Below are 115,343 nucleotides of genomic sequence, written 5' to 3'. Positions count from 1 at the left end.
ATGCATGGTACAAGTCATCATATTGGTTTAGATACGCATGATTATGGTTTATTACACAAACCAATGGAAGCAAATATGGTGTTTACAGTAGAACCAGGAATTTACATTCCAGAAGAAGGTTTTGGTATTCGCTTAGAAGATGATGTCGTTGTTCAAGAAAAAGGAGAACCGTTTAATTTAATGGGAAATATACCTATTGAAGCAGATGAAATTGAAGATATAATGCAAGGTTAAGTCTTATACTTAATATAAAAAGCGAGTTTTACGACTCGCTTTTTTTATACTCTAAACTTTGTGTTATTGCCCAACAAATTCAGAATCACTTAATGTTGTTAGAAATGAAATAAGGTTCTCTTTTTCGTTTTCTGTAAGTGGAATTCTATTTCCATTATCTTTTAAAATTGGATCTAAATTATCGGTATCTAAAACACCATTGTCTAAATAATCTAAGACTTCTTTTAACGTAGCAAATTGACCAAAACTTCCATAAGGAGCAGTATATTCTATGTTACGTAAAGAAGGTACTCTAAAACGCATATAATCATCTATTTCTCCAGTAACTCTAGAGCGTCCGCCTTCTTCTGAATCAGGATTAATAGGGAAGCCAATGTTTCTAAAACTTTGGTCTGTAAACAATTCGGAACTATGGCAACTTGCACATTTGTCTTGAAAAGTTTGATATCCTTGTGCTTCTTCATCGGTATATTCTTCTCCCTCTTGTCTCTTTACTTTATCATATTTACTATTGGCAGAAATTAATGTATATTCAAACTGACCAATACTATTATAAATTCTATCGGCAGTAATTTCTTTATCACCAAAAGCATTGTAAAATAAATTTAGATATTCTTCATCATTTTCAATTTTGCCAATAACCTCTAAAATAGAAGAATCCATTTCTACGAAAGTAATAATAGGAACTAACGGTTGGTTTTCTAAAACCAGTTTATTGCCATCCCAATTATAAAATTGCATAAATGCCATATTTTGGATAGGAGGTGCGTTACGTAGCCCTATTCTACCTTCTATACCAATTCCTTTTTCGTTATGATCTGCAAAAGCATTTTCTTGCATATGACAACTAGAACAAGAAATTGTATTATCTGCACTTAACCTCTTTTCATTAAATAATTTTTTACCTAATTCAACTCCATATTTTGTAGGAACGTTGGCATAAAATGAAGTATTTAATTCTGGGAAATTTACCGGAATACTTATTTCTATTTCTGGGTTGTCAAAAATAAAAGGCTCATAAACATCTTCTTTAGTACAAGATGAAATTAGCTGTATGATAAAGAAACTCAGTAGTATTTTTTTCATTTTCAATATTTAAAAAGAGAAAATAGAGCTGTCGTAAGTAAAATTTAAGACAGCTCTATTTTTAGGTTTAGTTTTCTACACTTTCTACAGAGAACATTCCTTTAATGTCTGTACCTCCATTACCTCCAATATTATCTACAAATTTCATCATTTCTGTAGCTGTATGAGCACTTGGCGTAGCGTTGTTTGTAATATCTGCCGTAGAAACTAATGTTATAGTATTACTTTCTCCGCTTAAAAATTTATCAAAATCTGCTTTAATTTTAATTGTTGGTGCATTATTACCAACAACTGCAGATGTAGAAAGATCTAATGTAATATCTCTATAAGCATCAACACCTTGTGTGTAAGTGCTTTCTTCTCCGCTTGTACCTTCAACAGTACTTCCAGAGTGAAAAGATAATTCATTGTTTTCTGTACCATAATAACCTTCAATTTTTGTAAAACGGTAACCTGTTCCCCATTCCCAATGCATTTCTGTATCATTTGCTCCTGCTGCTGCATAAAAATTAGGGAATTGTTCTTCATTTAAAGTATTTAATTCAGATTTTACTCCTAATCCAAATTTTATCTGCGTGTATTCATCCGAAGGAATATCTGTTAAAACATATTGTAAAGTTGCTGTTTTAGATTGATCTATAATAGTTGCTCCTTCATCTAAATTATTTACGTTATAAGGAAACTCATTACCCTCTACATCTATAAGACGAATGTTGCTAATTACATATTTTAATTCCTCAAAATGATGAACCTGCTCTTCAACAGAAGTATTTACAGTTGCATCTGTAGAGGTTGCATCTCCTAAAACAATTGTTGTTGCTCCAAATGTATTGTTAAATTCTAATGTTACGTCGTTGGCTACAGGAATACTATCTTCACTACAAGAAATTATTGATAATGAGATTAATGATGCTAAAAGGTACTTTTTAAAATTTTTCATTGTTTTTTAAATTTGTGATTATTAATTGATTGTGTTTGTTTAAAAATTGATTTTTAAAGACGTAAAAATGTTACGTCCCATTCTGGGGATGTTTCCCCAATCTGCGTAGGTGCTGTAATATTCATTAAACAGGTTTTCCGCACCTACTTGAAAAACTGTTTTGTAATTATTAATGTAAAAAGTATAATCTGCAGAAATATTAAAATTTTTGTAAGATGGCGTTTCGTCTTCTCCGTATTCTGGACTGTAATTATTTTGTTTGAAATCACCATTTAGTGCTGTTCCAAAACCGAAATTTTTATGAGAAAAATGCAATGAAGTTTGGTAACTCAACGGACGGATAAAAGGTAAGTTATTTTGATTATCATCTAAACCTCTCGCATACGTCAGTGTTCCTTTCCAATGCAAGTTTTCCAAAATATTGTACTTGGTATTTAGTGAAAAATTGAACAATGTTGCATAATCTAAAGAGGTGTATCCTTTTACACCTACAGATTGATAATTCATTGGACTCCCCAAACTTAAAATTCTTCCTATAATATAATTTTGAATATAGAAATAGTTTACTTTGGCTTGCACACTCAATTTTTCATTTTTAAAACCAGCACTTGCATTGGTTTCATAAGAAATTTCATTTTTCAAATCCGGATTTCCGATGTAATCGTACCGATCAAAACTGTTATAAATATAATACCCATATGCTTCCGAAACCGAAGGTGCTCTGTGGCCATAACCACCACCAATAGAAAAATTAAAATCACCAACGTTTAAATTATAACTTGTATGTAAGTTTGGTAAAAACCTTGTTTTTTCTTGTGGTGTTCCTGGGTGAAAAATCCAATTGAATTCTACATATTTAGAATAATTGTAGTTGACACCTAGAGAGCCTCCAAAACTTAGTTGACTTGCATCAGAAATATCCCATAAATTATTCATAGAAAGTCCTGCATAAGTTGTGGTAACCCAAGGCCAACTATAAGCAAACATGGTTCTTTCGCTTCTGTCTTGCGGATACATTCGCATTTCTGCAATCGATAAATTATTGTAGGCATTTAATTGCACTTCAGATGATAAATTGTCTTTTTGAAGATTTATTTTAGATACCAAACCATACGTTGTACTCCAACCAGGCATATCCATATGAACCAAATTTTCTGGTCTTGTGGTGTCATCCATATAATGTTCTACAGCATTAAAATACACTTTGGTATCCCAAACTTTTACAATTCCTTTTTCAAAAAATTGCTTGTATGCAACCGATGTAATTAACGCTCTAGATAAAGATAAATCCATTGGTAATGCAGGGAAACCAACATTCTTAGCTCTATCAAAAATTGCATCTACCCTTAAAGATGATAAATCACTCGTTTTGTAGGCAACTCCTAAAGAAGCATTCAGTTTTTCGAACTGAGAATGCTGTACTTCGTCATTATTACCGTCAGTATAATTTTCTGCTTTTCTGTTAGAGATACTTCCATCTATTACTAAGTTTTCAGAAGAATAAGAGGCGTTTGCAAGGTAAAAAAACTGTTTGTTATTAAACTCGAATCCTGTTTGGTAGGCACCTTTGTAATTCTCCCCAATTGTAAATGCGGTACTTTTCCTTTTCAAATCGATGCTACCAGCTACTGTTGCTCCGTGCAAACTACCCTCTTGTCCTGATTTTATATCAATATCAGATAAATTATTACTTTCTACATAAGACGTTACCGGATCCATTTTATCGGTACAAGCGCCAAAAACGTGCATACCATCTATGGTAATTATAGAACGTTCTGTACTCATATTATTAAGTAGAGGTTCCCATGCATAGGCACCACGCTTAATAAAACTGATATTGTCTGAAGAAGCTAAAAATTCATCCACAGAAACTGCCATTTTCATGTCTGTTTCTATTTTCTTTTTTTTAGCCGCTATAATTATTACTTCATCTAAGATGCCTCCTAAACTATCTTTTTTTTTCTCAACAGTTTGTGCATTTGCCAAGGTTGCTAATAATAGGATGGCTATTGTTATTGCTTTCATATTTTTAAAATAAGATATCAATATAAAGTTCACCTCTTTCTCCTTCTACTCCAGGAGTAAATTCGGTAGAAACTTCGTTTCCTTTTATTATTTGTTTATTTTCATCTTTTAAAATGAAGTTTAACGTCCAGTTACCTGTCATGGTATAATTTACAACTCCATGGTACAAACCATCGCTTTCTTGGGATAAATCTTCATTATAAAGTGATGAATGATTTCCCATAGAAGGTTCTGGCATTCTTGGATCTAATAACAAGGTGTGATTTTCTACAGCTGAATACGAAAATTGCGTAACATCAGGAAATTCTCCTGCCGCATTAGCTGGCTTGTTGTATTTGTAAATACCAGCAACCAAATCGTTTTGTGCCACACGCGGACTTTGAGGTGCAACTAAAGCAATAAAATACTGCTCGTTATCATTGCCTGTAAAAGCCGTCATGTTTAGGTTCATATTTGTTTGCGCTTCTACAGTGATAACTTTATCGATAGATTGAGTTTCATTATTATCTGTAAAATCGATATACAACTGCCAATCTACTGTAGAGCTACTCTCATTTGTAAACACAACATATCCTTTGTAATACCCTTCCGTAGCATTGTATGTTAGATTATATTCGTGCGGACAAGAAGATTTGTTTCCATTTGCATCGGTCATAATTGGCAAAAAGGTAATTTGTGAACTCTCTATACTTTCACCGGTTTTTAAGCTGATGACTTTTAGATGAACTTCATTATAACCTTTATATAAAGTACCATTTAAAGCTTCTATGCTAATGTTATAATCTTCATTATTTATGGTAGTTACCTCTTCGAATTCAATATATTCTGTTGTTTCTACAATTAATTCTGCTTCGTAATCTGTTTTATCTAGCGTACAAGAAGTTATTACAATAGAAATTGCAATTACAATTATCTGTAAATGTTTCATTATTTTAGGACTGTTTTATTAAAAAACTGTTGAAAAAATAGTAGCAGCAAATAGGTGAACAATTATTCATTTTTAAGAAAGTATATTGCACATTAAGAGCTAAACACAATTGCTATAATTGCATTTTTACTACTAAAAAGAAATCGTTAGGAAACGCGCTTACCAAACACCGCGTAAAAAGCTTTTGTTAAAAAAAAAAACTTAACTGTGCGTTGTTTTTTACTATTAATTATTTCTAATTGATAGCACATAATTAGAAGCCTAATTAAATTAATTAAGCATCAATTATTTGGTCTATTACGTTTCTTAGTATGAAGAAATTAAACGAGTGGTGGGTGAAAAACAACATCCGTATAATGGAATTTATAGGTGTTATTATATGAAGTACTTATTTTAATATTTTCGTCTTTAGACAAAATAACAGAATCATTATGAGTTGTTTCTTGAAAATAAACGATAGAAATTTCTACTTTAAAAGATTGGTTTTTTTCATTACCATTTTCAGAATCTCCTGCCTTCACAATCTGTTTTGCTAAATGACATTTTCCGTTACACTGTAACTCTGGAGTTTCTATGTTTTCACAAAGTTCATTTTTAATATAATCGTAAAAAGCAGCATATTCCAATAATGGAAGCAAGGGCTTAGAAAGCAAGAATAACGATAAAAAGATTGCTGCTATTTTCACAATGCAAATATCTTGTTTTTTTATAAAACTTCCTAAGGTTAATAATCTTATAAAAAATGGGTTATATTTTTAGTTTTTTATCGCTGCAATCTACCTGTGGTGTTTCCTTCTAGAATACTCATTACTTCTTTTTCATTTGCGTAATTAATATCACCTAAATAGGTATGTTTAATGGCACAGGCTGCGCTACCAAACTCCATAGCTTTATAGTCATCAAATTTTTGTAAACCATGAATTATTCCGGCAGCAAAAGCATCACCAGTACCAATTCTGTCTACAATATGCGTAATGTCTAAATCTTGAGTTTCTTTAAATTCTTTACCATTCCACATCCTCGCTCTAATTTTATGCCAAGAAGAATTGATAGAAGTTCTTATTTTATCAAATACTTTTTCTATGGTAGGATACTTCTCCATTAACTGTTTACTCGCTTCAATAAAATCGTCGTTAGAATAAGAGAAATTAGTTTCTAAAAGTTCATTTATTTCATTTACACCACCAATAAAAACGGTAGAATAATTCACTAATTCAGATAGAACTTCTTTTGGAGTGCCTCCCCATTTCCATAAACCACTTCTGTAGGTAGGATCCACAGAAATTCCCATACCTTTTTTTTGGGCAAGGATTAATCCTTCTTTTAAAGTTTCATAACCACCTTTACAAAGTGCAGGAGTGATACCTGTCCAATGAAACCATTTTCCTTTTTTTAAAGATTTTTCCCAATCTACCATTTCTGGTTGAATTTCAGAAAAAGAAGAGTGAGATCTATTATAAGAAATAGAACTCGGTCTCATAACAGCACCAACTTCTAAAAAATAAACACCTAAAGGTCTGCTAGAGCGAACAATTGCAGAAGTACTAACGTCAAATTTTCTTAGAAAAGAAATAGCGGTATCACCTATAAAATCATCAGAAACACATGAAATATGTTTTACATCTTGTCCAAAATTGGCTACAGAAATACCAACATTTAATTCTGTACCACCAAAATAAAATTCTACTTGGTTAGATTGAATAAATTTTTTGTTTCCTGAAGGCGAAATTCGCATTAAAACCTCTCCAAATGTAATTATCTGATTCATAATAAAAATGTTTATAAGGTAAATATACCTCATAAAAATTTATTAAAAAAGTGTTTTACACGGAATTAAATGAATGAAATTATAAAGATGTAATAAAACGGATTGTTTGGTTGTTAAACATTTCTGGCTGTTCTACATTTACCACATGACCGCAATTTTCAATTACAAAAAGTGATGCTGTAACATGTTTAGAAACAATGTTTTTTATAGAAGGTAAAAACAAATGATCTTCGGCTCCCATTACATATAATGTAGGGATTTTAATATCTTTTGTTCTAAAAAAACGTAATAAAGGGTTTATTTCTGATGTTAATTTAAACCAACGTAAAAATTCTTTTTGATATAATTTTTTCGCTTCGTTTACAAATAGTAATCGAGAGTTTTTATGATTTTTCTTTGGCATAATAATAAAGGCAAAGAGCTTGTAAAGCATCATATAAGGTACTACAGATTTAAAGATATTACCGACTTTCATTAATACTTGAGAGCGGAAATTCATTTTTATAATAGCACCACCCATAATCATGCTTTTTACCATTTCTGGTCTTTTTTCTGCAAGATTTCTAATTAAAATAGTACCTAAAGAAATACCAATAAAATGAGATTTTTTAATTTTTAAATAATCAATCACTTCAACAATATCTGCCGTAATAGAATCGAAAGTATATTTTGCTTTAAACGTATCTTTTAGTTTTGGTTTGCTATCTCCATGACCACGTAAATCTAAGATTAAAACGTTAAAATGTTTTCTAAAATCTCTTACTTGTTTAAACCAAATAGAACTACTTCCTCCGGCTCCATGAACAAAAGTAACCCATTCTTTAGAGGTTGTATGCGGATATGAATAGTAGTTTAGCAAATAGTTGTTTTTGATATCTATTAAAAATTGAAGTGCAAAAATAAGACTTTTAATTTTGATGTAATTTTTAGTGCTTTTTTTAAGCGATATTATTTATAATTAATTTAAAATAGCACTACTAAAAATAAATGTATTTCATATTTTTTTGAATTTTCGTAGATTGCGTAGATGGATAAAGAAAAGAAGGTTAGCACTAAGAAAAAGAAATTTAATTACGACGAAGAATTAAAAATATTGCACACAGAATTGGTGCACATGCAAGAGTGGGTTAAAAGCCAAGGTTTAAAAGTAGTCGTTCTTTTTGAAGGAAGAGATGCTTCTGGTAAAGGAGGAACTATAAAACGTTTTACAGAGCCTTTAAACCCTAGAATTTGTAAAGTGGTTGCATTAGGTGTGCCTACAGAAAAAGAAAAATCGCAATGGTATTTTCAGCGTTATGTACAATATTTACCCGCAGCAGGAGAAATTGTGTTGTTTGATAGAAGTTGGTATAATAGGGCAGGAGTAGAAAAAGTAATGGGCTTTTGTACAAATGATGAATATGATGAGTTTTTACGTTCTTGTCCAGAATTTGAACGTATGTTAGTAAGATCTGGCATTATTGTTTTAAAATATTGGTTTTCTGTTAGTGATGAAGAGCAAGAAAGACGTTTTAAAAACCGTATTTCTAATCCTTTAAAACGTTGGAAATTTAGTCCGATGGATTTACAATCTCGTTCGCGTTGGTTAGAGTATTCTGAAGCAAAAGATAAAATGTTTGCCCATACAGATACAAAGCAAGTGCCTTGGTTTGTCGTAAATTCTGATAACAAAAAGAAAGCAAGACTAAATTGTATCAGCCATATGTTAAGTAAGATTCCTTATGAAAAAATGGATATAAAACCAATTGAACTTCCGCCTTTACCAGACAGTAAAGCCTATGTAAGACCACCAATGGATTACCAAACTTTTGTGCCAGAAAAATTTTAGTTTATAAATGCAAAAAAGGCGAGCATTTCTGCTCGCCAATCACTACTTGAATTAAGAAAATTATTCTACGATTAAAGTATATTGTGGTGTTGGGTTTAAAGGACAGAAATAAACATATTCACCTTTTTTAAGCGTTACTTCTTTAGAGCTTTCTTTGGTGTTGTTTTTTACTTGTGCAGTAACATAAGCGTTTTTAATGTGTGCTTTTACATCTGCTTTAGGTGCTAAAACAAAACCAACATTATGACCAACGTTGTTGTTTGCTACTTCAAAAACATAAGTTCCTTCAGATAATGTAAGTTGTTTCTGAGTAAACTCACCCTTGGTTTGTTCTAAAGAAACTGTTTTTACATCTTGTGCATTTGTATTAAATGCGAAACCTAAAATGATTACTAAAATTGCGATTACTTTTTTCATGATTGTTGTGTATTACTAATTATTATTAAAATTGATTATTTATTAAATTGTTGCTACTTCTAAAGTTTGTGCAACAGGAAAATCTACTGCAACATCTGTTGTTTTATGAAAGTAGTTGGTAATGGTAATTTCTCCTATTAAGATAATTGCATCTGCCAAGTTTCCTTTTGTATATCCTGCTGCGTATAAGTTTTCTATTGCTTCTGTTGTTGCAGCTCCTCTGTTTAGAGATACACTTCTAGAAAATTTTGCTAAAGCATCTAATTTTGCGTCAAAAGAAGCTTCACCAGCTCTTAATTCTAAAATTTGTGGTTCTGTAAAACCATTCATTTTACCAATTGCTGTGTGTGCAGATAAACAATACACACATTCGTTTACTTGACTTACTGCTAAGTTGATTACTTCTTTCTCTTTTGCAGAAAAACTTGTTTTTCCTTGCCCTATTGCTAAAAAGTTACCTAATGCAGTTTCACTGTGTGCAAATGCTGCGTATAAGTTTGGTACAAAACCCAATCCTTTTTCTAATTGGTTAAAAATTGCTTGGTTATTTTCTGATACTTCGTTTTTTGTTGGTACGTTAAATGTGCTCATAATTTTATTTTAAATTGTTTTATTATTAATATTTTGTTCTCCTTTTATATTATGCTTTGCATTCGCAAAGTTGTTGTGTTTGGTGTTGCTCGTCGTATGTTTGGTATCCCCAACAGTTTGGGCATTGTGCGTTTTCTATTGTTTTCATATTGTTGTTTTTTTAATTGTTACTGTTTGACTCTGCAAAGATGCAACCGATAGTAGCTTCAAAAATTGGACAAAAGTTCCTTTGCTTTGGACTCGTTAAAAAGTTGTCTATTTTTTGATGGTTGTAGTCCTTATTTTAAGTTGTCTATTTTACTTCTTAAACTACTTTCTGTAATTAAACCTGTATGTCTGTCAGCAGGTGATCCGTTTTTAAAGAAAATTAATGTTGGTATGTTTCTTACGCTATATTTTGCGGCTACTTCTGGGTAATCATCAACATTTACTTTTTTAATGGTAATGTTGTCCTGTAACTCGTCTGCTAATTTGTTGATGGTTGGTAATAAGGTTTGACAAGGTCCACACCAGTCTGCGTAAAAATCTAATAATACATTACTGTTGTTTTCTATAACATTGTTAAAGTCTGTTTTTTCTAATTGAATTTCCATTTTTCCTTATTTTTAATTGCTGCTAAAGCAGGATTTATATCTTGTTGTTGTGTTGTTATTGTTACACACTGCAAAGATGCAACCGAGATAGAGGTTTAAAAATGGACAAAAGTTCCTACTGTTTGGACAAGGTAAAAAAGTTGGCAAAAATGCACGCGTGAAGGATAGAGCAAGTTGTTTGAGCTCTTTTAAAGTTTGATAAAACTTTAAAAAGCGAGTTGCGAAAGCCAGACCTGATAAGGGCACGCCCAAGAAAATTAAAAAATGTTGAGTGAAGCTAGAGCATAAACCACAAGCTTGTCATTTCGACAATAGGAGAAACCTCATAACAGTGATAACACAACGTCAACCAAACTTTATGAGATTTTTTCCAAAATTTCGAAATGACAAAACTGAAAGAAAAAAACTAAATGAACCCTTTTAATCAGTCTTTAAGTGGGGGTTTATAGTGAAGTTGAGGTAAAATATAAACAGTTAATATTCCTTTTTAAATTGAAGTGGAGATTTTTCGACACCCTTTGTAAAAAAGCGCGTAAAATAGGCAGGATCGTTAAAACCAAGCTCGAAAGCAATTTCTTTTACTGTTTTATCGGTGTAAATTAATTGACGTTTTGCTTCTAATAAAATGCGGTTTTTAATAAAGTCTGAAGGCGTTTTTGCACCCAGTTTCTGAAAGTGTTTGCTAATAGATTTTGGCGAAAGTCCTAATCTGTTTGCATAGTCTGTTACAGTATGCATGGTTTTAAAATTCTGCTCTACCAATAAGCTAAAGTCTTTAAAAAGACGAGTTTCGGTGTCTTCTTTAATAACGTGGTTTTCTTTTTTTACACGAACAGAAGAAATGATAAATTGCTTTAAATAAGATTGCAACATATCGTACTGTGCGGTTTCGTTTTGCTGAAACTCTTCGATTAAACTTTCTAAAATAAAGTTGAGTTTTTGGGTGTCTTTTTTACAAGGTTTTACAAAGGGTGTTTCGTAAATATTGTTGAATAGAATTCCGTTACACGCCACTTCTGTATCGTGAGTTTGTATGCAGTAAAAATCTCTTACAAAGGTAAGTTTGTAGGCGGTTTTTATTTGTTCGGAATCTACTGTAAATACTTGTCCGGGTGATAAAAAGAACAACACATTGTCGTTAAATGTATAGCTTTCAAAATCGATATTGTATGTGCCGCTTCCTTCTTGAATCCAATAAATAGAATAGGCATTTTGTTGCACAGAATGATCTATAGTACAGGCTTTTTCGAATTGAACGGTACTTACAGAAAAGGTTTCTTTAAAGGAATATTTTACAATGTCTTGAACTGCCATATTTTATTGTTGTGGTTTGTTGGTCGTGTATTTAGTTGAAATCTTGCAATGAAGTTAGTTTGCTTTTAAATTTAATTTAAGCTACATTTAACTAACGTTGAATATAGGTTATTAAAACGATATGTATTCAGAGTAACATTAAATACAAGCATAAAAAAAAATGGACTATAGACCAATAAGAAATAAATTAAAAACTTTTACGCTTGAATCCATCACTACAGAAATCTTAAAACAATTACGCAAAACTGAAATCAATAAGAATTATCGTATTCCAATTTGGCACTTATTTTTATTATTAAAATGGAATTATGAATTTTATCCTAAAAAGCATAAAGCTAAAGTTGCTGATGGAAACGATTTAATAAAACTGATGAAGCAATTGGAAGCTCTTGAGATGTCAAATGATTTATTTAACTTGAGTAAATCATTAAATTTTCAAAAACCTTTGATAATGATGGCTCACCAACAATTCACTTATCAAAATCAAGTGCATTGGGATACTTTCACTCGACAATTAATCCTATTCCATGAGTTGAAGAACAAATATGATATAAGTAAATCCTTTAAAAATTTGACAAAAATTGATTTGAATATTTTTATTAATATTTCATTTGTAATTTGGATGTTTACTTTTAATAATTTGGAATCAGGATTCAATGGGAAAATAAATTTTTTGATTGGAGGGAATTTCTCTAGTGAAGATTATGATATCTTAATTAAAGTATTTAATGAGACTGATGTTAAAAACTACTTAAATCTTTTATGCTTCTCAGAAGATAAAATTGATGATATTTTAGAAAAAGACAAAGGGATAATAAAAAATTATAATTTACAAACTTTTGAGCAATCTGTTTTTACTAGAAAACCATTTCTTGATTTTCAAAATAGTTATATTGTTCCTCATAAAAATTTATTAAAACATAATTTTACTCATTTTATTTACGAATATTTAAAAAGTAATGATGATAAATTCACAACGGAATTTGGAGCTAGAATGGAAAAGTATGTAAAATTAGGATTGGATGAGGCAAACTTTAAGTATAGAACAGAAAAGGAGTTAGAAAAAATATTAGGTTTGAAGAATAACTTAGTTGATTTTGTTATTGATAATAATATCCTTTTAGAAGTTAAAGCTATCGAAATAAAACCTTATGCTCGTGCTAATCCTGATGATAAAATATTAGCAAATGAGTTTAGAAAAAATTTGGTTAAAGCCTACGCTAAACAAATGGTTAATGTAGCAGCTAAACTAAGTGAGTCTGAAATTTATTATGGTATTATTATTACATATAAAAAACTATTTTTAGGAAACTCAGAAGACATATGGGAGCAATTTCTTAAGGATGAAACTTTAAAAATTAGAAAAGAGGAAGAGCTTAAAATTATACCTTACGAGAATTTATTCTTTATAGATATTGTGAGTTGGGATATGTTAGTTCAAATTGTAAAAAACAATAAATTCAGTTTAATTGAAATTCTTGAAAAAATTAAAATAACTGATTTAAATCCTAAAACAAAAAAATTCAGTTTTTCTTTACATCTAGAGAGTAATTTTGATTTGATGAATTTTAATTTAAAATATTTATTAGATTCATATAAAAATATGGAATTAAAAAATATAGGTATGTAATAGCTTGTGTAAAGAAAAAGCTAGATTTATAATGAAAAATAAAAGTATAGTTATGCTTTTAATATCTATTTCTTCTTCAAATTCAACCCAACAAAGCAGGCAATACCCAACCTAAACTATGTCCTGTAAAAGGAATAATACTTTTAATTCCGGTTAAGTTAGTGAAAAGAGCAACAAAAAGTAAAATTCCACAACGTAAATATTAGCTTCTTTTGTTATCATTCTTTAGATTAAAATAAATGAATTTATTGACTTACATCAAATAGTTTTGCTTGAGACAGTCTTAATTTTACAGTCGAAAAAATAAATAGATTTTAAGATGGTACTTACAGAATTAGATACATTACAAAGGTTTGGTAAAGACAGTGAAGAACGTTTAGAAAAAGCATTATTACACCTTAAAAATGGAAATGGAATTATCTTAATGGATGATGAAGATAGAGAAAATGAAGGTGATTTAGTATTCTCTGCACATTATATGACAAATAATCAAATGGCATTGATGATTAGAAAATGTAGTGGTATTGTTTGTCTTTGTTTGCCGAATGAGAAAGCAGATACATTAGGGTTACCTTATATGGTAAAAGAAAATACAAGTAGCTACCAAACACCTTTTACAATTTCAATTGAGGCAAAAAAAGGCGTTACTACAGGAGTCTCAGCTAAAGATAGATTAACTACAATAAAAGCTGCGAGTAAAGAAAATGCGAATAGCAACGATTTAGCAAAACCTGGGCATATCTTTCCTTTAAGAGCCAAAGATAATGGGGTTTTGGATAGAAAAGGTCATACAGAAGGAAGCGTAGATTTAATGAAATTAGCAGGTTTAAAGCCAGAAGCAGTACTGTGTGAATTAATGAATGACGACGGAACAATGGCAAAAATTGACACGATTTCAGAATTTGCAATTGAACACAATTTGATGGTGTTAACAATACAAGATATTATTCATTATCGTAAATTTGTAAGAGACTACAAATAGATGATAAATAATATTGAACTGATTAACTTCATAAAAAAGAATATACATATTGATGATGAAGATTTAAAAATCGTGTTATCTTATTTTAAAATAATTAAAAAAAAGAAAAATGACATTTTACTTTCAAATGGTAAAAATAGTCAGGCTAGTTATTTCGTGAAAAAAGGGTGTTTAAGATTATTTTACATCAATGAAGAGGGGAAAGACGTAACACGTTATATTGCTTTTGAAAATCAGTTTGCGACAGAATTGGTTAGTTTTATAACCAAGGAACCTGCGCAAGAAACCATTCAGGTTATTGAAAATAGTGAACTTCTATACATCACGCACGATGATTTTAGGCATCTTATGACCATTGTTCCTAAATGGAAAGATTTTTATAGTATCTATTTAGAGAAGGCATATGTAAATAATTCTAAGAGATTGATCTCATTTACGACACTAGATGCATCAGAGCGATACAAGCAATTATTCAAGATAAATCCGAACATTGTTAAGCGTTTACCAAACAAAATTGTAGCTTCTTACATCAATATATCACAAGAAACATTGAGTAGAATAAAATCTAAAATTTGATTATAAAACACGATCAAAACATGAATTTATGATGCCTTGCATTGGCATATTTTGTTTTGTGATTAGTTGACTTTAAAAAGTAGACAACAATTAATGTCAGCAAATTGTTATAAAAACTCTCTTAAAATAAAAAGGGGTAAATGAATACATCATTTCCCCTTTTACAATTCATAGCAATTTTTAATTTCCCTTTTCAAAAGACTTAACTATAATAACAATAATATACTATGTAAAAAAAATAATTTTAAATAAAGAATACGCGATACTTTTGCGTATTCTTTATTCTAATAAAATTTATATCCCCCAATATAAATTTCATAATTATTTTTATTTTAAATAACTCTATCTTCTAAAAAACCAGTATTTAAATACCTTTAACTCTCATAAAAGTAACATGTACTTTTCCTTTTTCATTCATTGGATTAGAAAACATAGTACTAATTGAAACAGAAAAAGCATAACCAATATATTCGCTTTTCACATTCATAGAATGTTTAAATTTTAACGATTGGCATATGTAGATTTCAATCTTCAAAAATAGAGTTGTCAAAAAGACAAACAAAGTCTATTTGAGGAAAGTTAACAAAATCTAAAAAAAATTACTTGTAGTATTTTACAATAGATTGTAGGTGTTCTTTAAAATTATCTACCACAGATTTTGGTGAAATAATTTTAATCCATTGATTAAACTTTAGCATCTCCATGATAAACTCGTAATTTGGTTTGAGTTCAACTTCAATCGTTCCCCAAATATCAGGATCAGCGTAATCTAACGCCTCTGAATTCCATTTTACAGGTTCAACAACAAGACGTTGACTAGCATGTATTGGTTTGCTTATCAGATATTTTAAATGATGATTGGCTACTTGTAATGTGATTTTCTCTGCTTTTGTTTCATCATTTAAAATACCAACTGCATCTTTAAAATAAGTATTATGATCAAAAGGAATTGCTTCTAACATTTTTCTTTTAAAGATTCTAATTTCCTGTAAACGTTTATCTAAACAAAAAGATGTAATTTTAGCATCTATAGGGCAATACGCAAGCAAATACCAAGCTTTATCTTTTTCTTTTAAGTGTAAAGGTTGGAAGGCTTTTTTACTAATTTCTTCAAAACAATTATCATCATACCAACCTTTGTAACTTATATGAATTACATACTTGTTTTCTATGGCATTAATTAGCCCTAACAAATCTAACTTACTATTTAATGAAGATTTTTCTGTAGTTACACAAGAATGATTTTCAGATGCTTTTTTACTTATTAATAAGTGCTCGCATCTATTAAAAATATCTGTAATTTCTTCGGATACATTACCGCTTTTAACAAAATAGCCATAACCTCTTTTTAATGAAATATGAACGCCAAACTCATTTTTAATAAATTGGAAATCTCTATGAACCGTTTTTGGACTGTTAGAATTTAATTTACTTAAAAATTCATTTTCAATAAATTCTGATTGTTTATCCTGTAGTTTTTGTTGAAGTTCTTTATGCGTTACATATAAATCATTATCCACACCAAAAGCTTTTGGATTTGTAATAATTTTTAAGATATAGTAGCGCCTTAGAAATTCTGGAGACATTTTAATAATTTAGGCTACAAGATTACAAAAAAAGTTTAATCTTTATACATTCAATTCTATATTAGATACCTGTGCTTTTTAGTAAACAAGATTTTCTTAATACAAAGTGGTTTATTGCCGAAAAATTGATTCAGTTACTTGTTGGTATCTTTATTATTCCTAAAATTTTTAATTCACTTGGTGTTTTAAATATTGGCAAACTTAAGTTTGCTGAAACATTTATTGCTTTTTTTGCACCTGTATTATTTTTAGGATTATCTGCAATTTGTATTCGAGAGATCATTTTTAATCCGAAAAAAACAAAAGAAATTTTAGTAACTGCATTCTACTTGCGCCTTTTTAGCTGGATTTTATTTTTCCTTGGACTTTTAATTTACAATTACTTTTATAATAGTAACGAACTATTTTGGCTCTACTTTTTAATTGGTTTTAGCTATTTTATAAGGATTACAGATGTTTTTGAATATTATTTTTATGCTATTAAAAAAACGAATTATATTTTTATAAGTAAAATTTCAAGCTTATTTTGTATTGTTTTATTACAATATTATGGAGTTGAACATCAACTTGGAATTCAATATTTTGCATCACTTTTAATTATTGATTTCTTATTGCAAGGAATTATTTACGGCTTTATTTTTATTACTAAAACCTCCATCAAACTTAAAAATAAATATTTTTCTATATTGATGGCAAAATATTTATTAAAAAACTCTTATCCTTTAATACTTTCAAATTTATTAGTATCTCTCTATATTTCTATTGATGATTTTATTTTAAAATACTATTTTGGTGATGCTGCAATAGGTCTTTTTGCTACCATTGATTTTCTAGTCATTGCTCTTACCTGGAGTATTGGTTTTTCAATGATTAATGCATTATATCCTTCTTTGGCAGAATCTTATAAAACGGATATCAAAATATATCAGAAAAAAATAAGTGCTTTGTATAAATACATGCTATTATTAGGAGTTTTAATAGGATTATTTTATACATTTTTTGGAACCTCTATTTTAAGCACTTTTTTTAATGAAAGCTATATTTCTATCGCTACTCCTCTAAAGATATTTAGCTGGTCGCCAATATTCATTTTTCTAGGAATGGTTTTTGAAAAACACCTCATCAATAGTAATCAACTTAAAAAAAATGTATACCGATTTATTGTAGGCTGTTTTATAAATTTAACTTTAGGCCTTCTTTTAATTCCTTCTTACAGAATAATGGGAGCCGCAATTTCTATGCTTTTTAGTCATTTTATTACTAATTTAGGGTTTATAATTTTTGATGGTAAAAATAGAAACCATTTAAAATTTATTTTTCTTAAATAAGATTAAAACAAATCATAGTTTACTAAAAATAAACAATCTAACTAGTCTTCTAATAAATCAAAGCCGTTTCCAACAAGTATTAATTTATTCATTTGTTTTATTTGTAATTAAATTCAACAAAACAAAAACTACCAAAGCAGGCAACACCCAACCCAAACTGTGTTCTGCAAGCGGAATAAAACTTTTAATGCCGGTTAAGTTTTCTCTAGGAATGATAAAACCTAAGAAATCCGGAATACTAAAGATAAAAGTTACAATTACAACACCTCTAAAAACCAATTTAGAAGCATATTTTTCTGGTACCACATTTAGTAAAATCAGCATAATGGTTATTGGGTAGACAAACATTAACGCAGGCACGGCAACATCAATAATAAAACCAACATTGTAGCTTCCAACAATAATTCCAACAATGGAAGCAATTGCAGCCGTAATAACATATGCCGTTTTAGAATTGTTGCAAATTCCTTTTATATAATCTGCAGTTCCTGTAACAATACCAACTGCTGTTGTAAAACAAGCTAAAGCAACCAATACACTTAAAAAAGTAGTACCTAAATTACCTAAGGTTTTAGTACTTAAACCAGATAAAATTTCAATTCTGGTAGCATCTTCTGTAAACGTAGCACTGAATAAAGATCCGCTTAAAATTAAACCTCCGTAAATTAATAACAAACCAATCCCAGATATATACCCCGCTTTTCTAATTAATGTTCTTTTCTCTAAAAAAGTTGTGTGATTGCTGTAATCTAAAGAAATAATAATTACGGCTCCAACCACAACACCTGCAATGGCATCAAAAGTTTGATATCCTTCTAAAATTCCGTCTACAAAAGGGTTTTTAAAGGATGATGGATTTACGGTTCCTGGAGAAGTAAAAAAGGCAATCGAAATAATGACCAATAAAATTATTACAATAATTGGCGTTAAGAATTTACCAATTAAACTAATTATTTTAGAGCGATTTACCGCAAAAATAAACACTAAAACAAAGTAAACAATACTTGTTAAAATAGGAGGTGAATCAAAAAAAGGTTGAATTGCCATTTCATGAGTAACCGCAGCAGTTCTTGGTGATGGAATTGCCGCCGCTATAATGTAAATTAAAAAACAAAAAATAGTACTAAAAACAGGTGATACTTTCTTGCCAAAATCGTACAAAGTTCCTTGTAGCCTTGCGTGCGCAAAAATGGCAAAAATAGGAATAATGATGGCTGTTAAGATAAAACCTAAAACAACAATCCACCAATCTGATCCAGATTTAACACCTAAAGTTGGTGGTAAAATTAAATTTCCAGCCCCAAAAAAGAGTGAAAATAATGCAAAACCTGCAATCCAAATATCTCTTGTTTTGTTCAATTTAGTTTACTTTTTTAAAGTTTAAATGATTAAAGTCGAAACTGAAATCTGTAATTGGTGCAATAAATTTCATGGTTGCTCCTGTGGTATTTCCTTTTTCATCAAAAGAAAATTGTACAAAAACATCTGCATCATAACTTCTATTGTTCCATTTTGCAACGTAGGTTGTTTGGTTGTATGGCAATAATTCTCCAAATAAAGTAGCAGAGCGTTCACATTTTATACTGTAAGAATTTCCATCATTAGAAATGGTCATATTACCAAACCAAGCATCATTATAAGTACCTACAATTTGTGAAGGTCTTGGCAAGCTTTTATCTGCTTTCGCTACTGCAACTTTATTATAAACACTTGCTTTTATACTGTCGTTGTATTTTAAATACTTGGTATTATTAGTTCCTAGTTTTTCGATCCAGTTTCTGTTTTCATAACCTAAATAAGTGTCTTTTACCGTATTTGTAATGGTGTTAAAAGCACTTCCGTTCATTTGGTTTGTTAATACGATAATTGCCAAATCTAAATCTGGTATCATAGTAAACTGAGTAACGGTACCCAATAAACCACCAGTATGATACACTTGTTTGTGTCCGCCTTTAACATCGGTTACAAACCAACCCAAACCGTAGCCTCTAAAGTTAGAATTATAAGAATCATCTTTAGCAACTTTTAAAGGAGTTTGTAATTGCCAAAGTTCATGAAATTGAGTTTCACTTAGCAAGCGCTCTCCGTTTTTGGTAACTGCATCATTCATTAAAAAATTTGCCCAAGTTAACATGTCGTTTACGTTACTCATAATTCCACCAGCTGGGTTTGCAGTATCGCTCCAATCATGCGGAATTTGAATTACTTTTTCTTCTGTTCTTGTGTGTGCATCAATAATATTTGTTCTGTTAGTAACTCTATTGTAAGATGCTTTACTGTTGTTCATACCAACGGGTTTCATTATCTTAGTTTCAATAAACTCTTCCCAAGTAAGTCCGCTAACACGTTTTAAAACCTCTCCTGCAACAATAAACATATTGTTGTTATATTTAAAATCGGTTCTAAATTTACTCGATGGTTTTAAATATTTTACATTTTTAATGATGTCCTCTGTGGTAAAATTATTGTTTTCAGGAAAAAACATTAAATCTCCAGACCCTAAATCTAAACCACTTCTGTGTGTAACTAAATCTCGAACTGTAATATTTTGGCTAATCCAAGCATCGTACATTTCAAATTCCGGAATGTGTTTACGTACTTTATCATCCCAATTTAATTTTCCTGCATCTACCATCATTGCCAAAGCAAAACAAGTAAATCCCTTACTATTAGACGCAATACCAACCAAGGTGTTTTCATTCATGTCTTTTTTGTTGGTTAAAGAACGAACTCCGTGACCTTTTGCGTAGACTATTTTTCCATCTTTTAAAATTCCGACAGAAATACCAGGAACGTCAAAAGTTTTTAAGGTTTCTTCTATTAAATTATCGAGTTGTTTCTCGTTAATTTGTGCGTTTAAGGTTAATGAAATAAGGAAAAGAGAGAGTAGTATTGCTTTTTTAAGAAACATATAATAAAGTTGTTGAATTTACTCCAAATATAGTAAATAGTTTTACGATGTTTTAGATTTCTAAAAACGAATCAAACACTATATTTGTTTCTATGATTTTAGTCTACAAAAACGCTAATATTTTTTATACAGATCAAGGGAAAGGATCTGTTGTTGTTCTCATACATGGTTTTTTAGAGAATTCCACTATGTGGGATAAAATTGTACCTGAACTCACTAAAAGAAACAGAATAATTACCATTGATTTATTAGGGCATGGGAAGTCTGATTGTTTGGGTTATGTGCATTCTATGGAGTTGTTTTCAGAGACTATAGAAGCTGTTTTAAAACACTTGAAAATCAGGAAATTTATTTTGGTTGGCCATTCTCTTGGAGGCTATATTTCTTTGGTTATTTCCAAAATGAATCCTTCTAAAATAAAGGGCTTGTGCTTATTAAACTCGACTTCTGAAAAAGATTCTGAAGAGCGGATAAAAATAAGAACAAGAGCAAATAAAATGGTGCAGAATAATTTTGAAATCATGGTAAGAATGTCGATTTCAAATTTATTTAATCAAGAAAATTTATTAAAATTTAAAGAAGAAATAGAAGTGGTAAAAAAAGAAGCTATGCAGACTTCTTTACAAGGTTATGTTGCTGCGAATGAGGGAATGAAAAATCGCTTAAATACCAATGCTGTTTTAGCTGAAAATAATTTTAAAAAATTGATAATTGTTGGTGAGAAAGATCTTGTTTTAGATTTAGAAACTTCTAAAGTGGAGGCTAAAAAGACAAATACCGAACTTATTATTTTTCCTGACGGACATTTGAGTCATATTGAAAATACTCCAGAACTAATTATTACTTTAAAAAAATTCATAAAAGCCTGTATATCTTAATTTTTATTTGTAATTTCTCAAAAATTTCAGCGACTATGTAGAAAATACAATCGATGAAACACATAATTACACTTTTAGTTCTTATAATTTCCACTTCACTATATGCTCAAGATTACAATACCAAAAAAGGTTTTGTTGCAGAGGGGTATGATGTGGTTTCTTATTTTAACAACACCGCAGTAAAAGGAGATAAAAGATTTGTTGCAGATTACGATGGTGTGCAATTTAAGTTTTCATCAAAAGAGAATTTAGAAATTTTTAATACATCACCTAAAAAATACGTTCCTGCTTATGGAGGATATTGTGCATATGCAATTGGAGCAAAAGGAGAGAAGGTTTCTATAGATCCGGAAACATTTGAGATTAGAGATGGAAAATTATATCTATTCTACAATTCTTGGGGAATAAATACGTTAGAGTTATGGAAGGAAGAAGGTGCTGAAGATTTAAAAATAAAAGCAGACAAAAACTGGTTGAAAATTAATAAAAAATGATGATTGAAAGCAATGTCGGGGGATTTTGTGAATGTTGTAAAAAAAAGAGCTGATTCAATCAGCTCTTTTTTATATTTACCCTTTATGTCATTTCGAAACTTCTTTAGATTATTCATTATTAGTGCTTATATCTACTCTATATTAAAATAATTTTTAATCTCAGAAATATTCGAATGAGCTTTATAATTTACTCAACTACTAATAAATAATATGTTTTTTTACCACGTTGTAACAACACATATTTATTTGCAATTAGATCTTCTTTAGTAATAGAATAATCTTCTTTTACTTTTTCTTTATTTACCGAAATTGCATTTTCTTTTAAAGCTCTTCTTGCATCTCCATTAGATTTTAAGAAATTTGTTTTAGCAGCCAAAGCACCAATCATATCTAAACCTTCCTCAATATCAGTAGTAGATACTGTTGCTTGTGGTACTCCATCAAAGACATCTAAAAACGTCTGTTCATCTAAAGACTTTAAATCAGAAGCAGTAGATTTCCCGAATAAAATATTAGAAGCTTTTAAAGCATTTTCATAAGCTTCTTTACCATGTGTTAAAATAGTAACTTCTTCCCCTAATTTTTTCTGTAACAAACGTAAATGCGGATTTTCTTTGTGCTCAGCAATTAAGTTTTCTACAGTTTCTTTGTCTAAAAATGTAAACTTTTTAATAAAGTTCTCTGCATCTTCATCCGAAGAATTTAACCAATATTGGTAATATTTATAAGGTGAAGTTCTGTCTGTATTTAACCAAACATTTCCACCTTCTGTTTTACCAAATTTGGTTCCGTCTGCTTTTGTTACTAAAGGAACCGTAATTGCATACGCTTTTCCTTGTGCTTTTCTACGAATTAATTCTGTACCTGTGGTAATATTTCCCCACTGATCAGAACCACCCATTTGCAGTCTACAATTTTTTTCTTGGTATAAATGATAAAAATCGTATCCTTGAAATAATTGGTAGGTGAATTCTGTAAAACTCATACCAACTGAAGATTCAGAACTCAAACGTTTCTTTACAGAATCTTTAGCCATCATGTAGTTTACAGTAATATGTTTTCCTGTATCTCTTACAAAATCGATTAATGAAATATCTTTCATCCAATCGTAATTGTTAACCAATTCTGCTTTGTTTTCTGCGGTAGCATCAAAATCTAAAAAACGTTCTAGATTTTCTCTAACACCAGCAACATTTTTTGCCAAAGTAGCCTCATCTAACAAATTACGTTCTGCAGATTTTCCAGAAGGATCACCAACCATACCAGTAGCTCCACCAATTAAAGCAATAGGATTATGACCTGCATTTTGAAAGTGTTTCAAAATAAATATTTGCACCAAACTACCAATATGTAGAGAGTCTGCAGTTGGATCAAAACCAATATAACCAGCAGTTTTATTTTTTAATAAATAGTCTTCAGTGTCAGGCATAATATCATGCAATAATCCACGCCAGCGTAATTCTTCAACAAAATTTGTCATTATAAGTCTAAATTAATTCAATTCAAAATACGAATGCCAAATTCAGTTTGTTTAAGTTTTGTGTCTTGATTGTTTAAATAATCAATCTGGACAAGCTCAATTTGACATCTTAATAGCAATTATTTATTTGCTATTTTTCATTATGCAAAGATAAACTTATCAATGAAAATATCATAAATTCGCGTTATGATTTTAGTTACTGGAGGAACAGGTTTGGTTGGCGCACATTTATTGTATCATTTAGTTAAGAATGATGAAAAAATACGTGCTATTTACCGTTCTGAAGAAAGAATTAAAAAAGTAAAAGAAGTCTTTTCTTTTTATACGGATGATGTTGAGGACTTAATTTCTAAAATAGAATGGTTTAAAGCAGATATTACAGATGTTCCTGCTATGATTCCTGCTTTTATTGGAATTGAAAAAATATATCACTGCGCAGCATTTATTTCCTTTAATCCGAAAGATTATAGGGAAATGCGTAAAGTAAATATACATGGAACAGCGATTATTGTAAACCTTGCCATTGATGCAAATGTTCATAAAATTTGTTTTGTAGGTTCTATTGCTTCTGTGGGAGATTCTCTAAAAGGTGGTCTTATCACCGAAGAGAATGAATGGAATCCAGAATCTGATAATAGTGGATATTCGATAACGAAATTTGGGGGAGAAATGGAAATTTGGCGTGCAAGCCAAGAAGGAGTAGATGTAGTTATAGTAAACCCAGGTATTATTTTAGGGAGTGGTTTTTTTACAGCGGGTTCTGGTAAAATGTTTACACAGGTTTATAACGGTTTTAGCTATTATACAGAAGGAATTACTGGTTTTGTAGGTGTAAAAGATGTGGTTGCAGCAATGATTAAATTGATGAATTCTAGCATTAAAAATGAACGTTTTATTTTAGTTGCAGAGAATAAATCTTTTAAAGAAATTTTCTTTTCTATTGCAGATGCTTTCGGTAAAAAAAGACCAACAAAAAATATTCAGCCTTGGCAAACTGCTATTTTTTGGAGAGTTTCTTGGGTGTTGTCTCTATTTTCAAGAAAAGCACCATTGTTGAGTAAATATTCAGCAAGGAGTGTACATTCGGTATCTAAATACTCCTCAGAAAAAATTGAAAAAACAATACCTTTTCAATTTGAGAAAATTGATACTGTTATTAAAGAGGTATCTCAGAAATACGTTAAATCTTTATCTGAAATTCCTCCAAATTAGGATCTAAAATCTTTTCTTCCTTTCTTATAGAATCTAATTTTTTTAACTTTTTTCCAACTTTTTTAATAGAGTCTCTTCTAATAGAGTCTTTTCGTGAGCTTATTTTATTGTAAAAATCCTTTTTATCTTCTAAGTTTTTTTTAACATCGGTAATCATTTCCTCGTATAAATCTATTTTGGAGGTATAGTATAAGTTGCTATTTTGAAAACGTAGGCTATCAATTTTATACTTATCATATATAAAAGCCATGTAATTTACTTTCTTTTGCTCGTTTTTGTTTTGTATAAATTTTGCAGAAGAAGCAATCATCATATCCCCAAGTAATAAAGTCATTGTATCTCTAGGAATGAGGTCTTCTGGTTCTTTAAAAATAGTGTTACTTGTACAAGATGCCAAGAAAAGAAAAACAAAAAAATAACTTAAATTTTTCATATTAACGATTAAAAGTCAGGCGTTTTCCTTTAATATTATCATTAAAGACACCATTATTATAAATTAAATTTCCGTTTACAAAAGTATGTGTAATGGTTGATGAAAACGTAGTGCCTTCAAAAGGAGACCAACCACATTTGTATAAAATATTGTCTTTAGAAACAGTTTGTGGTTTGTTGGTATCAATTAAAACGATATCTGCAAAATACCCTTCTTTTATAAAGCCTCGTTTTTCAATTTGAAATAATTTTGCCGGATTATGGCTCATTTTTTCAACTAATTTTTCAATAGGAATTACTCCTTCTTTTACTTTTTCTAAAAGCGCAATAACTGCATGTTGCACTAAAGGTCCACCACTTGGTGCTTTCGTATACACATTTGTTTTTTCTTCTAAAGTATGCGGAGCGTGGTCTGTAGCTAAAACATCAATTCTATCATCTAACAAGGCTTCCCATAAACCAAGTCTGTCTTTTTCTGTTTTTACTGCCGGATTCCATTTAATATGGGTTCCTTTTTCTTCATAATCTTTATCTGAAAACCATAAGTGATGCACACAAACTTCTGCAGTAATTTGTTTTTCTTCCAAAGGAATATCGTTTCTAAAAAGTTCAGTTTCTTTAGCGGTTGAAACATGAAAAATATGCAATCTTGCACCCGTTTTCTTAGCCAACTCAATAGCTTTAGAAGATGATAAATAACAAGCTTCTTCACTTCTAATAATCGGATGGTATTTTACCGGAATATCTTCTCCGTATTTATCAACAAACTCTTGTGTATTTTTTCTGATAGTTGCTTCATCTTCACAATGCACAGAAATAATCATTTTTGTTGATGAGAAAATTTTCTCTAGAATTTCTTCATTATCAACCAACATATTTCCAGTAGAAGAACCTAAGAATAATTTAATTCCGGCTACTTTTTTAGGATCTGTTTTTAATAATTCGTCTAAATTATCGTTTGTTCCACCAAACATAAAAGAATAATTAGCGTAAGAATCGTTTGCTGCTATTATAAATTTATCTTCTAATAAATCTTGTGTTGTAGCTTGTGGTACCGTGTTTGGCATTTCTATAAAAGTAGTAATTCCGCCAGCAACGGCAGCTCTACTTTCTGTAGCAATATTTGCTTTATGTGTTAAACCAGGTTCTCTAAAATGTACTTGATCATCTATAAAACCAGGAATTAAAAACTTCTCTTCTGCATCAATAACTTCAAGATCTCCAGTTGTTTTTATGTCTGATGAAATTTCTTTTATAATTCCGTTTTCAATGAGAACATCCCCTAAGAAAGTTTTGTTTTCATTTACGATTCTTGCGTTTTTTATTAAAGTCGATTTCGCCATTTTTTATAATTGTTTTTACTGAAAATACTTTGCTGATTTTTGCAAAGTTAGTAAAGTTTTTAATTGTTTTTTTTACTATTCCTATCTATTAAATACTCATTTTCATGTTCACTAAGATTTTTGTAAAACCAAAGCGTTCATAAGATTTTATTGCTGCAGAATTATTGCTATAAACATCCAATCTTAATTCTTTTAAATCTTTTTTTACTGCCCAATTTTTTAAAGACTCTAAAATTAAATTACTAATCTTGTTTCCTCTAAAAGCTGGTTTTACAAATATAAAACCAATATAACCATGTTTTGGGTTTTTGTGATAATGTTTAGAGTTTTCTATTCTTAGGTAACCAGAAGCAACTAATTGATTGTTAGAAGTAGCAACAATAAAATAAATGTCTTCATTAGTAATTAATTCGGGTATATTATAATAAGACAATTTACCATCACCTAAAAAAGGATCTAAAGGTCTTTCTGCAGTAACAACACCTTGTTCAAACTCCAGTAATGTCTCTAAATCTTTTAAATTCGCAGTTCTAATAGAAATTTTATTCATAAACTTTTTTTGGTAATCCTTTTAATCTCATTTTTATCACACCAAACAAAGCTTCAGAAATAATGTTTCCACTCATTTTAGAAGTTCCTAATGTTCTATCAGTAAAAACTACAGATACTTCTTTTATATTAAAACCGTGTTTCCATGCTTTAAATTTCATTTCTATTTGAAAAGCGTAGCCAATAAATTTTATTTTGTCTAATGCTATGGTTTCGAGTACATTTCTTTTCCAACAAACAAAACCTGCTGTAGTGTCGCAAACCGGAATTCTAGTAATAAAGCGGACGTATTTAGAAGCAAAATAAGAAAGTAAAACCCGCTTCATAGGCCAGTTCACAACATTTACACCTTGTGAATATCTAGAGCCAATAGAAACATCTGCCCCCTTTTTTTTACAAGCTTTATACAAGTGAATTAAATCTTTTGGATTGTGAGAAAAGTCGGCATCCATTTCAATAATATAGTCATATTTTTTAGCAATGGCCCATTTAAAACCATGTATATAAGCAGTACCTAAACCACTTTTGCCGATTCTTCTTTCTAAAAAAAGCTGATTTGGGAATTCTAAAATTAAGTTTTCTACTATTTCTGAGGTTCCATCAGGAGAATTGTCGTCTACAACTAAAATATGAAATTCTTGCTTTTGATTAAAAGTGGCTCTAATAATAGCTTCTATATTTTCTTTTTCGTTATAAGTAGGTATTATGACTAACGCATCTGACATAAATAAAATTTCATGTGGTAAGTAGACAAATATACATTATTTAATTACTAATTTTGTGTTAATCTTACCAAAACAAAAATAGGTGCAAGCAATAGAAAGAGTAGTAATAGATAACAGTTGGATTACCATATTATTGGTATGCTTGTTTGCCTGTGTTTTCCTTTTAAGAGGGGTGAGTGTTGTAAGGTTAAGAGGTACTGTATCTTCTTTGTTTAATGAAAGTTTTATCGAATCTGAAATAGAAGAAAATACTTCTTTTTTTAACCCTTTTAAAAATGTCATTTTTATTTTTTCGATTACAGTTCTTGCTTTATTAACCTATAAAATCTATTTGTATTATAATTCTTCTGCAGAACAAGGTTTTTATATTTTTCTGCAGATTTTTGGAGTTGTTTTTTCATATTTAACGATTAAAAGGCTATTAGAATTCTTGCTTTCTGTAGTTTTTAAGATTGATAAAAAGCTAGATTTCTTTTTAGTTTCTAAGTCAGTCTATTTATATTCTGTTTCTTTTTTTCTACTTATAGCTATTGTTTTAGTGGAATACTCACAGTTAGACACCCCTTTTTTAGTCTATTTTTCGGCACTTTTATTTTCTATTCGATTTATATTTCATGCGGTAATTAATAAAAAGCTGGTTTTTAGCGAGTTGTTTTATTTTATTTTGTACCTTTGCGCGGTCGAAATAGCACCGCTATTTGTACTGTTTAGATTGCTGTTTTAACTAGAAAAAAGAAGCATATGAAAGTGAAAACGATCTTAGTATCGCAACCAGAACCAAAGACTGAAACTTCCCCTTATTTTGACTTGTCTGATAAACAAAAAGTAAAGATAGATTTTAGACCATTTATTCATGTAGAAGGTATATCTGTCAAAGAAGTGAGAGGAGAAAAAGTTGATTTACATAATTTTACAGCTATTATTTTAACAAGTAGAAATGCCGTAGATCATTTTTTTAGAATTGCAGAAGAAATGCGCTTTAAAGTGCCAGATTCAATGAAGTACTTTTGTCAGTCGGAGGCAGTAGCTTATTACTTACAGAAATATGTGGTATATAGAAAGCGTAAAATTTATGTTGGTCCTAGATCATTTCTAGAATTAACAAAATTAATTAAGAAACATAAGACGGAAAAGTTTTTATTGCCAAGTTCAGATAAATTAAAACCTTTAATTCCAGAAGAATTAGATAAATTAGGAATAAACTGGAAACGATTAGATTTATATAGAACAGTCGTTAGTGATTTGTCTGATTTAGAAGATGTATTTTATGATGTTTTGGTGTTCTTTAGCCCATCAGGAATAGAATCTCTTTTAAAGAATTTCCCTAATTTTCAGCAAAAAGAAACAAGAATTGCTGCTTTTGGTAATTCTACAGTAAAAGCTGTAACAGATGCTGGTTTTAAGTGTGATATCACGGCACCGTCACCAGAAACACCTTCTATGACAATGGCTTTAGATAAATACATAAAATTAGCAAATAAGAAGTAATATTTCTTATAGCTCTATAAATTACATAAAAAAAAACCAAGCATAATTGCTTGGTTTTTTTTATGATTCTTTTTTAGTTATAAATTTAATTATTTTTTTAAAGTAACTGTTCTATCAACACTATTAAAAGGTCCAGGAATTAAATTTCCTTCTGCATCTATTAATTCTAATTTTATAGAAACTTTTCCTTTTGGTAAACCTTTAATTACCTGTGGTGCCCATTCTGTGATTATAAATTCTTTCTCATTAATAGTTGCACGAACTTTAGTACCATTTTCTGAAAGTTGTGTATTTAATACGAAAAAATCTAGTAATAGATTCTCTGTATCTTTTCCAGAATATTCTCCTTTTGGGCGACTATAAATAAGTGTTGGTGCATTTATATCTAAATTGTTATCGTCTTTAGTGTCTTCTCCGACAATTAATTTTTTAACAACTACAGCACTTTCGTTTTTAACAGATTCATGATAAGATCTACTTAAAAAAGCCACTAAATGATGCACTCCATTAGGCATGTCTTTTTTAAATGTTGGTTCGTAATGTGCAGAATATGGCTCGTTATTCAAAATAAAATGAATATGTTGTCCTTTTCCTGAATTTGCTAATAGCGCAGTGTCTTTACTTTGCGTTAATGCACCTAATTCGTAATTATTTACTTCAAAATTAAAAGCAGTTTCACCAACAGTTTTTATTATCGTATCATTTGGTGTTGTCATTTTAAGCGAAGCTGTAACGTATTCCGGTGAGTTTTCTAATTTTTCTAAGGTAATTTCTGTAATTTTTTCTGGAGTATCGTTCACTTTTTCCTTTTTAGTCTCTTTACAGCCTACAAGTGTTATTAAAGTTAAACAGATAATACTTAATATTCTTAATTTCGTCTTTCTTAATTTCATCTTTGTTGTTTTAAGTTAATGACATTTAGTTATAAAGTCCAAATATCAAACCTTTTTAAGGTTAATAATATAACAATAGCATTATATATGAACTCAATCCATAAAAGAAATGATTTTTCATTTTAGAAGCTATTTCCTGCTTTCACTACTCGCTTTTTTTGTAAAAAAAAACAAAAAAGAGCTCAAACATACCGTTCAATCAGGGCTAAACTTGTTTGCTTTCTTTTAGATTAATAGGTGTTTTTTCCTTTTTTAAAATTAGAAAAAACACCTAATTTATTAAATATACACTTGCCTAAAAGAAGAGGTGTTACTTCAACTAGCATTTTTATATCGGAATAATGCTAAATAATTAATAACTATAAGTAGAAAACCTAGAGCAACAATAACTCCTGAATGCATTAAATTTATAATAATTAAATTTTTACTAGATCCTGATAGTATAGAATACCAAAGTAGGGGACAGAATATCCCAATCAATATAATATCTCGTCCTGTTTTTATCCCTTTCTTTAATGTTTCAATTTTGGTGTTATTTTTCTTTTTATCTTTTTTTTTACCTTGTAGAGTTTCAATACATTTTTTCCCCATTATTGAATAAGGACATGCTTTTATTATTTTTTTTATAAATTTTATCATAACTAAAAGAAGAAATAAAATATAAAACCACCTACTACAGCCATTGTCATCACAGACAAAACAAAGGCTATTATGGCTTTCGTTTTTAACATAGAAGAAATTATTGCTATTTCTGGTAAACTAGCTCCTGTTCCTCCTATAATTAATGCCATTGCAGCTCCCATACTCATTCCTTTAACAATAAGAGCATTTAAAATAGGTATAGCCATTTCAATTCTTAAGTATAGAGGAATACCAACAGTTGCTGCTATAGGAATGGCTAGTGGACTATCATTTCCTAAATACTTTTCTACCCATGCGTCTGGTACAAAAACAGCAGAAACAGCACTAATAAGCGCACCAACTAAAACATAAGGAAAGATTCGTTTAAATAATGCCCACGCAAAAGTAAGGGCTTCTTTTAATTTAGGGTTGGTTGTATTTGTTTGGTTGCAAGAAGTCTTTGAATACGTTTCTGATTGATTGTTAGAATTGCAGTCTTGTGTATTTATAGGTTGAGGAGTACAAGTTGAAGAGAGGGTAGAAGGGGTTAAGTTAATTCTTTTTACCTCGTTTTTTAATGATGTTTTACCAGCAAGTGTTCCAATTAAAACAGCTCCAATAAAAACAATTAAAAAGTATACCAAAGCAACTTCCCACCCAAAAACACCAAAAATAAAACCAACTACAACAAAATTAGCCAATGGTGCGGCGAGTAAAAATGAAAAAACCATTGAAAAAGGAGCTCCCATTTCTATCATTCCCATAGATACCGGAACCATTGATGCGCTACAAAATGGAGTTGGAATGCCTATTAAAGCTCCCATTAAACCGCCATATTTTCCTGTTTTAGATAGTTTCTTTTGAAGTTTTTCTTGAGGGATAAATGCTCTTATTAAGCCAGTAAATATAGATACTAAGGCAATAATAAATATTAAGACCACACCTACGTGTATAAATTCTTCTAGAGCTAAATTAAATTTTTCATTCATGATATTTGTTTTATTAAAATTAATTATATGTGAAAAAACACATATGTTGTTATAAAAAAAGGTTAAGTATTATTTGTTGTTTTCTATTTTTCGCGTTTATCTAGTAGTGTTTTACATTTAGTTAATTCTTTTTTCATATCTTTTTCTGGTATTGCGCTAATTGTTTTTTGCATTAAAAGTCTAAATTCATTATTGGTTGAAGTTAAATAGTAAAACACCCATTTTCCTTCTTTTACCTCTTCTATTAGTTGGGCGTCTTTTAATATTCTTAAGTGGCGAGATATATTGTATTGACGCTCTTCTAAGACTTCTACAATTTCTGAAACGCAAATTTTTTCATCAATATTAGTAAGCAACCAAACAATTTTTAATCTTGTCTCATCCGACAAAGCTTTTAGTATTTTGGTGTATTTATCCATGCTTTTATTTTTTATATATGTGTAAAAACACATATGATTGACGGATGCAAATGTATATTATTTTTTCAAATATTAAAACTTATTTTTTTTATTAAAAAATAATGGCAAATTAGAGTAAGGAGTAAAATTATATTTTTGTAAAAAGCATCTACATTTTAAAATTTAAATAGAATTCACATGCTATAAGTAGTTTAACTTTAAGTGAATTTATTTTAATAATTTATTACCTACAATTCTTAAAATATAGAATTTATTCTATGCAAACAAAGTAGCAAAAGCTTCTTCAATCTTACCAACCAAAACCAACCTAATACCATGATTTTTAGAAGAAATCTTATTGTATTTAGAAGCTACAAGAGTTTTATAGCCTAATTTTTCTGCTTCTGTAATTCTTTGGTCAATTTTAGAAACAGGTCTTATTTCTCCTGCCAAACCAACTTCTGCAGCAAAACATACATTTGGGTTAATTGCAACATCTTGGTTAGATGATAAAATGGCGGCTACAACGGCTAAGTCAATTGCAGGATCATCTACATTTATTCCTCCTGTAATATTTAAAAAGACATCTTTTGCACCTAATTTAAAGCCAGCTCTTTTTTCTAGAACCGCTAAAATCATATTTAATCTTTTTAAATTATAACCAGTTGTAGAACGTTGTGGAGTTCCGTAAACAGCTGTAGAAACCAAGGCTTGAATTTCTATCATTAAAGGTCTAATCCCTTCTAAAGTACTTGCAATTGCAGTTCCGCTTAAGTCTGCATCTTTTTTAGAAATTAAAATTTCAGACGGATTAGAGATTTCTCTCAATCCGTTAGAAAGCATTTCATAAATTCCTAACTCTGATGTAGAACCAAATCTGTTTTTCTGACTTCTTAAAATTCTGTAGGTATGATTTCTGTCGCCTTCAAATTGTAAAACAACATCTACCATGTGCTCTAAAATTTTTGGTCCCGCAATGTTTCCGTCTTTGTTTATGTGCCCAATTAATAAAACTGGAGTCGCAGTTTCTTTGGCGTATTTTATGAGTTCTGCAGCAGTTTCTCTAATTTGAGAAATGCTACCAGGAGAAGCTTCTATAGAGCTTGTATGTAATGTTTGTATAGAGTCTATGACCAAAACATCTGGCATTGTTTCTTCTATGTTTTTAAAGATGTTTTGGGTGTTGGTTTCCGTTAAAATTAAACAGTTAGAATTATTTGCTTCTAATCTTTCTGCTCTCATTTTTATTTGAGACTGACTTTCTTCACCAGAAACATACAGTACTTTCTGACTAATATTTAAGGCAACTTGCAATAATAAGGTCGATTTTCCAATTCCAGGTTCACCACCTAAAAGTGTTACAGAGCCTTTTACCAATCCGCCTCCTAAAACCGTGTCTAATTCGTTGTTATTGGTAACAATTCTTTCTTCTGGATTTAGTTGAATGTCTGCAACTTTTAAAGGTTTGTTTACGGTTTGTTTTGCAGTTGTAGATTGTTTCCAAACGCGTTTTTCTTCCTTCTGTATTACTTCTTCTACAATGGTATTCCATTCTTTACAAGCACCACATTGTCCTACCCACTTTGCGTGTTGGGTTCCACAGTTCTGACAGAAAAAAGTAGTTTTGGTTTTAGCCATTTGAAAAAAGTTTACAATTTTTTTGAGGAACAAAGTTACAAAGTTTATAAGCTTATTGGTTTTAAAAAAAATAATAAAAAAAGAAATATCAAAAAGCTAACAAACAGTTGCGTTAGTGATTGAACGACTTGTTTGAGCTCTTTTTCTTTTGCTGTTTTTTTAGCAAAAGAAAAAAGCGAGTAGTGAAAGCGCGACCTTTTTTAGGGGACGCCCAAAAATAATGTAGACTAAAGAATCGTTTAAAGTTACGTTAAAAATTAGTTCTTACAAGGGATATTTCTTATGTTGCCGTCTTTCATTTACAACAAATAAAAAAGTGAATTATGTTTAAAAAACTTATAGGAATAGAGCCTTTAGAGTTAATTGAGTCGGTTAATATAAAATTAGAGTCTTTAACAGAAAACCTACTATTATACACAGACAGACCAACAACAGACGATGAGATTGTAGCGCGTATTGGTGATGCAGATGGTGTTTTATTAAGTTATACTACTACATTAACAAAAGAAATTTTAGAGCGTTGTCCGAACATAAAATATATAGGTATGTGCTGTTCGTTGTATGCGCCAGAAAGTGCTAATGTAGATATTAACTATGCAAATTCTCGTGGTATTACCGTTACTGGTGTGCGTGATTATGGAGATGAGGGAGTTGTAGAATATGTAATTAGTGAGTTGGTAAGATGTTTACATGGTTTTGGAACTACTTCTGATGGTAAACCAAGAAATGCTTGGGGTGGAATTCCAAGAGAGATTACAGGACTAAAAGTAGGGATTGTAGGTTTGGGTAAATCTGGCGGTATGGTTGCGGATGCACTTCATTTTTTAGGTGCAGAAATCACTTATTTTGCTAGAAGCGAAAAACAAGATGCTAAAGCAAAAGGCTATGAGTTTTTACCATTAGAAGAACTAATGAAAACAAATGAAGTTGTGATTGCTTGTTTAAATAAAAACATAGTTTTATTGCATGAAAACGAGTTTATTAAATTTGGAAATCATAAAATATTATTCAATACAGGATTATCACCTGCTTGGGATGCTGAGCCTTTTAATAAGTGGCTAGCAGCAGGTGACAATGCCGTATACTGTGATACTCTTGGCGCTTTAGGTGATAAAGAGCTTTTAAATAATCCTAAAGTTAATTGCTTAGAAGTTTCTACGGGTAGAACACAACAAGCGTTTGTTAGATTAAGTGAAAAGGTATTAGCTAACTTAATAGCTTATTTTAAAAAGCAATAGGCGAAGTAATATTTCGCAATGTATTAACAATACTCCAGCCAGCAATTTTTGCCGTTTGACTATAAATGTTTAAAACGGCATGAATTTCCTGGCTTTTTATTTCTATACGATGATTATCTCCAACAAATTCTGGGGTAGTTTTAATAGAAACTTTTACGTTTTCTGGCCCAGTTGATGCTAATGCAGCTGCTACAGAAACGTTTACTTGTCTTGGGAAAAGTGCGATGGCTTCTACGGCAGTACCTTTAAAAGATGTATGTTCTTGCGTTTCTATAACAGGATTATAAACGGGGCTATTTCTCATGGCTCTTGGCGATTTTGTAGACTCGAAAGTCACTTCGCTTTCCTCCATTAAAGAGACGGTTCTTAGTACGTCGAATCCTCCAACGGCTCCTGATGCAATATGAACTCGTGTACCATGTTCTGAAGCTGTTTTTTTAACCTCTTCGTAAAAATCGGTATCTGCAAGACCTCCTATGGAGATTGTTACTATTGATGTTCCGTTTTTTAAGGTTGGCAAAGCTAATTCTTTTAAAGAGTCTGGAGAAGATGCTTCAATAAGATAGTCTGGTTTTAGCATTAATAATTCTTCTAGAGAATGACATGCAGTACAGGTATATCCTCTATCTATATTGTTAATATGATTTGAAAAAACCTCGGCCTTATTGAATGTTCTAGAGTATGTACCGATAATTTGAAAATCTGGCAACAAGCCTTTATCTAAAGCTTGTACAACGATGCTTGCAAGTCCGCCGCAACCTACAATTGCTAATGTTTTTTTTCCCATAACGGCAAACATATTCCTTTTTTACAGTATAGGCAATTATAAAAAGTTATTCAAAAGTTAAATGAAAAGGGTCTTGTAAATAGCTATTTACAAGACCCTTTTTTCTAAATTTTTTACGTTAGCGATTGAATATTTTAACAAGCTCAAGGCAGGCTCATTGTTTGATTTTTTTTCTTTTGCTGATTTTTTAGCAAAAGAAAAAAGCGAGTAGTGAAAGCGTAACCTTTTTAGGAATGCTTAAAAGTTATTTATTCTTATTGTAAATTGGTAATGCAAAAAATGCTAAACCTCCAAAAATGATAATCATTGCTGTTTGTGCGGTCCACATAATCCAACCAAAAGCGGTTGCAGGTTCTGTAGGTACATCAAACAACGCCAAGGCACCAGCTACAGCAATTGGGTATAATCCAATTCCGCCATTTGTTGCCGCAATGGAGAAACCACCGGCAATAAATCCTATTAATATTCCGCCAAACGGAACGTGTAATCCTTCAATTGCAGGAATTGTTGCCCAAAACATGGCAACGTACATTACCCAAATAAATACGGTATGAAAAATAAATGCCCATTTATTTTTCATTTTAAAAATACTAGTAACACCTTCTAACAAACCAGCAACAAAGGTTTTAATTTTTAGTAAAAACCCAGATTTTGCTTTCTTTATAAATGATGTTAAAATGTAAAAACCAAGAATAAGAACCGTTAAGCCAATAATGATTTTTGTAGGATTAAAGTTTTTAGTTAAGAGGTCGTAGATAAAATCGAATTGAACAAAAAGTGTTATTGCAACGATAGAAAGCATCATGATTAAATCTGCAATACGTTCGGCTACAATAGTTCCAAATCCTTTTTCGAAAGGAATTTTCTCGTAGTTTGCCATTACAGTTGCTCTAGAAATTTCTCCAGCTCTTGGTATGGCTAAGTTTACTAAATAACCTACTAAAACAGCTAAAACACTATTTGTGTATTTGGGGTTAAAACCCAAAGGTTCTAACATGAATTTCCATCTATAAGCTCTAGAAAGGTGACTCAAAATTCCGAAAAATAGACCAAGGACAATCCAACCATATTTTGCGTCTTTAAAATATCCTATTAGAACATCTAAAGAGATTTTAGAGAGAGAGTACCATACTAAAAAACCTCCCAAAACGAGAGGTAGTATAGTTTTTAATATTTTTTTGATATTCAAACCTATGTAAGTGTATTGTCTTTTTCGTTAGGGAAAACTAAAGATGGCTTAAAGCTTTTTGCCTCTTCAAAATCCATGAATCCGTAAACGATTAGAATTAAAACGTCATTAACAGCAACTTTTCTTGCTGCGGCTCCGTTTAAGGTGATTTCTCCACTTCCACGAGGTCCAGGAATAGCGTATGTTTCTAAACGCTCGCCATTATTATTGTTTACAATTTGAACGCGTTCGCCTTCAATAATGTTGGCCGCATCCATTAAATCTTCATCAATGGTAATGCTTCCTATATAATTTAAATCTGCACCTGTAACTTTTACACGGTGGATTTTTGATTTTACAACTTGTACTAACATGGGGCAAAAATACTATTTTTTTTGATTACTACTATTTTAATCGAATGTTGTCTATCAATCGTATTTCTCCTGCATAAACTGCAATAAAAGCACGGTTTTTATTGTTAGATTCTTTGTTTTTTATGGTTTCTAATGATTTTTCATCAGCAATTGTAAAATACTCTAATTCTAATAAAGGGTGTTCTTTAAATTGATTTTCTACCCACTCAGTTACGGTTACAGCATTTTCTATGCCAAATTTATTTTTAACTTTTTTAAGAGTTTTGTATATAAAAGGTGCTGCCTCTCTATGTTCTTTAGATAATCTAGCGTTTCTAGAACTCATTGCCAAACCATCTGCTTCTCTAAAAATGGGGCATCCTTTTATTTTTACAGGAAGTCTGTTTTTTCTAACCATTTTTTTGATAATCTGTAACTGCTGAAAATCCTTTTGACCAAAATAAGCTCTATTAGGTGTTACAATTTCGAAAAGGGTTTTTACGATGGTACCAACACCATCAAAATGCCCTGTTCTAAACTTGCCTTCCATTTGGTGTTCTAGTCCGTCAAAATCAAATTTTTCTGAGGCTATGTTTTCTGCATAGATTTCTTCTACAGAAGGCAAAAATAATACATCACAAGAAACACTTTCTAGTAATTTAGTATCGTTTTCTATGGTTTTTGGGTATTTAATTAAGTCTTCTTGGTTATCAAACTGGGTTGGATTTACAAAAATACTTACTACAACTAGATCGTTTTTTTCGATTGCTTTTTTAATTAAAGATAAATGACCTTCGTGTAATGCGCCCATTGTTGGCACAAAACCTATGGTTTTATTACCCTCTTTTTTAGAGGTTAAATATGTATTTATTTCTTGTTTAGTGTTAAAAATTTTCATCTTCAAAAATTAAGTAGAGTCTGCAAACTTACCAATTTAACACGATATTAGCATAAAAATTTGTATTTTTGCGCTTCTTATAAAAGAGTTTGATTTAATGAAGGACAAGAGAATATTATTTGTTTCATCTGAAGTAGTTCCATACTTACCCGAAACAGAGTTATCATCTACAGCCTTTAATGTTGCAAAAAACGCACATTCTAAAGGAGTACAAACAAGAATTTTCATGCCAAGATATGGCGTAATTAACGAGCGAAGACATCAGCTACACGAAGTAATTCGTTTATCTGGTATGAATCTAGTAGTTAATGATATGGATATGCCATTAATTATAAAAGTTGCTTCTATTCCTAAAGAAAGAATGCAAGTATATTTTATAGATAATGAAGAATATTTTAAACGAAAAGCCGTTTTTACAGATGAAGATGATGATTTGTTTGAGGATAATGATGAGCGCGCTATTTTCTTTGCAAAAGGAGTTATAGAAACTGTGAAAAAATTAAACTGGGCACCAGATATTATCCATGTTCATGGATGGATGGCTTCTCTTTTACCTCTTTATTTAAAAGAGTTTTATAAAGAAGAACCTTTGTTTACCGAAAGTAAAATTATAACGTCTTTATATAACAACCCTTTTGAGGGAACGTTAGATGAATCTTTAGCTGATAAAGTGAAATTTGATAATATTTGTGACGAGAAAATTGCTACAATTAAAACACCAAACTTTACAAACATATTAAAAAGTGCGATAGAAAATTCTGACGCAATTATACATGGTAGTGAAGATATTTCAGAAGAATTGACTTCTTTTATAGAAGGTAAAGATATTCCAGTTTTAGAATATCAATCTGAAGATTTAAAGGAAAGTTATTTAAATTTTTATGCTGATTTAATTTCAGCTAATTAATTATTTTATAAAGTGAGGAGATTTTTTGAGAAGAGCACATTTATTGTAGCTTTAGTATTCGTATTTACAGCTGTTATTTCTTGTGAAAAAGATTTTACAGATATTAAGTCTAGTATTATTAGTAATACAAAGTTTGATACAGATACCTTAACTGTTAAAGGAATTGTTATAGAAAATAGCCCTATTACAAGTGTTACTTCTGATAATATTTCTGCAGAGCCAGGTTTATATCTACTAGGTGTTCATACTGGTGCAAATGGTGATTACGAAAAAATAGAAGCTTCTATAGTTTCTCAACTAGCTTTAAGTACAGGTTTACAAGTAATAGATGATGCCAATATTTACGGTTCTGATACTATTGTGGTTACTACAATAGATACTGCATTTGTAAAATTACCATATCAAGTAACTTTTAATAATGATGGTACAGCGTATGAGTTAGATTCAATTATAGGGGATCAAACTAAAGCGTTTAATTTAAATGTTTATGAAACCAGTACTTATTTAAGTATATTAAATCCTACAGAGCCTTCAAAATTGAATAGTTATCAATCTAATGATGTGTTTGATAAAAAAGTAACTGAGTTGAATGCTACTTCAGATTTTAAATTTTTACCGAACTTAACAGACTCAATTGTAGTTAAAAGATGGTTAAGTGATGAAACAGTAGCTAAGCAAGATACTATAAAATATTTTAATTCTACATCTGCTACAATACCAGTACCTTTTGCAGCGATCCCTTTAAAAGAAGATAAAATTAAAGAATTATTCCTAGATAAATATGAATCATCAGATTTTGATTCTCAGGCTGCGTTTAATGACTATTTTAGAGGACTTATTCTAGAAGCTACAGGAGACGAAGGATCTTTAGTTTCTTTTAATTTTAATGCTACGGTTAAGCCATCACTAGAAGTTTATTATACAAACACAGTTGTTGCTGGAGGAGTTATTATAGATACAATTTACAAAAATGATAGTTTTTTACTATCTGGTGTAAGAGCAAGTACTTATAAGATGGATGATAAAGTATATCCTTCAGATAAAATTGTATTACAAGGAGCTGCAGGAAGTGAAGCTAAAATAAACCTTTTTGGAGCAGATACAGATGGTAATGGAGTTGCTGATAAAATAGAAGAATTAAGAGCTAGAAATCTGTTGATAAATGATGCTTCTTTAACCTTTTATATTAATCAATCTATAGATACAACAGCTGTTCCTTATCAGTTATTTTTGTACAAGAGTGATGAAAATGTACCGCCTGTTTACAGTCAAATAAAAGATGTTTATTCTGAGGGAGCCGCTGTTTTTGGAGGTTTGTTACAAAGAGACTCTAATGGAAAGAAAGAGAAGTACACTTTTAGAATTACAGATTATATTTCAGACTTATTAAGTGGTGAAACAAATTATTCTCCAACACTAAGGCTTAAAGTAATTAACGCTACAGACTTACTAACAGTTACAGATACTATATTTAAGAATTATAATTGGAATCCGAAGGCAGTAACTCTTTATAATCATGAAGCTATAAATGAAGATAAAAAGGTAGAGTTAAAGATTTCATATTCAGAGAAAAAGGATTAAAAAAAACTAACTAAAAGAAAATTTTATGTGTGGAATTACTGGCTATATTGGCTTTAGGGATGCTTACCCGATAGTTGTAAATGGACTTAAAAGATTAGAGTACAGAGGGTATGATAGTTCTGGGATAATGATGTATGATGGAAAAGAGATACATCTTTCTAAAACCAAAGGAAAAGTTTCTGATTTAGAAGCTATAACTGATAATGACGAAAAAAGAAAAAAAGGAAATATAGGAATTGGCCATACACGTTGGGCTACTCATGGGGTGCCAAATGATGTAAATTCTCATCCACATGTTTCTCAGTCTGGTGAATTAGTTATTGTACATAACGGTATTATTGAAAATTATGACACTTTAAAAAAAGAACTAATTTCTAGAGGTTATGTTTTTAAGAGTGACACAGATACAGAAGTTTTAGTAAATCTTATAGAAGAAGTAAAAAAGAAAGAAGGTTGTAAATTGGGGCAAGCAGTTCAATTAGCACTAACAAGTGTTGTAGGTGCTTATGCAATTGCTGTTTTTGATAAAACAAAACCAAATGAGTTAGTTATTGCTCGTTTAGGAAGTCCTATTGCAATTGGGGTAGGAAAAAATAATAGTGAATTTTTTGTTGCTTCTGATGCATCTCCTTTTATAGAATATACTAAGGATGCTATTTATTTAGAGGATGAAGAATTAGCAGTTGTTAAAATTGGTAAAGACATTAAAGTTCGTAAGATTAAAGACGACTCTATGGTTGATACTAATATTCAGAAATTAAAACTGAGCTTAGATCAAATTGAAAAAGGTGGTTATGAGCATTTCATGTTAAAAGAAATTCATGAGCAACCTAAAGCTATCATAGATACTTATAGAGGTAGAATGTTACCTAATGAAGGACTTATTAAAATGTCTGGAATAGATGACAATTTAAATAAGTTTTTAAATGCTGATAGAATTATAATTATTGCGTGTGGTACTTCTTGGCATGCTGGTTTAGTTGGTGAGTATTTAATAGAAGATATGGCGCGTATACCTGTTGAGGTTGAATACGCATCAGAGTTTAGATACAGAAACCCTATAATTACACCAAATGATGTGGTTATTGCAATTTCTCAATCTGGAGAAACTGCAGATACCTTAGCAGCTATTAAATTAGCAAAATCTAAAGGAGCTTTTGTATTTGGTATTTGTAATGTAGTAGGTTCTTCTATTGCAAGAGAAACACACGCAGGAGCTTATACGCATGCTGGTCCAGAAATTGGAGTAGCTTCAACAAAAGCATTTACAACTCAAATTACGGTACTTACATTAATTTCTTTAAAGTTAGCAAAGGCAAAAGGAACAATGTCAGACTCTGCTTTTAGAATGTATTTGCAGAAAATGGAATTAATTCCGGCTAAAATAGAGGCTCTTTTAAAGATTGATGAAAAGGTAAAAGAAATAGCTGATGTTTATAAAGATGCAAAAAACTGTTTGTATTTAGGTAGAGGTTTTAACTTTCCGGTAGCATTAGAAGGCGCTTTAAAATTAAAAGAAATTTCTTATATACATGCAGAAGGATATCCTGCAGCAGAAATGAAACATGGTCCAATTGCTTTAATTGATGAGAACATGCCAATTTTTGTTATTGCAACCAATAAAGGTCATTACGAAAAAGTAGTGAGTAATATTCAAGAAATTAAATCGAGGTCTGGTAAAATTATTGCAATTGTAACAGAAGGAGATACACAGGTTAGAGATATAGCAGATCATGTTATAGAAATTCCTGAAACAGAAGAAGCATTAACACCGTTATTAACTACAATTCCTTTTCAATTATTATCTTATCACGTTGCAGTGATGTTAGGTAAGAATGTAGATCAACCAAGAAATTTAGCAAAATCGGTTACGGTAGAGTAATTTCTCTTATATTTTATAAAATTAAACCCAGCTTATAGCTGGGTTTTTTCATTTTATAAGATCAATATATTACACTTAAATTTTGTGATTAGTTAAATATCAACATTGTATATTGATATGTAAAAAAAAAATATACTTACCTTAGTCCTTAAAATATTTAATGTAGTATATAAAATAGAAAAGATTTTCATTTTATTATGTCTATATAATTATCCCTATAACTATGAATTATAGTCAAATAGCCCATTTGTTTATGCAGGGCACTTTAGTTGCTTTGGTAATTCTTTTTTTATTTCACCTTAGAAAGCAGTTGGGTATTGGAGTCATGTTTGCATGCCTGGGATTATTTCAATTTGTACAATTATTTTTATATAATACGGTTTCTGTTTCAATTACAGATAATTTCTTTGTTTCTCCAGGCTCTGTTGTTTATTTTACGGCATCTCTCTTTGTAATACTTATGGTATATATAAAAGAAGATGCTAGTGAAACAAAAAAACTAATTTATGCGCTGTTTATAGTAAATATAGTAATGACAATTCTTGTACAAGCATTAAACTTAAATTTTAACAATACATCAATACAAGGAACTTTTAATGCATCTGTAAACCTTTTCGATATAAGTTTAAGAGAATTATTTATTGGTACAGTGGTATTGTTTTTAGATGCTTTTTTAATTATACTTTTATTCGAATATATATCTAAAAGAGTAGAATGTTTATTCTTACGCATTTGTATTACCATGTTAATTGTTGTAAGTTTTGATACATTATTCTTTGTAACCCTTAATTTTTGGGGAATAGATAATTTAAAGTCAATTATCATATCAGGACTTATATCTAAAGGAATTTTTACAGTCTTTTATAGTGCACTTCTTTATCTTTATTTAAGGTTTTTTGATTTAAACAAGCAGTTAACAGGTGTTTTTAAAATAAAAGACGTCTTTGAACCTCTAACTTACAAGCAGAAATTTGAATCTGCAGAAAAAGTAATTGAAGAAACTACAGAGATGTATCGTATACTAACTGATCACTCAAATGATTTAATCTTTTTACAAGAACCAGATGGTGCTTTTAAATATATTAGCCCCTCTATAAAAAATATATTAGGCTATGAACAATTAGATTTAGTAGGTAAAAAAGTTTTTAGTATTGTTCATAAAGAAGATCTTAAGTTTTTAAACGAAGTAGTATCAAACAAGTTGATTAGTAAAGGTGTTATTTCTGAAGCTGTTCCTGTTAGAGTTCATCATAAAGAAGGTCATTTTGTTTGGTTAGAGTTTTTGTCATCTGCTGTTTATGAAGGAGGTGAAATTAGTTACTTTGTTACCTCTGCTAGAGATATTACGCAGAGAGTGTTATCAAAGAAGAAACTTCAAGATTCTTTAGAAGAATTAGAAAAAAAGGAACACTCTTTAGAGGGAGCGAGTAAAGTTGCTAAAATAGGATATTGGGAATATGATATTAAAACAGATACTTTTACTTGGTCTGATTATATGTATACTATTTATGGAATGGATCCCGTAAATGGAATTCCTTCTAAAAAAGAACTGCTCTCTCTATACGATGACGAATCACAAGAAAAAATACTACAGGCTCTAAAAGATGTTGCTGTAAAAGGAGTTTCTTGTGATGTAGAGTTAAGGTTTGTCAACAAACAAAATGAAGTTGTTTGGGAGCGCACTGTAGCTCAATCTATTTACAATCAACAAAATGAAGTTGTAGGTAGAATAGGTATTATGCAGGATATTACAGCCTTTAAAAAAGCCCAATTTGAAGAAAAACTTTCAAAAGAAAAGATTCAATCTTCTCTAGAGCTTTTAGAGAAAAAGGATTATGCCTTGAATGAAGTTAGTAGAATGGCGAAAATTGGTTATTGGGAGTATAATAACGAGCAGGTTAATATTGTCTGGTCTGATTATCATTATGAAATTTTTGGATTTGATCCTAAAAAAGGAATTCCTCCACGAGAAAAAATTGTAGCACTTTTTGATGAAGAATCTCAAAGAAAGATTGTGCAAGTAAATTTAGAGTTGAATTCAAGTGGAACGCCTTATGATATTGAATTAAAGTTAACTAATAAAAAAAAGGAAGAAATTTGGGTACGCAATATAGTGCAACCTGTATTCGATAAACAAAATAAAGTTATTGGAAGAAGGGGGCTTTTACAGAATATTACAACTTCTAAAAAAGCCCAATTAGCCTTAGAGCTTTCTAATGAAAAGATTCAAATTTCTTTAGAGTTACTAGAAAAAAAGGACTACTCCTTAAATGAGTCTAGTAATTTGGCAAAAATAGGGTATTGGGATTATATTGCAGCAACAGATACATATACATGGTCCGATTATATTTATCATATTTATGGATTAGACCCTAATGAAGGAATTCCACCATATGAAGAAGTAGTAAAGGTTTGTGATAAAGAGTCGATAGATAAATTATTAGCAGCCACTGTAGAACTGAATACACATGGTACACCTTATAATCTTGTTTTAAAATTAATTAATAAAAATAAAGAAGAAGTTTGGGTAAGAAATGTTGCTAAGCCTATATATAATAAACAAAATGAAATTATTGGCAGAAGAGGTGTGTCGCAAAATATCTCTGAATGGAAAAAAGCACAAGCTGAATTAGAATTGTCTAAGGAAAAGATACAATCTTCGTTACATCTTTTAGAAAAGAGAGATCACTCTTTAACTGAGTCAAGCAGGATTGCTAAAATAGGACATTGGGAGTATGATATAGCAACTGATGCTTTTGTTTGGTCTGATTATGTGTATGAAATTTATGGTTTAGACCCAAGTGAAAGTATTCCGTCTCGTAAGGATATGGTTGCTTTCTACGATAAAGATTCTCAGTTAAAATTAGCAAAATCTACTGTAGACCTTAGTTTAAAAGGCACTCTTTATGATATTGAATTGAAATTAATTAATAAAAAAAATAAAGAGTTATGGGTAAGACAAGTGGTTCATCTTATTTATAACGATAAAAATGAAATTATTGGAAGAAGAGGTGTAGTACATAATATTACAGCCGCTAAAAATGCTCAAATAGAATTAGAAATTTCTAAAGATGAGATTCAGAGGTCTTTAGAGTTGTTGGAAAGTAGTGAGTTCTCTAAGAATGAAGCTAGTAAAATGGCTAAAATAGGGTATATAGAGTATGACATTGCAACTGAAACTTTTTCTTGGTCGGAATATACATATCATATTTTTGGAATTGATATAAAACAACCAGTACCCTCACGTAGAGAAATAGCAGAATTTTTTGACAAGGAATCTAATGAAAAAATGAGGGATGCTAGCTTAAAACTCGATACTGAGGGCATTTCTTTTGATATTGAGTTGAAGTTGACAAACCTAAGAAAGGAAGAAGTTTGGATTAGAATTGCAGTTGAACCGGTTTACAATCAACAAAATAAAATTATTAAAAGAAGAGGTGTTTTACAAGATATTACAGCTTCTAAAAATGTTCAACTAGAACTAGAAATTTCTAAAGAAAATGTTCAGAATTCCCTAGAACTGTCAAGAAAAAGTAAGTTTGCTATGGGGGAGGCTAGTAAAGTGGCTAAAATAGGGTATTGGGAGCATGACCTGTTAACAGATATTGTTGTGTGGTCTGAATACGTGTATCATATTTTTGGATTAAATCCAAAAAATGGAATTCCATCAAAGGTAGAGTTTTTAGAAAGTATGACTATAGAATCGCAAGAAAAGTTTGTACAAGCAACTACAGCACTTACTACTAAAGGTGTTTCTTACGATCTAGAGTTGAAATTTAATAATATAAAAGACGAAGTGGTTTGGTTAAGGAATGTAGCGCAACCTGTTTATAATGAAAAGAATGAAATTGTTGGTAAAAGAGGTGTTTTGCAGAATATTACAGGTTCTAAGGAAGCGCAACAGGAATTAGAACTATCTAAAGAAAAGATAGAAAATGCTCTAAAACTTTTAGAGAAAAAGGAATATTCCTTGAGAAAAGCAAGTGAAATAGCTAAAATAGGCTACCAAGAATATGATAATGCAACGGATACTTTTATGTGGTCTGATTATGTTTATGATATTTTAAGGTTTGATATAAAAAAAGGGATTCCATCACGTGAAGATGTTATTGCAATTTTTGATGATGAATCTGTCGAGAAATATACGAAAGCAACTCAAGAACTAATTAAAAATGGGACTCCTTTAGATTGTGAGTTGAGGCTTGTTACCAATGATAAAGAAGAAGTTTGGGTAAGAAATTTTGGTCAGCCTGTTTATAATAAACATAATGAAATAATAGGAAGAAGGGGAGTTTTACAAGATATTACTGCGTCTAAAAAAGCACAGTTTGAGTTAGAGGTTTCTAAGAAAAATATTCAAACCTCTTTAGAATTGTTAGAAAAAAGTGAGTATTCTAAGAACGAGGCTAGTAATTTGGCTAAAATAGGGTATTTGGAATATGATAATGCTACGGGGACTTTTGTTTGGTCTGAGTTTCTATTTCATATTTTTGGATTGGATTCAAAAGACCCAGTGCCTCCATTAAAAGAGATTATTAATTTTTTAGATAAAGAGTCGCAAAAAAAGATGAAACAAGTGACTTTAGATCTTGAGCAGCATGGTATTCCTTATGATATTGAACTTAGGTTAATTAATAAAAAGAAAGAAGAGGTTTGGGGTAGAATGATAGTTCAGCCTTTATTTAATGAGCAAAAAGAGGTTATTGGTAGAAGAGGTGTTTTTCAAGATATTACCGAGAGAAAACAAATAGAACACGAAAATTTAATAATAACCGAAAGGTATAGAAATCTCTTTGATAACGCTACGATTTCCGTTTGGAATGGAGATTTATCTGGAGTGATAAAACAATTAGAAGAACTTAAAAAGCTTAAAATTCTTGATTTTAGAGTTTATTTAGAGCTGCATCCAGAGGTTTTTGTTTCGATACTTAAAAAAGTAGTCATAAACAAAGTGAATAAAGCTACTGTAAAACTTTTTAAAGCAAAAAGTGAAAAAGAGTTTTTAGATGGAAAAATGGAAAACACATTTGGTACAGGTGCGCATAAAGTGTTTGCCGAATTTATAATTTCAATATGGAATAAGGAGAAAACATTTACATCCGAAGTAAATTATAAAACTTTTAAAGGGGATGAGTTTGCGGCCCTAATTTCAATTCCAATTCCTCTAAATTTGGAACAGCAAAAAACGGTTCCTGTTAGTATACAGAGTATACAAAATATAAAAGATGCTGAATCTGAAAAAAGAGAATCTTTAAATAGGTTAAAAGAAGCACAAGAGTTAGCACAAGTTGGTAGTTGGTCGTTTGACTTTTCAACAAAAAAATCAGAATGGTCTGATGAAACGTTTCGTATTTGGGGTTTTGATTTAAATAAACCAACACCAGAGCAAGTAGATATCTTAAATAGAATTCATAAAGATGATCTTGATTATTTTGAAAATGCAGCATCTTTAGTTTACACTAAAGGAATACCTTATGATATTGAGTTTAGAATTTGTTTACCAAATAATGTAGAAAAAACTATAAGGTCTATATGTAAGCCTATATTCGGAGAAAATAAGGAGGTAGTTAGTTTAAAAGGAACCAATCAAGATATTACAGCTCAAAAAGAGGCAAGAAGTGAAATCGAGAAAGCAGAAGAGATGTACCGTATATTAACGGATAATTCTAATGATTTAATCTGTTTGCATGAAGTTGATAGTAGCTTTAAATATATTAGTCCTTCTATACATAACTTATTAGGTTATGAGCAATCAGAGCTTTTAGGGAGAAAAGTGTTTGGCATTGTTCATAAAGAAGATATTGAGCCTTTATTAAAAGTAATGTCTGAAAGAACATCTAGTAATATGTATACTGATGCATTTAGTTGTAGAGTGTTGCATAAAGAAGGTCATTACGTTTGGTTAGAGTTTTTATCCTCTCCAGTTTATAAAGATAATATGATTAATTCCTATATTTCATCAGCAAGAGATATTACGCAATGGGTACTGGCGAAGCAAGAGATAGAAGTATACCAATCATCACTTCAGAAATTAACAACAGAAATGACGTTAATAGAAGAAAAACAGAAAAAAGAAATTGCAACAAACATACATGATCATCTAAGTCAGTCTTTAGTAATCTCAAAAATGAAAATTAATGAGTTGAAAAAAAGACCTCAATTAAAATTGATTGACGAGGATTTAAAATTTATTGAAACTCATATTTCTGAAGCTTTAGAAAATAGTCGAAAAATTACGTATGAACTTTCTCCTCCGGTATTATATCAATTAGGTATTATTGAAGCGCTAAGTTGGTTGTTTGATAATGTAGAGACTACGCATAAGATTGCTTGTGTAGTTAATACTAATGTAGATAATATTAATCTAGATGAAGTAAAATCTATTTTACTGTATAGAAGCATACAAGAAGTGTTAACCAATGCTATAAAATATGCAGATGCATCTTTGATAACTTTAGACCTTGATAAGAATGAGTTAGGGTTAGATATTTTTATTACAGATAATGGTGTTGGTTTTAATACAGCAATATTGAGTAGTCTTCACAATCATTCAGGTTCAGGTTTTGGTTTGTTTACGGTTCAGGAACGAATTAAAAATATTCAAGGGAAATTTACAATAAAATCAAAAATAAATATGGGTACAACTGTTAAAATTTTTATACCTTTATCTAAATGAGTTATTTAAAAGATATTAAAATTGTATTAGTAGATGATCATAAGCTATTAAGAGATGGTTTAAGAAACATTATAGAGCAGAGGTCTAATATGCACATAATTGGTGAAGCTTCCGATGGTAGAGAGGCTATAAAAATATGTCCAAAACTTTTGCCAAACGTTGTTGTTATGGATGTTGCTATGCCTGGTTTAAATGGTATAGAGGCAACAAGGCAGATTCATAAAAACAATCCAGAAATAAAGATAATTGGTCTTTCTATGCATTCTAGCAAGCAGTTTATACAGAGTATGTTTAAAGCTGGTGCCTTTGCTTACTTGTTAAAAGATGGAGATTCAGATGAATTGATTACAGCAATATGCACTGTAATGCAAAATAAAAAATATCTTTCAAATGATATTAATCAAGAGTTTCTTTTGGTATTAAAAGAGCCTAAAGGAATAGAAAAGACACAATTAAGCTCTAGGGAGAAAGAAGTATTACAGTTAATTGCAGAAGGGCGTTCTTCTAAAGAAATAGGAGAAATCTTATTTTTAAGTCCTAAAACGGTTGATGTACATCGAAATAACATTATGAAAAAATTAGATTTATTCACTATTCCTGAATTAACAAAATATGCCATTCAAGAAGGATTAACTTCATTGGGAATTTAATAGATCTATACTTTTTCATATAGCTGTTAAATTAAAATGATAAGCACTTTGCTTATGAAAATATCTGTAAAAACTATTTACCTTGCCTTTTAATTAAGATACCCAACCTTATATTGAAAGCAGCATTTCATAATTTACTGATAGTGGAAGACAACCCTTTTATAGGTAGAAATATTTTTGATGCCGCTAAGCAAATTGATAGTATAAGAGATATTTGCTTGACAAAATCTTTACATGAAGCAATTTCTATTTTTAACAAAACTAATTTTGATGTAATAATACTCGATTTGAAGTTGCCTGATGGTAATGGGATAGAGTTGTTAAGAATGCTTCAGAAAGATAAAAAGGATACTAAAGTCTTTGTTTTTTCTATAAGTACAGAGCTAAGAAAAACGTGTTTTAAATACGGAGCGTTTGCCTTTTTTGATAAAGCCAAAGATTTTGATGAATTAGTTGAGGCAATAAAGATAGCATAACTATTAAGCTGCTAATCTTTAAGAAATTTAATTCCAAAAAAAAGATATTATTGATTTTACAAAGTTTTTATAATAACAAAAAGCTAAACTTTAAGGGGGTTGTTTAGCTTTTTTATTAATATAATTGGGGGACTAATATATTAATGAATTATTAAAATAGTGGGGGAAGATATTTTAATAAAATATTTTTTTAGTAAGATTTAATTTGTTTGATTATCAACCATGTACTTGTTTTTATACTACAAATATATATAACATTGTAAGGTTGTTCAATAGGTGAATTTCTTATTTTTTATAATTAGGTATAAAAAAGCAGGTTTTGGTGATATACAAATCATAAGAGATTGCTTATAAATCTTATAGGTTGCTGCTACTGTGTCGATTTTGAGTAAAAAAAGAAAACCCAACTTTAAAGTTGGGTTTTCTTTTTATTTATGTTCTAACTTCAAATGTTATTGGTATGCTGTAGCTAACACCTACAGGGTTACCTCTTTGTTTACCTGGAGTCATTGTAGGTAAAGCATTAATAATTTCTACTACTTCTTTTTCTAATCGAGGGTGTGGTCCTCTCGCTTTAACATTTGCTATTTTCCCTTTTTTATTAATTGTAAAAATTACAAACAATTTCTTTTTACCTGGGTCTAAGCCTAATTCAGATGCTAAATTAATATCAAATCTTTTACCAAAAAATTCTGTAACTTTTTTTGTAAAACAGTCTTTTAGTGCTTTATTGTTTCCTTTACAACCAGGGTAAACTGGCACGTTTTCTATTAATACAAAAGGAATGTCTTCTACCACTTCTTCTACCTCTTCAATTTCAACAATATCATCGGTATTTACAACTACACCTACTGTTTCGTCTGTTTCTGTAGATTCAATTACTGTTTCTTCAATTTCCTTTTCATCTTCTACTACTGTAATTTGCTCTACAATAGGTGGAGGTGTGTTTTTTGGTGGAGGTATTACTTCTTGCATTTCAATGATAGGAATATCTTCTTTCATATCATCAATCATGTTTGCTTGTCCTAAGCTTTTTAGGTCATTCCTTTCATAAGTTTTGTGCTCAATTAAAGTATAAGTAATAAATAAGGCTAATACTAACCCTATTTGTAAGAAAATTTTACTGTAATTTTCTAACTGTTGTTTTGGGTTTTTTTTAATGTCCATTTTGAAATCCTTTAAAAATGTATAATTTTAACTTCGTTATTTAAAAATAGCTTTCTAGATTATCAAATTCTTTTAAATTCGATTTTCTATTGTAAAATTAATAATTTAAAGGGCTTTAAAATATGATTTCCATCATACTTTGTCATGTACTTTGGTGGGTGTATTATTGTTCCAAATTGTAAGAATATCTGTAGCAACACTTGCGCCACTTCCTGCAGCAATTGCAAATTGACTTCTGCAACCAGAGATGGTGCCACAACAGTATAAACCGTCTTTTATAAGGTGATTTTTATTTTTAAGTTGAATTCTATCTTTTACTGGATTAGCTCTTTGATGAGGTTCTATAAAAGAGTCTAGCCCTTCTATTGTAAAAGGTTTAGAGTAATTTAAAGCAAGAATTGCAACCTTAGTAAAATGGATAGTATAATTGGTTGTTATTTGATATCCATTTTCTGCAGTTAAAATAGAGATAACTTTTTCACTTTCTATTTGTTGTACATGAGGGTATAAGGTAGAAAGCTGTTTTTTACCTTCAAGTAATATGTCTTTCCCTAAAGTTTTAGCAGGTATGCCTAATACATTATTAAATAAGGCATCTTGCAGGTGAGAAGCTCTCTGATGGCTGATAATTCCAATAGTTTTACCAGCTGCAAAAGCTTTGTCTTTTGCAGAACCTAATACCAATGCACACTGCAGTGCAGAAGCTCCACCACCAATAATTAAAACATCAAAATTCATTTATACAAATAGAACTTTAATATTTGCTGCAAATAATTTTACAGAAATAGCTAATAAAATTACACCAAATATTTTTCTAATTATTTGAATTCCAATAGGGCCAATCATGCGCTCTATTCTAGAAGAGGTTTTTAAGACAATGTAAATTAAAATAATATTTGCTAATACTGCAATTATAATATTTTCTAAAAAAAACTCAGATCTTAAAGAAAGTAAGGTTGTTAAACTTCCTGGACCAGCAATTAAAGGAAAAGCTAATGGAAATACAGAAGCTGTAATTGCATTTACATCATCTTCATTGTCTTTGTAAAGCGTAATTCCTAAAATCATTTCTAAAGCAATAAAAAAAAGTATAAAAGCACCTGCAACGGCAAATGAATGTACGTCAATACCAATGAGTTTTAGTAAACTTTGTCCTAAAAACAAAAAAACAATCATAATTACACCTGCAATAATAGCTGCTTTTTCTGATTGGATATGGCCTGCTTTCTTTCTTAAATCTATAATAATAGGGATGTTACCAATAACATCTATAACTGCAAACAAAACCATAAAGGCTGTAAAAGCTTCTTTAAAATTAAAATTCATAATTTTTTATATTTTTTTGTAAAATTAGATAACTTAGTTTAGGAAAACGCAAAGTTATAGAAAAAAATAACACTATTTTTGCGATATGTTTCAACTTGGAAAAACTATAGTTTCAGAAGATATTATCGAAAAAGATTTTGTTTGCAATTTATCTGCTTGTAAAGGCGCCTGCTGTGTAGATGGTGACGCCGGAGCTCCTTTAGATGAGGAAGAAACCAAAATTTTAGAAAGAATATATCCTAAAGTAAAACCTTTTTTAAGAAAAGAAGGAATTGCTGTTATTGAAGAACAAGGTACTTGGGTTACCAGTGAGTGGGGAGAATTAGAAACTCCTTTAATTAATGGTGCAGATTGTGCTTATGTTATTTTTGATGAAAAAAAGACAGCACTTTGTGCAATAGAAGAAGCGTATAACCAAGGAGAAATAGATTGGAAAAAACCAGTTTCTTGTCATTTATATCCTATCAGAATAAAAGAATACAGTGAGTTTTCTGCTGTAAATTATGATAAATGGGAAATTTGTGATGATGCCTGTTCTTTAGGAAAAGAATTACAAGTACCTATTTACAAGTTTGTGAAACAAGCCTTGATAAGGAAATTTGGACAGGATTGGTATGATGAATTAGAGGTTATAGCCGCAAAACATTTAGAAAAATAAGTAAATTTTTATATCACGTATAAATAGAAGTAAAAAGCATCAAAGAAATTTGATGCTTTTTTTATGGCACGTTAATTGTTTTAACAAAGTTTTAACATTTAAAAACTTTTGAATTATGAGAAACACCAAAAAATTACCAAGAAAACAATTAGAGAAATTCTCTAATATTTTTACACAGTTAGGGTTGGTATTAGTGCTCTTTATTATCTTTATAACGTTAGAGCACCAAACCGAAGAGAAAATAGTTGCAGATTTTGAAACTACTAAAAGAGAAGTCGTTTATGTAGCACCAGATACAGATGTCATTTTTACAAAAGAGCCTAAGGTTATTCCTAAAATAGAGATTATAAAAGCAGCACCAATTATTTTAGATGAGGTTGTAAAAGGTGATAATAATATCATTGAAAATTTTATTGATAATGTTACAGCAGAAGATCCAGTTTTAATAGATATAGAAAATGTTGTAGAGGTTAATGTTGAAGAGAAATTTGTAGAAGATGTAGATTTTATCAACATACAAAATGCACCCATTTTTAAAGGATGTGATAATTTATCGAAAGAAGAAAATAAGGTTTGTTTTGAGAAAAAAATGAAACAGTTTGTACAGCGTAATTTTGATGTGGAATTGGCAAATGAAATAGGTTTAGGCACTGGTAAACATAAAATATATACTCAGTTTGTTATAGATGATAAAGGAGAAATAGTTGATGTTAAAATAAGGACTGCATATAAAACATTAGAAAAAGAGGCTTTAAGAGTTATTAAGAAGTTACCAAAATTTAAACCAGGTATACAAAATAGTAAAACTGTTAAAGTAAGGTATAACTTGCCCATTGCTTTTAGTTTAGAATAAAATGAAACCCAACCTTTTGGTTGGGTTTTATGTTGAAAATATTTTATTATTTGTTATTTTAGCAAGATGAAAATCAGTCAATATTTAGACGCTACTTACTTAAAAACAGCAAGTCAAGCGAATCTTACGGAAGAAGAAAATAAACAAAACGTTATTCATTTAATTCAAGAAGCTATTTTGTACGATTATAAATTAATTATGATTCGTGCTAAATACATTCCTTTAGCTAAGGAAATGCTTCAAGAGGCAAATAAAAGTATTCTTACTGGAACTGTAATTGGTTTTCATGAAGGAACTTATACTACTCAAGAAAAATTAGAAGAAGCACAAGAAGCTATTAATTTAGGGGCAGATGAGTTAGATTTTGTTGTGAATTACGAAGCCTTTAAAAGAGGTGAATTACAATTGGTTACCAATGAAATTACAAAAGGGATTGCACTTGCTTTGGAACATAACAAAGTAATAAAATGGATAATTGAAGTTGCTGCCTTAACAAACAAAGAAATAATTGTAATTTCGCGCTTAATTAAAAATATTGTTTTTACTGATTTTGGTGAAGAAAATGCAGAGAATGTTTTTGTGAAATCATCAACAGGTTTTTTTAAAACAGAAAACAATTTGCCTAACGGAGCAACGTTAGAAACAATGAAGTTAATTGCAGAAAATGCAAAACCATTAAAAATAAAAGCAGCAGGCGGCGTAAGAGATTATGAAATGGCTGTAAAAATGGTTAATTTAGGAGTAGATAGAATTGGTACATCATCTTCTAAAGAGATTGTAAATAAAGAACAAAACAGTAATTCAGGATACTAATTTTGATAGAATATTTTGCACATGAAACGGCTGTAATAGATAACGATTGCAGTATCGGAAAAGATACCAGAATTTGGCATTTTAGTCATATTATGTCTCATTGTGTTATTGGTGAACAATGTAATATTGGTCAGAATGTAGTGGTTTCTCCAGAAGTAGTTTTGGGTAAAAATGTAAAAGTGCAAAATAACGTATCTATTTACACAGGAGTAATTTGCGAAGACGATGTCTTTTTAGGACCTTCTATGGTTTTTACAAACGTAATCAATCCACGGAGTGCTATCAAAAGAAAAAATGAATACCAACAAACCTTAGTAAAAAAAGGAGCAAGTATTGGGGCAAATGCTACTATTATTTGTGGAAATACTATTGGTGAATACGCCCTTATTGGAGCGGGAGCAGTAGTAACCAAAGAAGTTTTACCTTTTGCACTTATAGTTGGTAATCCATCCAAACAAATTGGTTGGGTTAGTGAATACGGACATCGATTAGAGTTTAATAAAAACGGAATTGCAGTCTGTAAAGAAAGTAAAGAACAATATCAATTAAAAAATAATACCATTATAAAGTTATAGGATGATAAAAAAATACATATTTCTAGTTTTATTATTTCCCTCAATATATTTTGCTCAAGAAGAAAAGTACCCCGTTTTTGATGCTTGTAAAGATGTAGAAGTTCAATCTTTAAAAGATTGTTTCTATGCCCAAACAAGAGAACTGTTTTTTGCAGAGTTTGAAACACCGGCAATTGCAAAAGAAGAAGGTTTTGTTGGTTCTGCCAATACTATTTTTGCTGTTACAGCAGAAGGGGAGTTTAAATTAATTTATGTAGACACGCCTTTCGATGAAATTAGAGACGAAGTAAAGAGAGCTTTTAAGGTGTTTTCGAAAATTAAACCTGCTTGGTATAATGACCATGCAATAGAAATGAAATTCGAGCTTCCTATTAAATTTCCTTTAACGAATGATAGTGATGTTGTTGTAGACAATACTACATTAGAAATTAAAAAAGAAAGCTTAATAGATGTTGTAGCAAAAAAGAGAATTGCAGACTCTACTTTTTTAGAACATAGTAGTAAACTAAACATACCTTTTACACATAGAAGCTATGTAGATTATGAATTTGCGTTGCACAAAGCAAAAGGAACGCACACCGCGTCTAAACCTTATACTTATGATGATATAAAGCCATATTACGATTTAACTAAAGAAAAAAAGAAATTTTTAAAACCAAATAAAGAAACTTGGTTAGGTAAAAAGGTCTGGAATGAGCATTTGGTACAAGTAAAAAAAGACGATTATTGGCTTACGGTAGATTTGCTGTTTGATGTTCAAATGGGAAAAGACAATTCTGATGTAGATTACACCTTTAATAATTCTAGAATTGTAAATGTAAATGGAGAAATTGGAAACAACTTTTCATTTTCTACTACTTATGCAGAAAGTCAAGGTAGGTTTGCAGAATATGTAAATAGCTTTGTAACAAATAATGCAGCCAATGTAAGACCCCAAAATTCCGAAGGTTTAGTTCCTGGAAGGGGGAAGACAAAAGGGTTTAAAGAGGATTCACACGATTACCCTGTTGCAGAAGGCTATTTGGCATATACACCAAATAAATACATGCAGTTTCAGTTTGGAAACGGTAAAAACTTTATAGGAGATGGATATAGATCTTTTATTTTGTCTGATGTTTCTTCTCCAACTACTTATTTAAAAATGAAATTAGATATTTGGAAAATACAATACACCAATATTTGGATGTGGAATACAGAACCATCTTTAAGTTCAGTATCAGATCCTAATGAACATGCAAGAAAGTATGTCGCAGCTCATTATTTAAGTGTGAATGTTACAGATAAATTAAATTTAGGCTTTTTTGAAACTGCAATTTCTGCCGGAGAGAATGGAATGGATGCTGGTTTCTTAAACCCACTTATATTTTATAGGTCTTTAGAATTTAATAGAGGTGAAGATTCTGGAAACGCAATTATTGGTTTAACAGGAAAATATAAGCTAAATAATAATGTCTCTTTATATTCTCAATTAGTAATTGATGAGTTTTCTGTAGGGAACTTTAGTGACATGAGCGATTGGAAACATAAATTCGCATATCAATTAGGTGTAAAATACTTTGATGCTTTTAAAGTAGAAAACTTATTTTTACAGTTAGAGTACAATCGTGCTCGTCCTTATACCTTTGCACATAAATCACCAATATTAAATTACGGTAATTACAGTCAGCCTCTTGGGCATTTGTGGGGTGCTAACTTTTGGGAAGCAATTGCTATTGCTAGATATAAAAAAGATAGATGGAGTGGTAGTGCAAAAATTATTGTAGGTAAAAAGGGATTCGATTTAGAAGATCAGGCAATAAGTTATGGTGGTGATATTTATCAATCTTATAACGATAGATTGTCAGATACGGGTATAGAGCTTGCACAAGGTAATGCTGCAAATGTCTTTATTGCAGACGTACAAGCCAATTATTTAATAAATCCTTCTACGAATACGAATCTATTTGCGGGTTTATCTTACAGAAACTTCTCTTCAGATTCAGATTTAACAAGTTATCCATCTGGTTCTAATGTTTGGTTTTCAGTAGGGGTAAGAGCCGATTTGTTTAATTGGTATTTCGATTTTTAAATTTTAATATTTTTTTAAGAAAAACATAAGAGTATTATACATACATTTGCAGTGTGATTTTTAATTAAGTCACACTTTTTCTTTTTCATAGCAATTTTCCCACTCAATTTATTGAGTGGGTTTTTTATTTATAGTTAAAACCCAACTAAAAGGATGGTAAAGTCATAATTATCAAATATCTTTGCAAACTATTTTTATAGAATGGAATCAACAGTAATTACAGACAATAAAATATCTATGCAAGCTATAATTTCAGACTTTAAACAACTTACAAAAGTTGGTTTGTCATTAAGTGTTGTATTTTCTTCCGTTGCCGGTTATTTATTGGCTATAGATGTTGTAAATTATTTTACGCTTTTAATGTTAGCCATTGGAGGTTTTTTTATGGTTGGTGCATCAAATGCATTTAATCAAATCATAGAAAAAGATACAGACCTTATTATGAAACGTACGCAAAATAGACCTTTACCAACCGGTAGAATGTCTGTTAATGTTGCGCTTACAATTGCAATACTATTTACAGTATCTGGGTTGTCAATATTATATAGTATCAACGCTAAAACAGCTTTGTTTGGTGCTATTTCCATATTTTTATATACAAGTGTTTATACACCTTTAAAACCAGTAACACCTTTATCTGTTTTTGTTGGTGCCATTCCGGGAGCCATTCCTTTTATGTTAGGTTGGGTAGCTGCTACCAATCAATTTGGTATGGAAGCAGGTTTTTTGTTTATGATTCAGTTTTTCTGGCAGTTTCCACATTTTTGGGCTATTGGTTGGTTACAACATGAAGAGTATAAAAAAGCAGGTTTTAATATGTTGCCAATGGGGCAAAAAAATAAAGGAGCCGTAAAACAGATTATTTTTTACACAGTAATAATGATATTGGTATCGATTTCTCCAGTTTTAAAATTATCTGGAGCATTTTACATTCACCCAATAACAGCTGTAATTGTTGCTCTTTTAGGAGTATATATGTTATATTTTGGTGTTAAGTTGCATAAAAGTGAAGATAACGTTGATGCTAGAAAATTAATGTTGTCTAGTGTTTTATATATTACAGTAGTGCAAATTGTATACGTAGTTGATAAATTTTTACATTAATAATGGTAAGAGAACAGAGAATAGAAGAAGAATTAGTGATTGCTAAGAAAAAGACTGCAAAACCTATGTTATGGATTTCCATGATTAGTATGGTGATGTTTTTTGCAGGACTAACAAGTGCTTATGTAATAAGTATGGAAAGAGATGATTGGGTTACTTTTAACTTACCGCAATCATTTTATATCAGTACATTTTTAATTATTGCAAGTAGTATTACGCTTTTTTTCTCACAAAAATTCTTAAAAAATGATAAAAGACAGCTCTCTTTAGTGATGATTGTTGTTACTTTATTGTTAGGGATAGGGTTTATTTGGCAACAATATGTAGGCTTTAATCAGTTAAAAAGTGTAGGGTTATTTTTTACAGGACCAGAGAGTACTGTATCAACATCTTTTATAATAGGAATTACATTTATGCATATTTTACACCTGTTGGCAGGTGTTCTAGTGCTTTTGGTTGTTATTTATAATCATTTTAAATACAAATACAAATCAGACAATATGCTTGGGTTTGAACTAGGTGCAATCTTTTGGCATTTTGTAGATATACTATGGATTTATCTATTTTTCTTTTTCTATTTTATTAGGTGATGAAAAATAGTTATTTTTGGCAAACTAACTAAGAATTAATTAACAGAGATTATTATATGGAAGCAAATATTGCTATACCTACAGATGGTAAAGATACTTGGAATGGTGGTACACAAAAACCACTAGGAGCAAGTTATGGTAAAATGATGATGTGGTTTTTTATCGTTTCTGATGCTTTAACCTTTTCAGGGTTTTTAGCCGCTTACGGTTTAACACGATTTAAATTTATGGATTCTTGGCCTATCGCCGATGAAGTGTTTACACATTTTCCTGGTTTACATGGTGTACATGCACCAATGTATTATGTTGCATTAATGACCTTTATTCTTATTATATCTTCTGTAACAATGGTTTTAGCCGTTGATGCAGGTCATCAAATGAAACAAAAAAGAGTAGCTTGGTACATGTTTGCCACTATTATTTTTGGAGTAATTTTTATCGGTTCTCAAGCTTGGGAATGGAAAAACTTTATTAATGGTACTTATGGTGCTGTAAAAACTACAGATGGTAGACTTTTACAATTTGCAACACAAGATGGTGTTGATGCCGATGGAGAACCAATATTTCATCAAATAGCATTGTCTGATTTTGTTGTAGGAGAAAGAACAGACGGAAGAGTCTTACACGAAAGAGAAAACGGATTGTGGTTTGAGAAAGAAGAAGCGATTGCTACGTATTCTGTTGCTCAAATTCAGGAATCATACAAATCAAATCCAGACGTATTAATTCGTTCAGAATTGATTGACCCAGCAACAAAACAAAAGATCATCCTTTCTAGAGAAGAAGGAATGGCGCAGTTAGCCAAAACAAAAATGGTTGTTGAAGGAGCTAACCTAAAAGTTAATGAATATGGAAACACAAGTTTTGCAGATTTCTTTTTCTTTATCACAGGTTTTCACGGATTTCACGTACTTTCTGGAATTATCATTAATATCATTATTTTCTTTAACGTAGTACTAGGTACTTATGAGCGTAGAGGACATTATGAAATGGTAGAGAAAGTAGGGTTGTATTGGCACTTTGTAGATTTAGTTTGGGTATTTGTATTCACATTCTTCTACTTAGTATAAAAAAAAATAAAGACCTCTAGGCATTGCCTAAAAGTTCTAATTAAATTGTCTTTCCTGTGAAAGTAGGAATCTAAAATAAGATTAAAAATGGCACACGCACACGAATCAAACACAAAAAGAATCTGGATAGTTTTAGTACTATTAACACTTATAACTACTGTAGAGGTTGTATTAGGTATTATAAAACCAGCATCTTTACACCTTACTAGTATTTTAGGTACAAGTCCTTTAAACTGGATATTTATCATTTTAACATTAGTAAAGGCTTATTACATTGCATGGGCATTTATGCACTTAGAAGCAGAAAATAAATGGTTAAGACGTTCTGTAGTTTGGACCTCTGTTTTCTTAATTTGTTATTTATTAACACTTTTTTTAATAGAAGGTAATTATTTACATAGCGTTTTAGCACCACTTGTAAAATGGTAATTTAAAAATTTAAAAAGGTGGTTTTAACCACCTTTTTTTATATACAAAATATAGGTTCTTATAATCTAAGACTAACAATAAAATATCTAGAATTTCTTTATTACCAATTAAGACTTAGAAAGAACTTACCTGGGGTGATAAAAAAAAACTTTACGCTTTTTGCGGTTAATTTATAATTTTTAACAATGATGAAACTTACTAAAAAAAGAGTTGTTTTATTTTTACTTTTTATTTTCCCATTAATTTGTTTTTTAATTTTATCAACCGGAACAAATAATTTTAGCAAACTACCTGTTGTTACAAGCAATGTTGTAGATATTTCTACGTTAGATTCATCAAACACATTTAAAGGCAAGATTTCTGTTGTTTGTTTTTTAGGAAACGATATGGATTCTAATAAGGGGGGATTCTTTAATTTGAATGAGAAAATTTATAAGAAATTTATAGAATATAATCAATTTCAAATCATTGCTGTTTATCCAGAAGGAAAAGAGAATGAGGTAGCTGTTCTAAAAAAAGAAATAGGTGCTTTTACGGATATGGTAAAATGGAAATTTACAGCAGGCTCTAAAGAACAAATTAAAGCATTACACGCTGGGTTTAATTCAAATGATACATTATCTAACTTGTATACATCTAATGTTTTTTTGATTGATAAAAATGGAGATCTAAGAGGTAGAGTGAAAGATGCAGATAGTGTTGATGGAAAATTATTTGGCTATAATATGAATTCAGTTTCTGTGTTAAACGCAAAATTAAAAGATGATGTATTGGTACTTTATTACGAGTATTATGCCGCTTTTAAAGAAAATAATAAGAACAAAGCAGATAGAAAAGAAGTAGGGTTATGAACAAAAAGTATTCTTATATAGGTGTTTCATTTATTATTCTTTTATTCGGAATTTATGTTGTTAGAAACTTAGATAGCAGAATAAACGACAATGATCTTGTCCAAGAAGATAGATTGAATAAGGTTGATAAAAAAGGAACAAGCAAAAATGACTTATACACATTTAACAAAGTTCCAGATTTTGAATTTATAGATCAAAACGGAACAACTATTAGCAATAAAGATTATGAAGGCAAGGTGTATGTTGTAGAATTTTTCTTTTCTACTTGTCCAACCATTTGTCCTCTAATGAATAAGAAAATGGTAACAATTCAAGATAAATTTGCTTCCAATAATAATTTTGGAATAGCTTCTTTTTCTATAACACCAGACATTGATACTCCAGAAGTTTTAAAGGAATATGCTAAAGTGAATCAGATTACACATAAAAACTGGCACTTATTAACGGGTAAAGGGGAAGAGGTAGTGTATGATTTAGCTAATAAAGGTTTTAAACTGTTTGCAGGTAAAGGTGCTGAAGAACATGGTGGTTTTGAACATTCTGGCTTATTTGCTTTGGTAGATAAAGAAGGAAATATTAGATCTAGAAAAGACGAGTACGGTAATCCTATTATGTATTACAGAGCTTTGTCTGAACAAGGTTTTGCAGATCAGGTTAAAGAATTAAAAGAAGATATTAAAATTTTGTTGAATGAGTAATTTAGCACAAGAAAAAAAGTATAAGAAAATTATAACTGGTTTATCCATTGTAATTCCTATAGCTGTTGCAGCTTTGTTTGGTGTTAATCTAAAAGATTTAGGTTTTAATGTAGAACCGTTAACATTTTTACCTCCAATTTATGCCTCTATCAATGGCGTTACAGCTGTTCTTTTAATAGCGGCAGTTATTGCAGTTAAAAAAGGAAATATAAAATTACATGAGCAACTTAATACGGTTGCAATAGCATGTTCTCTTATTTTTCTTTTGCTTTATATTGGATATCATATGAGTTCAAATTCTACATCTTTTGGAGGAGAAGGGATTATAAAATACGTTTATTATTTTATTTTATTCACGCATATTATTTTATCAATAATTGTAATTCCTTTTGTACTCACAACTTATATGAGAGCAAAATTGGGTAATTTTCCACAACATAAAAAAATAGCCAAATTTACTTTTCCTTTATGGTTGTATGTTGCTGTTACTGGTGTAATTGTCTATTTAATGATATCTCCTTACTATGTATAAAAAAAGAGTTTTAGTATTTTTTTTGATGATGTTTTTTACATCGAAAATTTCATTTTCTCAATGTGCAATGTGTAAAGCTGTTGTAGAAAATGGAGATAGTTCTATGGCAGAAGGTATTAATAATGGAATAACCTATTTAATGGTATTTCCCTATCTTTTAGTAGGTCTTTTGCTTTTTGTAATTTATAAATATAAAAGGATAAATGAGAAATAGGATTATAAGTGTTTTTTTTTTGTAACAAATTTTACTTTTAGTCGTCTTATTTTTAACTTCAAAAGAAAAGTTATTCTTTTGTAATTACAATCTATATTATATCAACTAAAAAATAATACGTTTTGAAAACTAAATTGATCCTATTTGTAGCTTTTTTAACCACTATTACTACCTTTTCACAGAAACAATGGACACTTAAAGAATGTGTAGATCAAGCTTTAGAGAAAAATATTTCTATCCAACAAAATAAATTAAGCTTAGAGCTAGCTAAAAAAGATGTTGCTATTGCTAAGGGAAATTTTTTACCAAACTTAAACCTTTCTACTGGAGGAAGATTTAATGCAGGTTTATCTTCAGATGAAAACGGAGTATTAAAAAACACAAATAATTTTTCATCTAGTTTAAGTTTATCTGGTGGTGGAATTATTTTTAATGGTTTTAGAAATACGAACACTTATAAACAAGCTCAGTTAGGTGTAAAGTCTAGTTTGTTAGATTTAAAGAAGATAGAAAATGATATTTCTTTATTTGTTGTAAATGGTTATTTAAATATATTATTTGCTAAAGAAAATTTAAGTTCTGGTAAAGTGCAGTATGAGATTAGTAAAAAACAAATTGAAGCTGCGGAGAGTAGATTTAATTCTGGAGTTATTGCTAAAGGAGATCTTTTAAACGCGCAATCTACAGCTGCTACAGACTTACAAAATGTTATTGCACAAGAAAATGCGTTAGACTTAGCTTTGTTAAACTTAGCGCAACTATTACAAGTACCGGTTCAAAATTTCGATATTACTTCTATAGATGTTGGTACTCCTACATCAACTTTATTATTTAAAAATTCTGATGACGTATATGAAAAATCATTAGAGGAAATGCCAGAAATAGAAAGAGCTAAATTGGCAATAGAAAATGCAGATTTAAATATTGATATTTCTAAAGGAGCTTTTTTACCTACTTTATCATATTCTGTTAGTTCTGGTAATTCTTATTATCATCAGTTTAATAACTTGTTACCAAATCAAACGAACTCTTCTTTCTTTGCCCAGTTTGAAGATAGGTTACAACACGGATTAGGTGTTTCTCTTAGTATTCCTATTTTTAACAGATTTCAAACAAAAAATAGTGTCGCTAAATCGATGATTAATAAAGAGATTTCTGAAACTCAATTAGAAAGTGAAAAATTAAATTTAAAGCAAACGATAGAACAATCTTTTTTAGATGTTAAGTCTGCATTAAAAACCTACGAAGCTTCAAACATTTCTTTAGAAGCACAAAAAGAAGCTTTTAAAAATGCACAAGAACGTTATAATTACGGAACCATTACTTTGTTTGATTTTGATCAAGTAAGAACCCGTTTGGTAAATGCAGAAGCTACCATGATACGCTCTAAATACGATTATGTTTTTAAAACGAAAGTATTACAATTCTATTCTGGAGAATTGATTCTAGAATAAATAAAATAAAGATTCCTTATGAAGCCTCGCACATTTGCGAGGTTTTCTTTTTTCTATAACTTATATTTGCATAAAAATAGAACAATTGGCAATTATCCTTAACATAGAAACCGCAACCAAGAACTGCTCTGTAAGTCTTGCAAAAGACGGGCAAGTTATAGCAATAAAAGAATTGAATAATGGTAATTATTCTCATGCAGAAGTATTACACCCTTTTATTTTAGATGTATTAAATGAAGTAAATATTACTTCTACTGAAATAGATGCTGTAGCCGTTAGTAAAGGACCGGGGTCTTATACTGGTCTTAGAATTGGAGTTTCTGCCGCAAAAGGGCTTTGTTTTGCTTTTGATAAGCCTTTAATTTCTATTAAAACATTAGAATCTTTAGCATATGCTACTTCTTTAGAAAAAGGCATTATTATACCGATGTTAGATGCTAGAAGAATGGAGGTTTATGCTGCGGTTTTTAATGAAAAATATGAACAAATTAGAGATATTAAAGCAGAGATAATTGATGAAAATTCTTTTTCTGATTATTTAGAAACAAATACCGTTTACTTTTTAGGTGATGGAGCTCATAAATGTAAAGAAATAATTACCCATAAAAATGCAGTTTTTATTGATGATATGTTCCCTTCTGCGAAAGAAATGGCAAAATTATCTTATGATAAGTACAAAAAAAACGACATCGAAGATGTCGCTTATTTTGAACCATTTTACTTAAAAGATTTTGTGGTTATTCCTGAAAAGAAAAAGAAACCTACCTTTTAAAATATTATTCGTTTTTGTTGATGTTTACTCTGTGTGGATAAGGAATATCGATTCCGGCTTCATCTAAAGCTTCTTTTACCTGTTCCATAACTTCAAACTTAACTGTCCAGTAGTCTTCTTTTTTTACCCAACCTCTGGTAAAGAAATTGATAGAACTGTCTCCTAATTCAGATAAATTAACTGCAGCAGCAGGAGTTTTTAAAATTAATGGATGGTTGTTTAGAATGCCATAAAGAAGATCTTTTGTTTTCTTAATATCAGAATCATACCCTACACCAAATGTAAAATCTACACGACGAGTAGCTTCTGTACTATAGTTAACAATATTACCATTAGATAACGTTCCATTAGGAATTATAATTTCTTTATTATCTGTAGTGTTTAGTTTCGTTGTAAAGATTTCAATCTGCTTTACAGTTCCGCTTTCTCCTTGTGCTTCAATAAAATCACCTAGTTTAAAAGGTTTAAAAATCATAATTAAAACACCTCCAGCAAAATTAGCAAGAGATCCCTGTAGTGCTAAACCAACAGCTAAACCTGCTGCTGCTATAATTGCTGCAAAAGAGGTTGTTTCTACTCCTAGTTTAGAAATAACAACTATAATTAATAATATTTTTAGTACCCAACCAAGTAAATTACTTAAAAAAGTTTGAAGAGTAGTGTCAATACCACCCTTATTCATTGCCTTTTTAGCACCTTTAACAATTAGTTTTATAACTAATAAACCAATAATTAAAATAGCTAATGCTACTAATACTTTAGGCGTATATTCAATAATTAATTTTTCTAAATACTCTAAATATTTTTTCATTTTTTATCTTCTGTTTATAAATTAAATGCAAAAATAAAGGTTTCTTATTGAACAAGAAAAAGTTTAACTATAATATTAAAAGTGAAATAATGCCTAGTGCTGTTGGTATTGTTTGTACATAAAGTATGCGAATTATCTTGATAGAATAGGCACCATAAAGTCCTGCTATTGCTACGCAAGACAAAAAGAAGATTGCAACATCTACTTTTACAGCTATTAAAGACCATATTAATCCAGCAACTATAAAACCGTTATATAAACCTTGGTTTGCGGCCATGGACTTTGTTTCTTTTGCAAATTATTTGGTTTTTATAGCAAAGGCATTCATTGCTTTTTCTGAAGTCCAAACAGCCATTTCTATATAGACGATGTACATGTGGATAATAACAACCAAGCTAATAAGAATTATTTGTATTGTATTCATTGTATTGTATTCATTGTGTTGTATTGAGTAAATCGATTTAATTTGATGTGAAAAATTTAGAGTAAGTTGATTTATCTTTTAATTTATTTCTAATGTGATTTTTAAGTTTACTATAAATTCAGTAATCTCATCATTATTTACAACAGCACTTTGCGATTGTAAAAAAATAGATCTTATATTTTTTACCGATGTAAAAGGCTTCTTTTACTGTTACTCTAGTCGCTTCTTCCCAACTTTTTTAAGAAATAGCTAATACTTAGATAACCTTCATAACTGCCATCATCTTTGGTTTAAATTTATATATAGTAAATGTGTTGTTTTTATTCTTAAAACTCCAATGTTAAATTAATGTTACCAAAAGGTTGCTTAATTGTAATTTTTCACGTATATTTGAACATGTAATATAACAATAAAAAATTATCGTCATGAAAAATATACTAACACTTATAGTTCTTTGTGTAGCAACAATAGGATACGCACAAGATAGAGAAACAACTTATACCATAGAGGGAGATTTAGTGAAAGCTACTTATTATTACGAAGATGGTTCTATTAGTACTGAAGGGTACTTTAAAGATAAAAAATTAACAGGTCAATGGACTCGTTTTGATAAAAACGGAAACAAAACTCAAATTGCCAAATACAATGATGGCAAAAAAGTAGGAAAGTGGTTTGTTTGGAATGATGAATCTTTAAAAGAAATTAATTATAATAACAATGCAATTGTTAGCGTAAATTTATGGAAACATGAAGCTAAATTAGCTGCTAATAAATAATTTTTATTTTTGTTTAGCCAATTAACGGGCTATTGAAACTCCAAAAAAGTAATTTTTTGGAGTTTTTTTATGGACTAACTACACTTGGTTATTTATTAAAACGTTTTCGGTTCTAAATTAGAACTGTTTTAATATACTTTGTTAGTTTTAAATATAAGAATGGAGTATCTACTATTATTTTTTATTCCAGTTTCTTTAATGAGATTGTTATGCTAAGTATCTTTACATCAGGTTATTTTAAGTACTTTCTGAACCAGTTTATTACTTTTTCATTTCTAATATTACGGTGAGTATTTAATCCATGGTCGCCATTTTCAACAATTTGAAAGTCAAACTCCTTATTCAGTCTTTTCATTTCTTTAATCATCAGTTCTGCATTTATGGGCTTTACTTTCCAATCATCTGATCCATGTAAAATAAGCGTTGGTTCATTGATCTCATTTACCCATTTTATTGGAGACCTATAGTCATACTCCTTTTTAAAATTGATAGTGTCACCAATTAATTCTTTTAATACTTTTTCATACATTTCTGGACGAGTATCAAAATCAAGTCTTAGATCCGTTGGGGCACCAACAACTGCAATGGCTTTAATTTCATCGGTTAATCTCGAAATTTGGTATGCATTTAGACCTCCTCTAGATATTCCGAATACTCCAATATTTTGATTAGAATATTTGAGGGATTTATTGATTTCAATAAGTTTAAGGATATCATTTAAATCTTTTCCTCCAAATTCATCTTTTCCTTCACTGTGCATATTTCCTCTTAATTGAGAAGACAGTACTATAAAACCATTTGATGATAAGTATTGTTGATATATTAAACTTTTAGTCGTAAAAGTACCAAAATCTCTATTACCTCCTCTGTTATAAATTATGGTAGGATATTTCTGTAAATCTTTTGGTATTGTTAGAAAACCAGTTATTTCAAGACCATTTGATTTGTAACGTATTTTATAAGTTTCAGTAGGTAATTTAAAATCGTTATTTGTTTTAATCAGATATTGGTAGTTTATTAAAGGTGAGAAGTTTTCTGTTTTTTTAATTTCTTGGTTACAGCTATATAAAAGTAGAGTTGAAAATATTAATATTAAGTAAGTTTTCATATTTAATTTGCTATAATTTATGAATATTATAAGACATTAAAAAAGTTTAAGGCATAAAAAAACGTTTAGAGTTTTAACTCTAAACGTTTTTTTATATAATGTATTATAAATTACTCTACAATTAAAGTAAAAGGAATACTATATTTTACTCCTACTGGCTTACCTCTTTGTCTACCTGGTTTCATTTTAGGTAATTGTTTCATTACGCTAATAACTTCACTTTTAATTTTTGGGTGTGGAGCTCTTGCATTAACATCAACAATATTACCGTTTTTATCAATTTTGAAACCGATAAATACTCTTTTTCTACCAGAAGATAATCCTAATTCGTTTGGTAAATTTGCATCAAACTTTCTAGAGAAGTGCTTTTGTACCATTTTACTAAAACAAGCTTTTAACTCGTTTTTACTTCCTTTACATCCAGGAAATACAGGTACATCTTCAATAATCATAAAACTTACATCTTCTACAACTTCTTCAACTTCTTGAATTTCTACAATTTCTTCAACCTCTACAGCTTCGGTTTCATCTGTTTCAGTAGATTCGATTACAGTTTCTTCAACTTCTTCCTCATCCTCTACAATTTCTATTTTTTCTGGTGCTGGAGGTGGTGGAGTTTTTGGTTTAATAGGTTCTATTTTTTCAGTAATAACTGTTTCTTCTTCCATATCAGCATTCATGCTCACTGTACCTAAGTCTCCAATAACTTTATCATAAGTTTTGTTTTCTATAGCTGCGTAAGTTACAAATAGTGCTAAAACCAAACCTATTTGCATAAAAATTTTACTGTAATTTTCTAAATTTGATTTCGGGTTTTTTTTAATTTCCATTGTAAAGAGTTTTTAATAGTTCGCTAATTTAATTAAATTATTGGTTTATATACAAGTCTTAGTATGAATTAACTGTAATTTTTTTCAAAATTTGATTAAAAATAATAAAACCTAAGAGAATACCTACTGTATTTGCTATTGCATCTTTATAATCTCCTGTTCTATATGTAGTTAATGTCTGTTGTAAAACTTCAATAATTATGCCAAAAAAAATACAACAAATAACAATCACATATTTTAGAGTTGGTTTTCTATAAAAAGAGAATAACCAAGTTACAGAAAGTGTAAAGTAGGCAATAAGATGATATATTTTATCAACGTTATTGATACCAGTTTCTATCTTAGGCATTCTCCTTAAACTCAAATAAGCAATTGTAATTGTTATGAATATCGCAATGATAAAAAGGTTATCCTTCAATAAGCTCTTGATACGCTGCAGCATCCAATAAATCATTTATTTGTGAACTATCTGATATTTTAATTTTAATCATCCAACCTTTTCCATAAGGGTCTGAGTTTACCAATTCTGGCTCCTCTTCTAATTCTTCATTAAATTCTATTACTTCTCCTGATAAAGGCATAAATAAGTCTGAAACTGTTTTAACAGCTTCTACAGAGCCAAAAACGTCTCCTTCTTCTACAGTATCGTCTAAAGTATCTACATCTACATAAACAATGTCTCCTAATTCTCCTTGTGCAAATTCTGTAATTCCTACAGTTGCTACGTCTCCTTCAACCTTAATCCACTCGTGGTCTTTAGTATACTTTAATTCTGATGGTAAATTCATTTTTTTAAATAGTTTTTGTTGTTATGTTTAATTTCCTCCTAAGTTATAAATAATATTAAATCCTCCATTAATCGCTTGTCTAGGAAAAGTGGTAGAGATTGCATATCTAGATGTTTGATGGTTGTAATAGAATGATGCGGTTAAACTATTACTTAATCTATAATCTGCGGTAAATTTAATAGAAAAAAGTTTTTGTCCACCACTAATTTGATCATTATCTTCATCTACAGATCTAATTTGTGTAATATTATCTCTTAAAGACACATCTGCTCTTAAATTGACATCTCCTTTTAGTGTTTGTTTCTTTCCTGTAAAACGAGTATTGAATTTTACGTCTTCAAAAACATATCCCATTCCAAATATAAATTCTGTTCCAGAAATATCTGTTAAGGTGCTGTTATTAAAATTCATAGTAAGCGTTCTGTCACTTTTTATTTCTCCTCTTAAAGAGAATGAGTTTCTCATTTTCATATCTAGTTTAATTAGTGGAGAAAATTCATCTACTAAAGTAACTGCAGATACTAATAATTCTGATTCATAATTGTTGGCAGCATTTATATTTGCGTACGGGTTATTGGCATCATACTGTAAGTTATTGGTAAAACTAGATACAGTGTAAGAAGATCTATAACCATGTGAAACTACAAAATTACTGAAGTTTTTCTTGAAGAAATTAAACTTCATTAAACCATTGTAACGCAATGTCCAATTAGGTATAGGGATATCTCTAAAAAGACCGGTATTTACTTTATCTGGACTTTTACCAGAATAAGCAGCTACAAATGCAGGTAATAAAACTTGCTGACTATTGGCTCCAAAACCACTTGCAGGTACTAAATTTTCTGTAGCTAATCTGTTTGAAATTATACTTCTATAATCTCTTAAATTCTGAAATAAAACATCTCCGTCTGTAAATGCAGTAGAAATCATAGAGTAACTGGTACTAAAGTTTCCCGTTTCAAAGAAAGGGGTATTTTCAAATTCATTGCTGCCAGATACAAGGTCTAGTTGCTGAGAGAGATCTCTTGTTTGTATTTTATTACCTCTAACATCTATATTTAAATCCTTTATTGGCTTTAATGTAAATGTGTAATCTAATTTATTGTAATGTGTTTTGCTGTAAGTTTTACTATAATATTCTTCTCCATTGTTTCGAGACACAAACCAACCTTGTTCTAAAGCTTTATTTCTAATATCTACTTGGCTACCAAAAGCAAAAGAAGTAGGAGCACCTCCTAAAAAACCAACATCTTCTGTATACCCTGGTAATAATTGACCATTGTTTTCTGAATAACTTATCTTCCCTTGTTTTACCGAAGTTAGAACGTCATAAGTACCTTTTAAGATCTTTTTACCGATAGATAATTTTTTGTTTTGCTTAACTCTACCAGGAGTTCTTGGTAAACCAGTACCTTGATCTCCTTTTGCACTTTTACGTTGATTTTTAGTCAATAATAATTTTTCGAAACCAAGCCCTTTGTAAAAAGCATCAAAATTAATAGTGGTATTTAAATTGTGTGTATTTGCATTTTGTATCGTGTTTCCTATTAAGTTTACAGAAGGGACATCAACACCATTAACGTCTATCGTATTTTGAGGAGCTGCTTGCCAGTCAAAATCTGCAGTATATGCATAGTCTGCTTTTATAAACTTTAAAAAAGGAATTTTATCGATAGGTAAATTATACGTTCCGTTTAATGCTTGATGGTAATGATTTGCTCTTCCGGTATTAAAAAAGTCATCAAAAACCTGTATTTCATCATTGCTACCAAAAGTATCGTAAATATAACTGTTGGTTGCATTAAAGTTTACTTGTAACGATTTTGTTAAATCGAAACCGATGGTATAATCCCAATCGAATAAAAATCTACGTTGTTTTAATTCTGGTTGAGCGGATAAACCTGAAACTAAATTTCTAGATTGTTGTTCGTTATAATTTCTGTTGATACTAGAATTAATTGCAAAAGTTTTAGGGATTGGATTAAAATTAAAGTCTTTTATAAGCTGCCAATATTTATTTCTAAAAATAGAATCATTATTTTTAAATGGTTCAAATGGTTTAGAATCGAAACTAAAATTATAAGATGCAGAAGCTCTTACACTTTCGTTAATACGTTTTTTAATGTTGTAATTTCGTTGATATTCTTTGTTATGAGCATAAGAAACAGCTACGTTTTCTACATCATAAAACTTAGGTTTTTTTGTAGAATTAGGATTTCTATTCTTCTTAACGTTTGTAAAGCTAATGCTTGTTCTTTTGGTATAATCTCTAGAAAACTCACTATTTTCATTTTCACCTAAAGCATCTGCTAATTCTACGTCTTGAAACTGAGGATCGTATTTTGGATCTATATAAAGTTCACCAATACTATAACTCATTGGCAATTGAATTCCCCATTTTTTAGGAGTTAATACTTTACCTAAATTTATAGTAGTAGCAACATCATATTGTTTTGTTTCATCTAAACTACGTTGTCCTACTCTGTCTTCTACATTACCAAAACCAACGGTAGACATACTACCAGATAAAGATACATTTGCTACATCTGCAAAATTTGCATCTGCATTTAGTACAGCTGCCCATCCACCTTCATTATCAAAACCAGAAGAACGCAACTCATTAAACCAAACCTCACCACTAATTGGCGATGTTGTTTTGTTTTTTACTCCTAAAACAATTGTTTTTAATTCTGCTAAAGTTGGGTTTCCTTTTACTGAAATTGTATACGGTATTTCGGTATCTTGCTCAATAGAAGTATAGATGTCTGTAATGGCAACACCAGCTCTGTCTCTTTCTAATTTTACCAATCCAAAAGTTTCTAGAAAAGCATCTAAATTATTTGCTTCTGGCCAAATATCTAAAGCAGAAGTACCATTTTGAGATACTTTTAAAGGGAGTTCTATTTGATAAAAGTTATCATCTAAATCTGTACCTAATCTTATAACTGCAGAAAAATCATTGTCATTAATAGCAAGAGCTCCTTCATTTTTTTGAAGGTGCATAAACATTTTTAAATTTTTAAATCGTCTTAAATCAATGCTTATGTTTTTATAAATGGCTCTGGTTTCGTTTGCAGGTAAATTATTTACTTTTAAGGTTACAGATTGTTCATTTTGTAATTGTACGCTTGTACTACCTTGTAATTGCTCTCTTTCTATTCCTGGAGGCTGAATGTAGCTTCCTTCATTTTGCTCTATACTTACAACACCAACTTCAAAATCTTTTAATTCATTTTCATCTAAATCTTCTGGTGTAGAAATAGATTCGTCTAATGTTTTTGTATAACGTCTCCAGTCTCCACGTACCAAATCTAACTCTCCAAAACGAAGTACTACTGGTATTTTAAAACTAGTTAAAAACATTCTAACAAAACGAATACTATTAAAGTCTGAAATACCATTTACAGGTGTTCCGCTTCTAATAGGTACTCTAAATTGATACCAAGTTGTTGTTTGGTTTGCTCCGTTTTCTAAAGTTACATCTGTTGTTTTTTTATCAACAATAAAATTCTTTCCAACAACCAAATCATTTCTATTCATAGAAACTTTATACTCGTAGTAACTTTCTACGGTATTCATGGTCTGATCTTTATTAATATCTTCTACATCTGGGTAGGTTGTAGATGAAGTAGGGTAGCTTTCTGTAGATTGATTTAAGGTTGGAGAATTTCCTTGTGTATTGTTGTAATCTTTGTACCTAGTAATTATAGAAGCACGATTTGCGTCTAACTCACTACCTCTAAAATATTGAAAATTATCTGATGCAGGATCATTAGGGTTTAATTTACTAAAGTTAGGAAGAGTTGTACTGTACTTCGCAAATTCTTCAGCATCATTTAAACCATTATATCCAAGATCTTGGTTTGCTCTAGACTCATCATTTTCATCAAAAGCATAAATTATAGATGAGTTTGTTGGTACTTTTCCCCAAGTTGTTTCTGCGGTATTTATTTCTCCACCAGTTTCTGGTAAACCGTTTTCAAACATTTTACGACTATCTTTTAAGATGTCTTCAGAAACATTACCTAAGTTTATGTATAAATCTCCAATTTGGTTTGATGGATCTTCCGGATTCATGCCTATAGGTAAACCTTCTGTCTCGGTAATGGAATAATTTTCATAAGGATCCATTACCCAAAACTGTACATATTCAACATTTGCTTGATCAAAATTGTTGGTTGTTAAAGCTCTCATAACTCCCGCCCATCTATTTTGTGGGTCAGAGAAAGTTCCGTCTGCTTTCACATTAATACCTGTATCAAAATTATAAGAACCTCTTTCAGATGGAAAATAAGCTAAATCTAAAGTTCTTATTACTGAGTTCTGTGTAATATCTAACTGCACATTAGGGAATAATTCCCTATAATTAATCTGTCTTGTTTCTGCTCTAGAAAGTTCTGCTGCATTAATATTTGATGGTGTATCTCCAGCTCCGTAGAAAATTTGGTCTACATTATACCATGCCAATTTTCCTCTTTGGTAATTGTAAGATAAATCTTCTTGATCTCCATTAAAACCTGTGAAAAATTTTGGAGTACTTGCCTCATGCCAATCTAATGGTGATAAGATACTAATTGGTATTTGAGAAGCTTCAAAATCATCTATATAAGAAGTTGCAGTACCCGCTACATCAATACCACTTGGCGTTCCTGGAAGCAAATATGCCATATCTGCCCTAACCGATAAATTAGAAGGTACATCTGTGTCTACAAAAGGTAATTTATTTGCCAATTTTGTAAAATAAGGAACCTCTGTAGTGTAATCTATATTTGCCCCAAACATGGTATTGTTTATTGGGTCTGAACCAAAATTAACTTTTGGAGTAATAGGTCTTTCATTTACATTTAAAATGGTGGCACCAATAATAAATTTATCTGAAAACTTATGTTCAACATCAACCCCCATAAAGGTTTTACGTTGTTGATTAAACACCGCGTTGTTTTCTGTAGAAACACTAATTGGAGTTCCAGAAGCTTGCAAGCCAGTGTCTATAATTTGCACACGACCCAATTGATAATCTACCACATAATCTACACCTTCTACCAATTGTCTACCTCCTGCAGTTACTGTAACCGACCCTCTTGGTACGTTAAATGCTCCAATTGGTATTCCTCCAGAATTTTCGGATTTAAAATATCCTTTTAAGAAATACTTGTCTTTATTTTGATAGTTGTTTTGTGCGTTTATTTTGGTGTTTAAATAAAGTTCTTTAAATAAATAATTGTTATCTACCGTTTCATCTAAACCAACATCATTGGTGTTCTGTTGAACTAAATCATTACCAAAAGGTTCTGGTTCTGGGAAAAAGATAAATCCGTTTTGAGAATTTACGGTAATACCTTCTACATAATCAAAATATCCGTCTGGAGTTCTATATTGACTTTGGTCTAATTGGTCTAACTTAAAAACCTGTATTAATGGTAGGTTAGGTATGCCTGCTGTATTTGCATTTTGTAAAACATTAGAAGAAATACCTGTTTGGTCATCTCTGTATTGAATTTCGAAATAGAAACCATCTTGAGATAAAGGAAAAGTACCTAATGCATACACGTTCTTCATCATTAAACGCCATGTAGGAAAAGATTCTGTAATAGTAGCACCATTAACAACTCTCTCTCTGTTAGTTTTTAAGATTTCACTACGTAATAATTTTACAGCTAGAGTTTGTGGAGCTTGAATACCATCGTTAGAAAATTCACCTACTTTAAAAGAAGTTTTTGTACTTCCAGAAACGCCACCTGCAATTGTATATTCATAAGCAACCGCTAAAACTTCACCATCGTTTAACCTTCTATTTAAAGAAATAAAACCTAATTGAGAGTTTAACGTAAACTCACTAGTGTTTAATTTTCTTGCATTTTCTAATACAGAATAGTCTGTGCCCTCACTCATGTTGTAAGGTTGTAAAGTACTATTTACGGTAGAAATATTTCTAATACCACTAGTTGTCGTTAGTAAATTAGATAAATTATTCGATTCGTTTGTTGGGATATTTCCACCTGTAGTTGTTGGCGGACTTGTTGGCTGTACTTCTCCTGTTTGATTTACCAAAACATCCGTATTAGATTCTCCTATATCTGCTAGAGCTACAATACTTCTATAATCTTCTGTACTAGAGCTTGTATTGGTAATCCAAACTTCTGCTCTTGTAATACTAACCTGACTATTAATTAAAGGATAGTTTTTAAGAGAGTTTGCGTAGTTATCTATAAAATATTGTGATAAGAAAAAGTGACGATCATTATCATAATCCGTAGCCTTTAATTGAAATTCTTGTATAGAAGCACCACCTTCTGCAACAGTTGTGGTACTTTCTGAGTTTTGTTGAGAGAAAACAGCGGTTATATTAGTGTTCCCAAATTTTAATTGTGTTTTTACCCCAAAAAGACTTTGAGCTCCGTTTATTAAAGAGTTTTTAATAGGCATAGAAACATTACCTGCTTCTATTCCTTGTAAAATATCATCTTCTGTTGGCTCGTACCCAATTTTTACTAAATTCTGAAAATCGAAAGTAGATTGTGTGTCGTAATTTGCTGTGAAATCTAAACGTGTACCTACTTGTGCACGAATACTTGCATTAATTTGTTGATCAAAATCAAACGTAAAACTACTTCTGTTTTCTTCGGATAATTGTGGGTTTTCTGTATTCTGATAAATAAAACCGAGCTTTAAATTTAAGCTTCCAGTAGGTGTTACTTTAATTTCACTCCCTCCAAAAATAGTTTTAAATAAGTCAGATTTTACATAATATGTTGGTAGTAGATCTTTTTGAGCTTCTTTAGATCCTTTTTTGTTAGAGTTCGTAGCACTTACTTTGTCTTTGTAATATTGCGTCATATCTCGTTTTAAACGATAATCTGCGTATTCTCTTTGTGTAAGATAAATGGGGGTTTTGGTGTAGTAATCACCTATTTTTTCGAAAATTACATACCTGTTTAAATCTTTATCAAAAATAATTTCTTTCTCTGCCAGATAATCTAAAAATAAACCACCAGTTTGCTCTTTTTTAAAGTTATATCTTAAGTCTAGAGTATCTTTTTTTACTGTTATGGAATCTGTATCCTTATCTGTTTGCGCATAAGAGGTGTTTGCTATGAAAGCAAAAGCAAGAAATAAAAATATTTTTTTCAAAAAATTTTTCAAAATTCTTATAAATTTTTTAAGGCTAGTTTTATTAAGTTTTCTACGGTAGCTTCCGGGTTTTCTTTTAAAATTGTTGAGATCACTTTCTCTGATTGCTTTTTATTAAACCCTAAAACTTCTAAAGCAGATAACGCTTCATCCTTATTGGTATTGCTTGTAAAAGTAGAAACTTCATCAATATTAAAGGTTTTTAAAATTTTATCCTTTAAATCTACAATAACTCTTTGTGCTGTTTTTGCACCGATTCCTTTTACAGATTGTATGAGTGGTACATTTTCTGATGCAATAGCATGTTGTATTTCTTCTGATGTCATAGATGACAACATTGTTCTTGCAATACTTGGTCCAACACCTGAAACAGAAATTAACAACTTAAAAACTTCTCTCTCTGTTTTTGTAAAAAAACCAAAAAGGGTGTGTGCGTCTTCTCTTATTGATAAATGTGTGTATAAAACAATAGCTTCATCATCGGGTAAACTAGAGAAAGTATTTAGAGAAATATGTAATAAATAACCAACTCCATTGCAATCTACAACAACTTCTGTTGGGTTTTTTTCTACCAACCTTCCTCTAACTTGTGTAATCATATATTTCTTTTTATAAGCCTCTAAAGTAAGAATTTATTTTAGGTTAGGTGTGAGCGCAATTTATATTTTATAAATCATAGAGATTAGACTTTAAATGATAACAAATAAATGTCTAATCTCTATTTTATTTAAACTCGATTCTTACATCAAATTAACCTTAAGCTAGATATTATTAAATTTTACTTCTTTTTTCTTTTTCTTGGGCATCTACAGCAGCCAATGCAGCCATGTTTACCATTTCATCTACACTAGAGCCTAATTGTAAAATATGTACAGGTTTACTTAATCCTAAAATTATTGGACCAATAGATTCTGCGTGGTTTAATTGTTTCATTAACTTATAAGTAATGTTTGCAGACTCTAAATTAGGGAATATTAAAACATTTACTTTTTTACCATTTAGTTTCGAAAACGGAAATTCTTTTGCTAACATTTCTGGATTTAAAGCAAAATCTGCTTGTAATTCTCCATCAATAATAGTGTCTGGAAAGTGTCTGTGTAGGTAAGAAACAGCTTCGGTTATCTTTTTAGAAGTTTCTGAACTTGAAGATCCAAAGTTAGAAAAAGAAACCATTGCCATGTTTGGTTTCATACCAAACATTTTTACAAAATTACCAGTCATTTGTGAAATTTTCACCAATTCTTTTGCCGTAGGATTTATGTTAATTGTAGTATCTGCTAAAAATAACGGACCTTGTTTGGTTAACATTAAGTTGGTTGCAGCAATTTTAGTAATTCCTTTGTCTTTTTCAATAAGTTCTAAAATTGGTTTTAAAACAGTTGGGTAAGGTCTAGAATATCCTGTAATTAATGCATCTGCTTCTTCTTCATTCACCATCATTGCAGCAAAATAATTACGTTCTCGCATTAATTTTGTTGCTTCAGATAAAGTACGTCCTTTACGTCTTCTATTTTTCCAATAAATTTTTCCAAAACGCTCTCTACGTTCTGCTTCTTCATCGGTTTTTGGATCTATAATTGGTACAATTGCAGTAAATCCTATTTCTGCTTTTAAAGCTAAGATTACTTCTTTTCTTCCTAATAATATTGGATCCCCAATTTTTTCATCATGTACTCTTTGTGCAGCTTTTAAAACATCTATATGGTCTGCTTCTGCAAACACAATACGTTTTCTATTACTTTTTGCTCTATTGTGTAAAAGTCTAATCTCTTTATTTCCAGAACCAGAGCGCTCCATTAATTCTTCTCTATATTTATCCCAATCTTCAATTGGTTGTAGAGCAACACCAGAATCCATCGCAGCTTTTGCAATTGCTGGTGGAATTTCATAAATTAATCTTGGATCAAATGGTTTTGGAATAATGTATTCTCTTCCGTAAGCCAAACTTACTTCATCATAAACAATGTTTACTTGTTCTGGTACCGATTTTTTAGCTAAATCGGCTAAAGCATGAACGGCTGCCATTTTCATTTCCTCATTAATTTTAGTAGCTCTAACATCTAAAGCTCCTCTAAAAATAAATGGAAATCCAAGTACATTATTCACTTGGTTAGGATGGTCAGATCTTCCCGTAGCCATTATAATATCTTTTCTTGTAGCAACTGCTAAATCGTAGTCTATTTCGGCCACAGGGTTTGCCATTGCAAAAACAATAGGGTCTTTAGCCATGGTTAAAAGCATCTGTGGAGTAACTACATTTCCTTTCGATAAACCAATAAATACATCAGCATCATGCATTGCTTCATCTAGAGTATGTAAATCTCTGTCAGTTGCAAATTCGGCTTTTTGAGAAGTAAGGTTGTCTCTATCGCTTCTAATAACACCTTTACTATCGCACATTACTACGTTTTCTTTCTTTACACCTAGTTTTAAATATAAAAGGGTACAAGAAATTGCCGCAGCTCCAGCTCCGTTAACTACAATTTTTACTTTACTAATATCTTTATTGGTAATGTCAATCGCATTTTTTAAGGCTGCAGCAGAAATAATTGCTGTTCCGTGTTGGTCATCGTGCATTACCGGAATATCTAATTCCTCTTTTAATCGTCTTTCAATTTCAAAAGCTTCTGGTGCTTTTATATCTTCTAAGTTAATTCCACCAAAAGTAGGTGCAATTGCTTTTACAGTTTGTATAAAAAGTTCTACATCTGTTGCATCTACTTCAATGTCAAAAACATCGATATCTGCAAATATTTTAAAAAGTAATCCTTTACCTTCCATTACGGGTTTAGAGGCATCCGGACCAATATCTCCCAAACCTAAAACGGCAGTTCCGTTAGATATTACAGCAACTAAATTTCCTTTAGCAGTATATTTATAAGCATTGTTTTTGTCTTTTTCAATTTCTAAACAAGGCTCAGCAACACCTGGTGAGTATGCCAAAGCTAAGTCGTGTTGAGTGGCATATTTTTTAGTAGGAACCACTTCTATTTTTCCTGGTTTTGGTTTTGCGTGATATAATAAAGCTTCGTGTCTTTTTCTAGAATCGCTCATATAATAAGTCTTTGCTTGTTTAAGCTTACAAAGATATGATTTTCAGTGAAAGAGAAGATTAATTTTCAAATCTTTTGATAGGTGTCAATTTTTATAAAATTAGGTCTTTTATTTTTTTAAACACCTTTAAGTTAGGGCACTATTTTTTGTTGTTTAACAAATTTTAAAGATTTAGGTCGATCATAAAGTTTATGTTTGTTCTTATCAACACAACCAAACTATGAAAAAATATACTTTTCTTCTATTTTTCTGCTTATCAATATCTGTCTTAGCACAAGTAAAAGGGAATATTACAGATACAAATAATACACCTTTATCATTTGTAAGTATTTATTTGGATGAAACTGTTACAGGAACAACTTCTAATGATAACGGAACATATGTTTTAAGCATTACCAAAAAAGGAAAACATACTATTGTTTTTCAAATTTTAGGCTATACAACGTTAAAAAAAGAAATAAATATTACATCTTTTCCTTTTGAATTAAATGTTCAATTAGAAGAAGAAAACGTACAATTAGCAGAAATTTCTATCTCTACAAAAGACAATCCTGCAAATAGAATTATTAGAAACACAATAGCAAGTAAAGATAAAAATACAGATAAGTATACAAAGTATACAGCTAAATTTTACTCTAGAGGTTTGTATAAAATTAAAGATGCTCCAGAGAAGTTTTTAGGTAAAAATTTGGGCGATTTTGGTGGAGCACTAGATTCTACAAGAAGCGGAATTATTTATCTTTCTGAAACGGTTTCTGAAATTCATTTTCAGAAAAACCCGAAAAAGTTTAAAGAAAAAATTATTGCTTCTAAAGTAAGCGGAACAGATAATGGTATTAGTTTTAATAGGGCAGAAGATGCGAATATTAATTTTTATGATAATAGTGTTACTTTTGGTAGCGATTTAATTTCGCCAATATCTACAAATGCTTTTGGTTATTATAACTTTAAGTTAGAAGGATCTTTTTATGATACAAATGGCAAACTCATCAATAAAATAAAATTGCTTCCTAAGCGTAAAAATGATCGTGTTTTTAATGGTTTTTTATATATTGTAGAAGATGATTGGGCTATTTATGGCGCAGATGTTTCTGTTACCGGAGCTCAAGTAAACATACCCATTGTAGATGTTTTAAATCTAAAACAAAACTATAATTATTCAGAAGCAAACGATGCTTGGGTGCTAATTAGTCAGAGTATAGATTTTAAAGTAGATGCATTAGGTTTTAATTTTGATGGCCGCTTTTCATCAGCATATTCTGCATATAATTTTAGACCAAAATATAACGAAGACACATTTACTAATGAGGTTTTATCGTTTGAGAAACAAGCAACAGAAAAAGATACCTTGTATTGGAATGCCTTAAGACCTGTACCTTTAACGAATGAAGAAACTGATGATTATAAATTTAAGGACAGTTTAAAAGTGGTAAGAAAATCTAAAAAATATTTAGATTCTGTAAATAAAAAACAAAACAAGTTTAACTTACTCTCTTCCATAACTGGTTATACGTATAAAAACTCTTTTGAAAAATGGGCTATTTCCTATAATGGTTTAATTAATGACTTTAACTTTAATACAGTACAAGGTTTTAATGTTTCTTTAGGAGGTAGTTATTTTAAAGAGCAAAATGATACAGGAAAATGGTGGAATGTAGGTGGAAAGGTAAATTATGGTTTTTCGGACAAACGCATAAGGCCCACTTTCTTTTTAACTAAAAATTGGAATGATATTTCTAGACCTAGAATGACCATTTCTGGAGGGGTTACAACTGCTCAATTTAATGGTAGGAACCCTTTAATGAAATTAAATAACACCGTTAGTTCTTTGATGAGGAGGTTAAATTATTTAAGAATTTACGAAAAGGAGTTTGCTAAAATTAATTATTCAGAAGAAATTGTAAATGGAGTTTACCTAGCTACATCATTTGAATATGCGAATAGAAAACCACTTTTTAATACCACGGATTACTCTTTTGCAAAGAAAGATAAAAACGGAGGTTACAAGCCTAATAATCCTTCAGATGTAATTGAAGTGTTTAAAGAGCATGAAATTGCTATTTTAAATGTAGGTGCTACTTTTGTATTCGGACAAAAATATTTGTCTTATCCGGATAGAAAAGAAAATATTGACAGTGAGAAATATCCATCACTGAATGTTAATTATACCAAACGCTTTGGAGCTTCTAATTCTGACTTAAATTCAGATGTATTTACAGCAAATTTAACACAAGATATAAGTGCAGGAAATTATGGTGAATTTTCTTATAATCTTAGAGGAGGTGTGTTTCTTAAAAAGAAAGACATCGCTTTTATGGACTTTTTACAAGCCAACGGAAACCAATTACTTTTTCCGTTAGACCGTGAGTTAAGTAGCTTTGGTTTGTTAGAATATTATAAATTTTATACCAATGATAAATATGCAGAAGCACATATTCAGCATGATTTTAAAGGTGCTGTTTTAGGGAAGATTCCGTTGTTAAATAAATTAAATCTTCATTTAGTTGGTGGAGCAAAAACCTTAGTGATGGCAGATAAAAAACCGTATACAGAATACTCTATTGGTTTAGATAATATAGGCTTTGGTAAATGGCGTTTTTTAAGAGTAGATTATGTAAAATCTTTTCACGCTGGAATTAAAAACGATGGTTTATTGCTTCGATTGAGTATGTTTTAATATTTTTGATATATGAAAATTCAAGTACTTTTTTTCGGAATAACCACAGATTTAGTGGGTTCATCAGCTTTAGAACTTAATATAGCTGACGTTGCTACTGTTGCAGATTTTAAAAACTCTTTAAAAGGGAAGTATCAGCAGTTAGAAAAGTTGAACTCTTATGCAATTGCTGTTAATGAAAGTTATGCAACGGATGATTTTCTTCTAAAAGAGAATGACGTTGTTGCTATAATTCCACCAGTTAGCGGAGGGTAAAAAAAAGCTTGTTTTTATCCTTAAGAAAAGAAACAAGCTAATGTGATTTTATAAAAGAGTACTAGCAGTTATTTTTTAAAATACTTCTTATCAACATAAAAAGTACCAAAAGGAATCACAGAAGCAATTAAAACCATCCCTAAAGTTTTGTTGTTCCAATTCATTTCTTTCTTTATAACTATGGCCAATACTACATATAACATAAAAAGAATTCCATGAGGCATTCCTAACATTTTTACGTAAGAAGGGTCATCTTGTAAATATTTTATAGGTGTTGCAATAAATAATAATAATAGGTAAGAAATTCCTTCTAAAATACTTACAATTCTAAATATGTTTTTCATAAAGATAATTTTTGTCAAGGCAACATATGTTTGTAATCTGTATAACTTTTTAATGTACAGAAAACCCCTTGTAATTTCGATTCGTTTATTTTTGCGAAAATACAATTTTGTTTTCCTATTTTTGTTTAACAATGAAAAGAACTTCAATAAAAATTACTTCAGATAAATTAGATTTACAAGAGTGTTATCGTTTTGTAGAAGATGCTTCTTGTGGTGGAATTTCTGCTTTTATAGGAACTGTAAGAAATGATACTCAAGGAAAAGAAGTTATGCAATTAGACTTTTCTGCCTATAAGCCAATGGCGATTAAAGAAATGCGAAAAATTGCAGATTCGGCTTTAGAGAAATTCGATATTAAAAAAATTGCCATTCACCACGCAGAAGGAATGTTGCAGGTTGGAGAAGTTCCTGTAATTATAACTACGTCTTCTAAGCATAGAAAAGCCGCTTTTGAAGCTTGTGAATTTGCAATTGACACTTTAAAAGAAACGGTTCCTATTTGGAAAAAAGAATATTTTTCAGACGGAGAGGTTTGGGTGAACGCGCATCCTTAATTTTTGGTTCTTACTTGCAGTCTTAATGCTGGTGCAAGCGTCTCGCTCGTATCTTTTCTTAAAACATTGTTGAGTAAGTTTGTGTAGGTTACTCCACATTTTATTGGTGTTTGCACGAGCGATACGCTCGCGCTATCGGCTAGTAGGGGTTGTCTGTAAATGAGTTTCAAAGTTTTAAAAAACGATGTTTTCTGTGTTGCTATGTAGTCAATTTTCTGTTATCAAGTGAGAAGCTGGAAACTGAGACTGAATACTGTTTACTTAACCGGTTTACTTTGCAACCATAAATAATACTGTAGTCCAAATAAAATAGCACCTGCTAATAAATGTGTTGCTTGCGTACCTAAAGGAAATTCTGCATAATACATTAACATTCCGGTAATGGTTTCTAAAAAGATTAATGCAACTACCCAATTTACCAGTTTGTATCCTAAGTTTTTAGCCTGATTTATGTAAAATAAAACAAAGTTTATCAATACAATTGCAATGGTAAAAGACCTGTGAAAATAGAATTTAAAACTCGGATTCATTAAACTGTAATCTTTGTTTTCGAAACCATAAAGCTTTACTTGCTCGTCTATAAATTGCCTTACTTGAGTTCCCATTGCTATTTGAATTAAAGAAAATACGGCAGAAATAATAAGTAATTTACTAAATAATGAATTGTAATTGTAGGTTTTCTTTTTGTCTGAAGTAATAAATTTTAGTTGTAATAAAAGCGCGATAATAATTAAACCAATAACCATGTGAATAGTTATTATAGAAGGTTTTAAATTTGTATCTACTACCGTTTTTCCTAACCAGGCTTCTACCAACATTAGAAAGAAAGCAGTATAAGCAAGTATTGGAATTCTCTTATCTGTTTTCCAGTATTTTGTAGCTCCGTAGATTAAGAATAAGAAAACAAAACCTGCTAAAACAGAAGATAGTCTGTTAATGTACTCTGTCCAGGTATGGTATTTGTTGAAATTTGCGTAATCGTGTTTTGTATAAGTAGCCCAATTGCTTTTATTAAATTGGTCTGTTGTTTTTATATCGTGCTCTGCAACAAATAAAGCTTCGTCTTTAATGATGATAAAACCTTTTTTAAATTCAGAATTTGGTTTCCAAGTAATTTGTTCTTCCGCTGTAGGCGGAATATAATACCCAAAACATTTTGGCCAATCAGGACATCCCATTCCTGATCCGGTCATTCTAACAACAGAGCCTGCTAAAAAAATTAAGTAGACAGATATAAAGGCAATTTGTACAGTTTTTGTGAAGCTACTTTTCATTATAAATAAAAGTTTTTACAAAAATAAGGCAAAAAAAATTCGTTTAAAATAAATTAAACGACTTGTTCTTATAAAAAAGAAAATACTTGCCAATAAGTTTTTAAAACAGCTCCGTTTTCTAAATAATTATACTCAATTAGTTAAAATGATCCTTTTACTTTTTATAAAGGGGGCGTTTTGTAAAAAAATAAGACAAAAAAAAGCCGCTTAAAAAATTAAGCGACTTGTTCTTTTCAAAAAATTTAAAATTATAGAACTCTAACGTCTACTGCATTTAAACCTTTTCTACCTTCTTTAAGGTCGAACTCTACTGCGTCACCTTCTCTAATTTCGTCAATTAATCCTGATACATGTACAAAGTACTCTGTGTTTGAATCATCTTCTGTTACAAATCCAAATCCTTTAGATTCGTTGAAGAATTTTACTGTCCCTTTTTTCAAAATAATATAATATAAATGTTAATAATACTGCAAATATAAGATTATATTAATTGATATTACTAAAATGCGGTTTTAAATAATTGTTTTCTTTTTGTAAGTACAACGTAACAGATTGTAAGTAAAAAAAAAGTAATTAATTGTTACAAAAATTATTTAATAGAGGTCTTTTAAGAAACTCAATACCGATAGTAGTTACAGCGATTTTGTATTGATAATTGTATGGTTATGAGATTTTTAAAAAATCATTTTTTTAGCGTGAAATTTCGGAAAACTGTTAATTTGTTAAAAACTTCAAGGGTTTTGTGAATAAGTATAACTTTTATTTTGGAGCAAAAAATCCAATCTTTGTTAACACTAAAAATAACAATTAAACACCCTTCATTTACCTTGGAAATTACGCATATTATAAAAAGAGACTCAGAAACAACCACATTTGAGTTAGAGAAAATTATTAATGCTATAGAAAAAGCAATGCTTACCGTTAACAATGGTTCTAGAAATGATGCTATTGCTATATCAAATATTGTACATGGTACATTATTAGAAAGAAGGTTAAATGAACCAGATTATATTCCTACAGTAGAGCAGGTACAAGATATAGTAGAGTATAAATTAATGGACAGTCCTTTTCATGACGTTGCAAAGGCATACATATTATATAGAGACGAACAAACTAGAAGTAGAAAACCAAATATTTTTGAGAAGAGGATTAACTTAAAACCTTATGATTATCCTGCTCTAGGAGAATATGTGGATGCAATTAGACATTCTTATTGGATTCATACAGAGTTTAATTATACGAGTGATATTCAAGACTTTAAGACATCTCTTACTGAGGTAGAAAAGAATGCAATAAAAAATACCATGTTGGCAATTTCTCAAATAGAGGTTGCTGTTAAAACTTTTTGGGGAGACATTTATAAAAAGATGCCAAAGCCAGAAATTGGTTCTGTAGGTGCAACTTTTTCTGAAAGTGAAGTGCGTCATCATGATGCTTATTCTCATTTATTAGAGATTTTAGGGTTAAATAATGAGTTTAAAAACTTAAAGAAAAACCCTGTTATAATGAAACGTGTTAACTATTTAGAAGGCGCGTTAAAGAATGTAAATAGTGAAGACAATCAAGAATTTTCTGAGTCTATAATATTGTTCTCTTTATTTATAGAGCACGTATCTTTATTCTCTCAGTTTTTGATTATCATGGCTTTTAACAAGCATAAAAATGTACTAAAAGGAATTTCTAATGTGGTAGAAGCTACTTCTAAAGAAGAGCAGATTCATGGAGATTTTGGTATCGATTTAATAAAAATTATAAAAGAAGAAAATCCAGATTGGTTTAGTGAAGAGCATAATTTATTGGTTCAAGAAACTTGTAAAGAAGCGTTTCTTTCTGAAAGTAAATTAATCGATTGGATTTTTGAAAAAGGAGAATTAGACTTTCTACCTAAAGATGTAATTAATGAATTTATTAAAAATAGATTTAATAATTCTTTAGAAAGTATTGGAATTGCAAAAGTATTTGAGGTAGATCAAAAATTATTAGCAGAAACAGATTGGTTTGATGATGAAATTATTGGAACCAAACATGGTGATTTCTTTGTAAAAAGATCAATCAACTATAGTAAAAGAACAAAAAGTATAACTAGCGACGACTTATTTTAAATTATGAACTTGAACGAAACAAAAACAACAGAACTTACAGAACACGAACAGTTAATTCAAGTTAGAAACGCTGCTAGGAAAGAAATGCTTAAAGGTAAAGATCAACCAGAAATTACATGGCTAACAGAAAATAGTCGTAAATTTTTACAGTCTGGTTATTTAACAGGAGATACCACACCAGAAGAAAGAATACGTGAAATTGCAGATAATGCAGAACGTATTTTAAAAATGGATGGTTTTTCTGATAAGTTTTATAAATATATGGCTGAAGGGTATTACTCTTTAGCATCGCCAATTTGGTCTAACTTTGGAAAGAAAAGAGGTTTGCCAATTAGCTGTTTTGGATCGCATGTAGCAGACGATATGGGAGATATTTTGTTCTCTCAATCAGAAGTTGGTATGATGTCTAAATTAGGAGGAGGAACTTCTGGTTACTTTGGTAAGTTACGTAAAAGAGGTGCCGATGTGAAAAACAACGGTTCATCTTCTGGTTCTGTACATATTATGCAGTTGTTCGAAAAAATGGTAGATGTTGTAAGTCAAGGTTCTGTAAGACGTGGGCGTTTTTCTCCATATTTACCAGTAGATCACCCGGATATTAAAGAATTTTTAGAAATAGGAACAGAAGGAAACCCAATTCAAGAATTAACGCATGGTGTTACCGTTGGTGACGAATGGATGCAAGCAATGATTGATGGTGATGTAGAAAAAAGAGGTATTTGGGCAAAAATATTACAAAGAAGAGGAGAAATTGGGTATCCATATATTCTTTTTAGAGACAACGCAAATAATGGAACGGTAGATGTTTATAAGGACAAAAACCACGAAATTTATGCGAGTAACTTGTGTACAGAAATCATGTTACCTTCTAATGAAGATTGGTCTTTTGTATGTTGTTTATCATCTGTAAACTTATTACATTATGATAAATGGAAAGATACCGATGCTGTAGAAACACTTACGTATTTCTTAGATGCAGTAATGCAAGAGTTTATCACTAAGTTAGAAGTATACAAAGATTCATCTGACAGAGACGATCAGTTTACGTTCCGTTTTATGGAGAAAGCGTATAAATTTGCTAAAGAAAACAGAGCTTTAGGTTTAGGTGCTTTAGGATGGCACTCTTTATTACAATCTAAAATGCATGCTTTTGACAGTGCAGAAGCATATGCTTTAAACAGTGAAATCTTTAAGGTAATTAAAGAAAAATCTTACAAAGCATCAGAAGAAATGGCTAAGTTGTATGGTGAGCCAGAAGTATTAAAAGGATACGGAAGACGTAACACCACTTTAAATGCAATTGCACCAACAACATCATCTGCATTTATTTTAGGACAAGTATCTCAAGGAATTGAGCCAATTTGGTCTAACATCTATGTAAAAGATATTGCAAAAATTAAAACAACAATTAAGAATCCAATTTTAGAAACATTATTGGAAGAAAAAGGACATAATACATCAGATATTTGGAAAAGTATTAGAGATAATGATGGTTCTGTACAGCATTTAAGCGTTTTAACTGAAGCAGAAAAAGAGGTGTTTAAAACCTATTCAGAAATCGATCAAAATGTAATTGTATATCAGGCAGCTAATAGACAAAATCATATAGATCAAGGGCAGTCAATTAATATTATGGTACATCCAGATATGCCAATTAAAGAAGTGAATTCGGTTTATATTAATGCTTGGAAATTAGGTGTAAAATCTATGTATTACCAACACAGTATGAATGCTGCACAGAAGTTTAAACAAAAGAAAGAATGTGCTAGTTGCGAAGGGTAATTAGTAGTATAAATAAAGATAAGAGAAGTCGAAAGGCTTCTCTTTATTATTAATATTTTAAAATCAAATTGCTGAGGCAGTAAAAAAAAAGCATAAAAAAAAAGGGACAATTAAATATCCCTCTTGGTGTTTTTTTAATATTTTTTGGATTCTGACCCCCAATTATATTACTAAACAGAGAAGAAGAGTTAACCTCAACTCGGTTTTGTTACTTCAAAAGTACAAAATTAGAATCTTCCCACCAAGTTAAATATTTCTTGAAATGAGTTTTTTAAATTTTCTCTATCATTTTCAATGGTTTAGAGAGATGCTAAATTATTAACAAAAAACTCACTTATTAACAATTGTAGTTATTACAAATAACTACAATATATACATGTCTAAAATGGAGTATAAAATTTTATTAAATCCTTTTATGGATTTTATTAAAAGGATAATGGTAGTAACAAGAATATTAATTGAAGTAAGAAAATACACTAAAATTGTAACTAATTTATGATAGAAAAAGGAGATTATATAGTTTTTATTGATGAATCAGGTGATCATAATGTTGAGAAGATAGATCCTAAGTACCCGATTTTTGTAATTACTTTTTGTTGTTTTAACATTGATGAATTCACTAATCAGGTTACTCCAGCATTACAAGGTTTAAAAATAAAATACTTTGGTCATGACCAAGTAGTATTGCATGAAGCAGATATAAGAAAAAGAAAAAAACCTTTTCAATTTTCAGGGAATGAAGGCTTAAGAAACAGTTTTTTGTCTGAATTATCTGAAATTATAGGAAATATACCTTTTATAATTGTTTCTGTTGTAATTGATAAAACGAAATTAAAATCACAATATAATAAACCTTTTAATCCATATCACCTGGGCTTACGTTTTGGTTTAGAAAAGCTAAATGAGGTGTTTTTAAATAAAAAACAGGAGGGTAAAGAAATTTCTTTGGTTTTTGAAAAAAGAGGAAAGAAAGAGGATATAGATTTAGAAAAAGAATTTTTTAAAATTTGTTCTGAAAATGAACAATTTGGGTATAAACAAGTTGATTATGCTAAGGTGATTTATAAATTGGTATTTGCTGATAAGAAGTCTAATTCTACAGGTTTACAGATAGCTGACCTTATTGCGAGACCTATAGGTTTAAATTATTTAGACCCATTGAAATCAAATAGAGCTTATGAAGTTATAAGTTCAAAAATATATGCAAATAAAAAGTTCCCATTACAAGTAAAACCTTTGTTTAATACTAATAAAAATATCCGATTAGAAAATACTCAGTTTAATTTATTAGCTTCTGCATAATACAGAGAAGTCAAAAATCAATCATTTTTTTATCAGAAAAAGGCAAAAAAGAGCTCAAACAAATACTTCAATCTGGATCATACCTGTTTGTGTGCTATTATTTGATAATGAACTGATATAATAAGTTAAAATAAAACTCGTAAGAGATTTTAAAAGTCAAAGCCAATAGAATCTTGTAAATGTGATAAAAGTTTATATATGTAGCTAAAATTACTTTAAAATACAGTTTTATATACTTGTTGAGGTTTGTTGAAAATAAATTTAGTACTACAGAAGTCCATTTGTTTTAATAAACGGCAATATAAGTGCAAATGCTTTACTGAATTATTATAATCTGAAAAAAGAATCAGTTTTATAAAACAAGATGTAATTATATAAAAAAAGAGAAGCCTAAAAGCTTCTCTTTTTTTATAAATAAGATTTTAAATACTTATTAAAGTTTAATAAAGTCTTTAACTGGTGCAAATCTTAAAATAAGATAACCAATTATCGCAGAAATAAGCGAGCCTAAAAGAATACCTATTTTTGCAGAGCTAATAAACTCTGGTGATGTTGAAAATGCCAAACCGGCAATAAAAATAGCCATAGTAAATCCAATACCAGCAATAAATGAAACTCCTAAAATTTGTATAAAGTGAATGTCTGCAGGTATTTGAATTAAATTTAATTTTTTTGCAACCAATATAACTAGTGGTATACCTAGTCCCTTACCTAATACTAAACAAAGTATAATATGGAAGACTAAAGCCATATCTATATGAACAGAACTATCTATTAACACACCTGCATTGGCTAGTGCAAAAACAGGAATTATAAAATAAGCCGACCAATTGTGTAAGTTATGTTCTAAATGCTGTAAAGGAGATTGAAACTTTTTACTCCAATGGGTTAAATTATCTACTAATTTTAATTGTTGATTAGATAATATAGGTTCCTTTAATACAGGTGCAGTTTTAATGCTATTGTAAATACCTTCTAATTGAGAAAGAAAAGTAGTTGTTTTTATTTCTTGTCTAATTGGTACAGAAAATGCAATTAAAATACCAGCAACAGTAGGGTGTACTCCAGATTTTAAGAACAATACCCAAACGATAATACCCACAAAAATCATCACAAATTTAGAGTAATACCCTCTATTTGTTAATACATACAATAGTGCTATTAATCCTAAACCTATTAATAATAATGCAACTTCAATAGATTCACTGTAAAAAACAGCAATCACTAAAACAGCTTCAATATCATCTACAATTGCAAAAGCAGTTAAAAATATTTTTAAACTAAGAGGTATACGTTTTCCTAAGGTGTTTAATACAGCTAAAGAAAAAGCAATATCTGTTGCCATAGGAATTCCCCAACCTTTAAAGGTTTCTGGATTTTGGTTTAAAAGCATAAATAATCCAACAGGAATAAGTGCTCCACCAACAGCTCCAAATAATGGGAAAGCTAATTTTTTAACTGTGTTTAATTCTCCAATTAAAATTTCACGTTTTATTTCTAATCCAATTAAGAAAAAGAAAATAGCCATTAAACCATCATTAATCCAAAATAAAACAGATTTTTTCAATTCAAAATTTTCTCCTGAAAAACCAACTTTATATTCTAAAATAGAAGAGTAACTTTCATGAAGAGGTGAGTTTGCCCAAAATAAAGCAACTAAAGTACATATTAGTAACAGGATTCCGCTAAAACTTTCAATTTTTACAAACTTTTGAAACGGGGTAATAAATAATTTTTTTATCATGAATAATAGCTTAATTTATAAATTTGATAATTGAATGGATACGCATCTTTTTTTAATTCATGTAAACAGCTTCAAAAACTGCTAAAGGCGCTCTCTTACCAACATTTAAAGATAATCTATTATTTTTAATAGTATAATTATCTGTTGAATTAATTGCTTTTAATAATTTAGATTCATCAGTATTATTACAAAACATTCTTGTTGAAATAACTTTTGTGAATTTAATTTTATTGCCTTTCTCTAAAATATACTCGCCATTAATTGAATTACAACCTGCAAACCCGCTAAATCTATTGTCCTTTGTTTTTAAGGTGATAGCTATTTCTCGTTTTTGGTTGTCTTCCATTTTAATTTCATTTCCATATAAAGTTTTAAGTTTCCAATATTTTTCTGTAATGGTGTCGTCGTGGTTTGTTACACTTGTTGACTTACAGTTTGTTATGGTAGGTAAAATTAGAATAAGAAATAATATTTTAGTTTTCATTAAAAAATTTTCATAAAAATAAGTTAAGTTGAGAACATTTTAAACTTTTTTACATTAAATTTCTCTTAATTTTTTGATAAAAAAATGTTTTTTTAATCAGAACATCACCTCAAAATAATAGTTTGTATTTTTACCAATTAAACTTTATTATTTAAATAAATGAACTGGGAACAATTACTTTCTTTAAAACGTTTTGGCGATACACAAAAACGCCCAAGAGCAACTCAAGATGAAACTCGTCTGGGTTTTGATGTAGATTTTGATAGAATTATATTTTCATCAGCTTTTAGGAGTTTACAAGACAAAACACAGGTAATACCTTTATCAGAAACAGATTTTGTACACACACGATTAACACATAGTTTAGAAGTGTCTGTTGTTGGAAGAACTTTGGGTAGAAGAGTAGGTAAGGTGTTGTTAGAACGTTATCCAAAATTAGAGGAATTAGGGTATACGTTTAACGATTTTGGAGCTATTGTTGGAACCGCTTCTTTAATGCATGATATTGGAAACCCTCCTTTCGGGCATTCTGGAGAAAAAGCCATAGGCGAGTATTTTAAAACAGGTAATGGTTTAAAATATAAAGATCTATTGTCTGATAAAGAATATCAAGATTTAATAGATTTTGAAGGGAATGCAAACGGATTTAAAATCTTAACGGAATCGAGAGAAGGAATTTCTGGTGGTTTGCGTTTAAGCTATGCTACATTGGGGGCTTTTTTAAAATATCCAAAAGAGAGTCTGCCAAAGAAACCAACAAATCATATTGTAGATAAAAAGTATGGTTTTTTTCAATCTGAAAAAGATGCTTTTTTAGAAATTGTAGAGGATTTAGGGATGAAACAAAAATCTAATTCGGCAATTTCATTTTACAGGCATCCATTGGCTTATTTAGTAGAAGCTGCAGATGATATTTGTTATACAATTATCGATTTTGAAGACGGAATTAATTTAGGCTTAATTGAAGAAGAGTTTGCTCTAGAATACATGATTAAGTTGGTAAAAGATACTATTGACATTAAAAAATATCATTCCTTACAACATAAAACAGACAGAATAAGTTACTTAAGAGCTTTGGCAATTGGGGTGTTAATTAATGAAGCCGTTGCTATTTTCTTAGCAAATGAAGAAGCTATTTTAAACGGAACTTTTGAGAGGTCTTTATTAGATAGATGTAAATATGAAGCGCAAATAAAAGACATTATTAAATTAAGTGTTGCAAAAATATATAAAAGCAAAGACGTTGTAGAAAAAGAAATTGCTGGTTATAGAATTATTGCCGATTTATTAGATGTTTTTGTAACAGCTTTAAATAATAAGTTTGATGCTAAAGAATCTAATTTTGATGATTTAGTATTGAATCTATTACCAGAAGAATATCAAACAGAATCAACTAGTTTGTATCAAAGAATTATGCAAGTATGCAGTTATGTTTCTAGAATGTCTGATAGTTATGCGATTAGAACACATAAAAAATTAAAAGGAAATATTATTTAAGAATCAATATCTCAGATATAAGAAAGACGCCATTTGGCGTCTTTTTTATGTTAATGTATTAAATGTATTTGCTAAACTATCTGCATCTAAACCAAGTGCATGTTGCAGTTTTAAAACATTTCCATGCTCAATAAAATCGTCGGGTATTCCTATCGTTTTTATTTTATGGTGATAATTATTTTCTGATGCGAATTCTAAAACAGCGCTTCCAAAACCACCTTTTATCGTTCCGTCTTCAATAGTTACAATGTTTTGATGTTTATCAAAAATACGATGTAATAAATTTTCATCTAAAGGTTTTACAAAACGCATATCGAAATGAGAAAAGTGATCTAGATTTTCTACTAATTCTAAAGCATCACAAACATTCTTAGAAATGGTACCAATAGATAAAATAGCAATCTTATTTCCTTCCTGTAAACAAACCCCTTTTCCGATTGCTATTTTTTCAAAAGGTTTTTTCCAATCGATAATTGCTCCTGTTCCTCTTGGATATCGAATAGCAATAGGTTTTTTTAATCCTAATTGTGCGGTGTATAAAATATTACGCAATTCAATTTCATTTCTTGGAGCAAAAACGATCAAATTAGGAATTAAACGTAAATACGCTAAATCGAATACTCCATGATGTGTTGCTCCATCTTCGCCAACCAAACCAGCTCTGTCTAAACAAAAAACAACTGGTAAGTTTTGCAAAGCAACATCATGGATTACTTGATCGTATGCACGTTGTAAAAAAGTAGAGTAAATATTGCAAAACGGAATTAAACCTTGCGTAGCCATACCTGCCGCTAAGGTTACAGCGTGTTGTTCTGCAATACCAACATCAAAAGTTCTCTTTGGATGCTTTTCTAACATGAATTTTAGAGAACCTCCCGTTAACATCGCTGGAGTTATACCAACAATTTTATCATTTTTATCAGCTAATTCTACCACTGTTTTACCAAAAACATCTTGATACTTTGTGTATAAGCTTTTTGCTATTTTTAATCGCTCACCAGAAATTTTATCAAATTTACCAGGTGCATGATAGGTTACTTGGTCTTCTTCAGCTTTCTGTAAACCTTTTCCTTTTGTAGTAATTACATGTAAAAACTTTGGGCCTTTTACATCTTTTAAACGTTTTAATTCTGATAATACCTTTGGTAAATCATGTCCGTCAATAGGACCCGAATAATCAAAATTTAAAGCTTTTATAATATTGTTTTGCGCCGCAAGTCTTTTATCGGTTTTAACCTTTGTTAGATACTCTTTTAAAGCACCAACGGAAGGGTCAATACCAATAGCGTTGTCATTTAAAATAATTAATAAATTGGCCTTAGAAACTCCTGCGTGGTTTAAGGCTTCAAAAGCCATTCCGCTTGCAATAGAAGCATCTCCAATAACAGCAATGTGGTGTTTTTCTGTATCTCCTTTTATGTTAGAGGCAATTGCCATTCCTAAAGCTGCAGAAATAGAAGTAGAGGAGTGCCCTACACCAAAAGCATCGTATTCACTTTCTTTTCTTGACGGAAAACCTGCAATTCCACCCAACTGTCTGTTGGTGTGAAAAACATCTTTTCTGCCTGTTAATATTTTATGTCCGTATGCTTGATGCCCAACATCCCAAACCAATAAGTCATTTGGGGTATCAAATAGATAGTGCAAAGCAATCGTTAACTCTACAACGCCTAAACTAGCGCCTAAATGTCCTTCTTTGGTTGCTACAATATCAATAATAAAATCCCTCAATTCTTTTGCAAGTTGAGGTAATTGATCTTGATTTAATTTTCGTAAATCTTCTGGGTTTACTATGTGGTCTAACAAATTCTTCATTCAAACGTAAAAATACAACATCAAATACTGTGTGCGTAAAACGGGCAGTTAATAAATACAAATCTATCGTAAATATTTTACTTAATTTTGATATTTATAATCAACATACATGATACAACCTTTTGATGATACCTATTTTATGAAAAAAGCCTTACAAGAGGCAGAATCTGCTTTTGATAAAGGCGAAGTGCCTGTAGGTGCAATTATTGTTTTTAAAGATCAAATTATTGCTAGAGCACACAATTTAACGGAAACATTGAATGACGTAACGGCGCATGCGGAAATGCAAGCATTTACAGCTGCTGCTGATTTTTTAGGTGGTAAGTATTTAAAAGATTGTGTATTGTATGTAACGCTAGAGCCTTGCCAGATGTGTGCAGGTGCAAGTTATTGGGCGCAAATTGGTAAAATTGTTTATGGAGCAACAGAACCAGATAGAGGTTTTGTAAATTTAAAAACTACACTACATCCAAAGACAAAAGTTGTTAGTGGAATTTTAGAAAACGAATGTTCTCAGTTATTAAAGCGATTCTTTATTGAAAAACGGAATCTAAATTAATTATGGAATTGTTAAACTTTTTGTAAATAAATCTTAAAAATTTGTGAGATAATTTGTTTTAGAGAAACTTTACGTCAACTAATTCAAATTATTTTACTTCATGAAAAAATTCTTACTTTTATTCTTGCCATTTATTGTTGTTTCAACAATTTCTGCACAAGAAACTCCAACCCCTAATTACCGAGCTGCTGCTAAGTATTCGCCAACAAATTTGGCAAAAATGGTACACTCTACATCTGTAAGTCCACATTGGTTAAAAAAAGGAAATCGTTTTTGGTATGCTTATAAAACATCAGAAGGTGCCAATTATTATTTAGTGGATGCAGATAAAAAATCTAAAAAGGCACTTTTCGATAATGTAAAGATGGCAAAGTGGTTAACAGAAATCACTAAAGATCCATACGACGCAAAACACTTACCTCGTTTTAGTTTTAAATTTAACGAAGCAGAAGATGCTATCCGTTTTAGAGTAACATCAACAGAAGAAGTTGAAGTTATTGATGATAAAAAAGAAGAAAAGAAAGAGGAGGGAAAAGACTCTACTTCAACAAAAAAAGCCAAGTCTAAAAAACCGACAAAACCTAAAATGGAGAAAAAAGTCTACCATTTAGAGTATAAATTAGGTGGAAATGGCTTGACGATTATTGATACCATTAAGAAAGAAAAAGAAGATTGGAAAAAGTGGGCAAACATTGCACCAGATAGTTCTATTGTCTTGTATTCTAAAAACTACAACTTGTATTGGATGGATAAAATAAACTTTAAAAAGTTTATTAAAGACGAAAAAGATAGTACAGTTGTAGAAAACCAATGGACAAAAGATGGTGAAGAAAACTATGCTTACGGACGTGGATCTAGAGGAGATAATGTAGATAAAGAAAAAAATAAAGACAAAAGAAACGGTGTTGGAGGAATTTGGTCTCACGATTCTAAAAAGTTTGTTTTTCAAAAATCTGACTCAAGACATATTAAAGATTTATGGGTAATTAATTCTACAGGTAAAAAAAGACCAACGTTAGAAACTTATAAATATCACATGCCAGGTGAACAAGAATATTATAAATCAGAATTATTAATTTTTGATATCCCTACTAAAACACATGTAAAAGTACCTTTAGATACGATTAAACAACAAAGTATTTCTGTTTTTAGAGCGCCAAGAAAACAATCTAGTAGAGATGATGAATTTAGACCAACTTTATTGCTTTCTAAAAAAGGAAAAGTATATTTCAGCGTAATCTCTAGAGATCGTAAAAAGTATGATATTAATGTAGCCGATATTAATACGGGAGAATACAAAACTTTAATTGAAGAGCGTTTTAATACCTATATAGAGTCTCGTCCGTTAATTTTATTAAATGATGAAAAAGAAATGTTGCATTGGGCAGAACGAGATGGTTGGGCACATTTTTATTTATATGATACAGACGGAGACTTAAAAAATCAAGTTACAGAAGGCGATTACCATGTGGCTAGTTTTGAAGGTTTAGACGAAAAAAGCAACACGTTATATTTTTCTGCAAACGGCGTAAATAAAGAACAAGATCCTTACTATGCACATTCTTATAAAATCAATTTAGATGGTACGGGAATGAAAAACTTAAACCCTGGAGATTTTACAACTAGCACAAGTATGTCTGACTCTAACAAATACTTTATAAGCAACTTTTCTAGAGTAAATACCGTACCAAAATCGGAACTTAGAAATGCAAACGGACGCAAAGTAATGGATTTAGAAACTGCTGATTTATCGCAACTATTTGCATCAGGATACAAGTTTCCAGAAACCTTTAAAGTAAAGGCAGACGATGGAATTACCGATATTTATGGGGTTATGTATAAACCATTTGATATGGACTCTACGAAAGTTTATCCTTTGTTGGAGTATGTTTATCCTGGGCCACAGACAGAAGCAGTAAATAAATCTTTTTCTTATTCTATGGACCGAGTAGATAGAATGGCACAAGTTGGTTTTATTGTAATTACCTTAGGAAACAGAGGTGGGCATCCAGACAGATCTAAATGGTATCATAATTATGGTTACGGAAATTTACGTGATTATGGTTTGGCTGATAAAAAGTATGTAGCACAACAATTGGCAAACAAACACAGTTATATTGATATTGAAAAAGTAGGGATTTATGGTCATTCTGGTGGTGGATTTATGTCTACAGCAGCTATGTTAGTCTATCCAGATTTCTTTAAAGCAGCAGTTTCATCTGCAGGAAATCATGATAATAATGTGTACAATTCTTGGTGGAGTGAAACACATCATGGTGTAAAGGAAGAAATTGATGCAAAAGGGAAAAGTTCTTATAAATATAAGATTGATACAAATCCATCTTTGGCAAAGAACTTAAAAGGACATTTAATGTTGATTCATGGTGATATGGATAATAACGTAAATCCTGCCGGAACGATTAGAATGGCAAACGAATTAATTAAAGCAAATAAACGTTTTAAATTTATGGTTATGCCAGGACAAAGACATGGTTTTGGTAGCATGACTGAATATTCTTTTTGGTTAAGAGCAGATCATTTTAGTAAATATTTATTAGGTAAAGAAGCTACCGATGCTGATATTATGTATATGAACTTAGACAAACCAATGAATAGGTAAATTATTCAATGTCAGTTCGAGCGAAGTCAAGAACTTAAAAGTAAAAACTCCGAATGAAAATTCGGAGTTTTTTATGCTTTAGAGTATCTAAAATTATTTTGTTTGCTATTATCTACTTCGTAAAAAGAATATTACTTCTTTCTGAAATTCCGTTTTCACTAAATGCTTCTATAGTAAAATAATACGGTGTATCTCTGTCTAAAGAACGCATAAAATGTTCTGTCGTATCGTAGACTTGCCATGATTGATATAATTTATCTTTCGCAATTCCCCAACGGATATTATAACCCTGAGCACCTTCTACAGCTTCCCAAGAAAAAGATACATCTCTACGATCTGCTTCTCTTTTTACTTTGAATCCTGTAACTCCTGTTGGCTTATCTTCAAGTCCTAATCCAAAGACTCTAAACTCGGACATTGCAAAGTTTGCTCCAGGTACTTTTACATTGTTGTAACGTACAAATTTTGCTTTTACAGCTTCATCTAATACAATGTAAGCATTTGGCGTATCCCTTTCGCTTGTACTTCTATCTACAACGGTTTGCCAGTTAATACCATCCATAGAAGTTTCAATAGTAAATTGATGCTTTAATCCTTCGGTACGCGTATAAATCCCTGATTCATGGTCATGGAAATTTAATTGAAAAGCATTGATATTTCCAGGTTTTAACATTTCAATGGTTAACCATTGTTTATCATCATTGGCTTCTGCAACCCAAAATGTTTTAGGGTTTTCATCTGTTAATACTTTAGAAATTATTTGACCATCAGTATTCTTTTCTAAAGGTAATTCTGTGACTTCTACTGCATCGTCATCAGACGTAAATTTCTTTATCTGCATTAAGGAAGAAGAGACGGTAGCAGCTCCTTTATAAGACAATAACATCCAACCATTGTGCTCTCCTGCTTTTGTAGTATGATTCGCTCCAAAACGCGGATAATCGCCATATGATGTGTTACTATACATTAATCCATCGGCATCAAAATAAGTAGGAAACATACTTAAACGACGTTCCCATTGCGAATTAGAAGCAAGTGCCATTGTTGCAAAGTGCCAATATTGACCATTGGTTTGCTTCACCGTTATTCCGTGTCCAGCACCATTTGTAAATCCGCCTGGTTTAAAGCTCATCGGGTTGTTTTTCATGTATTTAAATGGGCCTAATGGGGTGTCTCCAATATAAACTCCATCTGCATACACATTAAATTGTGTGCCAGGTGCTGCGTATTGTAAATAATATTTTCCGTTGTGTTTAGTCATAGAAGCACCTTCCATATAACCTTCTTTTAAAGTTGGGTGAAAGTTGTTTTCTCCAAAACGTTCCCATCCGTGTTTTTCCTCATCGAGGTTAAACAGTTCTTTACGAACACCTGTTTCTAAAAAACGATCATCTTTATTCAACTTTTTAACCTTTAGTGGATTAACATTAGAAGAGCCCCAGTACAAATAGGTTTGTCCGTCATCATCTATAAATAATTCCGAATCTTGAATGTCTGTAGATATAGAGGCAGTTGGTGTCCATTTTCCTCCTTTCGGATCATCTGTATAAAGAATACTTCCATAACCTGCAGGATTACCAGCAAAATACACCAATGAATCCTTGTAATTAAAAGCTGTAGGTGCGTTACTACCTTCAAAAAACCATTGTTCTGGTTTAATAAAATTCCAGTTTATTAAATCGGTAGAATGCCAATAGCCAAAAGAACGTGTTACAAACATGTAATACTCTCCTTTAAACTCTATAACTGCAGGATCTGCACCAGAACGGTACGATTTATTTTGCGTTGAATTATACACCATATAGGTATAATCAATATCTAATGGGTTGATATAGGTTTCAAGCCTTTTTTTTATTTCTGATACATTCTTGGTGTCAGAAGCTTCTGATACATTCTGATTTTTTTCATTATTACAAGAAAAAAGTAATACTAAAGTGAATAAAAAAAGTAGTTTTTTCATGATTTATAATTTAGTGTCTTTTTCGGTTAGTGGATTATAATACGTATTGTATTTAGAAGCTATCAAAATATTCTACGCAAGATTTATATTTTTATTTTCTCTTCTGAAAATTTCATTCTAAATGACTAACCTAAGATTGTATTACAATCAGACAAGTAAAAACCACACAAAATAATAAGAATAGGGAGAAACTTAAAAATTATGTGTGGCATAAAATTGTTATTATTTAATTGTGATATTTTTATTTAGTCAATTCAAATTCTTTCATCATTTTGGTATCTGAATTTGTTCCTACAAAAACCTGAAACTGTCCTGGTTCTGCTACAAAATCTAATTCTGAATTATAGAATTTTAAATCTTCAACAGAAATTTTGAAGCTTATATTTTGAGTTTCTCCTTTCTTAATTTCTACTTTTTGAAAACCTTTTAATTCTTTTACAGGTCGTGTTACAGAACCAACAAGATCTCTTATATATAACTGAACAACTTCTTTTCCGTCGTAATTACCAGAATTAGTAACCTCTACAGAAACATTAATTTCGCCGTCCATGTTTATAGAAGATGTATCTAATTTTAAGTTTTCATAATCAAACGTAGTGTAGCTTAATCCATAACCAAAAGGATACAAAGGCTCGTTACGAACGTCGATATAGTTACTTTTAAATTTCTCAAAGTTACCCTCTGTATTTCCAAGAGGTCTTCCTGTATTTTTATGATTGTAAAATAATGGTACTTGACCTACATTTCTTGGAAAAGTAGCTGTTAATTTTCCTGAAGGATTTACATCTCCAAATAATACATCAGAAATTGCTAAACCAGCTTCACTACCAGGAAACCACGCGTTAATTATAGCAGGTACATTTTCATTTTCTTCTACTAAAACTAAAGGTCTTCCGGTAAACAATACTAAAACAACAGGTTTTCCTGTTTTTAACAAAGCATTCAATAAGTCTTTTTGAACTTGAGGAATACCAAGGTCTGTTCTACTACTGCTTTCTCCACTTAATTCAGCAGATTCTCCAATAGTGGCAACAATAACATCTGACTTCGCTGCAATTTTAAGCGCTTCATCTAACAATTGTTTGTCTGTACGTCCATCTCTTGGAATCCCTTTTCCAAACATAGTGGCACGTTGTTCTAATTCTAAGTCATAATCGATGTTACTTCCTTTTGCGTATAGCATAGTTGCTTTATCGCCAATAACTTCTTTTAATCCATCAAAAACAGAGTTTGATTTTTCTTGATCTGTAGCTACACTCCAAGTTCCAGCCATATTGTTAGCTGCTTTTGCTAATGGGCCAATTAAAGCGATTGTTCCAGATTTTTTAAGCGGAAGTAATTGATCTTCATTTTTCAGCAATACCATAGATTCAGCAGAAACTTTACGTGCGAACGCTTTGTTTTCTGGTGTAAAAATTTCTGTTTTAGCTCTATCAAGATCGCAATATTTATAAGGATCGTCAAATAAGCCTAATTGATATTTAGCCGTTAACATACGTTTTACTGCAGTGTCAATTTCATCCATTGTTACCTTACCATTCTCATAAGACTCTTTTAACGTTTTTACAAAAGCAGCTGGAATTGAAGGGGAATCTCCTGCCATATCCATATCTACACCTGCTTTTAATGCTTGTTCAGAAACTTGATATTTATCTCCAACACCATGTGCTATCATTTCATAAATACCCGTATAATCTGTTACAACAAAACCATTAAAACCCCAATCATCTCTTAATAAATCTGTAAGTAACCACTTATTTCCTGTAGCAGGAATTCCGTCTACTTCGTTAAATGAAGCCATTACAGACCCCACTCCAGCATCTACAGCTGCTTTGTAAGGTGCTAAGTATTCATTATACATTCTAATACGGCTCATGTCTACTGTGTTGTAATCTCTACCTGCTTCTGAAGCTCCGTAAAGTGCAAAGTGTTTTACACAAGCCATTAATGTGTTATTTGCTGATAAATCATCAGATTGATACCCATTTACCATGGCTACAGCAATTTTGCTTCCTAGGTAAGGATCTTCTCCATTTCCTTCAGAAACGCGTCCCCAACGTGGATCCCTAGAAATATCAACCATCGGAGAGAACGTCCAGTTAATTCCGTCTGCACTCGCTTCAGTTGCTGCTACTCTAGCCGTTTTTTCAATCATTTCCATATCCCAAGAACTAGAAAGACCTAGAGGAATTGGAAATGTTGTTTTGTAACCATGAATCACGTCCATTCCAAAAATTAGAGGAATTCCTAATCTACTTTGTTCTACAGCAATTTTTTGAACTTCATAAATTTTTTCAGCTGTTTTAATATTGAATAACCCACCAACTTTACCTTCTTTTATACGTTCTCCTACATCAGTTCCTTTTGCTGTTCCTGTTGTAATATCTCCAGAAGTTGGTAAATTAAGTTGCCCTATTTTTTCATCTAAGGTCATTAGTTCTAAAATTGAATCTATTTTTGACTCGAATTGATTGTCTGCTATTTTAGAACTTGTTCTTGTATTATTGTTAGAATTACAGCTCGAAAATAGGATTGCTATAATTAGAATACCTGTTATTTTTAGAATAGATTGTTTTTTCATTTTTTTTATTTTGAATTAGAGAAAAGCCATGTTAATAATTTGGGTTCTGCTAAAGCAGGATCCCAGCTGTTGTGATTTGCAAAATCATAGAGTGTAAATCTTGGATATCCACCATTTTTAAGAATTGCAGACACCATATTTACTGATAAATTCGGGTCTACAACATCATCTTTTGCTCCATGAAAAACCCATAATGGTATAGATTTGGCGTATGCTGATACCGTTTTTGGATGTCCGCCTCCGCAAATAGGAATAGCTGCTGCGAACATTTCTGGTTTTCTATAGATAATTTCGAAGGTTCCCATACCTCCCATAGATAACCCCATTACATAAATTTGGTTGGTTTTTACATATGGTTTTTCTGCCATTTCATCCATTAAATTCATTACCAAGCTCATTGCTTTGGTTGGTGATTTCTTGTACTTGTATTTAAATGTAATTGGTTTTGTGGTACGATCTGCTTTTAATTTTGCCCAATAATCATTTTCTGGACATTGCGGAAAAATAACGATTGCAGGAAATGAATTTCTTGTGGTTTCATTTAAAAATAAATCGCTTCCATTTGCCAATTGTTTTTCATTGTCGCCACCGCGTTCACCTGCACCGTGTAAAAATAATACTACCGGATAAGATTTGTCTTCAGAAAAATCTTTAGGTAATAACATTCTAAATTGTAGCGTATCTTTATGAACAACATGTGTTTTTTTTAGGAATACATTTTCTGACTTTTTTAATTGCTGAGCGCTGATTAAAAAAGACATTACAAAAATTAAAAAGAGTGTTATTATAAGCGTTTTTAACTTCATTATTTAAATTGTTAATAGGTGAAACCAAGTGCATCTAAACCATTTTGTACATCGTTATTTTTCATAAATAAGTGCCATAATAAACCTGTTCTGTAATTTTCTATCATTACAGGAATAGGACCTTGATCTATTGCAAGATATTTTTCTATGTACCAATTATTTTCAAGACTAAAAGCATCATAAGGCCCGTATTTACCAACAAGATTATCGTGATTCATATAAATGTTCCTTAAAACATTCATGCTTTCTTTTGGTGTGTATGGAAATGATGATAATGCAGCAGTTGGTGAAATTACACCTAGATCATCACCTGGTCTATGTCCATGATAACCATCTATGGAATAGCTAGAAGTTAAACCCCAAAGATCCTCTCCGTACCCTTTAAAATTTAGTGGATTATCGACTGCATATTTGTAATGAATTTTAGCTTGATTTTGTGTTAGTGTCCAGTAATTTGCATACTGATCTGATAAGTTTCTAGGATCTAAACCTAAGTAGGAGTAATGTGCCCAAAATAAAGGTCCTACCAAATCTGTGTCATTATAAAAATAGTTTAAAACGATGTTTTCATCATAATACGTTTTATTAGAAACAATAGCACCATTTTTTGCCCATCCTTGTTCATAAACAGATTTTTTAATTGGGTGTGTTGGTGATGCTGCAGCAAGCACATACATAATTAAACATTCGTTATAACCTTTAACAGGTAGGTTCATGTCCCAACCATATGCTGGCGACCAATGCCAGTATAAAACATCTTCTCCGTTTTTGGTGTACCAGTCCCATTCTACAGTTCTGTATAGATTATCTATTTTAGAAACCAATTCTTTTTCCTGTACAGTATTGCCATCAAAATATTCAGAAACGGTTAATAGGCCTTGGATTAAAAAAGCTGTTTCAACTAAATCTCCGCCATTATCTTTTTCGCTAAAAGGTTGTACTTTTCCTGTTTCACCGTTAATCCAATGTGGCCAAGCACCATGAAAACGATCTGCTTTATCTAAAAAATCTACTATTTTTTGAAACCGTAGAAGTGCTGCTTCTCTCGATATAAATCCTCTTTCAATTCCTACTAAAATAGCCATCAACCCAAAGCCACTTCCTCCTGTAGTTACGGTAGTTTTAGGCGATTCAAGATACACATTATCCATATGTATTCTTTCGAGTGCTAAACCTGAATTAGGTTCTGCTCCTTCCCAAAAATAATTTATGGTTTGCTCTTGAATACAATCTAAAAGTGCATCATCAGAAATTAAGGTATCCTCTACAACGATATCTGTAGTAGTTTCTTCTTTTTGCTTATTACAACCAAATAGAGCCAGTGATAGTATACTTATTAATAGAAAATTACGCATATATAACATGTTCTTAAATGATAGGTTAAATTTCAGCTATACTTAAATGTTAAGCATAGCTGAAATTTTAGATTACTCCCATCCTGGATTTTGTGTCATTCCTGGAGTTTGTATTAATTGATTGTAAGGAATTGGAAACAATTCGTGTTTACCAACAACAAATGTTTTACCATCTGCAGCCATTGCTTCTTTTGCTTGACCTGTTCTAACAATATCAAACCAACGATCGTGTTCCATCGCTAATTCTAAGTGTCTTTCTTTCCAGATTTGTGCTACTGTTGGATTGCTAATGGTAGGTAATTTTACTCTGCTTCTTACTAAATTAAGAGGTGTTGCAGCGTCTTGACCAATATATGTTGCAGCTTCCGCTTTTATCAATAGAATTTCTGCATAACGAAGTATTCGTATGTTTTTATCTCCATCGTCTGATCCTGTAGAGGCACTAGAATATGCTTTTTCATTATACCTAGGGTTCTCAACTTCAAAAACTTCACGACCATCCCATAGTGTTTCACCTTCAAAAATAATAGAAGCATTCATTCTAATTAGGTCACCTTCTGCTTCGAACGCTTTTACAAGAGTTTCAGATGGGTTATTATATCCCCATCCCCAACCGTCAGCACCTCTGGCACCTTGAGTTTGTGAGTATTGTTGCACACCATGAGATATAGATTCTCCTCTACCTTGTACCTCAAAAATAGATTCGATACTATTTTCTGTGGAAGCTCTCCATAATTCTTCATAATTTGGATGTAAACCATATTCTCCAGAATTAATAACATTTTCTGCCATGTCATATGCTTTTTGCCACTCTTTTTCATAAAGGTAAACTTTAGATAAAAGTGCTTGCGCAGCTCCTTTAGACGCGCGACCTAAGTCTTCTGAAGCATACTTACTCTTAAGAGGTAGTTTTTCTATAGCGTCTAATAAATCTGCTTCTATATAAGCGTATACATCTGCTACAGGTTGTCTTTCAACTAAATCTACATCTTGTAATGGTACAGCTCCAAAAGATCTTACTAACCAAAAATAATTTAAAGCTCTTAAAAACTTCGCTTCACCTACTAATCTGTTTTTTAAGTTTTCATCTGTTAGGCCATAATTTTCTGTATAATCTATAGCAATAGATGCTCTGTTTATAGATTTATACCAATTTTGCCACATAGAAAGAATTGAACCTGCACTACTTGTAAAGGTTAAGGCATCTAATACGTCTTTATCCGCACCAGTATCGGTAGAAGAACTACCTTTATCTGAATTGTCAGATATAATTTCTGTGATTCCAAGATAAGAAAAAGCATAATCCCATTCGGTTAACATACCGTAGGCACCATTTACCATTTCTTTAGGTGTTACTGTTTCAGTATCGTCTTGCTCTAAACGATCTTTACTATCAACATCTAAATAATCTTCACTACAAGAAACAGTAGTGAAAAGCAGTCCTATAGCAAATAGAATCTGTATATTTTTAATATTATTTTTCATGATAATTATTTTTTAAAATTTTATAAATCGATGTTTACACCAAATAAGAAGGTTTTAGTGTTTGGGTATGCAGAAAGTTCTATTCCTGCTGCTCCACTTGCTCCTGCTGAACCAGATGAACCAACTATTTCTGGAGTAAAACCAGAATACTTAGTAAACATAAATGGGTTTTTAGCAGTTGCATAAACTCTAATTCTAGAAACTTGATTCATTAGCACTGGTAAAGTATAACCAATGGTAATATTGTTGATTCTTAAATAATCTCCATCTTCTAAATAATAACTTGATGCATAAGAGTCTTTATCCGCACCTGGGTTTACATTGGTAGATCCTTCGCCTGTCCATCTATTTGCAAAAGTATCATACGCTATGTTTTCACCTCCGTCTATGCTAGTTCCTTTTAAACCGTTATAAATTTTATTTCCTCCAGCTCCAAAAGCATCAACGGCCAAGTCAAAACTTTTATAATTTAAACCTACATTAAATCCGAAGTTATAAGTAGGGATGTAAGAACCGAAGAATTTTTTATCATTATCATCAATAACACCATCGTTATTTTGATCTTTATAACGTAAATGTCCTGGAGATGGAGTACCGTAATGTGCATTGTTATTTATTTCATCTTGGTTTTGCCAAACACCATCTGCTTCGTACATCCACCAAGCATAAATAGGTTGCCCTTCTTGTAATTTTTTTGTGATTTGACCGTTCGATAAACTACCTCCGGTTTGACCATCATATGCTGATTTTACATTCTCAACGTTATTTTTATTATCAGAAAAGACAAAACCTAGGTTGTATGATAAGTCTTCGGTGATATTATCTCTCCAATTAAATTCTATTTCAAAACCTTTGTTTAGTACTTCTGCACCATGATCATAATAATTGGTTCCTTCACCAGAAGTGTAAACAGGAGTTACGTTTAAAATAGCATTTTCCGTGTTTCTGTTGTAGTAGTTAAAACTACCAGATAACCTTGAGCTATACGCCTGAAAATCTAAACCAACGTTTGTTTCTTTAGTGATTTCCCAAGAAATAGGGTAGATAGAAGCACCTAAAGCTGCACCGTACACTAAATCTTGATTTGCCCCAAATACGTAATTTACATTACTACTTCCGGTAGCGGTTGAATAAGTTGACACATTAAAAGGAACATCTGAATTTCCTAATTTACCCCAACCTACTCTCATTTTTAAGAAATTTAAATTTTCTATATCACTTAAAAATGATTCTTTAGTTAATACCCAACCTGCACTAAAAGAAGGGAAGTTTCCAAAATATTCTGTATTGTTATCATTATTGAATGTGCTTATACCATCTCTACGAATATTTGCTTGAAGAAAGTATTTTTCATTGAAATTATATTGCAACCTTCCATAATACGATAATTGATTTGTAGGCGTAGATGAACTTTGTTGTGAAGTTTGTTCATAATCTTCAGAAGCAAAGTTGATGTTCCAGTATTGTTCTTTTTGTGGCACATCATAAGCAAGTTGATAGGTATTAAACGTATTATTTTTACTTCCTTTTGTAAGACCTGCTACAACATTAATGCTGTGATTGCCTATTATTTTGTCGAAAGTTAAATAATTATCCCAGTTGTATCTATAGCTTTCAGATCTGCTAAAAGATAAGTTGTTATCTGCATATGCTGTAGTTGTTGGGTTTGCTTCTTTCAATGCATTAAAATCAGCCTCATTTTGCCCTGTATTTGTTGTTAAGTATTGAGACTTGATATCATTAAAAGATCTTGATTTGTAGTACGATTTAGTACCTCCAAAACGAGAGTTGGCTTTTAAAGAACTTGTTATCTTAACCTCTAAATCAAAAGACCCTTGTAAATCTGTAGTTTCGTCTTTTTGATTGTTATAATATACGGTTGCCAAAGGGTTACCTATAGAGTTTAAACGGCTGTTACCTTGGTAACCAACAACTCCTGTATTCGTATTCCAGTTAGATTGACCAAAAGCGCCATTATCATAGTACGCTGGTACTAGTGGAGACTGTCTGTATGCTTCATTAAAGGCATTAAAAGGTTTTGGAGTTCCTTTTGAAATTGCAGCACTAAAGCTTTGTGTTAATTTTACTGTGTTTTCAAAAAGATTAAAGGTATTGTTAGATCTTAACGTATTTCTGGTTAAGTTTTGATCTTTTAAAAGTCCATCCTCATTGTAATTATTTAAGCTAAAGAAATAATTTGTATGTTCATTAGCTCCTGAAATAGAAACATTATTACTATTAGATAATCTAACGTCTGTTAACTCATCATACCAATCTGTATTATATGCTTGGTTTGATGATAATAAATCTGTAGATCCTAAAGATGTACGAACCTCATTAAAGTAAGTAATGTACTCTGAAGCATCTGCCATTTTTACGGGGTTAAGCGTACTTGTTGCTCCGTAGTAAGAACTTAATGAAACTTTGGCTTTTCCATTCTTCCCTTTTTTGGTTGTAATAAATATAACACCGTTTGCAGCATCCATACCATAAATAGCAGCTGAGGCAGCATCTTTCATAACATCCATTGTTTCAATATCAGAAGGGTTTATGTTACTGATACCGCTAACTTGTATACCATCTACAATATAAAGAGGTGTTGTACCAGATGCAGCAGTACCTAATCCTCTTATCATTACTACAGGGTCACTACCAGGTGCATTGGTGTTAATAATATTTACACCAGACAATTTTCCTTGTATAGATTGTGTTGCGTTTGCCGCTGGTTGTTTTAATAGGTCGTCTGATTTAATACTAGAAACAGCACCTGTAAGATCTGATCTTTTTTGGGTACCATAACCAATAACTACAATCTCATCTAGAGATTCTACGTCATCTTCCAATGAAATATCAATAACATTCTCATTATTTACAGTTACCGTAATTTTTTTAAAGCCAATGTAGCTAAATGTTAATTGTTCTCCTTTATTAACGGTAAGAGTGTACTTTCCATCAAAATCGGTTGAGACTCCGTTGCTTGTTCCTGCTACAGCAACGCTTACTCCTGGTAAAGGAGTACCTCCATTTTTACTTGTTACAATACCATTTATTTCCATTTCTTGTGCAAAAGCACCTAATGAAAAAAATAGTATTAATAATAGACTAATCTTTGTTTTCATATTAGTGTTATTAATTATTAAATATTCAGTTTATTCGGTAGACTAAATTATAAACTATTATTAAATAAACTAAAAAGAGCTTTACATTTTAAATACGTCACCAAATGAACCAAATGTTAAAAATCATTAACAAATCGGGGTTGACGTACTTTGTTGCCCTAAATAAAACGTTGTAGTTGAAGGTGATTTTAATAAATGACGTATATATGACGTAGTTATTAATTGTGTATTAGGTAAAAAAACAAGTTCATTATTTGATATTTAACAAATAATCAGTGATAGAAATGTCATTTTCTAAATTTAACTTCTTTTTTAACCTATATCTATGCGTTTCTACACCCCTATGAGAGATATTCATTAAAGGTGCAATTTCTTTTGAAGAAAGATTCATTTTGATGTAAGCACATATCTTTAAATCCTTTGGAGTAAGCTTTGGATGTTTGGTTTTTAAGGTTTCGAAAAACTCATCATGAACTTGACTGAAATTATTTTCAAAAACGGCCCATTCATCTTTAAGTACAATAGAATTATCTAATTTTTTTAACAATTTTTTAAAGTTGTACTGACTATTAAATCCTTCTTTATGCCCCATCAATTCTTTTTTAATTTCCTCAAGGATTTCATTTTTCTTCACTAAAGCCATCGCATTATTAGCTAACTGTTTACTTTTAAGCTTAATTTCTTTTTGCAAAGATTCATTTTTAAACTCCACAATTTGTTTTTCGTTTTCTAACGTCTTTTCGCGTAGTAATTTTTCTTGCTCTTTCTGATACTTGATTTTTATAAGACGCTGTTCTTTTGCTATTTTTTTATTTTGCAAAACATATAACAGTGCAATAATTAACAGTGCAATAATTGCGTATAGCAAGAATCCAAAAGTATCTCTATACCAGGGTGGTAATACATCTATATGTAAACTTTGAACAGCTGATACATTTCCAGAATTCCCTTTTGCTCTAAAGGAAATTGTATATTCTCCGTCTTTAAGGTTAGAGAACTCTATTTTATCGTTTTCTGCTTTGTACCATAAATTACCTGTGTTAGATATTTTGTATTCAAAATAATGATTTACAGATTTTGAAGATGACAGCGCTACCGTAATATTTTCATTAAAATTAAAACGGACTTCATTGTTCTTAATCTTAGATAGGTTAATAGGAATTCCATCTACAGATATAACTTCTATTTTTGGCTTTTGTAAACTATAATTAGAGGCTGTGGTGTTATTAATCATCATAAAACCATTGTCTAAATTTAAAGCATAAGCAGAATCATTTATTTTAGACACATTTTCGTAACCTATAATATACCTGTTTTTTAATTGATCATCACTTAAAATAAGTAGTTCGTCATCATTAGAAAAGGATTTAAAATTAATAAAGCCATGATTGTTTTTTAGAGCAAAAAGATTCGTGTCATCTTCAGATATAATGTAACTATGCTTTCCTAACTTATTATTAAGTAGTTTATAAGGAATAATAGAATCTAAAATAGGTTCATACTTCTGCCAACCTTCACTTGTTTTAAAACTAATATTGTTCTTAATATTATAAACCCTTATATTGTAATTAGAGCTAATACCTTTTTTTTCATAATTTTCTACACTACGTATGGTTTCATAATCTTCATCAAACTGAATCTTATAAACGCCTTTGGTTTCATGTGCAACCCAAGCTGTGTAATCATTTTCAAATACTAAAAAGCGAGAAGGTATTAGGGCTTTGTCAAATTGTTTTACAGTCCACTCTCCATTTTTCTTTTCAAATTTTACCAATCCAGAATAGGTACCTTGAATATAGGTGTCATTTCTTTCAGGAACTTTCTTTATCGTCCATCCCCCAGTAAAATTAGAGATCTTTTTAAAAGTATTCGTATCTACTAAAAAAGTTCCTTCATTATGACCACAAAAAAGTTCATCACCTATAATTGTTAAATCCCAAACCTGACCTTGCGAACCTTCTATAAACACTAATTGATCATTAGCATTAAGCTTAAAAAGCCCAGTATTGGTACCGATATAAATAACATCTTTGTATTCAATAATATCATAAACAGCACCCAGTTTCCCAGAAACATCATTAAAGAAATAGTTACTACTACTTAGTTCTATATGAGCAATTCCATTGTCTAACCCCAACCAAAGGTTGTCTGAATCATCAAGCGCTTGTCCTAAAACAGTATTGTTTAATAAACCATTCTCTTTACTGATATGAAATTTTAAGTTTCCTAAATGATCTGTTAAGAAAACGCCGTCTTTTATAGTTCCAAAAACCATTTCTCCGTTTCTTAAAATAGAAAAATCATTAAGTTGATGTAGTTTAATTGCTGCATTTATCTCAAAACCGGTAGGAACAAGCTTTCCTTTCTTTAGAAAAAAGCTTCCTTTTAGAGAGGTCATCAACAGAAGTTTATCTTCATATTTGTTGATAGATATAATCTTAGTATCTAAAAGCAGGTCATTAGAATAGAAAGGTGCTAGTTTGTTGTTTTTAAGTAAAAAAACACCTCCATTTAAAGTACTTACATATAAATCATCGTCAATAACACTAAGCGAAATAAGTATTGAATCGGATTTTAGTTGTACAATACTCTTATAATCATATATATAAATATTTAAGAAAGAACGAAAAATTATTTTGTCTTTATACTTTACAATACTCCATATTTCTTCATTAGGAGAAATTTTGTTAAGAATAGTATCACTTAATGATTGGTATTTAAGGATTCCGAAATGATCTCTTTCCCAAAAACCAAATTCTTCGAACGAGCCTGTGTAAATGATATCATTTACAGCTAAAACTGATCGAACGGTTGTTTTATTAGGTAATTGATATAATTTCCAAACTAGCGCATTATATTCTAATAAGCCACTATTATTAGCAACATATACTTTGCCGTTTTTAGATCTTGTAATATCCCAATTTTGGTTACCAGCTTTGTATTCTGCTAGCGTATAGTTTTTTAGACTAGGAGAAAATTGAGCATTTACGGCTGTTATAGATAAATAAAAGAAAAGTATGCTTAAAATTTTTAAATGTTTTGCCATTACGATTCGTTAACTGATTTGATGTTTTTTTAAGACGTATTAAAAGTACTGTTTTTAATCTTTTTGATACTCTAAAATATCTGCAGGTTGGCAATCTAATGCTTTGCAAATTGCCTCTAAAGTAGAAAAACGGATTGCTTTTGCTTTTCCTGATTTTAAAACAGATAAATTGGCTGTTGTAATACCAATAGTTTCTGCCAATTCCTTGCTTCGCATTTTACGTTTGGCAAGCATTACGTCTAAGTTTACGATGATTGCCATATTATATTGTTAAATCGTTTTCTTGTTTTTGATTCTTTGCAACTTTAAATATTTCACTTAAAACTAAAAAAAACAAGCCCAAGCATATAATTACTAAATGCTGATTTAACCCGAATTCTAAGGTTACTTTTTGTTGAAAATACACTTTACTAATCATAGAAATTGTGAGTGAAATAATTCCTGAAATAAATAATAGATTTCCTGATTTTTTGAAGGATGAAATAACGGTTTCTTCAAATATTTTTACTCTTACAAAGTGGTTTAGTACTTTCTTGAAGAAATACAAAGCAGCAACAATTAATAAATAATTTAGTGCAGAAACAACAAGAAGTGTTTTTGAGAATAGTGTATCGGTATTAAGACCTATTGAGTTTATTTTTATGTTTAAATCACCTAGGTCTATAAAGAAAATAGCAACAGAAAAACCGATAATTACCAAGACTATTGGCATGGAGAATATCCAAAGTAAATCTACAATGGCTTTTAAAATATTAATTTTTCGCATAGATTATATAGTTAAATCGTTTTCTTGTTTTAAAACTCGTGCGTTTTCAAATATTTTGCTAAATAGCAAAAAGAACAACCCAATAATGATAGAAATAACACTTTTTAAATCGATTGTAGCCGCCAGTATATTTGATAAAGTAATTAAAAAGTTGGTTTTCATTTGTATCATGTTTTCCGCTAAATTTTGAAAGTATAAAATAGCAAACAACTGAATTATAATAGTAGAAACTCCAATGAATATAAAAAGGTTCCCAGCTTTTTTAAAGTTTGTAGTTACATCTTCATTATAAAAATCTGAGTTTAAAAATGATGAAATACACTTTCTTAAATAAAAAATTGCTACTATTAAAAGCACAAAATTTACTACTGAAGATAAAGGAGCAATATACATTTTCCAAGAAAACATTGAGCTAAATAACATCGAAAAACCTCCTAAAGGTGCGGGTAATAATTCTGGAAATAAAAATAAAAAAAGATAAAACACAAAACCAATACTAAATACTGTAATTAGAGTGTAAAATAAAATGTTGATAAGGGTTCTTAAAATTTGAATTGTTTTCATAGCTTTATATAATTTGACAATGCAAATATATAAAAATTATCGAAAAACAATAATAAAATACTA

At 30.6% G+C, this 115,343-nt stretch carries 102 protein-coding genes (1 of these 102 only partly in view); 43 read left to right on the top strand and 59 right to left on the bottom strand.

What is annotated here, in order from left to right:
- Positions 1–234, top strand: the 3' end of a protein-coding gene (locus H0I27_RS17515; protein WP_218731909.1) for an aminopeptidase P family protein. 1,059 nt of this gene lie to the left of the window's left edge; 234 of the gene's 1,293 nt are visible here — the last part of the coding sequence; its start codon lies beyond the left edge, outside the window; the stop codon is at positions 232–234.
- A 63-nt stretch (positions 235–297) separates the two neighbouring features.
- On the opposite strand, the gene H0I27_RS17510 is transcribed toward H0I27_RS17515, so the two are convergent.
- The 7 genes from H0I27_RS17510 to H0I27_RS17480 form a co-directional block, all read right to left on the bottom strand.
- Positions 298–1,320 carry a cytochrome-c peroxidase gene (locus tag H0I27_RS17510; protein ID WP_218731908.1) on the bottom strand — a complete coding sequence of 341 codons (1,023 nt, stop codon included), beginning with the start codon at positions 1,318–1,320 and terminating at the stop codon, positions 298–300.
- Positions 1,321–1,387: 67 nt separating this feature from the next.
- The gene (locus H0I27_RS17505) at positions 1,388–2,260 is read right to left on the bottom strand and encodes an MbnP family protein (protein ID WP_218731907.1); all 873 of its coding nucleotides are present in this window, start codon (positions 2,258–2,260) and stop codon (positions 1,388–1,390) included.
- A gap of 39 nt (positions 2,261–2,299) precedes the next feature.
- Positions 2,300–4,285 carry a TonB-dependent siderophore receptor gene (locus H0I27_RS17500; RefSeq protein ID WP_218731906.1) on the bottom strand — a complete coding sequence of 662 codons (1,986 nt, stop codon included), beginning with the start codon at positions 4,283–4,285 and terminating at the stop codon, positions 2,300–2,302.
- Positions 4,286–4,289: 4 nt separating this feature from the next.
- Positions 4,290–5,213 carry a hypothetical protein gene (locus H0I27_RS17495; protein ID WP_218731905.1) on the bottom strand — a complete coding sequence of 308 codons (924 nt, stop codon included), beginning with the start codon at positions 5,211–5,213 and terminating at the stop codon, positions 4,290–4,292.
- 320 nt (positions 5,214–5,533) lie between these two features.
- Positions 5,534–5,899 (bottom strand): hypothetical protein, encoded by a 366-nt coding sequence (locus H0I27_RS17490; RefSeq protein WP_218731904.1) that lies wholly within the window; start codon positions 5,897–5,899, stop codon positions 5,534–5,536.
- Between the two features lie 77 nt (positions 5,900–5,976).
- Positions 5,977–6,981: a sugar kinase gene (locus H0I27_RS17485; protein ID WP_218731903.1), complete on the bottom strand. Its 1,005-nt coding sequence runs from the start codon at positions 6,979–6,981 to the stop codon at positions 5,977–5,979.
- Positions 6,982–7,060: 79 nt separating this feature from the next.
- Entirely contained in the window at positions 7,061–7,840 is a 780-nt protein-coding gene (locus tag H0I27_RS17480) for an alpha/beta fold hydrolase (protein ID WP_218731902.1), read from the bottom strand.
- A gap of 168 nt (positions 7,841–8,008) precedes the next feature.
- On the opposite strand from H0I27_RS17480, the gene ppk2 reads away from it, so the two are divergent.
- Positions 8,009–8,809, top strand: coding sequence for a polyphosphate kinase 2 (gene ppk2 / locus H0I27_RS17475; RefSeq protein ID WP_218731901.1), 801 nt, complete (start codon positions 8,009–8,011; stop codon positions 8,807–8,809).
- Between the two features lie 60 nt (positions 8,810–8,869).
- Here the strand turns inward: ppk2 and H0I27_RS17470 are convergent, their stop codons facing one another.
- The 4 genes from H0I27_RS17470 to H0I27_RS17455 form a co-directional block, all read right to left on the bottom strand.
- Positions 8,870–9,226 (bottom strand): cupredoxin domain-containing protein, encoded by a 357-nt coding sequence (locus H0I27_RS17470; RefSeq protein ID WP_218731900.1) that lies wholly within the window; start codon positions 9,224–9,226, stop codon positions 8,870–8,872.
- A gap of 42 nt (positions 9,227–9,268) precedes the next feature.
- Complete coding sequence (locus H0I27_RS17465) at positions 9,269–9,817, bottom strand: carboxymuconolactone decarboxylase family protein (protein ID WP_218731899.1); 549 nt, start codon at positions 9,815–9,817, stop codon at positions 9,269–9,271.
- A 278-nt stretch (positions 9,818–10,095) separates the two neighbouring features.
- Positions 10,096–10,410 carry a thioredoxin gene (gene trxA / locus H0I27_RS17460; RefSeq protein ID WP_218731898.1) on the bottom strand — a complete coding sequence of 105 codons (315 nt, stop codon included), beginning with the start codon at positions 10,408–10,410 and terminating at the stop codon, positions 10,096–10,098.
- Between the two features lie 474 nt (positions 10,411–10,884).
- Positions 10,885–11,724, bottom strand: a complete 840-nt coding sequence (locus H0I27_RS17455; RefSeq protein ID WP_218731897.1) for a helix-turn-helix domain-containing protein — start codon at positions 11,722–11,724, stop codon at positions 10,885–10,887.
- Between the two features lie 160 nt (positions 11,725–11,884).
- On the opposite strand from H0I27_RS17455, the gene H0I27_RS17450 reads away from it, so the two are divergent.
- The 3 genes from H0I27_RS17450 to H0I27_RS17440 all read left to right on the top strand — a co-directional run bounded on the left by H0I27_RS17450 (position 11,885) and on the right by H0I27_RS17440 (position 14,912).
- Entirely contained in the window at positions 11,885–13,354 is a 1,470-nt protein-coding gene (locus tag H0I27_RS17450) for a hypothetical protein (protein ID WP_218731896.1), read from the top strand.
- A gap of 319 nt (positions 13,355–13,673) precedes the next feature.
- A complete protein-coding gene (gene ribB / locus H0I27_RS17445) occupies positions 13,674–14,336 on the top strand; it encodes a 3,4-dihydroxy-2-butanone-4-phosphate synthase (RefSeq protein ID WP_218731895.1) in 663 nt (220 codons plus the stop codon).
- The gene (locus H0I27_RS17440; RefSeq protein ID WP_218731894.1) at positions 14,337–14,912 is read left to right on the top strand and encodes a Crp/Fnr family transcriptional regulator; all 576 of its coding nucleotides are present in this window, start codon (positions 14,337–14,339) and stop codon (positions 14,910–14,912) included.
- 364 nt (positions 14,913–15,276) lie between these two features.
- On the opposite strand, the gene H0I27_RS17730 is transcribed toward H0I27_RS17440, so the two are convergent.
- Positions 15,277–15,399: a hypothetical protein gene (locus H0I27_RS17730; RefSeq protein WP_302849949.1), complete on the bottom strand. Its 123-nt coding sequence runs from the start codon at positions 15,397–15,399 to the stop codon at positions 15,277–15,279.
- A gap of 112 nt (positions 15,400–15,511) precedes the next feature.
- The gene (locus H0I27_RS17435; RefSeq protein WP_218731893.1) at positions 15,512–16,498 is read right to left on the bottom strand and encodes a YafY family protein; all 987 of its coding nucleotides are present in this window, start codon (positions 16,496–16,498) and stop codon (positions 15,512–15,514) included.
- 125 nt (positions 16,499–16,623) lie between these two features.
- Here H0I27_RS17435 and H0I27_RS17430 point away from each other — a divergent pair, with 125 nt between their 5' ends.
- Positions 16,624–17,826: a polysaccharide biosynthesis C-terminal domain-containing protein gene (locus tag H0I27_RS17430; protein ID WP_218731892.1), complete on the top strand. Its 1,203-nt coding sequence runs from the start codon at positions 16,624–16,626 to the stop codon at positions 17,824–17,826.
- A gap of 84 nt (positions 17,827–17,910) precedes the next feature.
- On the opposite strand, the gene brnQ is transcribed toward H0I27_RS17430, so the two are convergent.
- Both brnQ and H0I27_RS17420 read right to left on the bottom strand, forming a co-directional pair.
- Entirely contained in the window at positions 17,911–19,185 is a 1,275-nt protein-coding gene (gene brnQ / locus H0I27_RS17425; protein ID WP_218731891.1) for a branched-chain amino acid transport system II carrier protein, read from the bottom strand.
- 1 nt (position 19,186) lies between these two features.
- Positions 19,187–20,737 carry a serine hydrolase gene (locus tag H0I27_RS17420; RefSeq protein ID WP_218731890.1) on the bottom strand — a complete coding sequence of 517 codons (1,551 nt, stop codon included), beginning with the start codon at positions 20,735–20,737 and terminating at the stop codon, positions 19,187–19,189.
- 92 nt (positions 20,738–20,829) lie between these two features.
- Between H0I27_RS17420 and H0I27_RS17415 the strand changes: the two genes are divergently transcribed.
- Both H0I27_RS17415 and H0I27_RS17410 read left to right on the top strand, forming a co-directional pair.
- On the top strand, positions 20,830–21,615 hold the full coding sequence (locus H0I27_RS17415; protein WP_218731889.1) for an alpha/beta fold hydrolase: 786 nt from the start codon (positions 20,830–20,832) through the stop codon (positions 21,613–21,615).
- 53 nt (positions 21,616–21,668) lie between these two features.
- On the top strand, positions 21,669–22,109 hold the full coding sequence (locus tag H0I27_RS17410; protein WP_218731888.1) for a YHS domain-containing (seleno)protein: 441 nt from the start codon (positions 21,669–21,671) through the stop codon (positions 22,107–22,109).
- A 187-nt stretch (positions 22,110–22,296) separates the two neighbouring features.
- On the opposite strand, the gene tyrS is transcribed toward H0I27_RS17410, so the two are convergent.
- Positions 22,297–23,589, bottom strand: coding sequence for a tyrosine--tRNA ligase (gene tyrS / locus H0I27_RS17405; protein WP_218731887.1), 1,293 nt, complete (start codon positions 23,587–23,589; stop codon positions 22,297–22,299).
- Positions 23,590–23,775: 186 nt separating this feature from the next.
- Between tyrS and H0I27_RS17400 the strand changes: the two genes are divergently transcribed.
- Positions 23,776–24,801, top strand: coding sequence for an NAD-dependent epimerase/dehydratase family protein (locus H0I27_RS17400; RefSeq protein ID WP_218731886.1), 1,026 nt, complete (start codon positions 23,776–23,778; stop codon positions 24,799–24,801).
- Here the strand turns inward: H0I27_RS17400 and H0I27_RS17395 are convergent.
- The 4 genes from H0I27_RS17395 to H0I27_RS17380 all read right to left on the bottom strand — a co-directional run bounded on the left by H0I27_RS17395 (position 24,770) and on the right by H0I27_RS17380 (position 27,850).
- A complete protein-coding gene (locus H0I27_RS17395) occupies positions 24,770–25,234 on the bottom strand; it encodes a DUF4296 domain-containing protein (RefSeq protein WP_218731885.1) in 465 nt (154 codons plus the stop codon). The two genes, H0I27_RS17400 and H0I27_RS17395, sit on opposite strands and share 32 nt — an antisense overlap.
- A 1-nt stretch (position 25,235) precedes the next feature.
- Positions 25,236–26,576 carry a dihydroorotase gene (locus H0I27_RS17390; RefSeq protein WP_218731884.1) on the bottom strand — a complete coding sequence of 447 codons (1,341 nt, stop codon included), beginning with the start codon at positions 26,574–26,576 and terminating at the stop codon, positions 25,236–25,238.
- Between the two features lie 88 nt (positions 26,577–26,664).
- A complete protein-coding gene (locus tag H0I27_RS17385; RefSeq protein WP_218731883.1) occupies positions 26,665–27,126 on the bottom strand; it encodes a GNAT family N-acetyltransferase in 462 nt (153 codons plus the stop codon).
- The gene (locus H0I27_RS17380; RefSeq protein WP_218731882.1) at positions 27,119–27,850 is read right to left on the bottom strand and encodes a polyprenol monophosphomannose synthase; all 732 of its coding nucleotides are present in this window, start codon (positions 27,848–27,850) and stop codon (positions 27,119–27,121) included. Before H0I27_RS17380 ends, H0I27_RS17385 begins: the two co-directional genes overlap by 8 nt.
- Before the next feature lie 82 nt (positions 27,851–27,932).
- Here H0I27_RS17380 and H0I27_RS17375 point away from each other — a divergent pair, with 82 nt between their 5' ends.
- Positions 27,933–28,574 (top strand): DUF4271 domain-containing protein, encoded by a 642-nt coding sequence (locus H0I27_RS17375; protein ID WP_218731881.1) that lies wholly within the window; start codon positions 27,933–27,935, stop codon positions 28,572–28,574.
- 17 nt (positions 28,575–28,591) lie between these two features.
- Positions 28,592–29,338, top strand: coding sequence for a uroporphyrinogen-III synthase (locus H0I27_RS17370; protein ID WP_218731880.1), 747 nt, complete (start codon positions 28,592–28,594; stop codon positions 29,336–29,338).
- Between the two features lie 89 nt (positions 29,339–29,427).
- Here H0I27_RS17370 and H0I27_RS17365 read toward each other — a convergent pair whose 3' ends face one another.
- From H0I27_RS17365 to radA, 5 genes are all read right to left on the bottom strand, one after another.
- Positions 29,428–30,231: a hypothetical protein gene (locus H0I27_RS17365; RefSeq protein WP_218731879.1), complete on the bottom strand. Its 804-nt coding sequence runs from the start codon at positions 30,229–30,231 to the stop codon at positions 29,428–29,430.
- 315 nt (positions 30,232–30,546) lie between these two features.
- A complete protein-coding gene (locus tag H0I27_RS17360) occupies positions 30,547–30,870 on the bottom strand; it encodes a hypothetical protein (protein WP_218731878.1) in 324 nt (107 codons plus the stop codon).
- A 2-nt stretch (positions 30,871–30,872) separates the two neighbouring features.
- Complete coding sequence (locus tag H0I27_RS17355) at positions 30,873–31,841, bottom strand: permease (protein WP_218731877.1); 969 nt, start codon at positions 31,839–31,841, stop codon at positions 30,873–30,875.
- 83 nt (positions 31,842–31,924) lie between these two features.
- Positions 31,925–32,260, bottom strand: a complete 336-nt coding sequence (locus tag H0I27_RS17350) for a metalloregulator ArsR/SmtB family transcription factor (RefSeq protein ID WP_218731876.1) — start codon at positions 32,258–32,260, stop codon at positions 31,925–31,927.
- A 255-nt stretch (positions 32,261–32,515) separates the two neighbouring features.
- Positions 32,516–33,877, bottom strand: a complete 1,362-nt coding sequence (gene radA / locus H0I27_RS17345) for a DNA repair protein RadA (protein WP_218731875.1) — start codon at positions 33,875–33,877, stop codon at positions 32,516–32,518.
- Between the two features lie 323 nt (positions 33,878–34,200).
- Between radA and H0I27_RS17340 the strand changes: the two genes are divergently transcribed.
- Positions 34,201–35,115, top strand: a complete 915-nt coding sequence (locus tag H0I27_RS17340; RefSeq protein WP_218731874.1) for an NAD(P)-dependent oxidoreductase — start codon at positions 34,201–34,203, stop codon at positions 35,113–35,115.
- On the opposite strand, the gene H0I27_RS17335 is transcribed toward H0I27_RS17340, so the two are convergent.
- The 4 genes from H0I27_RS17335 to panC all read right to left on the bottom strand — a co-directional run bounded on the left by H0I27_RS17335 (position 35,102) and on the right by panC (position 38,321).
- Complete coding sequence (locus tag H0I27_RS17335) at positions 35,102–35,902, bottom strand: aspartate dehydrogenase domain-containing protein (RefSeq protein ID WP_218731873.1); 801 nt, start codon at positions 35,900–35,902, stop codon at positions 35,102–35,104. The two genes, H0I27_RS17340 and H0I27_RS17335, sit on opposite strands and share 14 nt — an antisense overlap.
- A 244-nt stretch (positions 35,903–36,146) precedes the next feature.
- The gene (locus H0I27_RS17330; RefSeq protein ID WP_254713110.1) at positions 36,147–37,049 is read right to left on the bottom strand and encodes a lysylphosphatidylglycerol synthase transmembrane domain-containing protein; all 903 of its coding nucleotides are present in this window, start codon (positions 37,047–37,049) and stop codon (positions 36,147–36,149) included.
- A 44-nt stretch (positions 37,050–37,093) separates the two neighbouring features.
- A complete protein-coding gene (panD, locus tag H0I27_RS17325) occupies positions 37,094–37,444 on the bottom strand; it encodes an aspartate 1-decarboxylase (protein WP_165731587.1) in 351 nt (116 codons plus the stop codon).
- 31 nt (positions 37,445–37,475) lie between these two features.
- The gene (panC, locus tag H0I27_RS17320) at positions 37,476–38,321 is read right to left on the bottom strand and encodes a pantoate--beta-alanine ligase (protein WP_218731871.1); all 846 of its coding nucleotides are present in this window, start codon (positions 38,319–38,321) and stop codon (positions 37,476–37,478) included.
- A 97-nt stretch (positions 38,322–38,418) separates the two neighbouring features.
- On the opposite strand from panC, the gene H0I27_RS17315 reads away from it, so the two are divergent.
- From H0I27_RS17315 to H0I27_RS17290, 6 genes are all read left to right on the top strand, one after another.
- Positions 38,419–39,228 carry a glycogen/starch synthase gene (locus tag H0I27_RS17315; RefSeq protein ID WP_218731870.1) on the top strand — a complete coding sequence of 270 codons (810 nt, stop codon included), beginning with the start codon at positions 38,419–38,421 and terminating at the stop codon, positions 39,226–39,228.
- A gap of 12 nt (positions 39,229–39,240) precedes the next feature.
- The gene (locus tag H0I27_RS17310) at positions 39,241–40,809 is read left to right on the top strand and encodes a DUF4270 family protein (RefSeq protein ID WP_218731869.1); all 1,569 of its coding nucleotides are present in this window, start codon (positions 39,241–39,243) and stop codon (positions 40,807–40,809) included.
- 25 nt (positions 40,810–40,834) lie between these two features.
- Positions 40,835–42,691: a glutamine--fructose-6-phosphate transaminase (isomerizing) gene (gene glmS / locus H0I27_RS17305; RefSeq protein WP_218731868.1), complete on the top strand. Its 1,857-nt coding sequence runs from the start codon at positions 40,835–40,837 to the stop codon at positions 42,689–42,691.
- A 325-nt stretch (positions 42,692–43,016) separates the two neighbouring features.
- Positions 43,017–49,367, top strand: a complete 6,351-nt coding sequence (locus H0I27_RS17300; protein ID WP_218731867.1) for a PAS domain-containing protein — start codon at positions 43,017–43,019, stop codon at positions 49,365–49,367.
- Positions 49,364–50,017: a response regulator transcription factor gene (locus H0I27_RS17295; protein ID WP_218731866.1), complete on the top strand. Its 654-nt coding sequence runs from the start codon at positions 49,364–49,366 to the stop codon at positions 50,015–50,017. Before H0I27_RS17300 ends, H0I27_RS17295 begins: the two co-directional genes overlap by 4 nt.
- Positions 50,018–50,130: 113 nt before the next feature.
- Positions 50,131–50,493 carry a response regulator gene (locus H0I27_RS17290; protein ID WP_218731865.1) on the top strand — a complete coding sequence of 121 codons (363 nt, stop codon included), beginning with the start codon at positions 50,131–50,133 and terminating at the stop codon, positions 50,491–50,493.
- A gap of 432 nt (positions 50,494–50,925) precedes the next feature.
- On the opposite strand, the gene H0I27_RS17285 is transcribed toward H0I27_RS17290, so the two are convergent.
- The 3 genes from H0I27_RS17285 to H0I27_RS17275 all read right to left on the bottom strand — a co-directional run bounded on the left by H0I27_RS17285 (position 50,926) and on the right by H0I27_RS17275 (position 52,986).
- Positions 50,926–51,660, bottom strand: coding sequence for an energy transducer TonB (locus H0I27_RS17285; protein WP_218731864.1), 735 nt, complete (start codon positions 51,658–51,660; stop codon positions 50,926–50,928).
- A 132-nt stretch (positions 51,661–51,792) separates the two neighbouring features.
- A complete protein-coding gene (locus H0I27_RS17280) occupies positions 51,793–52,398 on the bottom strand; it encodes an NAD(P)/FAD-dependent oxidoreductase (RefSeq protein ID WP_218731863.1) in 606 nt (201 codons plus the stop codon).
- Positions 52,399–52,986, bottom strand: a complete 588-nt coding sequence (locus tag H0I27_RS17275; RefSeq protein WP_218731862.1) for a MarC family protein — start codon at positions 52,984–52,986, stop codon at positions 52,399–52,401.
- 85 nt (positions 52,987–53,071) lie between these two features.
- On the opposite strand from H0I27_RS17275, the gene H0I27_RS17270 reads away from it, so the two are divergent.
- The 15 genes from H0I27_RS17270 to tsaB all read left to right on the top strand — a co-directional run bounded on the left by H0I27_RS17270 (position 53,072) and on the right by tsaB (position 65,667).
- On the top strand, positions 53,072–53,644 hold the full coding sequence (locus H0I27_RS17270) for a DUF3109 family protein (RefSeq protein ID WP_165731597.1): 573 nt from the start codon (positions 53,072–53,074) through the stop codon (positions 53,642–53,644).
- Between the two features lie 115 nt (positions 53,645–53,759).
- A complete protein-coding gene (locus H0I27_RS17265; protein WP_218731861.1) occupies positions 53,760–54,497 on the top strand; it encodes an energy transducer TonB in 738 nt (245 codons plus the stop codon).
- A 66-nt stretch (positions 54,498–54,563) separates the two neighbouring features.
- Complete coding sequence (gene deoC / locus H0I27_RS17260) at positions 54,564–55,310, top strand: deoxyribose-phosphate aldolase (RefSeq protein WP_218731860.1); 747 nt, start codon at positions 54,564–54,566, stop codon at positions 55,308–55,310.
- Between the two features lie 2 nt (positions 55,311–55,312).
- Complete coding sequence (locus tag H0I27_RS17255; protein WP_302849948.1) at positions 55,313–55,885, top strand: acyltransferase; 573 nt, start codon at positions 55,313–55,315, stop codon at positions 55,883–55,885.
- A 1-nt stretch (position 55,886) separates the two neighbouring features.
- Positions 55,887–57,953: a gliding motility protein RemB gene (locus H0I27_RS17250; RefSeq protein WP_218731859.1), complete on the top strand. Its 2,067-nt coding sequence runs from the start codon at positions 55,887–55,889 to the stop codon at positions 57,951–57,953.
- A 201-nt stretch (positions 57,954–58,154) separates the two neighbouring features.
- A complete protein-coding gene (gene cyoE, locus H0I27_RS17245) occupies positions 58,155–59,057 on the top strand; it encodes a heme o synthase (protein WP_218731858.1) in 903 nt (300 codons plus the stop codon).
- Positions 59,058–59,059: 2 nt separating this feature from the next.
- Complete coding sequence (locus tag H0I27_RS17240; protein WP_218731857.1) at positions 59,060–59,647, top strand: cytochrome c oxidase subunit 3; 588 nt, start codon at positions 59,060–59,062, stop codon at positions 59,645–59,647.
- Between the two features lie 56 nt (positions 59,648–59,703).
- Entirely contained in the window at positions 59,704–60,717 is a 1,014-nt protein-coding gene (locus tag H0I27_RS17235) for a cytochrome c oxidase subunit 3 (protein ID WP_218731856.1), read from the top strand.
- Positions 60,718–60,804: 87 nt separating this feature from the next.
- Positions 60,805–61,146 (top strand): cytochrome C oxidase subunit IV family protein, encoded by a 342-nt coding sequence (locus H0I27_RS17230; protein WP_165731605.1) that lies wholly within the window; start codon positions 60,805–60,807, stop codon positions 61,144–61,146.
- 185 nt (positions 61,147–61,331) lie between these two features.
- The gene (locus H0I27_RS17225; RefSeq protein ID WP_218731855.1) at positions 61,332–61,997 is read left to right on the top strand and encodes a hypothetical protein; all 666 of its coding nucleotides are present in this window, start codon (positions 61,332–61,334) and stop codon (positions 61,995–61,997) included.
- Complete coding sequence (locus H0I27_RS17220; RefSeq protein ID WP_218731854.1) at positions 61,994–62,695, top strand: SCO family protein; 702 nt, start codon at positions 61,994–61,996, stop codon at positions 62,693–62,695. Before H0I27_RS17225 ends, H0I27_RS17220 begins: the two co-directional genes overlap by 4 nt.
- Positions 62,688–63,227, top strand: coding sequence for a DUF420 domain-containing protein (locus H0I27_RS17215; protein ID WP_218731853.1), 540 nt, complete (start codon positions 62,688–62,690; stop codon positions 63,225–63,227). The genes H0I27_RS17220 and H0I27_RS17215 overlap by 8 nt, the downstream gene beginning before the upstream one ends.
- 28 nt (positions 63,228–63,255) lie before the next feature.
- Positions 63,256–63,441: a hypothetical protein gene (locus H0I27_RS17210; protein ID WP_254713175.1), complete on the top strand. Its 186-nt coding sequence runs from the start codon at positions 63,256–63,258 to the stop codon at positions 63,439–63,441.
- 122 nt (positions 63,442–63,563) lie between these two features.
- Positions 63,564–64,895: a TolC family protein gene (locus H0I27_RS17205; protein WP_218731851.1), complete on the top strand. Its 1,332-nt coding sequence runs from the start codon at positions 63,564–63,566 to the stop codon at positions 64,893–64,895.
- 85 nt (positions 64,896–64,980) lie between these two features.
- Entirely contained in the window at positions 64,981–65,667 is a 687-nt protein-coding gene (tsaB, locus tag H0I27_RS17200) for a tRNA (adenosine(37)-N6)-threonylcarbamoyltransferase complex dimerization subunit type 1 TsaB (protein ID WP_218731850.1), read from the top strand.
- Between the two features lie 4 nt (positions 65,668–65,671).
- Here the strand turns inward: tsaB and H0I27_RS17195 are convergent, their stop codons facing one another.
- The 4 genes from H0I27_RS17195 to H0I27_RS17785 all read right to left on the bottom strand — a co-directional run bounded on the left by H0I27_RS17195 (position 65,672) and on the right by H0I27_RS17785 (position 67,070).
- Complete coding sequence (locus H0I27_RS17195) at positions 65,672–66,478, bottom strand: mechanosensitive ion channel family protein (protein WP_218731849.1); 807 nt, start codon at positions 66,476–66,478, stop codon at positions 65,672–65,674.
- A 67-nt stretch (positions 66,479–66,545) separates the two neighbouring features.
- Complete coding sequence (locus H0I27_RS17695) at positions 66,546–66,755, bottom strand: DUF1304 domain-containing protein (RefSeq protein ID WP_254713109.1); 210 nt, start codon at positions 66,753–66,755, stop codon at positions 66,546–66,548.
- A gap of 21 nt (positions 66,756–66,776) precedes the next feature.
- On the bottom strand, positions 66,777–66,902 hold the full coding sequence (locus H0I27_RS17690) for a DUF1304 family protein (RefSeq protein ID WP_254713108.1): 126 nt from the start codon (positions 66,900–66,902) through the stop codon (positions 66,777–66,779).
- Positions 66,903–66,980: 78 nt separating this feature from the next.
- Positions 66,981–67,070, bottom strand: a complete 90-nt coding sequence (locus tag H0I27_RS17785; RefSeq protein WP_368407328.1) for a hypothetical protein — start codon at positions 67,068–67,070, stop codon at positions 66,981–66,983.
- A gap of 257 nt (positions 67,071–67,327) precedes the next feature.
- Here H0I27_RS17785 and H0I27_RS17180 point away from each other — a divergent pair, with 257 nt between their 5' ends.
- Positions 67,328–67,678 carry a toxin-antitoxin system YwqK family antitoxin gene (locus H0I27_RS17180; RefSeq protein WP_218731848.1) on the top strand — a complete coding sequence of 117 codons (351 nt, stop codon included), beginning with the start codon at positions 67,328–67,330 and terminating at the stop codon, positions 67,676–67,678.
- Between the two features lie 232 nt (positions 67,679–67,910).
- Here H0I27_RS17180 and H0I27_RS17175 read toward each other — a convergent pair whose 3' ends face one another.
- The 7 genes from H0I27_RS17175 to H0I27_RS17145 form a co-directional block, all read right to left on the bottom strand.
- A complete protein-coding gene (locus H0I27_RS17175; protein WP_218731847.1) occupies positions 67,911–68,786 on the bottom strand; it encodes a S9 family peptidase in 876 nt (291 codons plus the stop codon).
- A 110-nt stretch (positions 68,787–68,896) separates the two neighbouring features.
- Complete coding sequence (locus H0I27_RS17170; RefSeq protein ID WP_218731846.1) at positions 68,897–69,616, bottom strand: energy transducer TonB; 720 nt, start codon at positions 69,614–69,616, stop codon at positions 68,897–68,899.
- 58 nt (positions 69,617–69,674) lie between these two features.
- Positions 69,675–69,965, bottom strand: a complete 291-nt coding sequence (locus H0I27_RS17165; protein ID WP_254712703.1) for a VanZ family protein — start codon at positions 69,963–69,965, stop codon at positions 69,675–69,677.
- A 58-nt stretch (positions 69,966–70,023) separates the two neighbouring features.
- Positions 70,024–70,404, bottom strand: a complete 381-nt coding sequence (gene gcvH / locus H0I27_RS17160) for a glycine cleavage system protein GcvH (protein WP_218731845.1) — start codon at positions 70,402–70,404, stop codon at positions 70,024–70,026.
- 27 nt (positions 70,405–70,431) lie between these two features.
- The gene (gene sprA, locus H0I27_RS17155; RefSeq protein WP_254713107.1) at positions 70,432–77,535 is read right to left on the bottom strand and encodes a cell surface protein SprA; all 7,104 of its coding nucleotides are present in this window, start codon (positions 77,533–77,535) and stop codon (positions 70,432–70,434) included.
- A gap of 17 nt (positions 77,536–77,552) precedes the next feature.
- Positions 77,553–78,134 (bottom strand): Holliday junction branch migration protein RuvA, encoded by a 582-nt coding sequence (gene ruvA, locus H0I27_RS17150; RefSeq protein WP_218731843.1) that lies wholly within the window; start codon positions 78,132–78,134, stop codon positions 77,553–77,555.
- Positions 78,135–78,306: 172 nt separating this feature from the next.
- Positions 78,307–80,589, bottom strand: coding sequence for an NADP-dependent malic enzyme (locus tag H0I27_RS17145; RefSeq protein WP_218731842.1), 2,283 nt, complete (start codon positions 80,587–80,589; stop codon positions 78,307–78,309).
- Between the two features lie 220 nt (positions 80,590–80,809).
- Between H0I27_RS17145 and H0I27_RS17140 the strand changes: the two genes are divergently transcribed.
- Both H0I27_RS17140 and moaD read left to right on the top strand, forming a co-directional pair.
- Positions 80,810–83,266, top strand: coding sequence for a DUF5686 and carboxypeptidase regulatory-like domain-containing protein (locus tag H0I27_RS17140; protein ID WP_218731841.1), 2,457 nt, complete (start codon positions 80,810–80,812; stop codon positions 83,264–83,266).
- Positions 83,267–83,278: 12 nt separating this feature from the next.
- Positions 83,279–83,521: a molybdopterin converting factor subunit 1 gene (gene moaD / locus H0I27_RS17135; RefSeq protein WP_218731840.1), complete on the top strand. Its 243-nt coding sequence runs from the start codon at positions 83,279–83,281 to the stop codon at positions 83,519–83,521.
- Positions 83,522–83,589: 68 nt separating this feature from the next.
- Here moaD and H0I27_RS17130 read toward each other — a convergent pair whose 3' ends face one another.
- A complete protein-coding gene (locus H0I27_RS17130) occupies positions 83,590–83,865 on the bottom strand; it encodes a DUF3817 domain-containing protein (protein ID WP_218731839.1) in 276 nt (91 codons plus the stop codon).
- A 131-nt stretch (positions 83,866–83,996) separates the two neighbouring features.
- Between H0I27_RS17130 and H0I27_RS17125 the strand changes: the two genes are divergently transcribed.
- Positions 83,997–84,419, top strand: a complete 423-nt coding sequence (locus H0I27_RS17125) for a molybdenum cofactor biosynthesis protein MoaE (RefSeq protein WP_218731838.1) — start codon at positions 83,997–83,999, stop codon at positions 84,417–84,419.
- Between the two features lie 257 nt (positions 84,420–84,676).
- Here H0I27_RS17125 and H0I27_RS17120 read toward each other — a convergent pair whose 3' ends face one another.
- Both H0I27_RS17120 and H0I27_RS17115 read right to left on the bottom strand, forming a co-directional pair.
- Positions 84,677–85,693, bottom strand: a complete 1,017-nt coding sequence (locus H0I27_RS17120) for a heme A synthase (protein ID WP_218731837.1) — start codon at positions 85,691–85,693, stop codon at positions 84,677–84,679.
- 248 nt (positions 85,694–85,941) lie between these two features.
- Positions 85,942–86,133 (bottom strand): cold-shock protein, encoded by a 192-nt coding sequence (locus H0I27_RS17115; protein ID WP_068447358.1) that lies wholly within the window; start codon positions 86,131–86,133, stop codon positions 85,942–85,944.
- A 387-nt stretch (positions 86,134–86,520) separates the two neighbouring features.
- Between H0I27_RS17115 and H0I27_RS17110 the strand changes: the two genes are divergently transcribed.
- From H0I27_RS17110 to H0I27_RS17100, 3 genes are all read left to right on the top strand, one after another.
- Positions 86,521–87,795, top strand: a complete 1,275-nt coding sequence (locus H0I27_RS17110; protein WP_218733949.1) for a ribonucleotide-diphosphate reductase subunit beta — start codon at positions 86,521–86,523, stop codon at positions 87,793–87,795.
- A 3-nt stretch (positions 87,796–87,798) separates the two neighbouring features.
- On the top strand, positions 87,799–89,577 hold the full coding sequence (locus H0I27_RS17105; protein ID WP_218731836.1) for a ribonucleoside-diphosphate reductase subunit alpha: 1,779 nt from the start codon (positions 87,799–87,801) through the stop codon (positions 89,575–89,577).
- A 495-nt stretch (positions 89,578–90,072) separates the two neighbouring features.
- On the top strand, positions 90,073–90,879 hold the full coding sequence (locus H0I27_RS17100; RefSeq protein ID WP_218731835.1) for a DUF3800 domain-containing protein: 807 nt from the start codon (positions 90,073–90,075) through the stop codon (positions 90,877–90,879).
- Between the two features lie 433 nt (positions 90,880–91,312).
- Here H0I27_RS17100 and nhaA read toward each other — a convergent pair whose 3' ends face one another.
- Together nhaA and H0I27_RS17090 are read right to left on the bottom strand one after the other, a co-directional pair.
- Positions 91,313–92,623, bottom strand: coding sequence for a Na+/H+ antiporter NhaA (gene nhaA, locus H0I27_RS17095; RefSeq protein ID WP_218731834.1), 1,311 nt, complete (start codon positions 92,621–92,623; stop codon positions 91,313–91,315).
- Positions 92,624–92,675: 52 nt separating this feature from the next.
- A complete protein-coding gene (locus H0I27_RS17090) occupies positions 92,676–93,107 on the bottom strand; it encodes an META domain-containing protein (RefSeq protein ID WP_218731833.1) in 432 nt (143 codons plus the stop codon).
- Positions 93,108–93,266: 159 nt separating this feature from the next.
- On the opposite strand from H0I27_RS17090, the gene H0I27_RS17085 reads away from it, so the two are divergent.
- Positions 93,267–94,604: a deoxyguanosinetriphosphate triphosphohydrolase gene (locus H0I27_RS17085; RefSeq protein ID WP_218731832.1), complete on the top strand. Its 1,338-nt coding sequence runs from the start codon at positions 93,267–93,269 to the stop codon at positions 94,602–94,604.
- Positions 94,605–94,649: 45 nt separating this feature from the next.
- Here the strand turns inward: H0I27_RS17085 and dxs are convergent, their stop codons facing one another.
- Positions 94,650–96,419 (bottom strand): 1-deoxy-D-xylulose-5-phosphate synthase, encoded by a 1,770-nt coding sequence (gene dxs / locus H0I27_RS17080; protein WP_218731831.1) that lies wholly within the window; start codon positions 96,417–96,419, stop codon positions 94,650–94,652.
- Between the two features lie 109 nt (positions 96,420–96,528).
- Here dxs and H0I27_RS17075 point away from each other — a divergent pair, with 109 nt between their 5' ends.
- Together H0I27_RS17075 and H0I27_RS17070 are read left to right on the top strand one after the other, a co-directional pair.
- Entirely contained in the window at positions 96,529–96,978 is a 450-nt protein-coding gene (locus H0I27_RS17075; protein WP_165731631.1) for a nucleoside deaminase, read from the top strand.
- 100 nt (positions 96,979–97,078) lie between these two features.
- Positions 97,079–99,598 (top strand): DPP IV N-terminal domain-containing protein, encoded by a 2,520-nt coding sequence (locus H0I27_RS17070; RefSeq protein ID WP_218731830.1) that lies wholly within the window; start codon positions 97,079–97,081, stop codon positions 99,596–99,598.
- A gap of 112 nt (positions 99,599–99,710) precedes the next feature.
- Here the strand turns inward: H0I27_RS17070 and H0I27_RS17065 are convergent, their stop codons facing one another.
- The 10 genes from H0I27_RS17065 to H0I27_RS17020 all read right to left on the bottom strand — a co-directional run bounded on the left by H0I27_RS17065 (position 99,711) and on the right by H0I27_RS17020 (position 115,280).
- Complete coding sequence (locus tag H0I27_RS17065; protein WP_218731829.1) at positions 99,711–101,558, bottom strand: family 43 glycosylhydrolase; 1,848 nt, start codon at positions 101,556–101,558, stop codon at positions 99,711–99,713.
- A gap of 241 nt (positions 101,559–101,799) precedes the next feature.
- Positions 101,800–104,139 carry a beta-glucosidase BglX gene (gene bglX, locus H0I27_RS17060; RefSeq protein ID WP_218731828.1) on the bottom strand — a complete coding sequence of 780 codons (2,340 nt, stop codon included), beginning with the start codon at positions 104,137–104,139 and terminating at the stop codon, positions 101,800–101,802.
- 5 nt (positions 104,140–104,144) lie between these two features.
- Positions 104,145–104,900, bottom strand: coding sequence for a prolyl oligopeptidase family serine peptidase (locus H0I27_RS17055; protein WP_254713106.1), 756 nt, complete (start codon positions 104,898–104,900; stop codon positions 104,145–104,147).
- 56 nt (positions 104,901–104,956) lie between these two features.
- On the bottom strand, positions 104,957–106,300 hold the full coding sequence (locus H0I27_RS17050) for a glucoamylase family protein (protein ID WP_218731826.1): 1,344 nt from the start codon (positions 106,298–106,300) through the stop codon (positions 104,957–104,959).
- Positions 106,301–106,372: 72 nt separating this feature from the next.
- Entirely contained in the window at positions 106,373–107,785 is a 1,413-nt protein-coding gene (locus H0I27_RS17045) for a RagB/SusD family nutrient uptake outer membrane protein (protein ID WP_218731825.1), read from the bottom strand.
- Positions 107,786–107,805: 20 nt separating this feature from the next.
- Positions 107,806–110,904: a TonB-dependent receptor gene (locus H0I27_RS17040; protein WP_218731824.1), complete on the bottom strand. Its 3,099-nt coding sequence runs from the start codon at positions 110,902–110,904 to the stop codon at positions 107,806–107,808.
- A gap of 250 nt (positions 110,905–111,154) precedes the next feature.
- A complete protein-coding gene (locus tag H0I27_RS17035) occupies positions 111,155–113,950 on the bottom strand; it encodes a LuxR C-terminal-related transcriptional regulator (protein ID WP_218731823.1) in 2,796 nt (931 codons plus the stop codon).
- Positions 113,951–114,004: 54 nt separating this feature from the next.
- Entirely contained in the window at positions 114,005–114,211 is a 207-nt protein-coding gene (locus H0I27_RS17030; RefSeq protein WP_218731822.1) for a helix-turn-helix transcriptional regulator, read from the bottom strand.
- A gap of 1 nt (position 114,212) precedes the next feature.
- Positions 114,213–114,716 (bottom strand): DUF2975 domain-containing protein, encoded by a 504-nt coding sequence (locus H0I27_RS17025; protein ID WP_218731821.1) that lies wholly within the window; start codon positions 114,714–114,716, stop codon positions 114,213–114,215.
- A gap of 3 nt (positions 114,717–114,719) precedes the next feature.
- Complete coding sequence (locus H0I27_RS17020) at positions 114,720–115,280, bottom strand: DUF2975 domain-containing protein (protein WP_218731820.1); 561 nt, start codon at positions 115,278–115,280, stop codon at positions 114,720–114,722.
- Positions 115,281–115,343: the final 63 nt, after the last annotated feature.

Source organism: Polaribacter sp. HaHaR_3_91, from assembly GCF_019278525.1.
Lineage (GTDB): Bacteria > Bacteroidota > Bacteroidia > Flavobacteriales > Flavobacteriaceae > Polaribacter.
Note: the sequence above shows the minus strand (reverse complement) of the source record. Positions and strands in the feature narration are given on the sequence as shown.

Coding starts and splice junctions, on each gene's coding strand:
- H0I27_RS17510 (WP_218731908.1), bottom strand. CDS start 1,320: ATGAAAAAAATACTACTGAGTTTCTTTATCATACAGCTAATTTCATCT.
- H0I27_RS17505 (WP_218731907.1), bottom strand. CDS start 2,260: ATGAAAAATTTTAAAAAGTACCTTTTAGCATCATTAATCTCATTATCA.
- H0I27_RS17500 (WP_218731906.1), bottom strand. CDS start 4,285: ATGAAAGCAATAACAATAGCCATCCTATTATTAGCAACCTTGGCAAAT.
- H0I27_RS17495 (WP_218731905.1), bottom strand. CDS start 5,213: ATGAAACATTTACAGATAATTGTAATTGCAATTTCTATTGTAATAACT.
- H0I27_RS17485 (WP_218731903.1), bottom strand. CDS start 6,981: ATGAATCAGATAATTACATTTGGAGAGGTTTTAATGCGAATTTCGCCT.
- ppk2 (WP_218731901.1), top strand. CDS start 8,009: ATGGATAAAGAAAAGAAGGTTAGCACTAAGAAAAAGAAATTTAATTAC.
- H0I27_RS17470 (WP_218731900.1), bottom strand. CDS start 9,226: ATGAAAAAAGTAATCGCAATTTTAGTAATCATTTTAGGTTTCGCATTT.
- H0I27_RS17465 (WP_218731899.1), bottom strand. CDS start 9,817: ATGAGCACATTTAACGTACCAACAAAAAACGAAGTATCAGAAAATAAC.
- trxA (WP_218731898.1), bottom strand. CDS start 10,410: ATGGAAATTCAATTAGAAAAAACAGACTTTAACAATGTTATAGAAAAC.
- H0I27_RS17455 (WP_218731897.1), bottom strand. CDS start 11,724: ATGGCAGTTCAAGACATTGTAAAATATTCCTTTAAAGAAACCTTTTCT.
- H0I27_RS17450 (WP_218731896.1), top strand. CDS start 11,885: ATGGACTATAGACCAATAAGAAATAAATTAAAAACTTTTACGCTTGAA.
- ribB (WP_218731895.1), top strand. CDS start 13,674: ATGGTACTTACAGAATTAGATACATTACAAAGGTTTGGTAAAGACAGT.
- H0I27_RS17440 (WP_218731894.1), top strand. CDS start 14,337: ATGATAAATAATATTGAACTGATTAACTTCATAAAAAAGAATATACAT.
- H0I27_RS17730 (WP_302849949.1), bottom strand. CDS start 15,399: ATGAATGTGAAAAGCGAATATATTGGTTATGCTTTTTCTGTTTCAATT.
- H0I27_RS17435 (WP_218731893.1), bottom strand. CDS start 16,498: ATGTCTCCAGAATTTCTAAGGCGCTACTATATCTTAAAAATTATTACA.
- H0I27_RS17420 (WP_218731890.1), bottom strand. CDS start 20,737: ATGTTTCTTAAAAAAGCAATACTACTCTCTCTTTTCCTTATTTCATTA.
- H0I27_RS17415 (WP_218731889.1), top strand. CDS start 20,830: ATGATTTTAGTCTACAAAAACGCTAATATTTTTTATACAGATCAAGGG.
- H0I27_RS17410 (WP_218731888.1), top strand. CDS start 21,669: ATGAAACACATAATTACACTTTTAGTTCTTATAATTTCCACTTCACTA.
- tyrS (WP_218731887.1), bottom strand. CDS start 23,589: ATGACAAATTTTGTTGAAGAATTACGCTGGCGTGGATTATTGCATGAT.
- H0I27_RS17400 (WP_218731886.1), top strand. CDS start 23,776: ATGATTTTAGTTACTGGAGGAACAGGTTTGGTTGGCGCACATTTATTG.
- H0I27_RS17395 (WP_218731885.1), bottom strand. CDS start 25,234: ATGAAAAATTTAAGTTATTTTTTTGTTTTTCTTTTCTTGGCATCTTGT.
- H0I27_RS17390 (WP_218731884.1), bottom strand. CDS start 26,576: ATGGCGAAATCGACTTTAATAAAAAACGCAAGAATCGTAAATGAAAAC.
- H0I27_RS17385 (WP_218731883.1), bottom strand. CDS start 27,126: ATGAATAAAATTTCTATTAGAACTGCGAATTTAAAAGATTTAGAGACA.
- H0I27_RS17380 (WP_218731882.1), bottom strand. CDS start 27,850: ATGTCAGATGCGTTAGTCATAATACCTACTTATAACGAAAAAGAAAAT.
- H0I27_RS17370 (WP_218731880.1), top strand. CDS start 28,592: ATGAAAGTGAAAACGATCTTAGTATCGCAACCAGAACCAAAGACTGAA.
- H0I27_RS17365 (WP_218731879.1), bottom strand. CDS start 30,231: ATGAAATTAAGAAAGACGAAATTAAGAATATTAAGTATTATCTGTTTA.
- H0I27_RS17360 (WP_218731878.1), bottom strand. CDS start 30,870: ATGATAAAATTTATAAAAAAAATAATAAAAGCATGTCCTTATTCAATA.
- H0I27_RS17355 (WP_218731877.1), bottom strand. CDS start 31,841: ATGAATGAAAAATTTAATTTAGCTCTAGAAGAATTTATACACGTAGGT.
- H0I27_RS17350 (WP_218731876.1), bottom strand. CDS start 32,260: ATGGATAAATACACCAAAATACTAAAAGCTTTGTCGGATGAGACAAGA.
- radA (WP_218731875.1), bottom strand. CDS start 33,877: ATGGCTAAAACCAAAACTACTTTTTTCTGTCAGAACTGTGGAACCCAA.
- H0I27_RS17340 (WP_218731874.1), top strand. CDS start 34,201: ATGTTTAAAAAACTTATAGGAATAGAGCCTTTAGAGTTAATTGAGTCG.
- H0I27_RS17335 (WP_218731873.1), bottom strand. CDS start 35,902: ATGGGAAAAAAAACATTAGCAATTGTAGGTTGCGGCGGACTTGCAAGC.
- panD (WP_165731587.1), bottom strand. CDS start 37,444: ATGTTAGTACAAGTTGTAAAATCAAAAATCCACCGTGTAAAAGTTACA.
- panC (WP_218731871.1), bottom strand. CDS start 38,321: ATGAAAATTTTTAACACTAAACAAGAAATAAATACATATTTAACCTCT.
- H0I27_RS17315 (WP_218731870.1), top strand. CDS start 38,419: ATGAAGGACAAGAGAATATTATTTGTTTCATCTGAAGTAGTTCCATAC.
- glmS (WP_218731868.1), top strand. CDS start 40,835: ATGTGTGGAATTACTGGCTATATTGGCTTTAGGGATGCTTACCCGATA.
- H0I27_RS17300 (WP_218731867.1), top strand. CDS start 43,017: ATGTTTGCATGCCTGGGATTATTTCAATTTGTACAATTATTTTTATAT.
- H0I27_RS17295 (WP_218731866.1), top strand. CDS start 49,364: ATGAGTTATTTAAAAGATATTAAAATTGTATTAGTAGATGATCATAAG.
- H0I27_RS17285 (WP_218731864.1), bottom strand. CDS start 51,660: ATGGACATTAAAAAAAACCCAAAACAACAGTTAGAAAATTACAGTAAA.
- H0I27_RS17280 (WP_218731863.1), bottom strand. CDS start 52,398: ATGAATTTTGATGTTTTAATTATTGGTGGTGGAGCTTCTGCACTGCAG.
- H0I27_RS17275 (WP_218731862.1), bottom strand. CDS start 52,986: ATGAATTTTAATTTTAAAGAAGCTTTTACAGCCTTTATGGTTTTGTTT.
- H0I27_RS17270 (WP_165731597.1), top strand. CDS start 53,072: ATGTTTCAACTTGGAAAAACTATAGTTTCAGAAGATATTATCGAAAAA.
- H0I27_RS17265 (WP_218731861.1), top strand. CDS start 53,760: ATGAGAAACACCAAAAAATTACCAAGAAAACAATTAGAGAAATTCTCT.
- deoC (WP_218731860.1), top strand. CDS start 54,564: ATGAAAATCAGTCAATATTTAGACGCTACTTACTTAAAAACAGCAAGT.
- H0I27_RS17250 (WP_218731859.1), top strand. CDS start 55,887: ATGATAAAAAAATACATATTTCTAGTTTTATTATTTCCCTCAATATAT.
- cyoE (WP_218731858.1), top strand. CDS start 58,155: ATGGAATCAACAGTAATTACAGACAATAAAATATCTATGCAAGCTATA.
- H0I27_RS17240 (WP_218731857.1), top strand. CDS start 59,060: ATGGTAAGAGAACAGAGAATAGAAGAAGAATTAGTGATTGCTAAGAAA.
- H0I27_RS17235 (WP_218731856.1), top strand. CDS start 59,704: ATGGAAGCAAATATTGCTATACCTACAGATGGTAAAGATACTTGGAAT.
- H0I27_RS17230 (WP_165731605.1), top strand. CDS start 60,805: ATGGCACACGCACACGAATCAAACACAAAAAGAATCTGGATAGTTTTA.
- H0I27_RS17225 (WP_218731855.1), top strand. CDS start 61,332: ATGATGAAACTTACTAAAAAAAGAGTTGTTTTATTTTTACTTTTTATT.
- H0I27_RS17220 (WP_218731854.1), top strand. CDS start 61,994: ATGAACAAAAAGTATTCTTATATAGGTGTTTCATTTATTATTCTTTTA.
- H0I27_RS17215 (WP_218731853.1), top strand. CDS start 62,688: ATGAGTAATTTAGCACAAGAAAAAAAGTATAAGAAAATTATAACTGGT.
- H0I27_RS17210 (WP_254713175.1), top strand. CDS start 63,256: ATGTTTTTTACATCGAAAATTTCATTTTCTCAATGTGCAATGTGTAAA.
- H0I27_RS17195 (WP_218731849.1), bottom strand. CDS start 66,478: ATGAAAAAATATTTAGAGTATTTAGAAAAATTAATTATTGAATATACG.
- H0I27_RS17695 (WP_254713109.1), bottom strand. CDS start 66,755: ATGGCCGCAAACCAAGGTTTATATAACGGTTTTATAGTTGCTGGATTA.
- H0I27_RS17690 (WP_254713108.1), bottom strand. CDS start 66,902: ATGAATACAATACAAATAATTCTTATTAGCTTGGTTGTTATTATCCAC.
- H0I27_RS17180 (WP_218731848.1), top strand. CDS start 67,328: ATGAAAAATATACTAACACTTATAGTTCTTTGTGTAGCAACAATAGGA.
- H0I27_RS17175 (WP_218731847.1), bottom strand. CDS start 68,786: ATGAAAACTTACTTAATATTAATATTTTCAACTCTACTTTTATATAGC.
- H0I27_RS17170 (WP_218731846.1), bottom strand. CDS start 69,616: ATGGAAATTAAAAAAAACCCGAAATCAAATTTAGAAAATTACAGTAAA.
- H0I27_RS17165 (WP_254712703.1), bottom strand. CDS start 69,965: ATGCCTAAGATAGAAACTGGTATCAATAACGTTGATAAAATATATCAT.
- gcvH (WP_218731845.1), bottom strand. CDS start 70,404: ATGAATTTACCATCAGAATTAAAGTATACTAAAGACCACGAGTGGATT.
- ruvA (WP_218731843.1), bottom strand. CDS start 78,134: ATGATTACACAAGTTAGAGGAAGGTTGGTAGAAAAAAACCCAACAGAA.
- H0I27_RS17145 (WP_218731842.1), bottom strand. CDS start 80,589: ATGAGCGATTCTAGAAAAAGACACGAAGCTTTATTATATCACGCAAAA.
- H0I27_RS17140 (WP_218731841.1), top strand. CDS start 80,810: ATGAAAAAATATACTTTTCTTCTATTTTTCTGCTTATCAATATCTGTC.
- moaD (WP_218731840.1), top strand. CDS start 83,279: ATGAAAATTCAAGTACTTTTTTTCGGAATAACCACAGATTTAGTGGGT.
- H0I27_RS17130 (WP_218731839.1), bottom strand. CDS start 83,865: ATGAAAAACATATTTAGAATTGTAAGTATTTTAGAAGGAATTTCTTAC.
- H0I27_RS17125 (WP_218731838.1), top strand. CDS start 83,997: ATGAAAAGAACTTCAATAAAAATTACTTCAGATAAATTAGATTTACAA.
- H0I27_RS17120 (WP_218731837.1), bottom strand. CDS start 85,693: ATGAAAAGTAGCTTCACAAAAACTGTACAAATTGCCTTTATATCTGTC.
- H0I27_RS17105 (WP_218731836.1), top strand. CDS start 87,799: ATGAACTTGAACGAAACAAAAACAACAGAACTTACAGAACACGAACAG.
- H0I27_RS17100 (WP_218731835.1), top strand. CDS start 90,073: ATGATAGAAAAAGGAGATTATATAGTTTTTATTGATGAATCAGGTGAT.
- nhaA (WP_218731834.1), bottom strand. CDS start 92,623: ATGATAAAAAAATTATTTATTACCCCGTTTCAAAAGTTTGTAAAAATT.
- H0I27_RS17090 (WP_218731833.1), bottom strand. CDS start 93,107: ATGAAAACTAAAATATTATTTCTTATTCTAATTTTACCTACCATAACA.
- H0I27_RS17085 (WP_218731832.1), top strand. CDS start 93,267: ATGAACTGGGAACAATTACTTTCTTTAAAACGTTTTGGCGATACACAA.
- dxs (WP_218731831.1), bottom strand. CDS start 96,419: ATGAAGAATTTGTTAGACCACATAGTAAACCCAGAAGATTTACGAAAA.
- H0I27_RS17075 (WP_165731631.1), top strand. CDS start 96,529: ATGATACAACCTTTTGATGATACCTATTTTATGAAAAAAGCCTTACAA.
- H0I27_RS17070 (WP_218731830.1), top strand. CDS start 97,079: ATGAAAAAATTCTTACTTTTATTCTTGCCATTTATTGTTGTTTCAACA.
- H0I27_RS17065 (WP_218731829.1), bottom strand. CDS start 101,558: ATGAAAAAACTACTTTTTTTATTCACTTTAGTATTACTTTTTTCTTGT.
- bglX (WP_218731828.1), bottom strand. CDS start 104,139: ATGAAAAAACAATCTATTCTAAAAATAACAGGTATTCTAATTATAGCA.
- H0I27_RS17055 (WP_254713106.1), bottom strand. CDS start 104,900: ATGTCTTTTTTAATCAGCGCTCAGCAATTAAAAAAGTCAGAAAATGTA.
- H0I27_RS17050 (WP_218731826.1), bottom strand. CDS start 106,300: ATGCGTAATTTTCTATTAATAAGTATACTATCACTGGCTCTATTTGGT.
- H0I27_RS17045 (WP_218731825.1), bottom strand. CDS start 107,785: ATGAAAAATAATATTAAAAATATACAGATTCTATTTGCTATAGGACTG.
- H0I27_RS17040 (WP_218731824.1), bottom strand. CDS start 110,904: ATGAAAACAAAGATTAGTCTATTATTAATACTATTTTTTTCATTAGGT.
- H0I27_RS17035 (WP_218731823.1), bottom strand. CDS start 113,950: ATGGCAAAACATTTAAAAATTTTAAGCATACTTTTCTTTTATTTATCT.
- H0I27_RS17030 (WP_218731822.1), bottom strand. CDS start 114,211: ATGGCAATCATCGTAAACTTAGACGTAATGCTTGCCAAACGTAAAATG.
- H0I27_RS17025 (WP_218731821.1), bottom strand. CDS start 114,716: ATGCGAAAAATTAATATTTTAAAAGCCATTGTAGATTTACTTTGGATA.
- H0I27_RS17020 (WP_218731820.1), bottom strand. CDS start 115,280: ATGAAAACAATTCAAATTTTAAGAACCCTTATCAACATTTTATTTTAC.